The following is a 115343-nucleotide window of genomic DNA, read 5'->3' as shown; positions in this document are numbered from 1 at the left end:
GGAGCAGCTGCCATGAGTCTGCCTCGGACGGATCCACCGGGGGAGCGGGAAGGCGGCCGGTGAGAATGGCTTCGGCCCGAAGCGATTCGCCGTCGCTGAACACAGGCAAACCCGCCGTCGTGAGATCGACAAGATGGGCGAGGGCGACGAGGGCCGGGAATGCGGCGGAGACGCTTTCCCGTACGGCGTTGCCGACGTACTCCATCGGATCGCGCAGGCCGCTGGCTTCCATGAGCATGTCGTGGAACATGTCCGCGACCCCGGCCTCTCCGGCGATACGATCCAGGATCGTGACGAGGCGCGTGGGCAGCACCAACGGCGCAGGTGGGGCATCCGGTGTAGCACCTGTCACGCCGACATCGCTGGTATCAACTGCTCTCCGACGAGCGCGGAGAGCAGGTATCTCGCCTCTCTCCCGGGCGAGCCGACGCTGTTGGCGCTTCTCCCGCTCAACCTGGCGAAGCTCCTCGGTACTGGCCTCGTCAACAGAGTCCAGCGACATCTGATGTGTCCCCTCGGCGAGTACGACCTGCAACCAGCCCCACGTCACAGGTGTTTCGATTCGGATCGTATGCCAGGTTGGAGGGCCCGGACACAGCCGTTCCAAAAGGTGATCACCGAAGGGTTTTTGGCCCGGCTGCCCATCCCGATGGGAAGCCGATCGCGTACAGCCTCTGGGGGGCTACGGCAGGCTTGTCGTACTCCGCTCTTATGCTCGCCCGATGACGTCTTACGAAGGCACCCATCCGACCGTTCTCGTCCGGGTGGGCGACAGGCACGCACAGATCGATGAGCAGCTCGCGCCCACGATCCAGGCGATGTGGGAGTGCGGGTTTGACACCTTCACCTGCTGTCAGGACGTGGGCGAGAGCAACGCGGACTGGCCGGAGAAGTTGCCGCACATGGCGGAGTGGGTGGAGTCCAGGCGTGGCTGGATGCTCATCGACTTCCCGGTCGACAACGGTCTCGCCTTCCTCTCGGCCGTGGCGAACGCCAGCCTGCGGGACGAGTTCTACGTCCGGATGACGCACTGGGCGGCTCCGGACGCGTGGGACGTGACGGTCAAGCTGATGGACGTGGCGATGTTCCAGGAGGAGCTGCCATCGCAGTTCCGTCTGCAGCTGCTCCAGGTGAGCTTCCCGGCGTATGACCTGCCGGAACTGACCCGCCGCCTCCGCGAGCACGCCGCAGGCCGCTCGGTGCCGCCGGCCCCCGCCGACTGGAGCACCGTCGGCCGCTAGGCCCTTTGCCTGGTGGGCCGGTGACCGGGGCGGCGCCCGGTGGTGAGGGTCTTAGAATGATGTTGCCGTTTCGGGGCTAGGTGCGGGGGACATGTGGACGAATTGGTCGAGTTCAAGACGGACAGTGGCGCATCGGTGGTGGTTGCCGTCACTCAAGAGAGTCGCGGTGCCCGGCCCGTGTCCCGTGGAGACGGTGTGCCGCGGCAGGCGGTGCAGACCTTCAACACCGCGTTGGAGAGCATCCACACAGCGGCTGAGTCGGCGCTGCGCATCTTCCGCGACGGGCAGCTCAAGCCTGACACCGTCGAGATCGAGTTCGGCGTGAAGTTCTCTGCCGAGGCCGGCGCGGTCATCGCGAAGACGTCCATGGAGGGGAACCTCGTGGTGAAGCTCAGCTGGGCGCCGGGCGCCGATGGGGCAACCCCGGTCGGCTGATGGGATCAGAGTCCTGGCAGGTACGGGTCGGGGCGGGGAGCGTCGGCTCCGGATTTCTGGTGACCGATCGGCATGTGATGACCTGCGCACACGTGGTGGCGGGTGCGGAACGCGCCGAGGTCACGTTCGCCCAGTACCCGGATCTCGGCTCGTTCACAGCATCTGTGATCGTCGGAGGCGACTGGCACGGGGAGGTCCGGGGCGATGTCGCAGTCTTGGAGCTTGAGCGGCCGGTGAACGTAACGCCGGCCAGGTTCGCCGTCGTTGACGCGCCGTACGCGCATCCGCTGGCCAAGCTGACTGCGTACGGCTTTCCCCAAGACTACGACGAGGGGATCCTCGGCGAGTTCCGGAGCGCCAGTGACCAGCTGATCGCAGGGGAGTGGGTCCAGCTGGAGTCCTGGACGGACCACGGTCAGCCGCTGGAGGAGGGGTTCAGCGGCGCGGCGGTCCTGCGGGAGGATACCGGCGAGGTGGTGGGCATGGTCACCGCCAAGCATGAGAGGGGAGGGGGCGGAAGGATGCTTCCCTCCCGGGTGCTCGTCCGGCACTGGCCGGGTGCGGCAGGGCTGGTGCCCGTACGCGATCACAGTCCCGAGGCGGTGGCCCGACTGCGGGACCTCGTTCAGGGATGCGCCGACGATCGCGCCCCGGAGGCCGTTTACCGGAGCGTCATGGGACCACTGGCCCCGCTTCCGCCCGTCGGCGCCGGCTTCCTGTCCTTATGGGACGTGGCCTGGTTCCTGCTGACAGAAGTCACCCCTGCCCCGGGCACCGCGCCCTGGGCGGACTTCGCCGCGTACCTTGCCGACCGGACCCAGGACCCGGCCGTCAGGAGCGCGCTGTACCAGTGGGCGGGAGACCACCGGTCGGGGACGGCGCCTCAGGGGCCGGGGAACCGCCCGGTGCCGGGCGACGGCGGGGCCAAGTGGTCTCCGATCCTCGTCGAGATCGAACGCAGCGGCGCCGACCACGACGCGTACCTCGTCTCGGTCTATGCGATTCGGGGCGGGCGCTCGCAGCTCGTGGCCAGCAACACTCTTGCCAAGGGGCGAGTGCGGGAATACGTGAGTGAGCGCCTCGACCATGCCTTCCGGCAGATCGATCGCAGCGGGGATGAGCTCATCGCCTTCGCGTTGCCCAGAGACTGGCTGGGCGAGCCCGTCGACGAATGGCACACGAGTGCAGAGGACCCGACCCCGCTGGGATGCTCCCATCCCGTCGTGGTGATGGATCTCGGCCGGCGCCGTCAGTCCAGGCTCCAGTTCATGCTCGACAAGGCCTGGCAGACGCTCGAGCGAAGTTCCGGCACTGCCTGGCACCGGGTCGAGTGCGGCAGTGCCCAGGACCCCACTAGGCTCACCGTCCGGCTCAGCAAGCAGGCGACCGCCGTGGGATACGGGGCGCCCCCCGAAACCGATCAGGCGCGCGGGCTGCTGCTGGCGGGTCTGAACGCGGCGGTGCCCGTCATGGTCTGGCAGCGGTCGATCTGTTCCGGCCGGCACGGCGGGGATGCCACGGCGGAACGCTCCTGCGTCGGTGCTCGCTTCCTCGACGCCCTGCAGGAGCGCCTGACATCGCTGTCCCCAGCGGATCTCCCAGGATACGTTCGTGAGTTGCGAAGAGAGGCGTACGAGGCCGAGGAGCCCGAACCGCACTGGGCCGCCGGCCTGGCCCTCGTCTGGGAGGATCCGCGATGGTTCCCGGAAGCGAACGTCTATTCACAATCCCCGGTCAGTTGAGCGACAGTCGAGCGATCTGGAGAACTCCCATGTCCACCTGGCCCGTGTACACCGCTGCGGAAGAGCCGCACGACGGCGTGTCCAGTCTTCCCCTCCCCCCTCCCTGGCGGGCCTTCGACGGTGGGCCGACAGTGACTCTGCCGCTGCAGGGGGACGACTCCGCGTCCCCCGACCGGAAGCACCGGGCCAGCACCTACCAGGCCACCCAGGAGAGCATCGAACTGGTCAACGCGGCGCTGGTCCTGCGCAGGCCGCTGCTGATCACCGGCCCGCCCGGCAGCGGCAAGTCCTCCCTGCCCTATGCCGTCGCCAGGGAGTTGAAACTGGGCCCGGTACTGCGCTGGAACATCACCAGCCGTAGCACCCTCCAGGACGGCCTGTACCAATACGACCCGATGGCCCGGCTCCATGCCGCGAGCAAGGGCGCGTGGCGCGAGCGGTCGAAGGAGCCGGGCGATGGGGACCCCGCTGGCGACGGCATCGAGGACCATCTGCGGCTCGGTCCCCTCGGGACCGCCCTGCTGCCCTACGAGCGGCCCCGCGTGTTGCTCATCGACGAGATCGACAAGAGCGACCTCGACCTGCCGAACGACCTGCTCAACGTTCTGGAGGAGGGGCAGTACGAGATCCCGGAGCTGGTCCGTGCCGCCCGGCACACGCCCACGGCGCGGCTGATGGTCTCCGGCAGCGAGGACCGCGTCACCGTTGACCGCGGGAGCGTCCGCTGCCGCGCGTTCCCCTTCATCGTGCTGACCAGCAACGGCGAGAGGGAGTTCCCGCCCGCATTCCTGCGCCGATGTGTGCGCCTGCACCTGCGCAGGCCCGAGCCGGACCACCTGGAAGCGATCGTGCGGGCGCATCTCGGTGAGCCGGACGAAGAGATGAAGCGGATGATCGCGACGTTCCTGGAGCGCAGCAGTACGGGTGAGCTGGCCACCGACCAGCTGCTCAACGTCATCTACGTCTCGAGGGTGCCCGGTCTGGACGCCCGGTCCCGCGAGGCGTTGGCCGCCAGCCTCATGGCCCATCTCGGCCCGGCAACGGAGTTCCATGACTTCTGATCCGGCTCAGCCGTCGTCCCCGTCCGAACTGAGGCGTCTCCTCGAGGTCCTCGACCGGGCGGGAGGGCACGGCGCGACCCCGACGGAGCTCGCCGAACTGATCTGGCTGGCGCGCCACAGGGGCACGCCCGAACACGTCGCGCAGGTGGGCTCAGAGGAGCCTGTGCGCGAAGGATCCGCCTCCGCACGTGGTGAAGCCCCGGAGTCCGCGGTTCCCGGAGATGGTCAGGAGCCGCCGCAGGAGCCGGGCCGTCCGGGCCTCCCGCTGTCGCACCGGTCCGACACCGAGCCGTCGGACGATGGCCCGTACGCGTCGCTGCTGGCCCCGCTGCCGCCCATGCTGGCGCACCCGCTCCCGCTCCAGCGGGCCCTTCGCCCCCTGCGCCGCCGGGTGCCGTCACGTCTGGAGACGGATCTAGACGAGAGGAACACCGCATACGGGATCGCCCGCCAGGGAGCATGGCCCGGTACCTGGTTGCCCGTACTGAGGGCGAGGCCCGAGCGGTGGCTCACCCTCTACCTCGTGTACGACGCGGGGCCGACGATGCCCATCTGGCGCCCGCTGCTCCAGGAGCTGCGCCGTGTCATCGGTCAGACGGGTGCGTTCCGGGGGGTCCAGCTCTTGGAACTGACTCGGCACGGGCGGCTGCGCCAGTCCCCCGGAGGACGGCCGGCCGTTCTGCCTCCACGCGACGGCCGTGCCGTGGCCCTCATCCTCAGCGACTGCAGCGGTCCCGCCTGGTACGCCGGGAGCGAGGCGGCCGCGGACTGGTACCGGACGCTTGGACGCTGGTCGCGCACGATGCCCGTGGCGGTCGTCCAGCCCCTCCCGGAACGGCTCTGGCGGCGTACCGCCCTCCCCGGCTCTGCTGGTCTGCTGACGGCCCGCGGTCTGGCCGCTCCCAACTCCGGCCTGCGGTTCGCGCCGTACGACGGGCCCGGGGAGGGGCGGCCCGCCGGGGCGTCGCTGCCGCTACCACTGCTGGAACCCTCCGCTCGATGGTTCGCGCACTGGGCGCGGCTCGTGGCGGGGCCACCGGGTACTACGGTGCCGGGGGTTGTCGCCACGCTGCCGACCGCCTCTTCGGCGGTCCCGCTCGACCTTGGAGCGAGTAGTCCCCAGGACCTTTCACCGGAGGAACAGGTCCTCAACTTCCATGCCCACGCCTCGCCGCAGGCCCTGCGGCTCGCCGCGCATCTGGCGGTGGGGGAGGAGCCGGGCCTCCCCATGATGCGGCTGGTCCAGGCTGCCACTGAAGCGAGGCCGGAGCCGCAGCACTTGGCCGAGGTGATCCTCAGCGGCCTCGTCACGACGGACCACGGGACGCATTCCGCATCGGGCCGGTACACGTTCCGTCCAGGGGTGCGTGAGGTGTTGCTCCGCACGCTGCCCCGCTCGACGGCCGCACGCATAGACACCGTCATCCGGCACCATGCGGGTTCCCGGCCGGGGGAGCTGCCCGTCGCCGTGTCGGCCGAGGACGCCGGAGGGGCACGAGGCCGAGGCCGCCCGCACGGGGAGCCCCTGGCAGTGGTGACCGAGGAGACCGTGCAAAGGCTGGGCCGCGGCCCGGACACACCTGCTGACGGGCCGGGCGCAACCGTGGGCAGGCGCTACCGACTGGTCCAACGGCAGCACTCCCGAGCGGCCTTCGACATCTGGCGGGCCACGGACAATCAACTCGACAAGGACGTGGTCCTCAAGCTCTTCCGCGTACGGATGGCGAGCCAGGCCGGTCGGCAGCGGTTCCTCGCTGACGCGGAGCGGCTGGCCGCACTCGGCATCCGGGGGCTGGTACGGATCGGCGACTTCGGTTTCCATGACGATCGTCCATTCCTCGTGACGGATCCGGTCGAGGGGGAGGACTTCGGGCAGCTGCTGCGGTCCGCCCCCGGCAACATGACCCTGGAGGCGATCACGGCGATCGGGGGGCAGATCGCCGGGACGCTCAAAGAGCTGCACCTGAACGGCCTGCTTCACTTGGATCTCAGCCCGGCCGCGCTGGTGGTACGCCCCGACGGGCGGGTACTCGTCACCGATCCCGGACTGGGTGTCCACGGCTTGGTGAGCAACGGGCATGGCGGATTCCAGCGAACCGTCCGTGATCTGGACGCCCCCTCGTCCCCTTGCGGGTCGCCCGAGCAGTTGTTCGGCCCGGGAGCCGACCACCGCAGCGATCTCTACTCGCTCGGCTGCCTGCTCTACGCGATGGCCACAGGTGCCCCGCCCGCCCTGGGGGCCCGCGTCCTGCGCAACGCGTGGATGCACGGACCCCCGCACCCCCACCCGAGATTTCGTTCAGGATTCTCTCCCGAGTTCGATGCGCTCGTCGGCGAACTCCTCGCCGCCGATCCCAAGTACCGGCCGCCCCGGGCGGACGACGTGCTGGACCGGCTCATGGGCATGGGTGCGGGCGACGCGCAGCTCACCGCGGTCGCTGATGCCGTCCTGGCCATGGACCCTCATGGCATCCGAATGGGGCGCCTCCTGCGGGACGCCATCGACGCCGTCCTCGACGGTCCTCGGACCGGTCGCTACGACTGGAAGACCCTCTTCAAGACGGAGAAGACGTACTTCGGAACTCAGGTGGAGATCTCCATTCAGCGTGAGTTCGAGTTTCCGGACGGTACGGCAATGGACTACCGGATCGCCGGTGTGGACGTGGACTGCAAGTACTCGCAGCAGTTCGGCGGCTGGATGTTCCCGCCCGAGGCGACAGGGCACCTCTGCCTGCTGGTCTGGGCCGACGATCACCAGGGCCGCTGGAGCGCCGGCTTGGTGCGCATCAGGGAGGAGTGGCGCAACGCAGCCAGCAACCGGGACCTGAAGTTCACGATCAAGGCGGAACACCGAGACAAGATCTTCTGGCTCTGGCACCAGGCGGAGCTCCCGGAGAACATCCTGCTGCACATGTCCGACGCCGACCGTGAGGCGGTCCTCGGGAAGACTTCCGGCCAGGACCGGCTCAATGAACTCTTCCGGCGCGTCCAGCAGCGTCGGATCGGACGAAACACGGTCCGCAGTGTGGTCCGGCAGAAGGACTACATGAAGCGCGTCCGGGGCAACGGCGGCTCCCGCTCCGTACTCCGGAGCGAGGGGGTCATCATCATGGGCGACTACCGAGCACACCAGGACATCGCCCGACAGCTCGGCCTCCCCGTCCCGCAGAAGGGCGAGTTCGTCAGCGCCCGGGTCGTACCGGCGGTACCGGGCAGCGGCAAGCCCGCCGCGGCGATGGACGGCGGCCTGTGGTCTCTGGCCTCCCCGGGAGACGATGTGGTCACCGCGCCGATACTCCCCTCCACATCTGCAAGTGGCGGCGCATAGTACGGCAGCCAATGCCTATGGGGGGCAAGGGTCGCAGGTTCAAATCCTGTCGTCCCGAATTTGCTTCACGCAGGTCGGAGGCCTTTCTCTCATTGAATTAGAGGGCGGCTCGCAGTGTGGTCGCACGCCCGGTTCGGGGCTGGTTCGCCACGGTGCTGAACGCGGGCGGGGCGGGGGGAGTGGAGCCGGTGGAGGGCTTCGCGGAGGCGCTGGATATGGTCGCGTGGTGGTCGCAGCCACGCAGGGCGGTCTGTACGCGTGTTGGTCTTCTCGGCTCTGGTCGGCGTGTGGTCGATGGTGTCGACGGCGGCGCGTTTCATGCTGGACGAGTTCGCAGTAGTCAGCGTTGTGTACCGGACATACGCGGCTGCTCACCAGGCGGGTGACTTCGACGCAGTCGTCGGCTTCGTCTGCAAGGAGGTGGGCGATAGGTGGTAGCTTGCGCCGCTCTGAGCGGCTCACGGAGTGCAGGTGCCGGAACCGATGAACTGGCGGCCATTGGTGTACGCGTTGAGGACGGCGACGGTCCAGCGCGTGTACTTCCAGCTCTTGTTGGTGTTGAACTCCTCCATGAGTTTGCGGCAGAGGGCCTCCTCGACGGCGCCTTTGAGGTTGGACTGAGCGGCGCGGCTGGCAAAACGGTTGTTGGGGTCGTCGGTCCATATGTATGCGGCGTTTTCGACGGGATCGAAGCCCAGACTGATGCCGTCGTGTGTGCTGAGGGGGCTTCGTTCGTCTTTGGCGTGTTGGCGTTCCAGGTGGCGGTGACGGCTTTGACCGTGGCGTCCGCGATGCGGATCTCTACCTTGTCGCTGCTGGGGAGTTCCGCAGTTGCCATGCCGGATTCGTCGCCGTGCCATTGGCCGGCGAGTTCGCTGAAGCAGCCCTTGGTGGCCTCTCCGTAGCCGAGCGCGGCTGCCTCGGTGTCACCGTCGGATGTCTTCCAGTGGATGGAGAAGCGGCCATAGGGCCAGGTGGTGGGGTTGTCCTTGAGCCGGTGGGCGAGGACGGTGCAGGCGGCCACGTGCCCGGCCCGGCGGAATACCTCCTGGTAGTTCTCGGGAAGCTGTGGGACCGGTCCGCCGGTCACGATCACTGTCTGCGCGCGCAGGTTGAACGTGATCGTGGGCTTCATGAAGTCCATGTCCTTGGTGGCCAGCATGGATGTCATGTGGTCGCGGATCGCCTGCTCGGCGTCCTGTTCCTGGGGAGTGCTGGCGCGCGTGCTGGTCCGCCATGTGTCGGGGTGCGGCTGGGACTCGTCACCGGCCCGGGTGTAGGCGGGGTTGGGTACTCCTGCAAGTGGATCCATGGGGACCTTGATGGTTCGTGGATCGACCGGAGGCGTGGTCCTGACTTCGCCCGTGGTGGCGGAAGCCGTGGCTGCGGCAGGTCTGCCGGAGGGCGCTGCAGAGCTGACCGTGCCCTTTGAGTTGGCGTCCGGGTCAACCAGGCCCTTGGAGTCGAAGACCACGATGCCGCCCGCGACGGCAGCGCCGGCGGTCGCCGCGGCAACGAGGACGATGAGCGTGCGCTTGCGGGCCGCCACGGCAGGAGCCTGCCAGGCGGGGTCCTCCGCGCCGGGCACGTGCCATTCGGTGGCCACGAAGTCGCGGACCGTGGTCGGTTCCAGCCCCGCGTCGGCGGTAAGGACCTGGGTTGCCTGAGCGGAGAGGAGGCGGGCGCACTCCTCCGCTGCCGAGTAGGAGGTGATCCGCTCGCCGGGGTCTTTCGTGAGTGCTTTCTCCACGGTTCCGCGCAGTCCCTCGGGGAGGCCGTCGAGGTCGGGTTCGGCGGACATGATGCGGTAGGCGACCACGTCGGGGGAGCCTGTGCCGAACGGCAGGCGGCCGGTGGCGGCGTATGCGACGAGAGCTCCCCAGGCGAACAGGTCGCCTTCGGGGCCGGCGGTGCCGGTGCGGTAGTGCTCGGGGCTGATCCATCCAGGGGTGCCGGTCATCACGCCGGTTCGGGTGACGGACGTGCCGTCCGCGGCGTGGGCGATGCCGAAGTCCAGTACGCGGGGCCCGGCGGGGTTGAGGATGACGTTCTGCGGTTTGACGTCCCGGTGGACGACACCGGCGGCGTGGATGGCCGTGAGGGCCTGGGCGGTGCCAGTGGCGAAGGCGTACAGGGTGCCGCCGGTGAGCGGACCGTGGGCGGTCAGGTGCTGGTTGAGGGTCAGGCCCGGGATGTAGGTGGTGGCCAGCCACGGGGTCTCGGCGTCGGGGTCGGCCGAGAGCAGGGGTACGAGGCACGGCCCTTGGACGCGGGCGGAGAGCTGGACTTCACGGCGAAAGCGGGCGCGGAACTCGGGGTCCTCGGCCTGCGCGGCGTTGACGACCTTGACGGCGACCCGCAGTCCAATCGGATCGAGGCCCGCGTGAACCGTACCCATGCCGCCCGAGCCAAGGCGGCCGATGATCCGGTAAGGGCCGACCCGCCTAGGGTCACCAGAACGAGCAGGCTGCACCCGCCCGCCAGCGCGAGCACTGCTCACAGGGCGTCCGTTCCTCTTCTGCGATGGAGCGCGATGAGGCTGGACGCACCCATCAGAAGAGCCCCCCAAGCCTGGAAACTGGATGGTATCTGCAGACCGCCGCAACGAGGGGTGGCAGCTCGAGGATTGGTCAAGGCGGCTACGCCTGGCGGTGGTCGACAGGGAGGGCCACAGGGTCTTGGAGGCGACGGTGAGGGGGGCCAGCGGTGATGGTGGCGGCCATGTGCCTCAGTTCGTGAACCGTCACCCGCGGTACACCGGCAGCACGGGCTGGCGTCCAGGGCTGCCGGACGGGCTACGAGTTCCTTGGCGCGGTTGAGGACACTGGCTCAAAGGTCCGGCATTGTGCGTGGTGACCTGGTGCTCTCGCCGTTCATCTACGCCGACGGCAGACCTATGGCCCCTGCGGAGGCCGGCCCAGTTTCGAAGGCGTGGAAGGTGGCCAGGGGGAGGCCGTGCGTGGTCAAGGTCGACGGAACCCTGGTCAAGCTGCCCGTCGCCCTCCGGGCTGATCTTTGGCCCACCACAGGAACGCGGCGGCGTGCTGTCGGTTGGCGAAGCCCTCGCCGGCGAGGTCGAGAAGGAGGTCGTTGCTCCACAGGATGAGCCGGCCGCGGGTCCAGTTCACCGACTCGGGGGACGGCAGCTCCAGGCCGTAGACCATCCGCGCGATCTCGCGTTTGCCGCCGGCCTCGGTCGTGTATTTCAGGATCGTCAGGAAGCGGTCGGGGTACGTCACGCAGAGGACCCTCGTGAGGAGGGCTTCCTTGAAGCCGGTCATGGCGAACGGCTTGGTGCCGGACAGCAGGTGCTCAAGCCGGTCTTCGAGCGGCACGTCGGAAGGTCCGTGCAGGAGGTACTCGATCGTCTGACGGGTCGCCTGCCCAGCCGCGGTGTCGCCCATGTCGTTCCACGCGGAGTTGAAGGTGGCCTGATTGCCGGGGCGGGCTCCGACCTCGGAGTTGGCGAAGTCCTTGAGGGTTCTGGGGTCGCAGGTCCACAGCCCGTCGGGGGAGAAGACCTGCTGGTACTTCGACCAGTAGGCTGCCACGTCGGGGTCGAGGGCCGGTTTGACAGCGAGGTACTGCTCCTTCAGCCGGGTCACGCGCTCCAACTGCTCACGATCGACATCCTCGGCGTTCGGGAAACGGGTCTTGAGGTCTTGGAAGGAGCGGAGCGGGTCCCTATGCGGGACGGTGGGCTCCCTGTGCTCCCATTCGTAACCGCACCGGTGCTTCACGAGCCGACGTCCGCCGTCGAACGTGCGGACCACCACGATGTCCTCATCGTCGCTGCACAGTGGACACATGGCCAATGTCATAGCAACCCCCGCTTCGTCGGTGCTTGTGCCCCAGTTTGAGCCAATGCACTCTCCGGCCAAGAGCCGCATTCTCGCATTCAGACAGGGCAGGCGGGGTGCGGTCTCCGGCATGCCGGCGGATCTCGACTTAACTGGCCTGGAGGGCAACTCCGCGCCGCAACGCCTGGTGTCCGGTTCGTGCAACGAGGTGGCAGCGTACGGCGCGTGGGCTTCGGAGGACACCTTGGTGGCGAAGCCGAAACCGACGCAGTACGCGGCGCCGATCAGTCGGTCAGCCGGCACACCCGGTCGTCGTCCGTCACCTCGTAGACGTCGATGTGCAGGAGCTGTCGGACGTGGGCCGCGACGCGTGCGGCGGCCTTGAGGGAGGAGGACGGCACGACGAGGGCGTAGCGCGTGTGCGGGTCCTGGCTCGTCATGCGGCGCAGCAGTTGGCCATAGGCGATGTCGGCGTCGATGCCTTTCTCACTGGTGCGGCCCTTGGCCTCGCAGATCACCCGTTCCCGGCCGCGTACGGCTTCGAGGTCGGTCCACCGGTCCGTGGGATCGATGGGTGTCCAGCCTTCGGCCAGTAGCCAGGTGCGGAAGGTGTCGGTGACCCGGTCCTCGTCACTGGCGCGGGCCAGGATCTTCTTCAGTGCCGCCAGGTCGGCCGCTTCGTTGCGGCGCAGTCGTCCGCGGCCGTCCGCATCCAGGTCGGCGGGGCGGATGAGGACCAGGCGCAGCCCGTGCGCGGGGATCTGCTCATCGCGCCGGGCGTCGTACAGGGCGCGCTGCTCGCCGCGGTGGACACCGCTGACGGTGAGGCGGTTCGGCTTGTCAAAGTGAGGCATCGGCTGGTCGTGCTGCAGTTCGCGGTACTCGATCACCAGCTGATGGCCCGGCCAGAAGGCGTCGACCGGCAGTTGGACTCGTCGGCCGCCTGATCCGGGATCTCCGAGCAGCCAGTCGAACCTGTGCTGCGGCAGGGCGTTCTCCCCGAGGATCCGCTCGCACAACCCAACGACGTACGCCTCATCGCTGCCATCTCTCGTTGCCATGACCGGGCATCCTGCCACCCCCTCCATGGACCAGCAGCACCGGGCTGGCGAACCCCAGCCTCGCCGCGCAGAAGACCGGCAACGACAAAGAGGCCGACTTGGCGGTCAACGCCCTGGCCCAGTCCGGTTCCCGAGCGAACGGCCGGGTCGGCGGAGGGCACTCCCGTCAGTCGAGGCGGAGGGCCTGGCGACCATCGAGCGCCTGGGGCGACTCCTGGCGTTGGCGTGAGATCGGCAGCGACCTGCGGCGTCGAGCCGAACTGAAGCGGGCCCGCTGGGGGTCAAGGGGTCGCAGGTTCAAATCCTGTCGTCCCGACCATGCTTTATGCAGGTCGGAGGCCGTTCTCTCGCATATGAGAGGACGGCCTTTTCCATGCCCGGAATGCTGGTGGTCGCAGTGTGGTCGCACGCCCGCTTCGGGGTTGGTCGGCGGTGGGGTGGAAGCCGGTCGGGGCGGGGGAGCGGAGCTGGTTGAGGGCTTCGCGGAGGTGCTGGATGTGGTCGCGTGGTGGTCGCAGCCACGCCGCACGGCCCGTTTGGTGGCTGGCCTTCTCGGCTCCGGTGAGCGTGTGGTCGATGGTGTCGACGGCTTCTCGGGCTGCCTGCTGGGTGAGGTGGCTGTAGATGTTCGCGGTGGTCGACAGGGTGGAGTGCCGCAGCGTCTTGGAGACCACGGTCAGCGGCACGCCCGCGGTGATGGTGATGGTGGCGGCCAGATGGCGCAGGTCGTGCACCGTGATCCTGGGGACGCCGGCTTCGGCGGACAGTCGGCGAAGCTGGTCGAGGACCCGGTGTGGTCCGAGCGGTCGGCCGTCGGGTCGACAGAAGACGAGTCCAGCGAACGGGTCGTCAGGATCGCCGCAGGTGCAGGACGTTGTTCGTGCACGGTGCCGGAGGGCGGTGGCGACGCGGGGTGAGATGGCGACCCAGCCGCGGCTGGATCGGGTCTTCGGCGTGGTGATGACGAGGCGGCTGTTGTCGATGGCTGAGAGGGTGCAGCGGACGTAGAGGACGCCTTCCGACAAGTGGACGTCGTCCCAGTGCAGGCCGAGAGCTTCCCCCTTGCGCAGGCCGGTGCCGATGAGGAACTCGAACAGGTCGGCCATCTCGGGGTCGGCCTGGTGGCAGTACACGAGGAAGCGGGCGGCTTCCTCCGCGGTCCAGATCCTCCGTTCTGGCGACGGTGGTCGCGGTAGGACGGGGGGACTGGCAGGGTTGCGTGGGAGGCGGTGTTGCCGGACCGCGTCGCCGAGGGCGCTGGAGAGGGTGGCCAGGCACCGGTAGAGGGTGGTCCGGCCGCGGCCAGCGGCGAGCTGGCTGGTGACGAAGGCCGAGACGTGCCGGTGGGCGAGGTGGTCGAGCTTGAGGGTGCCGAACGCGGGGATGAGGTCGTTGCGGACGTAGTCGCGATACCGGGCCATCGTCGTCGGCTTCAGCACGAGAGCCTTTGCCGCCAGCCAGGAGTCTAGGTAGGCGGCGACGGTCTGGTTGGGGTCCGCGTCGAATCCTCCGGCCTCGCCTTCGAGGAACTGGTGGAGCGCGGTCTCAGCGGCGTCGTGGTCGACGAAGCCGCCCCGGCGGATGGTCGTCCGCCGACGGGCTGGGCTGGGGACGTCGACGGCGAAGGTCCAGGTGCCGTGCTCACTGTTGGTGAGCAGGTGAGGGCAGTGTGCGCCGAGCTGATGGCGGTGGGGGTCCCTGCAGCCGCAGCGGCGGTAGACACGTCCGCGGCCGACGGTGGTAGGCATGGGGATCGCCTCCTAGAGTCGGAGGTGGTGGTGACCCTCTCAGCATGCGATCACCTGCGATCACCCTGCCCACGAGGTGGGCCGTGACCTGTGGGTTTCCCTTGTCGGTGCGCCAAGGGCCTCCGATCCGAAGACCCCTCCCGCTGCTGCAGGAAGCCCGGTGCTGTGAGGCTTCCGCTCGCCTCCTTGGCTCCCTTGGATCAGGATATGCTGGCATATGACCATACGTCCGACGGGAGTTCGTGTCTAAGCTTCCACAGGATGGACATTGGCTTGCTGCCTTTATGTTCGACGTACTCGGCTGGCCCGAGTAGTGTCCATGGCTGGACGCTTCCGATGTCGCTGCCCTTGGACTCACGGACGAAGAGCAGCACGTGGGTACCCATCTCGATGTGGGTCCGGTACCGGATTCCTGTGGGTGAGGTCTCAGATGTCCGATTCTGGGACTCCCAATGGAAGAGTGACTTGCTCAACGCGTAGTCGTGTAGACGGGTCTGGGGTGAGAAATCCACCTCTTCTTTCTCCATTGTGATGAACAATGCGTCAATTTTAAGAGATTCGCACCACTTTACGCCTTCGCGGAACTCGGCAGGCAAAAGACCGCCGATCTCGGCCTGTCCGAGCGCGGACAAGGCCTCCTCCCGCGTGTACGAGGCATGGATGGTCAGGGGGGCAATGAGATCGCCGCCGATTTTGGGCATAGGTATCGGGACGCGCGCGGCATTGTCTCGATTGTGCGCCAATATCTGGCGCAGCTCGCTCCGTACCGCCTGATGGCGATGCAGTGTAGTGAATCCCTCTTCGTAGCTGGAGAAATCCCCACGCGCCGGACCTCCGAAAGGCCAGAGCTGGAAGAACAGCATGCGGGCGTATACTTGGCCCCGCTCGTCAAGATCGCTGTAGAGGGGAGCGCCGTCCTCCAGCATGAGGGTGTAGGCCTTTACACGCTCCGGGTCGTCCACATGGAGAAACGAACGCACCCGTCTGAGCAGTGCCGTCTCACCTTCGGGAGCGTTGCCGTCGAGCACACCGGCACGTCGCAGGAGCCTGGTCCATGTGCCGTCACCGTGGTAGAGATCGTTGAGTTCCCGCCCGCTCTCCTGCAGGTATCGCCTCAGGTCATGCTCTCCGTACTGGGCAACCTCGCGGGCCGTGTCGGCGACGCTGCCCCGCATTTGCTCCCTGAGGTTGTCGATGACCAGAGCCCTGGCCATCTCGTCAAGGGCGATCATTGAGCCGCTGGGGAGGCGGGGGAAGTCGTGCTCGATGTGATCCAGCAGCCGCTTGCCCGCCAGATTCGTCATGGCCCGGAATTGGTTGCCGAGGCGGAACTCCTTTCGGTGGTGACCGATGAAGTCGAGCACGGTCAGTACGCGCTTGCCCGGGGAGAGGGCGAGGCCAACCCCCAGCTGTTGCTGGAAGCGCGTGCCGCTCGACGTTGGGCGCAGCAGGAGCAGTGTGTCGACCTCAGGGACGCGGAGGCCTTCGCCAAGCCGATCGACGCAGAACAGGGCCTGCAGGTCGCCGTTCCTGAGAGAGGAGAGTGCCTTCTGGCGCTCTGCACGGGGACTCGCCGCCGAAAGAGCCATGGCGTGGAAGCCGGCCTCATGGAAGTACTGAGCCATGAATTCTGCGTGTGCTACGGACGTGCAGAAGCCCACGGCCCGCATGGCCCTCACGTCGGGAATGTTGTCCCGTACGGCCTTGACGACCAGGCGTGCTCGTGCGTCGTTGCCAGCCAGCAAGGCGTTCAGCGAAGCCAGGTCGTACCTTCCTTGCTGCCAGTCCAGGGCTCGGAAGTCGGTGCCGTCTGCGACGCCAAAGTAGTGGAGGGGAACCAGGAGGCCAGTCGCCAACGCGTCCTGGAGACGCAGCTCCGCAGCAATACGACCGTCGAAGAACGCGTCGTGGACGCTCAGGCCGTCCAGACGCTCGGGAGCCGACGAGAGGCCGAGCAACTCCAGCGGTACAAAGTGCTCCAGGATCTTCCGGTACGTCGGTGATCCGGCCCCGTGGAACTCGTCGATGACGATCACATCGAAGTGCTCGGGTGGCAGATCGTCCAAGATCCGACCGATGGACTGCACTGTGGCGAACAGATGATCCCAGTGTTGGGGAGCAGCCCTGCCGCCATGCAGAGGCTCTCCGAAATCTGCGGCCATGAGGACGTTTTGGAAGGTCCGGCGCGCCTGGTGCAGCGTTTCCTGTCTGTCTGCGATGAAGAGAAGGCGCAGGTCGGCCTGGTGCTGCTCGCACAGGTGCTTGTAGTCGAAGGCTGCCATGGTCGTCTTGCCGGTACCGGGAGCAGCGACGAGGAGGTTACGGTGCCGACCGTGGATCCCGCGTTCGGCGTTAAGACGATCAAGCATGTCACTCTGTGCGCTCCTCGGCAGGACTGCCCCGGCGATCCGGGGGCCGTCCAAAGCGAGTTCTACGTCCGGTACCGGTTCCGGGTGACTGTCAGAAATAGCTGGGGCAGGCGTCTGCTGGGAGGCGTCGTCCCTTTCGACATCGGGGGACTCGACCACGAGGTGGGCTTGTTCGTCAGAACCAGAGCGAGGCCCTGTGGACTCAAGTCCGAGGAGACGCGCCGTTGCCGCAGCTGCTTGTGCGATAGGCCGGAGCCCGGTAGGGAGTTTCTCCTGGCTCGTTGGTGAGTGAAGTGCGGCGCCGATACCGTGCGGAGCTTGAGGATGGGCCGCGAGATGGTCGGTGAGGGCGAAGTAGGCGTCCCACGCCTGGTCGCGACTCAGGAGCCCTCGCAGATGATGCGCTGCGGCCGGGTGGAATTGGTACACGATGTCCGAGTCTTCTTGCCGTGCAGCTATGAGCAGTCCGGCGGTGAGGAACTCTGCGGTGTCGGCCACGGAGGCTTCGGGGACCATGCGTTCACGCAGCACGTCGAGCACGGGGAGGGTGAACGCGTCGAGTGACGAGGCAGCCATTGCCAGTCGGACGGCGGGGGAGCGCGTGCTGTCCGTGAAGGCTACGGCCGCAGCTGTGACCTGCGAGTCGGTTGCTGTGGTGCCGGGCGGGGCGGTACTCGGTCGCGTACCCCGGTTCCGGGAGGGCACCCGCCCCGAAGCCGGAACGAGGACGGCCTCGCAGCCACTCGGGTCGGTGCGCATCACGGTGCGCGCCCAGGCGAGGACCTGGCGGGCGTCCAGCTGCAGCACGGGCAGTGCCTGCCAGGGCCGCGTCCCTGGGACGTCGTCGCGGAAGAGACGGGGGCGGCGGTAGGCGAGGAGCCGTCCGGGGGATGCCGGGATGGGGGCGGTTGCCGTTGTCCGGGGCAGATCGAGGCCCGAGCGTTGCCAGAGGCGTTTCGGCAGCGGGTTGATCAAGGCCACAGGGGCAGTTCGGCCCCACGCGTGCAACATTTGCCATAGGTCGTTCCGGCGCCAGGCGGGAGCGGCGCAGTCGGAAACGACGAGAAGGAGCCGGTGGGTCGGCTGGTTGTGGCGCGGGTCGGACGGGTCCATGGGAAGGGGCTGGCCACGGTGGTTGCGGAGTATGGGTGCGGCCTCCGGTGGGTGCTCGAGATGCCATACGCGGACGCTACGGAAGGCCGACAGGGTGCGCAGCACCTTGATGAGGGCGAGTGAGGTCTCGTCCCAGACCGCCATAGAGGTGCCACGGTCCACTACCACGACGACCTCCAGCCAGGGCTCCGCAGCAGGTGCGAGTTGGGGGACGAGCAAACCGGTTCGGGTGTAGTGGTCGACAGTGGCGCCCAGGTCGAGACGCTGGTCGATCCGAGACGGCCGCGGCCGGCGCAGCGGGCGTAGAGCACGGCCGATGTCGAGCGTGTTCGGCAGAGCCGCGGCGCGGCCGATGCTCACGGGTCGGCCAGGAATCGCATGGCTGCTGCTGCCGTCCCTCAGCCAGACCGAGGCGGCTCCGGGAGCCCCTGCGTCCGTACCGGCTTCGGGGGCCGCCGACAGGTCGTCAGCGGCGTCCCCGCTCCTCGGCTGGAGAGAGGCATCGGCGGATGCCCCTTCGGCGGCCGGAGGGGGATCGGTGGGGACGACGCCAGCCTGGCTGGTAGCTGATCTGGCGGCGGCGAGAAGAAGAGCATCGAGGGCCCCCGAGATGCCCCACTGCGCGTTGCCGCCGGTGTCACCCGGGTCGGTGAGGGCCAGGGCGGCCAGCAGCTGTGCGGCCAGGTTCTCAGCCACGCCCGAGCCCTTGGAACAGCAATTCCTGCAACTGCGTCCGCTGTCCGTCATCCTGGATTCGGCCGCCGCGCAGGAGGTGGACCGCGCTCAGCAGCTGGTCGACGGCGAGGTTCTCGCCGCGATTCAGCCTGTCGACAAAGGCGTTCACCAGGGCATGGGTGGTGTCTTCCTCGATCTTCTCCAGATGGGCCTCGACGATTTCGGTGAGGGCTGAAACCGTGAGCGTGGGCATGCTGAACCGCACACAGCGCCGGAGAAAGGGGGCGGGGAAGTCGCGCTCGCCGTTGCTCGTGAGCACGATCACCGGAAACTCCTGGCACTCCACCAGGCCGTTGTGGATGTCGTGCCTGATGCCCGGATCGGTGGTGCGCACGGTGACTCGGCTCCTCGAATGCCGGGCAAGTTCGGGAATCTCGAAGCGGCCGCGGTCCAGTACGTCGAGGAGGTCGCTCGGCAGGTCGAGATCGCTTTTGTCGATCTCGTCGATGAGCAGGGCACGCGGGCGATTGCCGGGCAGTAGGGCGGTACCGAGAGGGCCGAGTTGGACGAAATCCCCGATATCGTCGCGTGCGGCACGGGCGGCGCGGTGCGCAGCCCACCCGTTTCTGGAAGGGGTGGGGCGCTCGATGGCGCGGAGGTTGTAGGCGTGGATGCGGCCCAGGGCGTCGTAGCGGTAGAGCGCGTCGGTGAGGGTGCTGCGGGATGTGATGTGCCAGCGCAGCACATTCCCGAGTCCGAGCTCGGCGGAGATCTGCTCGATGACGGAGGACTTTCCGGAGCCGGCTGGCCCGGTCAGCAGCAGGGGCCGACGCAGATGGAGCGCGGTGTTGACCGCGTCAACCAATCCGGGGACAGGTCGGAATGTGTTCGCCGGGGAAGGGGACAGCGGTTCGTCCGCTGCGCAGTGGGCCTTGCCCGTCGGCGCACGCCACGGAGGCGGGGGAGGAAGCGTCTGAGGCTCCTCAGGGATGCTTCCCGTACCCGTGTAGTACGGAGTCCAGTTCATGCCTGCTCCTTCGGCGTCACGTCTTGTGGGGCGGCGACCGCCCGGCCAGCGCGTCTTTGGCAGAAGGCTTGCCAGTGTTCGTCGTGCCATGTCGTACGGATCTCGGCCAGATGGCCAGGGATATCGTCGCCGAGGCTGCTCTCGAGTCGCTTCTGGAAGGCACGGATGAGTTCCTTCGGCAGCGAGCGCCAGTGCTCTGCGACCGCATCCTGGAGCGCCTGCGTGTCGGAGACACCCCCACGCCGGGGCCAGACCAGTGCCGGGGTGTGGATGAGAAGTTCCTCCAGCATGAGGTCGAAGTCCTTCTCCGGCAGGGCGCTCACTGCCCATACGCAGTCGCCCATACGACGGCGGCCGAGCAACTCCTGCAGCGTCTCAAGACTGCTGAGATCGTCGCAGTCGAGCCATGACGGGCCGGCGGCCCGACCTTGGGCGTGCAACGAAGACAGCAACTGGCTGCCGGCGTGCAGCATGTCATCGAGGCGGATGCCGGGCGGGGGTGTCAACAGACCCGACCAGCGGGTCGTGACGTCGTAATCGACGCCCAGCATGCGTCGGCCGCGGACCACTCGCCACTCCTCCGGCGGAGGGTCCAGCAGCAGAGAAGTCGGGACCGACACATCGACCGGTACCTGCCACTCGCCCGCTGCCCCCAGCCAGGAGAGCGCCCACGCGAGGGCATCATCCAGGGCGGCCACGGGGGCGCCTGGGCCGGGCTCGCACGGGAACTCTGCGGTGTGTACCACGGCCGAGCCGAAGAGAAGCGATGCGTCCACACGGACGACGGCCTCGCCGCCGTCGTCGGCGACCACCAGGATCAGGCGGGGTGTTGCCCCACTCAGTTCGATCAGCCGAGTGTTCAGAGCGGTAGTGGCACCCGATTTGGCAGCCCAGGCAGTCAGCCGCCGCGGAAGGGTATCCCGTGGAATGACCAGGTGGGCTAGGGCAGCGACGAAATGCACCAGCGTCCAGCGCTGCCTTGAGGGGTCCTCGGCCGGTTGGTGAAGGACTGCGTGCTCCACCAGGTCACGCAGGGAAGGGCAGGGTACCTGGACCACCACATCCAGCGGAAATCCGGCGCGGGCTGCCGCCTTGCGCAGCAAGTCGTTGGTCAGAGCACTGCCGAAGGTCTCCTCGAGGACGGCGAGGGCGGAAGCACAGAATGCCAGATCGCGCTGGAACTCCAGGATGCGTTGAACGGCGGGGTGGCCAAGATGTTCCTGCCCCAGTCCGCCGAGCCAGTCCGCGAGCTGTTCGCTGCTGTTGATGTCTTCCGCGCCTTTCAGCGGGCGCAGCAGCTTGTGCAACCTTTCGTATGCCACGGAACCGAGGGAGCCGACGGAGCGTCGCACGTTGGCTTGTACGTTATGGGCCAGCCACAGCGACTCACCGGGCATAGGAGCGCCGTTGAACATGAAGCCGCCGGGTTCCTGAGTACTGATACGGCTGCGCAGTTCCTTGATCAACTGATCGTCGACAGTCAAGAACTCTCCGGCATTTGGTACCCCGCTCTCCAGCAGCTCGGCGAGCTGGACACTCAGGTTCATGTCCCAAGCAGGCAGGTGAGCGGAGGCAGCGAAGAGAACGGACAGACTCAGGCTGCCCTGCTGGAGTCCGGCCGTCGCCGACTGTGGGCCCGGAAGCGCAGCGGCCGCGTGGCAGGTGTCGACGATGGCTATCAGACCACTGAGCCCGGGTTCGTTTGTCACCGTCCCGATCGCGGACGCCACGTCCAGCTGGTGGATCGCTCCGTCCCCCGTGCTGCCCGAGATGACGAAGTACAGCGGGCCACCGCAGCCGCCCATTCCATGGCCCAGCATCGCCAGGACAAGCGGGCCGCCGTCGTCCTTCGCCCGGCCGACTGCTGTGGCGAGAGCTTTCTCGACAGCTGGTTTGCCCAGAGCGGTGCCCACGAGCAGTGACCCCGTCTCGCCCTCACCGCGGTCGAGACAGGCACCAAGATCCGGGTCCACCAGGACCCGGTGGAGACTACGCGCCGCGTCTTCCAGATCTGGCAGTTCTTCCGCGCCTTTGCACTGGGCGCCGACCACCAGCACATGGCGGGGTACCGTTGCTGCGACAGGGCCCGTCACGGCAGAAGAGCCTCCACGATCAGCCCGGCAACCTCTGCGTGCTCCAGGTATTTGGTAGCTGTATGGGTCCAGACTCCACCGGACTTCACGGGCGCTGTCTCCGCCTTCACCCCTCGGCTGCTTGGCGCGATCCAGTCCGCCAGCCGCGGGCGTCCAACAATGACGTCGTTTCGGTCCCAGAAGTTGTGCCACGTCTGCACCTCGTCCGGGCAGGACGGCGGTTGTGGCACCAAACGCTGCAGGACCACGCCGCCGAGCGCGAGGGGGGAACCGAGCGTCACCCACAGAGCGACCGGGCCCTTGTACTCGTGCAGGGCTTCGTATGCCACGACGGTGCCCAGGGAGTGCGAGACGACGATGACCGGGCGGGCAGGATCCAGGCCCTCCAACACCCGGGAACGGATGGCGGAGCCCAGAGAGGCCTTGTCACCACGTCGGTTCAAGTAGAGCGCGACTTGGGAGAGATACAGCGCGAACGCTTGGCCATTCACCCACTGCGCGGTCTGGCGAAGGCCAGGCAGCTGGAGCAGCGTCGTGGTCACCCAGACCAGTCGCCGTGCGAACTCGCCCACGCCCTGCGCCTGGCTGCCGGATGAGAGCGCGTCGAGATGGTGCCGGGCCTGCACGATGACCCTGGCATCGGGCGTACCGGAATCCGGTGGAAACTGCTCGGCGAGCTCATCGAGCATGGCTTCCAACAGGTCGACGAGTGCCAGCTCGTCGAACCGGTCCGAACTGCCGCCCGGCACCCCTCCCTGGGCTCCTTTGGTGTTGAGTAGATCGCTGTAGTCGGCGAATCTCACATCAGCCAGCCAGCCTTGGGTGAGCGCGGAAACCAAGTCCGCCCGTCCGGCCGCCCGCACGCCGGTGGCCAATGCCCGGAGCCATTGCCGTAGTTCCATCTCTGCGTTCCGGAGCCCACCGATGCCGTGAATGAACACGAGTTGCGGATTTGCCGTCGTCACCACAAGCCTTCCCCCCGGGCCTACTGTACGAAGACCATCCTGCCCTGGGAGGAGCCAAGTACGGTACTTGAAGAGCCTCCAGCGAGCGCCATGTTGCTCAGCAGATGCTTGGTGCGACCAGCCGCGCGGTCCCCAGACCGCTGCGGAGAGGTGACCACGGTTGCGCTCGCGTAGGCGTCCGCGAACACGCCGCCACGGGGGCAGCCTCGCCCAGTGGACCGCGTACTTTTCCACCGGTGTTGCGCCCGAGACCGTGACCCATTTCCTGCTCGCCCTGGAGGACTGCCCGGATCCCGCCCGTGGCTACGCTGGCCCCGAGATGGTCCCGGACATCCTGGCCGGCCGAGGCTGAGCCCGGCGACATAGATGCCCCCACCGACGTGTCCGACCCATGCCGAGCGGTCAGCATGGCCCTGACTGCCCTGCCGCAAGAGGGCATCCAGGATGGTGACCCGCTCACCCTCAACCTCGATGCAGAAGCCTCCGGCTGGCAGGCGTGGTGTGGGCACCGGCTTTCTGTGGGCTCCGCCAGCACCCCCACTACCTCGTCGCTGCCTTCGCCGGCTCAATGGTCTCCCCGGCACCGGTCCTGCGCCACACCTTGCCCGCGAACAGTGAAGGCCAGCTCGCTGTGTGACCCACTGTCTGGCCTGCCGATGGCCGGACCCCATCGGGTCCGGCCATCGGCTCTTCGCACGGGGAGTACCCATTAACCCGTCTGCAGCGCACTTTAGACGTCAGGTTGTGCTTCGCCTTGAAAATGGCATCGCTGTTCAGGTATCGGTTGACAGATCAATCTGCTCTGCCTGCACCTTCGCTCGCCAATAGGCAAGGTTATTGCGCATCACCTGAATCATGGGGTGCTCGCAGCCCAGGGCCCGAACACTGTCGAGGATCGCCTGTTCGTATAGTGCGACCGCTCGTGCGAGATCTCCCGTCAATGCATAAGCGCCTGCGAGGTTGCTCTGCGATGTCAAGGTAGCTGGATGGCCTCCACCCAGGACCCTCCTCCGATCCGCAAGGGATCGTTCGTAGAGCGCAATAGCCTGCGCTGTATCGCCTGCCAGCGCGTAGGCGCCTGCCAGGTTGTTCCGCGCGAGCAAGGCGTTGGGGTGATCCGGGCCAAGGATGCGTTCACTGTCAGCCAGCGTCTGTTCGTACAACGCAACCGCCCCAGTCAGGTCGCCCATTTGCTCGTAGGCGCCTGCCAGGTTGTTCCGGGCGAGCAGGGTGTCCGGGTGGTCAGGGCCAAGGATGCGTTCGCTGTCAGCCAGCGACCGTTCATACAGCGAGGTTGCTCGCTCCAAGTCCCCCAGTGTTCCGTAGGCGCCTGCCAGGTTGTTCCGGGCGAGCAGGGTGTCCGGGTGGTCAGGGCCAAGGATGCGTTCGCTGTCAGCCAGCGACCGTTCGTACAGCGAGGTTGCTCGCTCCAAGTTCCCCAACGCCAAATGGATGCCTGCGAGGTTGGCCTGTGAGGCGGCGAGATTAGCGCCGAAGGCGGCTGGTGCAGCTGCTGCAAGCTGTCGGTAGAGCTCAGTTGCCTCCTCGTTAGAATTCCTCGCCTCCTCCAACCGGCCTGTCTCCGACAAACGATTACCGAGGTTGTTGAGTGATGCGGCGAGGTCTGGCATGTAGGCGTCGGGGTTGTCGGCAGCCAACTGGCGACGAATCCCAACCGCCTCCTCGATCGCTGCCAGGCCCTCCTGCCAACGTCCTACCTCCCCATAGCGGGCCGACAGGTTGTTGAGTGATGCGGCGAGGTCTGGCATGTAGGCGTCGGGGTTGTCGGCAGCCAACTGGCGACGAATCCCAACCGCCTCCTCGATCGTCGCCAGGCTCTTTTGCACTTGACCCAGGTCTCCGTACGCGATGGATAGGTTGTTGAGCGACATGGCAAGGCTGGGCTTGTAGGCGTCGGGGTCGTCGGTGGCCAACCGCTGGTAGAGAGAAGCGGCCTCCTCGATTGCGACTAGGGCCTCCTGGATCCGGCCCAGGTCTCCGTACGCGATGGATAGGTTGTTGAGCGACATGGCAAGGCTGGGCTTGTAGGCGTTGGGGTTGTCGGCAGCCAGGTGCCGGCGAATCTCAACCGCTCTCTCGATTGCGACGAGAGCCTCCTGCCGGCGTCCAAGGTTCTCGTAGCTGGCCGAGAGGTTGTTGAGGGCAGCGGCAAGGCTGGGCTTGTAGGCGTCGGGGTCGTCGGTGGCCAACCGCTGGTAGAGAGAAGCGGCCTCCTCGATTGCGACTAGGGCCTCCTGGATCCGGCCCAGGTCTCCGTACGCGATGGATAGGTTGTTGAGCGACATGGCAAGGCTGGGCTTGTAGGCGTTGGGGTTGTCGGCAGCCAGGTGCCGGCGAATCTCAACCGCTCTCTCGATTGCGACGAGAGCCTCCTGCCGGCGTCCAAGGTTCTCGTAGCTGGCCGAGAGGTTGTTGAGGGCAGCGGCAAGGCTGGGCTTGTAGGCGTCGGGGTCGTCTGCAGCCAACCGCTGGCAGATCTCAACCTCTTGAGCAGTGGCCTCAAGAGCCTCGTGCCAGTGACCAGCTGCAGACAACATCGATGCCAGGTTGTGCAGTGCCTTGAGCCGTCCTTGCTTGTCGTCGCTGAGACTCAAGATGTCGACAGCAGTGGTGAAGGCGACCACTGCATCAGCCAAATCGTGGGACCCGCCCGTACGATCAAATCGTGCGCGCAACGCATTCCCAAGTCTGGTTAGGAGTTCGGCACGGTCAGCATCCCGGGTTGAGGACTCCCTGAGTGCTTCGTGCACTGCCGAGATGGCTTGGTTGAGTTCATGGAGCGATTCCGTTGGCTGGGGCTGACGCCACCCGGACGGTCCCCGGTCACGGCTGCCCATGTTCGCCCCCCATTTCCCTAATCATGTCCCTAGCCATTTGCCGATCGAAGACATCCAGGGTCCGCTGGCGTGGATACCATCGAACCAGCGGCTTCTCGGATGGCGGCGGCTCCGGTTCACCCCTTCGGTGCTGCTCATCCGGGAGAGGTTCTTGGTGATCTACCGCGGTGGCTGGCACAGGAGTCCCCATGGTGGGCCCCGGCGAAGGAGTGCCATCGTCTGCAGCGCGCCAGAGGTCGTGGATCCGTCGTACCACTCTGTCGACGTCGACGGCCTCGCCGACGCACTGGTTCTGGCAAAGTACGCGAACCAAGGAAACCAAGTTCTGCCAGCGCGGAGTACTGGCGCCTCGGAGTACTGCGCTGACACCCTCGTGACTCAGCGTACCTGGAAGATCGTCCCGACCCTTGATCCAACCACTGATCGTTCGAGCTGCCGGCTTGCCAGCCAGCGCGTATAGGTAATGCAGAGCGGCAGCGAGATCGCGCCGCGGCCCGGGGGGCAGGCGTTCCTCGTCCGGCATGCGAATGCCCACCGTGAGATCTCCGTCAGCCTTTGTCAGGTTTCGTCAGGCAAACAGTGTCGCAGGGCAACCGATGCGGTGTCAGGCCGTTCCTCGCACCGGTCCCTGCGGGGCGTTGGCAACGATCGCTCGGCTACTCCGGCTCCAGCCGCATGGTGGTTTTGGGCCCCCAGTCGAGCAGCGCAGGGGCCGACGACGGCATGTACGTAATCAAGATGCGAGGTGCGAACTCTCATGACGAACCCACCAGGCAACGAACTACCCCTCCGCTGGCTGGTCATCCTCACCGTCTCCGCCGCGCTCGGGATGACTGTCGGGTGGAAGGAAGGAGTCGGCTCCGGCGTCATGGCCGGCATCGCCGTCGCAGGCTTTCTCTACCTGGTAATTGGTAGCTGACCCGGGTCTCCATCTGGTCTGTACTCTGCAAGGCCTGCCCATCGCGTTTGCCCTGACAGGCGCCAAGGAACCCCGGGCTCCGGCACGTCGGCCATGCTGCGGCGGTCCGGTGTGCGCAGACTGACGCCAGCCCGCTGCGGAGGTACCCAGAACGCCCCGCACGCCGCCGACAGGTGGAGCACGAAGCCGCTCGCTCCCTGCCACAGCGGTACGTCCATGCCAGCCAGAGGGCCGAGTGGAACGTCGCGGTGTGGGGGAAGGGGTGTCTCATCATGTGCTGCAACGCTCGCGGGCACTCTCGTGAGCTCCTGCCTTGGGGTGCCGAATGTGTGCCGCACCGGCCAGTCGTACGCCCGAGGGCGCAGGCGTGGCATTCGCCGATCGAGTGACGGGACGGCTCCACCACGATGACCGGCCCGGCCTGCGCTACCTGTCGCATTACGGTTTCAGGTCGCCCGTGGGAGTGAGAAGCGCCACAATTGGGTCAAGCGGGAGCCCAGCTCGGCTTGGGGGTCGGGGTCGAAAGCCCAGGGCGTGCGGGTCCCCCAATCCGTCCGAACCTCCCGAGTGGCGCCTCGGGGTGACGACTGGTTGGGGACCAGTTGGGGACCAGCGCCGGTGCCCGCAGGTGCACGGCACGTGCATGCATGCACGTCCCCCGCCCTCAAATAGCGCCATATGTCCTGATTATTACCCTGGCGCAGCCATCTGGGGGTCAAGGGGTCGCAGGTTCAAATCCTGTCGTCCCGACCATGCTTTGTGCAGGTCGGAGGCCGTTCTCTCATCCATGAGAGGACGGCCTTTTCCATGCCCGGAATGCTGGTGGTCGCAGTGTGGTCGCACGCCCGCTTCGGGGTTGGTCGGCGGTGGGGTGGAAGCCGGTCGGGGCGGGGGAGCGGAGCCGGTTGAGGGCTTCGCGGAGGTGCTGGAGGTGGTCGCGTGGTGGTCGCAGGGTGCAGCGTACGTAGAGGACGCGCTCGGCCAGGTGGACGTCGTCCCAGTGCAGGCCGAGGGCCTCTCCTTTGCGCATGCCGGTGCCGATGAGGAACTCGAACAGGTCGGCCATGTCCGGGTCTGCCTGGTGGCAGTGCTGGAGGAAGCGGACGGCCTCGTCCGCGGTCCAGATCCGTCGCTCGGGCGACGGTGGCCGGTGAAGTGCCGGGGGACTGGCGGGGTTGTGGGCGAGGCGATGCTGGCGGACCGCGTCACCGAGAGCGCTGGAGAGAGTGGCCAGGCAGCGGTAGAGGGTGGTCTGGCCGCGGCCTGCGGCGAGCTCGCCGGTGACGAAGGCCGCGATGTGCCGGTGTCCGAGCTCGTCCAGCTTGAGGGTGCCGAAGGCGGGCACGAAGTCGTTGTGGACGTAGTCCCGGTAGCGGGCCATGGTGGGTCGGCTTGAGGACGAGGGCCTTGGCGGCGAGCCAGGCGGTCAGGTAGTCGGCGACGCTCTGGTTCGGGTCGGCGTTGAATCCGCCGGCCTCGCCCTCGAGGAATCTGCGGAGTGCGGTCTCGGCTGCGTCGTGGTTGTCGAAGCCGCGCCTGCGCACGGTCGTCCGGTGGCGGCGTGGGGTCGGGACGTCGACTGCAAAGGTCCACGTCCCGTGGTGACCGTTGGTGAGCAGGTGGGGGCAGTGTGCTCCGAGCTGGTGATGCAGTGTGTCCCGGCAGCCACATCTGCGGTAGATGCGGCCGCGGTCGGCGGTGGTGCGCATGGGGATCGCCTCCAGGAGGCGGAGGAAAACCGACACCTCCAGTCTCGTGCGACCACCCGCGATCACCACGCCCCGTGCGCGCCCTGTGACCTGCGCTTTCCCCTTGTCTTTGCGCCAAGGGCAACGCTTTGCCCCAGCTACCCATGCGCCCAGCAGCTTCTTCGTCTCCTGGTGGTACAGCAGCTGTACCCATGCTGACCAGCTCAAACGGTAGTTGGCGCGGCATTCTGGCGAGGGTTGGTCCGGGAATGGTCCGGATCTTGGTGTGTCTACGCCGCCTCGGGCCATGTCTGTGCTGACGTAGGTGGCATCAGCCCTCATCCCGGACGGGTAGTGCCGCTGCCTCGAACACGGACAGGTGCTGCGTGAGGCAGGGGACCAGGTCCGGATCTTGGTAGCAGCCGGCAGCGGATGCCGCCTGGTAGATGTCGGCCAGGTAGAACTCGCCGAGCGATACGACGCCCCGGAGGCCTTTGAAGAACCTGGCGGCTTCCTCCACCGTCGGCTCGACCATGGTTGACGCTGTGTAGGCGACGCGCCGGAGTTCGGCAGCCTTCGCGACTTGCCCGAGGGACAGTCCCGGTAGCGCCATGGCCGCCCTCCTCACTCCCGGTCGGGAGCCGGGACGCATCCGGTCATCCCGTGACTGTGGCCGCCTTCTATGCCGAGACCGGCCGCTCCAGCGACCTCACCTCCAAGGGCGCGGCAGGTACCGAGGCTCGTGCTTTCGTGGCGGGTGTGGAGGCTGGAGTGCTGCACGACGTCTCCGATGCCTCTGTCTCCATGGCCAACCTCGCCGAGGCCGACGCCGAGGGACAGTTGATGTCGTGCGCTGGCGCCGCGCTCGTCCAGGAGCCTCGGTGCGGGCGCGGGTAGTTCGGGCCCCAGCCCGCCCGATACTCGGATCGGGTGAAGCAGACAGGTCCGAGCACATCCGTCAGTCGTGGCGGCGATGCTAGGGAGCAGCCCGGTGCTTCGCTTGCTGGGCCGGTCGCGCCGCGTGATCGTGCTCGATGGCCAGGAGGGATACCGTGGCGAGGCGGAACGGATTGGACGAAGCCAAGGTCCAAGCCTTCATGGAGAAGGCGCTCGGGGACATCAGCGGGACGCTGGCGATCGGCCTGTGTCACTTGGGCGACCGTCTGGGCCTGTTCAAGGACCTCGCGGCCAACGGGCCCTCCGGCAGCCAGGAGCTCGCGGATCGTCTGGGACTGAACGAGCGCTACGTACGCGAGTGGCTGCGGGGGCTCACCGCCGCAGGGTATCTGGAGGAACCGGAGTCCGGGCGCTTCGTCCTTCCTGCCGAGCATTCGCCCGCCCTGGCCGACGAATGGGGGCCGATGTTCCTCGGCGGCATCTACCAGATGCTCCCGGCCGCCTTGGCACCGTACGAGCGATTGGGCGACGCGTTCAGAAGCGGAGGAGGTGTACGGCAGAGCGACTACCCGGACAGCCTGTGGGAGGGCATGAGCCGTTTCACCGGCAGCTGGTTCGAGAGCGTGATGATCGACGAGTGGCTGAGCACCTTTCCTCACGTGGTCGAGAGGCTGGAGCGGGGCATCGACGTCGCAGACGTGGGATGCGGCTCGGGCCACGCCCTGATCGTGCTCGCCAAGGCGTTTCCCCGCTCGCGTTTCACGGGGTTCGACAACTTCTCGCGCCAGCTGGAACGTGCCCGGGAGAACGCGGAGAAGGCGGGTGTCGCCGATCGCGTGGTCTTCCAGAAGGTGGATGCCTCCGAGGGCCTTCCCGGACGTTATGACCTCGTCACCACCTTCGACGTGGTCCATGACGCGGTGGAACCGCAGCGGCTCCTTGCCGCCATCAGGGCGGCGGTCCAGGATGACGGCGACTACCTGATGCTCGAGATCAACTGCGAGGACCGGCCCCAGGACAACGTGGGTCCCGTCGCGTCGACGCTCTACGGATTGAGCGTGTTCTACTGCATGACCACGTCCCTCGCGGACGGCGGAGCCGCCCTCGGAACGTGCGGTCTGCCCGAGGCGGCGGTACGGAAGCTGTGCGCCGAAGCAGGTTTCGGCAACGTGGCCCGGTCCACGGCGGATGACGCGTTCCACGTCCTCTACGACATCAAACCGTAGGTGCGTAGGGAGCCGTCCGGGAACGGGCGGCAGAAGCGGACCCCCGCGCTGAACGGGCCCGCCGTGCAAGTCGCCGGCCGGCCCGTTCCGAGGCTGTCGAGTGTTTTCTCTCGGTGTCAGCGGTGCGTGGCGTCGAATGGGCGCCGGAACATCAGGGCGTGCACGGTGAAGCGCGACCCGTCGAATTCCGCCCGTCCCGCTGCTCGCTGCTCCTTCAGCAGGCCCAACATGGTCTCCCTGTGTCCGGCGTACGCGAGGAGCGGGATGTCCATCTCGAAGACCTCAAGCGTCTCCATCTCATAGCCGCGCGTGGTGAGTTCCGTGACGGTCCAGGGGATGTCGGCGAGCGAGGAGTGGGCCATGAGCAGAGTGCCGCCCGGCGCGAGCAACGTGTCCATCCGGTCGACAATGGACTCATACACCGCACGGCCGCTCCTGCGCGCGACAAGAGCGGTTTCCAGGCCGTCACTTCTCGCATAGCTCGGGTCGTAGGGCAGATGCGGCGGATTCGTGATCACCAGATCGAACTTCTCGTCCGGTGTGTACTCCTCAAGTGGCAGATTGACACAGCTCAGCCGTGTGACGTCGAGGCCGTTGGCCACCACGTTGGCCTTGGTCTGGGCCGCGAAGGCGGGGTTGACGTCCAGAGCGGTCACCCGCTCGGCGCCGGCCGCGAGCAGGGCGACACTGTAGATGCCGGAACCGGCCCCGATGTCCAGAGCGTTGACGCCTTGGAAGTCGGGAGCGTCGTCACGGTTGAGAGCGGCGAGGAGGCTCAGCCCGCAGTCGGTCGGGAACAGGACCTCGTCGGGGTCCTCCACCATGAGGCGCAGACGCGTGCCGCGGAACTCGAAGATTCCACACGAGGGCCGGGCGTCCCACAGAGAGCCGTTCTCGCCGGTGGGCAGGACACGGCGCCGCGTCAGTACTTGGACGGGAGCAGCAGTCATCGCAGCGTACCTTTCGAATTAAGGGAAAAGGGCTGGCGGGTTCGAGGATCGGCCTGATGCGGAGAGCCTCGAATCCGGCACGTGGTCGGCACGGGGCAACCGTGTGCCTCGCGATCATCAGGAACTGACGTCCTGGTGGTGCGCAGCCGGGGCGACAGTCATTCGGACAGTGCGGACAGCAGGGTACGAACGGAGTCGTCGGCGATGCGCTGTGCGCGCAGCGTCGGGATCAGGTCCTCCACGTAGCTGAAGTTCCACGCGAGTTGGCCGTGGCACGTGGCGGCCGTCGCCACGATGGCGCCCATCACCGAGACACCCGTCATGAACTGGGCGTCGCTGATTCGCCACGAGCCCGTCCGATCGGGGAACTCGTAGCAGCCGACGTTGGACAGACACAGGTTGATCGGCCCCTTCTCGTCCATGAATCGCATGAACGACTCGCTGTCCGCCAGCGACTTCGGCCCCGCCCAGCGGGGCAAGTTGATCGTGGCCAGGTGGTCCTGACGTCTCCGGCGCCGAACCAGGTCCTGGCTGATCTCCCGGGCCATGGGCCACAGCGGCCGGCCGGGTTCGTAGCGGACGCGGGAGGCAACGGTCGCCACGTAGGTGCCGACCTCGTCGTCGGAGACGGCCGGATCCAGGTCGGCGCGGAAGTCGACCGGCGAGCCGATCGAGAAACGCGCAGCCGCCCGGGTTTCCGCGTCCCTGGCGACGGCCGTGACCATCGCCGCGGCCAGGGCTCCGTGGACCGTGACACCGTGCCGCTTGGCCGCTCGCACCAGCAGGTCCAGCTGGTCGGCGGTGAGGAGTCTGTGCACCATCCCGGTGCGTCGTTGCCCGAAGGGGATCTGTCGGCTGGGGACGACTCGTTGTGCGGGGCGCCGCCGGGCCGTCTGCTGGTCACGCAGCATCATGACCTTGAACCCCGCGGCACCCGCCGCACCGCGGTGGCGACGAGGGAGCAGGTCGTCCGTCGCGGGCAGGGCCCGTTGAGGGGTGACCTGCGGCGGTGTGCCGTGGGCTGACCGGGCGGCGACTTCGATCCACTGCCGGAGCAGGGACAGGCACGTCTTGCCGTCGGCGATGACATGCGAGGCCGTCAGCAGCAGGTCGTGGACGCTCCCTTCGTCCTCCGTGCCCTTGCCTCCCGAGGTGATCACCACGGCGCGCAGGAGCGGTCCGGTGGACCAGTCGATGCTCTCCACGAGCTCGCGGTCATTGACCTCGTGCTCCCATCGGGTGTCGGCCGTGGGGTCGTCCGCCGACACACGGACGTACCGCAACGGGATCTGCCGCCCGTCCAGCGGCACGAAGACGGGATGTGCTCCGGTGCCGTCGTCGGTGATCGCGACACGCAGCAGGGGGTGCCGGACCTGCAGGACGTCCAGAGAGCGGCGCAGCAGCGACGCGGGCAGGTGTCCGTGGACGCGGACCCGGGCGATGACGTTGAGGGATGAGGTCTGGTCGGCGATCCAGTACAGGCGCTCCAGGGGACTCAGTTCGCGTTGGACGCTGCCGGGTTCGGCTGCCGGGCCATTCGGAAAGATGAGGGCCTGCGCGGTCTGCCGGACGAGGACGTGGCGGGGCACCAGACGGAAGGTCTTGTGGCGGTGCAACGCGCGCCTGACGCAGGCAGCGAGCCTGTCGTGGTCGACACCGCCGTGCAGGGACTCGTGGAGGACGCAGTTGAACTGCGGTGATTGCGGAGCCTGCGAGCCGGCGGACCGCAGATCCCGCTGGTATGCCGTCAAGGGGTGGCGCGCTTGCTCGTTCATGCCCACGTGTTGAGGTTTCCTTCAAGCCGTAGGGAAATTCCCCCGGTGCCCGTGGGGATCGTGGAGGGCAGCGAGGGCGGACTGCCGGATGCGACGGACGGTTCGAGGCCGGACAGCGAGGGGAGAGGACACGCGGCGCTACGCGCCCTTCAGGCGAACGGGTTCGACGCCACGGCAGCGGGGGGCCGGAGGTCTCGCGCTCGCGGGCTGCGGGATCTGCTCGACCATGCGGTCTCAGCCGGCCTGACCCCATACGGCCAGGACCGGCTGGGCTGGACGCACAGGTGGGTTTCCTACGGAGCGCCCAGCGGGATCACCGTGTTCCCCTGGCCGACGCCGGTGGACGTCCAGATGCTGTCGGCCCGGTTACCAGGTGCGGAGCAAACCCTGCGCGCGGGGAGCCGACCGGGGTGCCACGGGTCCCGGAGCGGGCGGAGCCACGGCTTCGCCGTGGATGTCCACGGCGAAGCCGTCCAAGGGGTGGGGTGGCGGCTCCGGGAAGCACGCAGGACGTGGCTCGCGATCGCGACAGCTGGTCGGGGCTCAGGGGCGAAGGGCGGTCAGGAGCCCATAGCGGAGTTGTGGAACCTCGACCAGGAACTCGGTCAGGTCGGCAGCCGTCTCCCATTCGCGTGCCGTTTCGGCGTCCACGTCCCGCGCGGCCTCCCGCCAGGCGCCGGCCAGGATGTCGTAGGAGCGTCGGATGTTCTCACCGATGTCGATGAAGTCCACCACCTTCAGCCTGGCGTCCTCCACCGACTTCTGGTATCCGTCGGGGCTCATCGAAACCTTGAAGAACGCACACATCTCGAGCATGCGGGCGACCTCCGAGGAGGCGAGTTCTCCTTCGAGATACGCCTCGGCGATGACGAACCGCCCGCCGGGGCGCAGAGCCCGTGCGATGTGGCCGATGGCCGCTTCCTTGTCCTTCATGTGCATCAAGGACTCGATGGCGTACGCACCGTCGAAGGACTCGTCAGGGAAAGGGAGTCGCATGGCGTCGGTGACCTGGAATGTGGCCCGCCCGGAAAGGCCCGACGACTGCAGGCGCCGGTTGGCCAGGCCTACCTGGTAGTCGCTGACGCTGATCCCGGTGATCTGCACGGCATGACGCGCCATGATGTGCGCGGCGGTGCTCCCGTGGCCACAGCCCACGTCGAGCAGGTGATGACCTTCGGCCGGGGCGAGGCGTTCGGCGACGAGGTCGGACAGCCGGTCGGTCGCCTCCCGCACGGGGGTGTCATCCGCTTCGTCGTCCCAGTAGCCGACGTGGATGTTGCCGCCGAGCGCGCGGTCGAACAGATCCGTGAAGCGGTTGTAGAGGGTCCCCACGTCCCTGATCGTATGGGGGTTTCGCGTCAGTTCCGTCGTCATGAGGAGGCCTTTCGCAGCTCGTCGAGCCATTTGCTGTGGTTACGGATGCATCCGAGCGCCCCACCGCCTGTGAAGAGGGCGTGGCAAACGTAGCCAAGGGTTGTTGAGCGGAATGGCCCGAACCCCAGGGTGATCCACAACTTCACCTGTTCGGACGCGCACCTCGCCCACCTGCGGCAACGGGCGCGTCCTGGTCGGCGGGCGGGGACGGACCGCCGCGATACGGCACGACAAGGCGATCGACGCCACGATCTCCGGTCAGTGGTCGCCCACGACCACTGACCGGAGATCGGACTTACAGCACAGGAAGCGGTCTTACTCAGACGTGCCCGAAGAACAGGCTGCCCGGCGCGTCCGGGTCGTTCGAGAGGAAGTGCTCCCGTACCGCGCGGATGAACTCATGACGCGAGATCGCGCCGTCCCCGTCGAGGTCCAACTTGGTGAACGTGTCCATCGCGTCGGGCGCGTCGATCTTCCACACGTCCTTCAGGAAGCGGGCGAACTCGTCCTTGGTGATCTCGTTGTCGCCGTTGACGTCGATGACGTCGAAGATCGCGTGGCCGCCCCCCTCGGTCACGTTGAGTCGGCTGGTGTCGATGGCCGCGAGGCGGTTGGCCGTGACGAACTGGTCCTTCGTGAGCTTGTCCGCCTGCACGCCCGCGTGGCGCAGCAGTTCCAGCCAGTAGATCTGGCAGAAGGTCTGGAGCGCCCTGGCCCGGCGGTCGCTTTGCTGGAGCTTGTAGGCCTGGATGTAGCGGTCGGCGAGCTTCTGGTAGTCCGTCCCGTCCACGTAACCGTCGTTGTTGGCGTCCATGGTCTCGAACGCTCGCTCGAGCTTGACGGTGACGAGGTCCTGCGCCGCAGCGGTCATGTCTCTCCTTACAACTGCGAGGGGGGAGTAGCCTTTCAGCACGATCATTTGGCCAGCCATGTGCGAGCGCAACCGCCAAGGGGTGGGTCTGAATGTTTTTCACCCTTCGCGCATGCCACCCTCACCCGACTACCCGATCCGGCGGGAGTGGAAGTGGGAAGCCGACAACGGCGCCCGGCATCGGGCGGCGCGGCGTCCATGGCGTTCCCCGCGCTCGTGCCACGATCGCCTTCGGGGCCACTCCCCTGGTGAGCCACGCCGGTCCTCCGGTCCCTCAGGTCTCCGGATCCCACGGCTCCCCCATCGGCAGGAGCTCAGATGAATACTTCTTCCCACGAGTACTACTGCGCCGAGATCATCCGGCAGACGGACCTTCTGCAGAACGCCTGCCGTGACGCAGAGCACTCCTCCGTCGTGCCAACCTGCCCCGGCTGGTCACTCGGTGATTTGCTTCTGCACGTCGGCTCCACACAGCGGCAGGTCGAGACGCTTGTGCGAACCCGGGCCGTTTGGTCGACCATGCCCGACGGACGACCGGGGCCGGAGGCGCCCGATCCCGCTGCCCCGAAGGTGCTGGCGACCTGGTTGACCGAGAGCGCCGAGCTCCTGGCGGTCACGCTGCGCGAGGCGGGACCGCAGGCGCGAGTCTGGACGTTCGCCGCGGAACAGCACGCGGGCTTCTGGTCCCGCCGGATGACGCACGAGACGCTCGTTCACCGGGCCGACGCGGCCGCGGCCACCGGCACCGCGTACCTCGTCGACCCAGAACTGGCGGCGGACTGCCTCGACGGGCTGCTCGAGACGGTGACGTTGCCGGTGGCTGCCGAGGTCCAGCCCAGGCTGAAAGACCTGACCGGCCCGGGACGCACCCTCGCACTCCGTGCGACCGACCTGAACGGCACGGACGACGCCGGTGATCCGAAAGGCCGCTGGTTCATCGATGCGACCGGGGATCAGGTGGCCTGGTGCCACGCGGATCGGGAGGCGGCGGTCGCGGTGCGTGGTACGGCGGCCGAACTCATGCGGACCTTTCACCGCAGGCTGCCGCCGGACAGCGGAAGCGTCGTGATCCTCGGTGAGCGCCCTGTGCTGGACGCCTGGCTGGAACGGGTGTGGTTCTGACCGGCTTCGTCCACCCCGACGCGCCTTGCCTGCCAGAGTCGCAGGAGACCGGTCACGGGTGAGCGGCCTGACGGGATCAGGCACCGCCTTGCCGCACGGGCTCGCCGTACGGTGGCGGCAACGGCGACGAGAAGGAGTCGATCAGCTCGCTCAGGGGGAACACGGCGCCGGCGCGCACCGCCGCGACGGTTCGGGTCAAGGTGGTGAAATCGCTGAACGGATCGCCGTCCACCACGGTCAGGTCCGCCCGGCGTCCCGCTTCCACGGTACCGGTCTCCCCCTCGGTGCCGAACAACTGAGCGGGCAGGACCGTGGCCGCCCGCAGGGCCTGCGCGGGTGAAAGCCCGCCCCGGTGCAACGCCCTCAGGCCGAGGTGGAGTTGGAGGCCGGTCGGCACCAGAGGGGAGTCCGTGCCCAGGACGACCGTCGCACCGTCCGCCAGCAGCTCGCGATAGACGGCGATTTCGTTGTCCAGGAAGGCGAGCTGGGTGGAGGTGGGCGGCTGGGCAACAAATCGGTGGACCAGGTCCACGTCCCACGGAGGCATCAGGGCCGTCACCCGGGGATCTTCGGCGAGCGCCGGGTCCGCTCCCAACAGCGGCAGGGCGGGAAACGGTGTGGCGATCAGGGCAAAGCCGGCCTTGGTGTAGAGATGCCGCAAGTCCTCGTGGCAGCGGCCCGAGGCCGTGGTCTCGTGGCCGAATTCCAGGCGTTGGGTGGCACAGAGGTGGGTCGTCAGGTCCTGACCGACCTGGATGCCCGGCACGCACAGGTGACCGCCGCTGGGGACGCCGAGCCGTTCGTGACCGAAGCGCGTGGCCTCGGCCATCAGCTCGGCCGAGGCGCGGACGTAGGTCTTCACGAAGTCCCACTCCAGGGCCTCGCCCCGGGCCAGTGAGCGGCGCAGGCCCGCCGTGGTCCGGTGGGCCCGACCCATGCTGTACGCGACGCGGGCTCCGTCCAGCAGCTCTCCGCTGGTGAGCAGTCTGGGTCCCGCCAGCTCCCCCGCTTCGGTCGCCTCACGGACGCGTGCCTGCTCGTACGCGAAGCCGCCGCAGGAGACCGCGGTGGTGATGCCGTAGGCGAGCTGGAGGGCGCATTGCCGGGCGCCGTAGGTCTGATGCCAAGGATGGGTGTGGGAATCCCACAGCCCCGGAAGGACGGTGTACTCCGAGGCGTCCAGCTTGTGCCGGCCGGGGCGTCGGGAGTGGTGGGGCTCGACGGCGCTGATCCGGCCGTCCTTCACCACCACGTCCATGTTGTGACGGGTGCGTTCACCGGTACCGTCCCACAATTGCCCGGCGTGGATCACCTGGTCGGCGGGTGTCGAGGCCCGATGGCCGAGAGACACGCGGATGGTCCGTGCCGGGTGGCTCCCCACACCGGCCATCGCGTCGGTCAGGCGGAGTCTGCCGCAGGACAGATAGAGCAAGGTGCGGGAGTCGCCGGACCAGGAGGGGTGGTCGGCGGGCTCCTCGGTGAGCTGCCGCAGGAGTCCGTCGGGGGTGCCGTCCGGTCTGACGGGGAGCAGCCACAGCGCGGACTCGACGATCACCGCCATCCACCGTCCGTCGGGGGACCAGACCGGGCCGCAGTCGCCGCGGTCGGAGATCGAGACGTGGGGGGCGACGGCGTGCAGCCGGTCCGTGCCGTCGGTGGCGTCCAGCACCCGGATGAGGTTGTAGCCCTCGCGGAAGCGCCGGTTGAGGCGGTTGCGGTCGCAGATGGCGATCCAGCGGCCGTCGGGGGACCAGCTGGGACGGCCGGGCAATCCGCCGTCGCCCAGCGGGGCGGCGAGCAGTCGATCGGTGCCCCGGACGAGGTCGCGCACGATCACGTTGCCGGAGAGGTCGAGGCAGGCGAGTCGGGTCCCGTCGGGCGACAGGGCGGGGTGCACTCGGCCGCCGTCGGCGAGCACCGTCTCGGCTCCGGTGCCCACGTCGTGGCGGCGCACCGCGAAGGTGCCGTCGCGGTCGTCGGCGTAGAGCAGGGAACTGCCGTCGGGGGCCCAGGCGGGTGCCATGACGTACCGCGTCGCCCCGGCGCGGACGATCCGCCGCGGTGGCATGGCGCCGGAGGTGCTCGCGACCCAGAGGGAGTTGAGGGCGGCGAAGGCGACGGTGCGGCCGTCCGGGGAGAGGGCGGGCAGGTGGATGCCGCGCACCGGTCGCACGTCACCGCTCTTCCGCTCGGGGCGTCTCGCCCGGCGGGAGGGGCCCGGCACGGTGAGCGCGGCGGTGAACGGGATGGATTTGGCGTGATGTGGCCGGTCGGGTGGCAGCCGGTGGAACTGGCCGTCGACGACCAGCAGCAGCTCGTCCGGAGAGGTCCAGCGTGGTGGTGCCGTTCCGACATCCCCGACGACCGGCACGGGCCGGCCGTCGACGACGAGGACGCAGCCCGCGGCCGGAGGGAACGCGGTCCGCAGGTAGGCCAGCCGGCCGGTGGGCGATAGGGCGGGGGTGATCAGCTGGGTGCCGTCGGCGGAATCGGTGTGGACGAGGGTGACCGGCCCGGTGCCGTCAGCTCCGACGGCGCAGACCGTGCAAAGGTCGTACAGGGTGCCGTGAGGACTCGGGACGACAGAGGGACGACTGCGGACGAAGAGCACGCTCCGGCCGTCGGGTGACCAGGTGGGGTCGTAGTCCTCCCACGGCCCGTCCTGGAGCGGGCCGTCCTGTGCGGGGAGGCCGGTGAGCGGGGTCGTCCGGCCGGTGGTGATGTCCAGGATCCAGATCCGGTACGAGCCTCCGGTCACCGGATCGCCGGCGCGTTCGGTGGCGAAGGCGATCCGGGTGCCGTCCGGGGACCACGCGGGGGCGCGGTCGTCCCAGGGGCCGTGGGTGAGCTGCCGGAGGTCCGTGCCGTCCGGACGCAACGTCCACAGGTGGAATGCGCCGCCCCGGTAGGCGCAGACCGCCAGGAGGCGGCCGTCCGGTGAGAACACCGGCCGGGTGGGTTCCAGTTCGGGGTCGGTGATCGGGGTGGCGGTGCCTCCGGCTGCGGGAAGCGACCACAGGACGTTCTGGACCTCGGCGATCAGCTGGTCGCCGTGGAGGGTCGCCGAGCCGCTGGTGGTGGCGGTGAGGGCGACGGTCGTGTGCTGTCGTGGCCCGGCGAGTGGGGACTCGGGCGCGGCCCTGTGGGTCTCCTTCGCCGCGGGCAGGGTGCTTTCCCGGCCGGTGAGAGTCACGGGAGGGCCACCGGATCCGGTACCGACGCGCGGGTGGCCGGGGCCGGGCCCGTGCCCGCCCGGGGGCGGGTGGCCGAGGCCACACAGCGGTCCAGGACGGTGTCCGGCAGCAAGCGGGACAGCATCGCGGCGGCCAGGGCATCGGGGCCGACATGGTAGCGGGTTCTGGGACGGGGCGCTGCGAGGGCGCGGTGGACCTGACGCGCGAAGTCCTCAGGCCGGGTGCGGCTGGCCCGTGCCTGCTGCTCGTTCTCCCGCAGGAACCTTTCGAAGGAAGCGCGGTAGGGCTCGGCGACGAGTTTGGGGGCCCGGTCGAGAAGGTGATTGCCACTCTCGCGGATCTTGTCCCAGAGCGGTGTCGAGATGGCACCCGGCCGTACCACCGAGACCGCCACGCCGAGGGCGCTCAGCTCGCGCCGGAGGGTGTCGCTCATCCCCTCCTTGGCGAACTGGGCCGTGGCGTAGGCCCCGAGGTACGGGAGTGCCACGGCGCCCAGACCTGAGGTCACGTTCACCACCCGTCCACGCATATGGCGCAGGTGGGGCAGGAAGCCCTGGGTGACGGTGAGGGTACCGATGACGTTGATCTCCAGTTGCCGTCGGAGTTCGTCGGAGGGCAGGCATTCGAGCGGGCCGGGGACGCACACTCCGGCGTTGTTGACCAGCCCCCACAGGCCGGGGCCGACCGCCGTGGCCGGTCCCTTGGTCAGCGCCGCAGTGACGTCCGTGACGGCGGCGGTGACCGAGTCCGGGTCGGTCACGTCCAGGATGACGTGACTCAGCGGGGCCGGGGACGCCTCGGCCTGCAGCCGCATGCCGTCCTCCGTGGTGCGGACGCCGGCGAAGACCCGGAAGCCACTGCGGCTCAGATGGAGAGCGCAGGCCCTGCCGAGTCCGGAGGAGGCACCGGTGACGAGGACAGCGCGCCCGGCAGGAGGCCTGGCGGCGGTGACCGGCGCGGCGAACAGGGGCATGACGGTGCCTCTCAGGGGTTGGGTACGGAGCCGTCGCCGTTCACGTGGCCCGTGTGAGCCGCACCGGGATCTCCTGGTGTCCGTTGGAGATGAAGGAGGGCAGCGCGGCCAGACGGTCCGGCGGGACGGCGAGCTCCAGGTCGGGGTAGCGGGTGAACAGTGCGGGGAGCGCGATCCGGCCTTCCAGGCGAGCGAGTTCGGCGCCCAGGCAGTAGTGCGCGCCGTGTCCGAAGGACACGTGCCGGCGGACGGAGGGCCTGGTGATGTCGAAGCGGTCGGCGTCGGCACCGTGTACACCCTGGTCGCGGCCGGCGGCCGCGTAGTTGACGACCAGCGCCTCGCCCCGGGCGAAGGTCAGGCCGCTCGGCTCGTCGTGGACGTCGTCGACGGGGAAGCGAAGGATGAAGCTGGCCACCGGTGCCTGGTGACGCAGAGTCTCCTCGATCGCGCGGTCCCAGTCGGCCTGGCCCGAGACGAGCAGGCCCAGTTGGTTTGGGTGGGTAAGTAGGTTGACCGCGGCGTGGTCCAGCAGGTTGACCGTGGTGCCGTAGCCTGCGCCGATCAGCATCCAGATGCTGTCGGCGAGTTCGCGTTCGGTGAGCGAGCCCTCGTGATGGGCATTGATCAGTGTGCCGACCGCGTCTTCGGCCGGCCGGCCGGTCTTGGCCGCGACCAGTTGGGCCAGTAGCTGGGCGGCCTCGGCGTGGATGGCGGCAGTGCGTTCGGGGCCCATGTTGGTGGCGAAGGCGGTGTCGGTGACCTCCCGGAGCGCCTCGTGCATCGGCTCGGGCACTCCCAGCAGCGCGGTGACCACCAGCCACGGCAGCGGGGCGGCGAAGTGCTCACGCAGGTCCACCACCCCGTCCGGGGAGGCGGCCGCCGTCGCGCCCAGGCCGTCCAGCAACTCGGCGGTGAAACGTGCGATGCGCGGAGCGAGGGCGCGGATTTGATGGGTGCTGAAGGCTCGCACCAGCGGTTTGCGGAGCCGGGTGTGCTCGGAGCCGTAAGCGGTGTGGATATTGCGGGCGGTGACCCAGAGCAGCAGTGGCCAGTCGTCCGGCAGCGTGCCGTCGATGTAGGCGGGCCAGTGCCGCTGAGCGTCCTTGGAGATCTGAGGGTGGACGAGCAGCCGCCGGATGAGGTGCGGATCGGTCACCGACCAAGCGGGCACCCCGCCGGGCAGTTCGACACGGGCGGCGGGGCCGAGCGCGCGCAACGCGGCCGCCTCGCCGTGGATGTCCACGGCGTTCCCGTCGATGGGGTAGGGACAGCGAGGCGGCTGCGGAAGTGTGGAGGGCATGGCTGGCGACCTCGGCGTGAGTGCGGGCAGGAGGGGCCGATGGTGGCACCGGCGCCACCGCCTTCCGTGGTGGAGACCAGTACGGCCGGGCGCGGGCCGATCTTGGCATTCCCTCTGCTCGGGCCGAGCGTGATTCCCCCGCTTGCAGGAGAAAAAGACCTCGACTTCACCCATGCGAACGCATCAACCGGTCCTACTCGTACGCGTGTCCGGCCCCCTTGCGTCCGAGGTCGGTGCCACGGCGCTGACCCGGCGGACTCGGACCATACGCTGCGGCGCGTCCCACGGGTGAAGCGGATCCCGGGCACCGCGGCCCGGCCGGGACACCACCGCGCGGAGGTGGCCGGCGGCGCCTTCCGGGCTGGAGTTGGCCGGGGCTCAGGTCAGGGCCTTTGCCATGCGGTGGACCGCCTCGGTCAGGATGGCGGGCGAGGTGGCCAGGGTGAGCCGGACATGACCGGCGCCGCCCGGGCCGAAAAGCCTTCCGTCGGCCAGCGCCACCCGGCCCCGTTCCAGGAATGCCGTGGCGGGGTCGGTCCCTAGCCCGTCCACCGCCCGACAGTCCAGCCAGGCCATGTAGCTGCCCTGCGGCCGCCGGTACCGGATGCCAGGCGAGTGCCGTTCCAACAGTTCGCCGAGGTGCTGGCCATTGGCCTCGAGCGCGGCGAGCACAGTGTCCAGCCAGGGGCCACCGTGCTGGAACGCGGCACTGTGCGCGATGACGCCCAGATGGCTGGGACCGTGACCGACCTCAGGGGGCATCCGGGCCAGTTCCCCGGCCGCTTCGGGACCGGCCAGGGCGAGCGCGGCCTTAAGCCCGGCAAGATTCCATCCCTTGGAGGCCGAGTACAGCGCGAAGGCCCTCTCGGTGCCAGGGACGGACAGGTACGGGACGTGGCGGGCGCCCGACAGCGTCACCGGCGCGTGGATCTCGTCGGAGACGACCCGCACGCCGTGCCGGTTCGCGAGCCGTGCCACCATGGCCAGTTCGTCCCGGGTGTGCACCGTCCCGGTGGGATTGTGCGGGCTGCACAGCAGGAACACCGCCCGCCGCCCGCCCTCGGTGGCACTCCGGAAGGCGGTCTCCAGCGCGGCGGGGTTCAGGCGGTGACCGGGGCCGAGCGGCGCTTCGACCACTGTGCGGCCCGCGTTACGGACGAAGCCGTAGAACGGCGGGTACACGGGAGGGTTGATCACCACAGCGTCACCCGGGCCGGTCACCAGCCTGAACAACTCGACGGCGCCGATCATCACGTCCGGGACGACGGCAGTGCGGCCGACCTCCACGCCTGACCACTGCCACCGTTCGCGGGCGAAGGCGTCCAGCGCCTCCGCATACGCGGTGCCCGCCGCATATCCGGTGTCGCCGCGCGCGATCGCATCAGTCAGGGCCTGCTCCACCGGCTGAGCCATGTGTGTGTCCATCTCGGCCACCCACAGCGGGAGCACGTCCGGCGGATGAGCTCGCCATTTGATGCTCGTCCGCAGACGCAGTTCGTCAAGGGAGGGCCAGGGCAGGGGAACGGCTGGGGTGAGGGCTGGGGAGTAAGTGTGTGGCATGCGGTCCGCGGGGGCGTCCGGAACCAACCCTCTTTCCGGGTTATTCGGATTATCGGGATGGATGGCGGGGCGGCCCACCGCTTCCTCCGTTGGCGATGATGTCCGGTGCTGGCCGTGTGTCTCGTACTCCCAAGCCAAGTCACGGTGGGTGCACGCGGCCACCATGACCCATGGGTCCGGCCGTCACAACACAGCTCCAGCCCTCAGACGCTGGTTTCACCCTGTCGGACGTAGAGTGATCAGCGCGCGGCCCACCGAAACCTGGTGCGTGATTGCGGCAGGGATGTGGCCAGGGCTTCTTCGGCGGCATGCTCTGACCTTGTCGTCTATGGTCCGGCGTCGAACGAGGGTCGAACTTGTTCGGTGTTTTCCCAGTTCACCAGCCGTGTGAGGGACCGTGGGTCGATCCTGTGCTGAGCGACAGCGCAGTACGGAGGCCGGGATCGTGGGACTGGTCGAGCACAGCGTCCAACGAGACGCCTTGTCGAAGTTGTCGGAGTTCCGGTCTGAGTTGTACGCGTGCCTGACGTCGCGGGCGGATGCCCTGTTCGACGTGTGTGACGCGCTGCTGTGCACCGATGGACCGGTCCGGACCCTGGTGGACCTGGCGCTGGCGCCGGAACACCGACGCGGGCACGGGGCCTTGCACTCCGGGATCAACCGGGGCCGGATCGATGTCGCCCAGCTGCGGCGGGCCCTGGCCGACATGCCGTTGCCGCCGACGGGCGCCTGGTGCTGGCAGTGGACGTGTCCCCGTGGCTTCGGCCGGATGCCGATACCTGATCGGACCGCTCCTTCTGTCACACCTTCGGCCGGGGCCGGGGCAGGCACCAGATGGTCCCCGGCTGGCCCTACTCTGTTCACGTAGAGGTGTAATCGCGCGAGTCGCCGCCTTTCAAGCATTCGCGCCTGAACCGGATTCCCCCATCCCCGCTCGCCACCCCTTTCGCCCGACCGGACGCTGCTACTGGTCTTTCTTCTCCTTTGCCCCCGCCACAGCGCTTTGCGCTGTATTGGCGGCCGCCCTGATCCCAAAGTATGCCGTGGTTATTGAGGCGATCGCCGTGAATGCGCTGGTGAGGATGGCTGCCGCCTCGGTGCCCATCTTTAGGTGCAATGCAACCAGAATTGCGGCGACCGCTATAGCGGTATCGCCGACAAGGACGACGATAAGACCGGTCCAGGCCCGTATTGTCTGGATTGACTTGATGTCGCTGCTCTCGAGCATCGCTTCCTCCAGTGCCATTGACGGCAGTCGTACTGCTTGCCTTAGAGCACCCCGCGAAGTTACAGCGCGTCACTTCCAGACTTACACGACAGAACCGAACGCACATCTCGGCGAGGTCTGCCTGGCTCTACCGTCAGAAATTCCTCGTTCGGACTGTTGAACTAAGCACTAAGAGGGTGTCTCACGTGGCAAGTTTCGCGAGCTTCTTGTAGCAGGTCAGGGCGGCGGCCAGGCCGAGGAAGTGCGAGCCCTTTCGTTCGTATCGGACGGTGAGGCGGCGGTAGTCGAAGAGCCAGGCGATCGACCGTTCGATCTTCCGGCGGTGCCGACCGAGGCGTTCGCCGGACTCGATGTCGGGCCGCGCGATGCGCGCGACGAGCCCGCGCTCGCGCATCCAGGCCAGGTGTTCGGCGGAGAAGTACGCCTTGACCGCGCGGAGTTTGACGGGTCGGCGCCGCCGTGGTCCCCGGCGGGACCGGACGGCGGGCATGCCGCGGATGAGCGGTTTGAGGGCGAGGCTGTCGTGCGTGTTCGCGCCGGACACGGCGACGGCGAGCGGGATGCCCTGGGCATCGGACAACACGTGCAGCTTGCTGCCCTTCTTGCCACGATCGACCGGGTTCGGCCCGGTCAGCGATCCCCTCTTTTGGCGCGAACGGAGGCCGCGTCGACGGTCGCCGAGGTCCAGTCCGCCTCGCCCCGGGCCCCGGGTTCGTCCGGCACCGCCCGGTGCAGCCGACGCCGCAGGCCAGCCTCGGTCCGTACCGTGAAGCGGCGATGCGCGGTGGCGGGCGACGCGCCGAACGCCGGCGGCAACGGGGCGGCCGGCTGCCAGAGTTCATCAGGAACCAGACGCTTCGATGGATCAGCACCCACCACCGGCATCATGCCGCACGGACATCACGTCACGTGAGACAACCTCTAGGCCTTGATTGGCGCGGCCGACCTGGCGGCCCGCTCGATCTTCGCGCAGTGGGCTGCACGGGCTTCCTCGTCGATCTGCTTCTCGTGTTCGGCGCGCAACCCGGTCCGGCCGTCGAGGCCCTCGCGCAGGATATCGGCGTGCCCGGCATGCCGGATGGACTCGCCGAGGACGTGGACCATGACGGCGAACAGGTTCGTGTCGGCATGAGGCCCCGGCCACCACGGCACGTGGCCGGGGGCGTCGAGGGGAAGCTCCTTGATCGTCGCGTCCGAGTGTTCCCACGTGCGCCGGTAGAACCCGATGATCTGGTCGCGGGTCTCGTCCTCGGTCGCCCACAGATCAATGCCGTTGGAGTCCTGCCACCGGGGCAGCGGTTCCGGGGAAGGGCGGCCGAAGACCTCGCCGAAGTACCTGGCCTCGACGGTGGCCACGTGTTTGACCAGGCCGAGGAGGTTGGTCCCGGTTGCTGTCAGAGGTCGGCGGGCGTCGTATTCGGACAAGCCGTCGAGTTTCCAGAGCAGCGCCTCGCGGTCCCGCCGCAGTCTCCCGTGCAGGTTGTCTTTCGCGAATTCATCGATCATGCGGCATGAGCCTGCCATGGGCTGCTCGTGGTCTCAAGATCCCGTACGTGGTCCGCAACGACCGTCAGAGCCGAGGCCTGGCCGTGGCCGCCACCCCGACCTCCACGAAGATCCAACGAGCCGGAGGTTCGCCTCGTAGTCGCATCCCGGAGCCCTGTCTCACTTCGGTGAGACAGGGCTTTCGTGCGTTCTCCGGGGCCGACTTGTCGCACTTCGTCGCAGACCTGGTGGATCTCTTACCGCAGTCCGAAGACTTCCACACCATATGTGCAGCCGGATGGATGAATGCCTTCCCTCCGATTGTGGCATCCGGTGAACGCCCCGATACTGAATCCGCTGTGTGAACCGTCACGAAATGAGACGTCGAGGGAGTCCGAATGTCCAAGTCTGCAAACGGCTTCGCCTGCGAAGCTCAGGGTGGAGACTTCACCGCTACGGCGTATCGGAACAGCAAGGGTGAACGCCGGGTCACGGTGGAGGGCACGTGTGCATGCAACACCGAGGGCTTCGAACTGACTCTGGAACTCGCGTCCCCACCGATTGTTCCGGTTCCTGAAGAACTTCATCTGGAACTGGTGGAACACGCACCCGACGGGCGAGTTCCTCAAGTCATCACGACGACGCCGGTCAAGGAAGAGTTCCCCATCGATGACAAAAAGGAACGAGTGGTGATCCGCAACAGGAACATCACCGTACCGATCAAAAATGAATGAAAGCCACGGTTCATTCACTCGGCGCCGGTGCGAGGGAAGCATTCCAGAAATCGGCGTAGCGGCCGCCACGGCGCAGCAGTGCGTCGTGGCTGCCTTCTTCCGTGATCCGGCCGCGGTCCAGGAAGACGATGCGATCGGCGCGTCGGACGGTCCGCATCCGGTGCGCGACCATCACCACCGTCCGGCCGGCCATCAGGTGTTCGATGCCCTCGTGGACGGCTGCCTCGTTCACCGGGTCCAGCGCCGAGGTCACCTCGTCCAGCAGCACGATGGGCGCGTTCTTCAGCAGCGCTCGCGCGATCGAGACGCGCTGGCGTTCACCGCCCGACAGCCTTGCGCCGCCCTCGCCGACATGCGTCGCCCATCCGCCGGGCAGCCGCTCGATCACCTCGTCCAGCCGCGCCGCGGAGGCTGCCGCCCGCACTTCGGCTTCGTCGGCGTCGGGACGGCCGAGGCGTATGTTCTCCTCGATCGTGCCGTCGAAGAGGTAGACGTCCTGGAAGACGATGGCGATCTGCGCCATCAGCACCTCCGTGTCGATCGCGCGCACGTCCACACCTCCCACGCGTACCGCGCCGGCGTCCACGTCGTAGAACCGGGCGAGCAGTTGCAGCAAGGTGCTCTTGCCCGCGCCCGACGGTCCCACGATGGCGATCCGCTGCCCCTCCGGCACGGACAACGACGCGTTGTCGATCACCGTGCGGTCGCCGTGCCGGAAGGCGACGCGCTCGAACTCCAGGTCATGGCGCACCGGCTGGATCGGTTCGGCCGGTTCCGGCAGCGGCTCGGTGCGCAATAACGCGTCGAGACGCGCCAGTTCGTACCGTGCGCCGCGGAGTCGGCCCCCGATGTCCGACAGCGACAGCAGCGGATCCGCGCAGCGGGCGGCCAGGACGAGCATCGCCAAGACCTCGGCCGTACCGATGCTCCCGTCGAGCGCGAGGCAGGCGCCCAGGGCCAACACGACGGTGGACACCGTCTGCACCGTGAGTGCCAGACCGACCACGCCGGGCAGGGCCGTCAGCGCAGTCCGGCGGGAGGCGCGCCGGACTTCTCGCAACGAGTCGTCGAGCACCCGGAAGCGTTCGTCGCTCCGGCCACCGGCGCGCAACACCGGCTGGGCCTGCAGGTATTCGACGACTCTCCCGGTGGCTTCGTGGTCGCGTTCGTGGCGCTCGGCGTCCGTGGCGGCCATCGAGCGTCCCGTCCATGTCTGCATCGCCGCCACGACCGGTACGGCGGCCAACGCGGCCAGGCCCATCTGCCAGTTGAAGGCCAGCATGACGGCAACGATCGTCAGGGGGGTCACGCAGGCGGAGATGAACGGTGCCAGCAGATGCGCGATGACGCTCATGGCCTGGAGGACGCCGCGGCCGGCCAGGACGGACACCTCCCCGAGGCGGCCGGCGTCGTACCAGCCGACGGGAACCCGGGCCAGATGGTCGCCGAGACGCTGGTACGTGCCGCGCAACAGCGTGGTCCCGGCATGGAAACCCGACCGGTCGCTTGCGTAGCGGAGCACGGCATAGACGGCGACCGCGGCCCCGAAGGCGGTCAGCCGGGGCCAGGCGCCCTCGGGCGTGCTCCCGAACAGGGCCCGCAGCACAGGTACCAGCATTGCGCAGGACACACCCTCGACCAGGGCGGTCGTCGTCATCAGGGCCACGGTGCGACGCACCGGCCGGGCGTATTCGTGTCCCAGCACGCGCAGCAGCATGCGAATCATCGGGGCTCGCCTCCTTGCGATACGCCACCGTGGGCTTCGGTGCGGTCGGCGATCGCCGACCGCTGGGCTTGCCGGAACGCGGCGAATCTTCCCTGCCGTGCCAGCAGTTCGGCCGGCTTCCCGCGTTCGACGACCGACCCGTTGTCCAGCATCACGACGGTGTGGGCGTCGGCGATCGTCTCCAGGCGATGGGCGATGACCAGGATCGTCCGGTCACCCTCCAGCGTGGCCAGTGCCCGGCGCACCGCCTGTTCGGTCTGCGGGTCCGCGAAGGCGGTTGCCTCGTCGAGTAGGAGAACCGGCGTGTCGGCGAGCAGTGCGCGTGCGAGCGCGATCCGCTGTGCCTCGCCACCCGACAGGCCGGCGTCTTCACCGGTCACCGACTCGTATCCGCGGGGCAGCTCGAGAATGCGATCGTGAATGTTCGCCAGCCGGGCGGCGCGCCACGTCGTCGGGGTCGGCGTGCGGTACCGCCAGCGCGATGTTGTCCGCGACCGACGTGCGCAGCAGCCGGACGTCCTGGAAGACGAAGGAGACCTTCCGGTGGAGCTCCCGGCTGCCGAGCTCGCGCAGATCGACACCGCCCAGGGTGACCGAACCGTGGGTCGGGTCGAAGAACCGCGGTAACAGCTGGACCAGCGTGGACTTTCCGCTTCCCGACGGCCCGACCATCGCGGTGGTCGTCCCCGGTTCGAGCACCAGGTCGACCCCGCGCAGGACCTCGTGATCGGCTTCATAGCCGAACCGAACGTCACGCAGTTCCACCCGGTGACCCTGTGGGGCGGCCGGGTGCGCTGGCTCCGGCAGCGACCGCACCGTGAGCACCTCCCGGATCCGGCCGAGCGCGCGCCGGGCGGCCTGTATGTCGTCGAACCCGTGGCCGAGGGCCGCCACGGGAGCGGTCAGTCCCGGTCCGAGCAGCAGGAAGGGCAGCAGGTCGGCCGGACCCATGCCACCGGTGGTGATCAGAGCCGAGATCGGCATCGGGGCGACGACCCTGTACCACCACATCCGGAACAAGGAGGATCTTCTGCTCCTCCTGCTCAACCAGCACATCGAGCAGATCGGACGCCCCCAACTGCCCGATGACCCACGGGAGCGCATCGTCACGGCCGCCACCGCGATGCACGACGCCCAAGCGGCCTGGCCATGGGCCGCGGAGGTTCTCTCGGCCGACGGTTTCGTCGGTCTCCTCGACGAATCGGCGATGTGGATGGTCGAAGCCATCGTGGCCGGCGCCGACGCCTACGGATGCACGCCCGGACAGGCCGTCGACCTCTTCCGCAGCATCTGGTACTACACCGTGGGCGAGGTCCTCGTCCGCGCCCACTCCGCCCGCCGGCGGGACGAAGGCCGGCCCTTCGCCTACCGCGACGACCTGGATCCGTCCCAGGTGCCCCACCTGGCCGCCATCGGCGTCCGATGGGCCGCGCTGGCCGCACGGGACATCTACCCCCGGGGACTCCGCACGTTCGTCGACGGGCTGCTCGCACAAGCCACCCCCCGCGGTGTCGGCTGAGACCGGACCGGAGGCCGCGCGGACACCCGCAGGTGCTGGTGCCGCCGCGCCCTGACGCACGTGTCACCCTGGTCCCCAGTCGAGGACGGGTGAGGGTGCGCGTCGGGATCGGGGGAGGAACGTGGCGGACCGGGAAGCGCCGGAGGATCGTCTCGGCGGGTATGCAGGCATACTGCGGGACGCGTGTGCCACGGGGCGTCGCCTCACCCGTGCCGAGGTCGAGTCCCGCCGTGCCGAGGGGCAGCGGGCGGCGGAGGCGGGTCTGCCGCTGCGCGGACTCATACGGGACCATCTGGCCGCCGCCCAGAGCGTCCTGACGCGATCGCCGGCGCCGCTGCTGGCCGCTGTCGAGCAGGCGGTGGACGCCTTCGTCGAGGGGTACGAGCGGTCCCAGCGCCAGGCGGTCCGTCAGGAGGAGGCGGCCCGGCGCGAGTTCATCGACGACCTGCTGCACGGGCGCAGTGGGCTGGGCCTGCTGGCGGAGCGGGCCGAACGGTTCGGGCTGCGCCTGTCACAGGCCCACGCGGTGGCCGTGGCGACCGGCCACGAGCCCTACGGCGACGGCTACCCCGTGGCGCGCCGTATCGAGGAGGCGGTCCTCGGCCGATTCGGAAAGCGGCAGATCCTGCTGGCCACCAAGGACGGCAGCCTCATCTGCGTGGCGCCCGGCGACCAGCCCGATGTCCTGGCCTACTTCGCCAAGCAGGCGCACGCGGCGACCGACGGCGGGCGGGTCGCCGTCGGCCGCTCCCACCCGGGCCCGGGCGGGGTCGTCCACTCGTACGAAGAGGCCCTCAACGCCCTGGACATCGCCGAGCGGATGGGGTTGGAGGGGCCGCTGCTGTACGCCTCCGACCTCCTGGTCTACCCGGTCCTCAGCCGCGACCGGCAGGCCATGACCGACCTCGTGGAGAGTGTCCTGGGCCCGCTCCACCAGGCGCGCGGCGGCCCTCAGCCCCTCGTGGACACCCTCACCGCCTATTTCGACAGCGGCTGTGTGGCGACGGAGACCGCCCGGCGCCTGTCGCTGAGCGTGCGCGCCCTGACATACCGGCTGGGGCGCATCCACAGCCTCACCGGTGCGGACCCGGCGGACCCGGCTGACCGTTACACACTCCAGACTGCGGTGATCGGATCACGGCTGCTGGGCTGGCCCGGCGCCACGGCGTGACCCGCCGGCGTCTCCGACTGCCGGACACCCTGCCGTACCGCGGCGTCAAAGAGTCGTAAAGATTGCCGAAGGCAGGCAATGTACGGCACCTTCGCGCACTGGCACGATGCCGTTGTCCGGCGGAAATACCGGCCGAGCGGGGAGGTGCTCATGGACTTGTTTCTGGGTCTCGGCATCGGGGGAATCGTCCTGCTGGCCGGCTCGCTGGTGTTCGACGGGGTCCTCGAAGGTGTCTTCGACGGTGCCCTGGACGGATTGCTCGACGGGTGGCTGTCGCTCCCGGTGGTCGCGGGCTTCGTCTCGATGCTCGGGTTCACGGGGGCGATCGTGCTCGGGACCACGGGTCTCGGGCCGGGAGCGGCAGCCGCCGCCGGGGCAGCGGCCGGTGCCGGGGCCGGCTGGTCGACGTACCGGCTGAGCCGGGCCCTCGCCCGGGACGCCGGCGGGGCCGCCCCGCGCCACGGCGAGCTCGTCGGGTCGGCCGGGACCGTGGTCACCGCCATTCCGGCGGACGGGTACGGCGAGGTCCTGCTGAGACTGGGCGGCCAGCCGGTCAAGTACGCCGCGACCGCCGACGGCCCGGTGGCCCTCGGCGCCGAGGTGTGGGTGACGGCGACGCCCTCATCCACGTCGGTCGGCGTGCGCGCCGTCGAACGCTGACCCGAGCGCCGACCCGAGCGCGGAACCGAGCGCCGGCCCGAGCGCCGACCCGAACGCTGACCCGAGCGCGGAACCGAGCGCCGGCCCGAGCGCCGGCCCGAGCGCCGGCCCGAGCGCTGACCCGAGCGCTTCACCTCCTCATCCACCACCGATCTGCCCCCGCGAGAGCGGGCAGGGGGGATCCACCATGAGTTCAGTCGTCGTTCCGGTCGTGGGAGTGGTCGTACTCCTCGTGCTGCTCGCACTGGTCGTCGTCACCCGCTACAAGGTCGCCGGTCCCAGCGAGGCGTTCCTCATCACCGGCCGGCGCGGCAAGAAGTCCACCGATCCGGCCACCGGACAGGTCTTCACCGACACCAGCGGCCAGAAGGTCGTGGTCGGCGGCGGAGTGTTCGTCGTGCCCTTCGTCCAGCAGCGCTACACCCTCGACCTGTCCAGCCGGCACATCCCCATAGCCGTCCGCGGAGCGGTCACCCTGCGCGGCATCAAGGCGAACCTCGAAGGCGTGGCGATCGTCAAGGTCGGCGGCAACGAGGACGCCATCCGGGCCGCCGCCCAGCGTTTCCTCCAGCAGCAGGACGGCATCGTCGGCTTCACCCAGGAGGTGCTGTCCGGCGCGCTGCGGGCCATCGTCGGCCGGATGTCGGTCGAGGACATCATCCGCGACCGGGCCGCCTTCGCCGGGCAGGTCGCGGAGGAGGCCGAGGCCAGCCTTTCCGGCCAGGGCCTCGTCCTGGACGCCTTCCAGATCCAGGACATCACCACCGAGGGCTCCTACCTGGAGGATCTCGGCCGCCCCGAGGCCGCCCGCGCCAAGCAGGAGGCCGACATCGCCGAGGCCAACGCCCGCCGGGCCGCCGAACAGGCACGGCTGAAGGCCGAGGAGGAGATCGCGGTCGCGGAGCGCACGCTGTACCTGCGCCAGGCCGAGATCAAGGCCGAGACCGATGCCGCCGCTGCCCAGGCGAACGCCGCCGGACCGCTGGCCGACGCCGACCGGCAGCAGCAGATCCTGGCCGAGCAGGAAAAGGTGGCCGAGCGGCAGGCCGCGCTGACCGACCGACAGCTCGACACCGAGGTCCGCAAGCCCGCCGATGCCCGCCGCTACCAGGCGGAGCAGGAGGCCGAGGCGCTGCGGGTGGCCCGGGTCAAGCAGGCCGAGGCCGAGCGCCTTGCCGCCATCGCCGCCGCCCAGGCGGAGGCCGAGCGGGCCCGCCTGACGGGTGAGGGCGAGAAGCAGCGCCGCTCCGCCCTCGCCGAGGCCGAGGCCATCGAGGGCGCCAAGCGCGGTGAGGCGGAGCTCGCCCGCCGTGCGGCCGTCGCCGACGCGGTACGCCTGGAGGGCGAGGCGGAAGCGGCGGCGATCGCCGTCAAGGGCGCGGCCGAGGCCGAGGCGATGCAGAAGAAGGCCGACGCCTTCGAGAGCTACGGCGATGCGGCGATGGTCCAGATGCTGGTCGAGGTGCTCCCGCAGGTGGTCGGCAAGGCGGCCGAACCGCTCAGCGCCATCGACAAGATGACCGTCATCTCCACCGACGGCGCGAACAAGCTGTCCCGCACCGTCGCCGAGAACGTCGCCCAGGGCATGGAGCTGCTCGGCGCCACCACGGGCGTCGACCTCGCCCAGCTCCTCAAGGGCCTCACCGCGACCAGGCCGGCGACGACCCCCGAAACCGCCCCGGTCAACGGCAAGATCGCGATCAACGGCTGACGTCCGGTGCCGTCGCCACCGGGCGCATCGTCCGAATCCCCGAGATCCCCGTCAGCCGGTGGCGGCGAGTTCGCCGCTCAGGGTCTTGTGCAATCGGGCGCTGCGCTCGTTCAGGCCCGTGATCCGGACGCTCTTGCCGCGCTGTGCGTACCGGTGCTCGATCGCATCGAGCGCGGCGACCGAGGAGGCGTCCCAGATGTGCGCGGCGGACAGGTCGATGACGACCTCGTCGGGGTCGCCGGTGTAGTCGAAGCGGCCCACGAGCTCATTGGAGAAGGCGAAGAACAGCTCGCCGGTGATGGTGTAGACGACCCGGCTGCCGTCCTGGTCGGTGACCGTGGTGACATCGGCGAGCGTGGCGACACGCCTGGCGAAGATGACCACCGCTGTGACGGATCCCGCCACGACGCCCACGGCGAGATTGTGGGTGGCGACCACGCAGACCACGGTCACCGCCATGACGGTGATCTCGCCCGCCGGCATGCGTCTGAGCGTTGCGGGTGCGATGGAATGCCAGTCGAAGGTCGCGAGGCAGACCATGACCATGACGGCGACCAGGGCGGCCATCGGGATGTCGGAGACGACCGGGCCGAAGACGATGCACAACACCATCAGGAACACGCCCGCGAGGAACGTGGAGAGCCGGGTCCGGGCGCCGGAGACCTTCACGTTGATCATGGTCTGGCCGATCATCGCGCAGCCGCCCATGCCGCCGAGGAATCCGGTGACGATGTTCGCGATGCCCTGCCCGATGGACTCCCGGGTCTTGGAGGACCGGGTGTCGGTGATCTCGTCGACCAGCTTCGCCGTCATCAGGGACTCCATCAGCCCGACGAGTGCCATGGCGAAGGCGTACGGGGCGACCGTGGCCAGCGTGTCGAGCGTGAACGGCACGTCGGGCAGCCCGGGCTCGGGGAGCGAGGAGGGCAGCGCGCCCTTGTCCCCGACGGTCGGTACCGCGATGCCCGCGGCGACGGTGATCACCGTGAGGATCACGATCGCCACCAGCGGGGCCGGAACCGCGGTGGTGATCCTCGGGAACAGCACCATGAGCGCCAGTCCGGCCGCCAGCAGTGGGTAGACGGCCCACGGCACGTTCCGCAGCTCCGGCACCTGGGCCATGAAGACCAGGATGGCGAGCGAGTTGACGAAGCCGACCATCACCGAGCGAGGGATGAACCGCATCAGCTTGCCCACCCCCAGCGCGCCGAGCGCGATCTGGAACACCCCGGCCAGGATGACCGCGGCCACCAGGTACCCGAACCCGTGCTCCCGGTTCAGAGGGGCGATGACCAGGGCCACCGCACCGGTGGCAGCGGAGATCATCGCGGGACGCCCGCCGACGACGGCGATGGTGACGGCCATGGTGAAAGAGGCGAACAGGCCGATCGCCGGATCCACCCCGGCGATGATCGAAAACGAGATCGCCTCCGGGATCAGCGCCAGAGCGACCACCAGACCGCCCAGCACCTCGGTGCGCAGCACCTTCGGCGAAAGCCAGGACGGGCGGAAGTGGCGCAGCCGCGCGGACGTGGACACAGCGGAGTGAGGCAAGGGGAACAGACCTGTCAGGCGGGCACACCGCCAACCGGCGGGCGGGCGTACGGGGGACGGAACGACCCAAGGTACAGCGCGGTCCCGTGCCGCTCGGTGCCGCGCCGATGTTCCCCGACCCACCAGTGGCATTCGGGCCGGGAAGGAAGGCATCTCCCTCTCGGGACCTCCGATACCTGGCGGAGCCGAATTTCCGGTCAGGCCACGCCGGCCGGGGCAGGTACCCGGGGTGAACCGTTCGGTACACCCACGCTCAATCAAACCTGCCCACTCCGTTAACATGTTCGACCTGACAATGTTCACGTTGGACCACGATAAGCGGCCGGAAATTGACATCTACGATATCGCGGGTTCTTTCTCGAATAGGCGACGGCGCCAGGTCCGCCGCGCTGCCCCGACCACGGGTCGCGCTGTGGGCCGCGGTGGGTGTGATCGGCCTCGGATTCCTCGTCGCACTGGAGCTGGCCGCGCGCCGGTACGGCGTGCCGGGTCCGATCACCGTCCAGACGCGAGAGGTGATCTTCGCCCCCCAGTCGGGGACGGTGCTGTACGCCAGCATGGCGCTGATGATGGTGGTGCTCACCTGGCGACAGCGCTTCATCGGGCTCGCCGCCGCGATCGGCATCGACCTCGTCTTCTGGCTCGTGCGGTGGCTGGTCGGCGCCCAGATGATGTTCGGCAACGGCGCGTTGCTGGTGACCTTGGCCTGGGCCGTCATCGCCGTCACGCGCCGCACCGGCCGTGAGCGTCTCCTGCTGCTGAAGGGCGTGGGACTGGCGCTGCTGCTGGTGGCCGGCCGCAAGACCGGCTACACCTGGCTGCTCATCACCTCGAAGTCCCGCCCGATGGTGCTCGACCAGTACGTGGCGACCGCCGATCACGCGCTGGGCAACCCGTCGTGGCTGGCGGGCCGGATCGTCGAGGCCACCGGAACGGTCGGCTTCCGCGTCCTCGAATTCGTCTACATCCAGCTCGCGGTGGCCGCGGTCGCCGTCGCGCTGTACCAGCTGCGCCACGTGGCGGCCCTGCGCCGCTTCCCGAGCCACCACCTGGTGCGCACCTTCCTGGTCATCGGTCTGCTCGGGCCGGGCATCTACATGATCTTCCCGGTGGTCGGGCCGATCTTCGCCTACGGCGCCGACGGCGCGCACTGGGCGGTGGCCGACCTGTGGCCGAACACGCCGCCGCCGGTCGGTGCCCCCGGCCCGATGCCCTTCGACGAGTTCACCCCGCGCAACTGCATGCCCAGCCTGCACACGGCGTGGGCCACCGCGATCTTCATCCATTCCCGAAAGGCCCCACGGGCGCTGCGCTACGCGGGCGCGTTCTGGCTGATCGCCACGCTCGGCGCCACGCTCGGCTTCGGCTACCACTACGGCGCGGACATCATCGCCGGCGTGGTGTTCACGGTCACGATCGAGACGGGGCTGCGCTCGCTCGCCCGCGGCTGGGACCGGCCCGGGGTCCTGCTGACCGGCTATGGCGCGGCGGTGTTCGTCGCGTACCTGGCCTCGTACCGCTATCTGTCGATGCAGCTGGCGACGTACCCGTGGGTGTTCGGGCCGCTCCTCCTCCTCGCGATGGGCTCGGTGATCTACGGCTACGTACGGATCACCAGGATGTGGGAACGTGAGACCGCGGCGGCGGCGGTGCGGGTGCCGGAACCGCGACGCGAACCGCAGCCCGAACTGGTGTGAGTGCGCCCGGTGCCGTGACCGGCCGACCGCGCCGTCCCGCCAGGCGAATTCCGGTGGGGCCGATGATCGGCGCGGCGTAGGGTCGCCCTGTCGTGTTGGACGCGGGGGACGGGCAGGCCAGACATGGAACAGGCGAAGGCGCCGGCAGCGGTGGAGCCGGCGGTACTCGTGGGGGAGCGGGTCCGGCTGGAGCCGCTGGAGCCGCGGCACCACGACGGGCTGTGCGCGGCGGTTCGCGACGGCAGCCTGTGGGAGCTCGCCGTGACGCTCGTACCGCACCCGGACGACGTCCGCGGTTTCATCGAAGAGGCGATGGCGGCCCGTGCCGAGGGCACGCAGATCCCGTACGCGACGGTGGACGCGGCGACGGGGCAGGTCCTCGGCTCTACCCGGCTGATGGTGATCAACACCGCGCAGCGGCGGCTGGAGATCGGCTGGACCTTCCTCGCGGAGTCCCGTCAGCGGACCGGTGTGAACACCGAGGCGAAGCTGCTGATGCTGACGCATGCCTTCGAGGCGCTGGGGATGAACCGGGTCGAGCTGCTGACGGACGTACGGAACACGAAGTCACGGGCGGCGATCGCCGGGCTGGGCGCGACGCACGAGGGCGTGCTGCGCCACCACATGGTGATGCGGGACGGCTGGATCCGCGACACGGCGGTGTACAGCATCACCCGGCCGGAATGGCCGGAAGCGAAGCGCGCGCTGGAGGCACGCCGGGCCGGCCGCCCCGCGGCCCGTCCCGGAGGATGAGCGCCGGAGCGCGAGTGCCGGGGGTGAGCGCCGGGGGGTGAGTGCGACGACGTCCGTCCGGGACTTCACGGACCCCTACGGTGCGTCCGTGGGCGCCGGCGCCGCGGCCGGGGGTTCAGCGGCGGGACGCGGCGCGCGGGTCGTGCGGGCGGTGGGAGTTCGACGCGGTGGCTCCGGTGGTGCGGGGTGCGGGGCGTGCGCGGGGCGGATCAGGCGGCGGGCTTGCCGGGCTGGTCGTGGGTCGAGCAGTGGATGCCGCCGCCGCCCGAGGCGATGGTGTCGATCTTCACCATGACGACGTCCCGCTTGGGGAAGTGCTCCCGCAGGATGCCGCGGGCGCGGTCGTCCGCCTTGCGGTCCCCGAACTGGGGCATGAACACCGAGTCGTTGGCGACGTAGAAGTTGGCGTAGGTGGAGACGAAGTCGTCCCCCTCGCCCGTGATCCGGTTCAGGTCGGGCTGCGGCAGGTCGATGACCTCGAAACGGCGGCCGCGGGCGTCCGTCGCCTTCGACAGGACGGACTTCGCCTGGTCGGCGGAGCGGGACCAGGAGTCCGGCGGGGTGCTGGGGTGGGCGCGGTCCAGGAGGACCACACCGGGGGCGGTGAAGCGTACGAGGCTGTCCACGTGCGCGTCGGTGATGTCCTCGCCGCGTACGCCGGCCAGCCAGATGACCTTCTGGACACCCAGGGTCTGCTTGAGCTCGGCCTCGATGGTGTCCCGGGACTTCCCCTTGTTGCGGTTGTCGTTGACGATCGAGCTCTCGGTGACCATCAGGGTGCCCTCGCCGTCGGTCTCGAAGGAACCGCCCTCGGCGACGAGCGGGGCCTGGACCCTGGGGATCCGGTACTTCTGCAGCAGCAGGCGCCCGACCTGGGCGTCGTTCGTGTGCTCCTGCTTGTTGCCCCAGCCGTTGAAGTTGAAGTCGACGCCGACGACCTCGGCGCCCTCCTCGACGAACACCGGGACGGTGTCGCGGGCCCACAGGTCGTCGACGGCCAGGGGGATCACCTCGACCTGGGAGCCGCAGGCCTTCTGGGCCGCGTCCGCCTGGTCCGGCCGGGCCATCATGACCACTTCTTCGTAGCCGCCGACGGCCCGGGCGATCCGCGCGATGTCCTCGCGTACGTAGGGCAGGTCCCGCTCCCAGACCGAGGCGAGGGCCGGCCAGGACATGAACGTGCGGGTGTGGCTCTCCCACTCGGCGCCGAACCGGCGCTTTCCGTCCGCGGTGGGCTGAGGGGAGCCCGAGCCCGCGGCGCCGGGCCGGGTTCCGGACTCGGCGGGACCGCAGGCCGCCGCACCGAAGACGGCGGCGCCGATCCCGGCGAAGGTACGGAGGACGGACCGGCGGGTGGGGGGAGTGAACGACACGGGGGACTCCGATCGTGTGCTGGCGGAGCGAGGGGTGTCCGGCCAGGGCGGGCACGGGAGGCGGGCACAGACCGCGGGCCGGGCCCTATCCAAAGGGTGCGCGCTTTGCACCGAGAACATCCGGTACGCACAGGAAAGTGATGCGGCCGGATGTCGTCCACTGTTGCACTGACTGGAATTTCAGTCAATTTGCGTGGTGAGGGAACCGAGCCGGCCGATCTCGACCCCGATCGCCCCGCGCATCAGGTCACGGGCGTGCCCCACGGGCAGCAGGCCGCTCAGCCAGCGGCTGCTCAGGCCCTCCAGGAGGGCGGTCAGCCGCTCGGCGGCGGCGGTGACGGCGGCGCCCGGCGCGGCCGGACATACGGCGGTCAGCAGGCCGGCGACCTCCTCCGCCCAGTCCGCGCCGGCCGCGGTGAGCTCGTCGCGCAGCTCCGGGTCGAAGATCGTATGGGCCCGCAGCTCCCCCCAGGCCGTACTGTTCTCGCGCACCTCGGGCAGGTCCTGGAATTCGAGCAGCAGGATCCGCTCCAGGAGCCGGCGCGGGTCCGTGGCGGAGGGTGCGGCGCCCACCTCGCCGGCGGCGCCCGTGTAGCGGTCGGCCCGGTCGCCGATGAAGGCCAGGGCGTGCCGCAGGATGCCGGTCCGGTCCTTGAAGTGGTAGTAGATCAAGGCGGTCGACACGCCGGCTTCGGCCGCCAGGTCGCTCACCCGCAGCCCGCGGACCCCGCGCCTGGCGATGACCCGCGCGGCGCCCTCCAGGATGGCCCTTCTTCGATCCGACACCGGGTGATCCTCCCTTCTGGCGGTGTGCGTCTCGCATTGTCACACATTGACTGAAACTTTAGTTAGCGGCACGATGCGCCCCAGGTCATTGCCGCATCGTTGAAAGAGCCACCGCATGTTCGCTCAGCTTCCCGGCGTACAGTCCGCCCTCACGGCCCTGTCCGCCGACGACCCCCACGAGATCGGTGGCTACCGCCTCCATGCCCGGCTCGGCTCCGGCGGCATGGGGGTGGTCTACCTGGCGTACACGCCGGGCGGCCGGCCCATCGCGCTGAAGGCCGTCCGGCGGGAGTTCGCCGCGGACCCGGAGTTCCGCGAGCGCTTCGCCCAGGAGGTGGCGAGCGCCCGCCGGATCCACGGCCTCTTCACGGCGCAAGTCGTCGACTCGGGCGAGGACGACCACACACCGTGGCTGGCCACGGCCTACGTGCCCGGCCCCTCGCTGCAGCAGGTCGTGCAGCGGCACGGACCGCTGCCGGTCCGTACGGTGCTGCTGCTCGTCGCCGGCATCGCCGAGGCCCTCCAGGAGATCCACCGGGTGGGCGTCGTCCACCGGGACCTCAAACCGGCGAACGTGCTCGTCGCGGGGGACGGGCCGCGGGTGATCGACTTCGGTATCGCGCGCGCCGCCGATGCCGCCGCCCTGACCGGCGCCGGCCTTCGGATCGGCACCGCCGCCTTCATGGCGCCGGAGCAGGCGCTGGGCCACCCGGTGACGCCGGCGATCGACGTGTTCGCGCTCGGGGCACTCGCCGGGTTCGTGGCGGGCGGGGTCCCGCCCTTCGGGAACGGGCCGGAGTCCGGCGCCCTGTACCGGGTGGTCCACGAGCACCCGGACCTCGGCCGGATTCCCCGCGAGCTGCACGACCTGCTGTCGTGGTGCCTGGCCAAGTCTCCGCAGGACCGCCCCACGACCGCCGACCTGATCGCGGCCGTCCACGCGCACCCCCTGGTGGGTCCGCAGCCGGAGTTCAACGACGGCTGGCTGCCCCGGCCGGTGCTGGAGGAGGTCGGGGTCCGGTCGGACGCCGGCCCGGCCGGCCCGGGGGCGGGGTCCGGCCCGTCCGCAGGGTCCGGCCGGCCGGTACCGCCCGTACCGGAGCACCTCCAGGCGACCATGGCGGCGGCCGCGTACCCCGCCCCCGGGCCGGGCGGGACCATGCCGTACGCCCCGGGCCCGAGCCCGAGCCCGAAACAGGCGGCGGCGGCCCCGGACCCGGCTCCGATCCCGGCCCCGGCCCCGGCGGCCCCCGTGCCCCCGGCGCGCCGTGACCGGCGGCGCGACCGGAGCCGGCTGCCCGTGGTCGCCCTGGCCGCCGCGGCCCTGCTGGCCTGCGGAGGCGGCGCCTACTGGTTCGGCTTCTCCCCGGAGGAGGGCGAGACCCCCGCCGCGGAACCCACCGCCGGCCCGCCCCGGTCGACGGCCTCCGCGTACGTGCCGGGGTACTCGCAGGCCGAGCTCACCGCCCCGGATTCCGGTTACGAGTTCGACCTGCGCGCCGGGAAGGTGGTTCCCGTCGAGACGGCCGCCTGGTACCTCGCCCGCGGCTCCGACGCCTTCCTGCTCTCCGAGGAGTCCGACGCCTTCGTCGCCGACGGAAGCGGAGAGCTGACCCCGGACGACTGTGCGCGGGGCATCGAGACCCGGCCCGTGACGACCTTGCCCTTCAGGACGCTCACGAACGAGCGCCCCTTCTGTGTACGAAGCCCTGACCAGCGGGAAGTCACGATCGTACGGCTCGTCGAGGCGACCTCCGCAGGGGCCGTGACGATCGCCGTCGACCACTTCCGTACGAGCTGATCCCCGGAAGCGGACCCGGGCCTGCGCGCCGGGGTGACACGCGGCAAAGGTTGACTGAATTTTCAGTTAAGGCGAGGATGCCGTTCATCCCGCCCCTCCTCATCAGGGAGTCACCATGGATATGAACCCCCGCACCTCTCGCCGCCGAGTGCTCCAGTTCGGCGCGGCGGCCCTGCCGCTGGCAGCCCTCGGCTCCGCCCTCCCCTCGCTGGTGCAGACGGCCTCGGCCGCCCCGAACGGTCCCGGCACGCTCCGCATGCCCGCCGAGACCGACCGGCACATCCGTACGTACATGGCCTGGCCGGCCCTCTCCTCGGTGTGGGGCAGCGGCCTCGGGGCGGTGCGCAGGGACATCGCCGAGGTGGCCCACGCGATATCGCGCTACGAGCCGGTCGTGGTGCTGGCCCGCCCCGGCCAGGCCGCCGAGGCCCGCTACCAGTGCGGACTGGGCGCCTACTACGGCATCCAGGTCCTCGACATCCCCAACGACGACCTCTGGATCCGCGACTTCGGCCCCACCTTCGTCGTCGCCCCGGGTGCCGTCGCCGGTGTGGACACCAACTTCAACGGCTGGGGCAAAGGCGGTACGAAGTACGCACAGCCCTTCGCCAACGACGCGGCGGCGGCCCGCACGCTCCTCGCCGAGTACGAGGTGAACCGGATCCGCGCGGGCTTCGTCGGGGAGGGCGGCTCGCTGGAGACCGACGGCGAGGGAACCCTGCTGGCCACGGTCAGCTCGATGGTGAACGCCAACCGGAACCCGGGCATGAGCCAGGCCCAGGTCGAGCAGGCCGTGAAGACGGCGCTCGGCATCGACAAGGTGATCTGGGTGCCGGGCCTCGCCGGCGAGGACATCACCGACTGCCACATCGACTGCCTGGCCCGCTTCATCGCTCCCGGCCGCGTCATCCTCGACAAGCCCGGCCCCGTCGCGGACAAGAAGTGGTTGGCCGTCTACGAGGAGACCAAGCGGGCCCTGCAGAGCGCCACCGACGCCCGTGGCCGCCGCCTGGCCATCACCGAGCTGCCCGGACCGGACCGGCGCGAGATCCGCGGCCGGGGCGAGGAGTTCCTGTCCAGCTACACCAACTACTACACGGCGAACGGCGCGGTGATCGCGCCGCAGTTCGGAGACGGCCACGCCGACGGCGTCGCCTACGCCATCCTCCAGGCCGCCTACCCGGGCTACCGCGTCGAGCAGCTCCCGATCGACGGCATCGCCTCCGGTGGCGGCGGAATCCACTGCGCCACCCAGTCCCACCCGGCCGTGCCGCCGGCCGTCTGATGGCCGGGCCGGCGCGGACGGCCCCGCCCGCCGGGGCGGCCCGCGCGCCGTCCGGCACTCCTGGTGACGGGCCGCGTACGTCCGCACCCGATCATCCCGGTAGGGTGCGGAGCATGTCGTCTCGTAGTACTCAGATCCTCGAAGCCGCCGCCCGGGTGATCGCCCGGCGCGGTGTACGCGGGCTGCGCGTGGAGGAACTCGCGGCCGAGGCCGGCGTCTCCACCGCCCTGATCTACTACCACTTCAAGGACCGTACGGGCGTCCTGCGCCAGACGCTGGAGTTCATCAACGACCGCGCCGAGCGCTACACCACCGACCGCGATCCGGACGACCCGCCGCTCACCCCGCGCGAAGAGCTGGAGGAGACCCTCCTGCTGGAGCTCCAGGACACCGTGGAGGTACGGGAGAACAGCTCGGCCTGGGGCGAACTGCGGGCGAGCGCCGTCTTCGACGAGGTCCTGCGCGAGGACCTGGCGCGGGCGACCCTGGTGTGGGTCCAGGAGGTGGCCGCGCTGCTGGGCCAGGTCCAGCCGATGGTGCCGGCCTCCGCGCTCGCCGCGGCCGCCGAGCGGCTCACCGCCCTGCTGGAGGGGCTGAGCATGCGCTGGCTGAGCGGCGGCATCAAGATCGGCCACGCCCGCGAGCTGATGCGGGGCGCCATCGACGCCGAGCTCTCGGGGCTCGGGCAGGGCTGACGTCCGCCGGCCGGGGCCGTTCCACGACCCCGGCCCGCCCTGACAACGCCCCGGCCCCGCCCCGGCCCCGCCCCGGCCCCGCCCCTGGCCTTGGGTCCCCGCGGGCCTCCCCGCACGACTCCCACGAGTCTCCCGCCGGTCTTCCGCTCGCCTTCCGCTCGACTCCCGTGTTTCCTTGCGGACCGGGGCCTGTTCAGTCTCTTGACTGAATTTTCAGTCAATGTCAGAGTGAGGATCCGAGCAGGGCGGACCGAACCGTGCGTGCCGCGTACGGCGACCCGGCGGCGCCGGGTGGCCAGGACCCCGGAGGAGCGCCCGCCGACCTCTCGGTCGCCTTCGTCAGCCGCGCCGCCGCCGAGTCGGGCCTCCCGCCTCTTCGGACCGCCGGCCGGCGCGTGCAACCTCATCGAACGCCCGGACCGGGCTGGTGACGCTCGACGGCGAGCCCCTGCGCTCCGAGCCGGCCCAGCAGGTTTCCCTGAACCGCCTCTACTTCCTCTAGTCGCTTCCTCCAGTCCTCCCGCTCCTCCCGCGCTCCCTTCCTTGCCCCACGCCTTCACTCTTGACTGAATTTTCAGTCGAGTGGAAGACTCCACCCACGCAAGAAATGAGACACCTGATGACCGAATTCCGTATGCCCGCCGAGTGGTCCCAGCACGACGGCTGCCTGATGGCCTGGCCCACCCGCGAGGAGCTGTGGGGCAGCGTGCTCGCCGAGGTGAAGGAGGAGTACGCGAACGTCGCCCGCGCCATCGCCGCGTTCGAGCCCGTGACGATGGTCGCCCCGCCCGGCTTCGGCGAGGACGCCCGTGCGCTGTGCGGCGACGGCGTCACCGTCATCGAGCTGCCGCTCGACGACTCCTGGTTCCGCGACTCCGCCCCGCTCTTCGTCCTCGACGGCGACGGCAACCGCGCCGGAGTGGACTTCCGCTTCAACGCCTGGGGCCGCAAGCACCACCCGTTCGACGCCGACGACCGGATCAGCGGCCTGCTGCTGGAGCACCTCGGGGTCGACCGCATCCCCTCCGGCATGATCCTCGAAGGCGGGGCCATCACCGTCGACGGCGAGGGCACGCTGATCACCACCGAGCAGTGCCTCCTGCACCCCAACCGCAACCCCGGCATGAGCCGCGACCAGATCGAGGCCGAGCTGAAGTCCCGGCTCGGCGTCACCAAGGTCATCTGGCTCCCGTACGGCGGCCTGCTCGACACCGAGACCGACGGTCACGTCGACGGCGTCTGCGCGTTCGCCGCCCCCGGCACGGTCGTCATCTCCCTGCCCTCCGACCCGGACCACCCCGACCACGCCCGGATGCGCGCCAACCGCGCCGTGCTGGAGGCCACCACCGACGCCCGCGGCCGCCGCCTGGAGATCATCGAGGTGCCGCAGACCGCCTTCGCCGACCTGGCCGGCGGCGAGATCGAGGTGTCGTACCTCAACTACTACGTCGCCAACGGCGGCATCGTCGTCCCGGTGGCCGGCGTGCCCCAGGACGAGGAAGCCCTCGCCGTGATCGCCACGGCCTACCCGGGCCGCAAGGTCGTCGGGGTGCGGGCGCTCGCCATCGCGTTCGGCGGCGGCGGCGTCCACTGCATCACCCAGCAGATCCCCGCAGCGCGGACCACCGTCTGACCCGGGAAACCGGCCGCTCCCGGCGGACCGCTCCGGCGGTCCGCCCGCTCCTCCCCCCGCATCCCTCACGGAATAGAGAGCGCGACGATGACCACCACCCCGCCCCGCACCGGCAGACGCTTCCGCCGCCGGCGCGGCCGGCTCAGCCCCGTTGCCGTGGCCGCGACCGCCGCCCTGACCACCATCTCCCTGCTCGCGGCCTGCTCCGGACCGCCGAAGGAGGAGGCCGGCGGTGTCACCGACGTCAGGCTGTCGGTCTCCACGCCCGAGGCCGCCGGCGAGATCGACTCCTTCACCTGGGCCGTCTACGCCGAACCGCCCACCCTCGACTACACGGTGGCCTTCGACTACCCGCAGAACACCGTCCTGTCCAACGTGTGCGAGAGCCTGATGCGCTGGACCCCGGGCCTCACCACGGAGCCCGGTCTCGCCCAGAAGGCGTCCAACCCGGACCCCACCACCTGGGTCTACGACCTGCGCCCCGGTGTCCGCTTCCACGACGGCAAGGAGATGACCGCCGACGACGTGGTCTTCAGCCTCGGCCGTCAGACGGACCCCGACAACGCCGCAGCCTGGGCCCAGGTGTTCCAGAACGTCGCCTCGGTCACCAAGAGCGGACCGCTGCAGGTCACCGTCAAGCTCAACAAGCCCGACTCGCAGTTCCCCCAGTACATGGCCACCGCCGCCGGAGTGGTCGCCTCCAAGGCCGCGGTCGAGGCGGCCGGCAAGGACTACGGCACCACGGGCGGCCTCGGCTGCACCGGCCCCTTCGAGCTCGGCACGTGGAACAAGGGCCAGTCGATCGAGCTGGAGCGCTTCGACAACTACTGGGGCACCAAGGCCAAGTCGAAGAAGGCCGTCTTCCGTGTCCTGACCGACCCGTCCGCCCGGACGAACGCCATGCTCAGCGGGGAGGCCGACGGCGGCTATCTGATCCCCACCGAGAGCTACGCCCGGCTGAAGAACAGCGGCACCGGCACCCTCTACTTCGGCGAGGGCCTGAGCACGGTCAACGTCAACGTCACCAACATGCAGGGCCCGCTCGGTGACATCCGCGTCCGCCGCGCACTGTCCCTGGCGCTGGACCGCTCCGGCTTCGTCAAGGCCGGCCTCGGCGGGGCGGGCACCGTCACCAACTCCCTCACCACCCGCGCCGCCTGGGCAGCCGCCCCCGAACGCACCCTGAAGACCGCCTTCGACAGCCTGCCGCCCACCGGCCAGGACATCGAGCAGGCCATGGCCCTGGTCAAGGAGGCCGGCGCCACCGGCAAGACGCTGACCGTGGCCACCAGCTCCATCGGCCAGGACGTCTCCCTCCTCGCCACCGCCGTCCAGGCGGCCGGCACCCGGATCGGCCTGGACATCCAGCTGAAGACGATCGCCCCGAACGCCTTCACCGCGCTGTTCACCGACCCCCAGGCGCGCGAGGGCATCGACATGTTCCCGCTCACCTACTACGACTCGATCACCGACCCGCTCGACCTGCTGCAGAACTTCAGGACCGGCGCGTACATGAACTTCTCCGGCTACAGCGACCCCGGGTACGACAAGCTCGTCGACCAGGCGAGCGCCGTCTACCCGATCGAGCAGCGGATGGACATCGAGGCGAAGCTGCAGCACCACGCCTCGGAACAGCTGCTGTGGATCCCGGTCGCCGAGTGGCCCACCGCGCTGTTCATGAACAAGCGCATCACCGGCGCCCCCACCACCATCTCGTACATGTACTACCCGTGGGCCGCCGACGTGGGGGCCGCGCAGTGAATTTCGTCAGATTCGCGCTCCGGCGGGTGGCGGAGATGGCCGCCACCCTCCTGACCGCCTCGTTCGTGGTCTTCGGGGCCATGTACCTGGCACCGGGCAACCCGGCGAGCTTCCTGCTCGCCGGCCGCTCCGCCTCCCCGGAGGCCCTCGCCTCGATCAACGCCCAGTACCACCTGGACGACCCCTTCCTCATGCGGTACTTCCGGTGGCTGGGCGACGTACTGCAGGGTGACTTCGGGCGGTCGATCACCTACCGCACCGATGTCTCGCGGCTGCTGGCGGACCGCCTGCCCACCACCTTGATGCTGATCGCGATGTCGCTCGTCGTGGTCGTTGCCGCCGGCCTCCTCCTCGGCCGGATCGCCGCCGTCCGCGGCGGGGCCACCGACTCCGCCATCCTCGTCACCACGACGTTCGCCGTCGGCACCCCGTCCTTCGTCGCGGCGGTCCTGCTCCAGGGCCTCTTCGCCGTCAACCTCGGCTGGTTCCCCAGCAGCGGGGCGGGGGACGGCGGTCTCGGCGACATGCTCTGGCACCTCACGCTCCCCTCCGTCGCCCTCGCGCTCTACCTGATCGGCATGCTCGCCCGCGTCACCCGCTCCGCCATGCTCGAAGCCCTCGACAGCGACCACGTCACCGTCGCCCGTAGCCGGGGCGTCCCCGAACGCCAGGTCGTCAAGCGCCACGTGTTCCGCAACTCGCTCGGCACCGTCCTGACCACCGGCGGGCTCATCGTCTCCACGCTGCTGGTGTGCACCATCCTGGTGGAGACGGCCTTCAGCATCGGCGGCATCGGCCAGCTCCTCGAACTGTCCACCACCACCAAGGACTTCCCGACCGTCCAGGCGATCTCCCTGATCATCGTCGCCCTCTTCATGATCGTGAACCTGGTCGTGGACCTGCTGCTGCCCCTGGTCGACCCCAGGGTCACCCTCGGATCGAGGAGCGCCGCCGTATGACCGCCGTCCTGACCCGCCGACCCGGCCTCTCCCGGATCCGCGCCGCCGGCTCCCCGCTCCACCTGGTCTGCCTGGTGCTCGTCGCCGTCGTCGTACTGGCCGCCCTGCTCGCACCCTGGCTCGTACCCCACGACCCCAACGCCGTCGACCTCGGCAACGCGCTCGCCGCACCCTCCGCCGAGCACCCGCTCGGCGTGGACGCGGCCGGCCGCGACACCCTCTCCCGGCTGCTGCTCGGCGCCCGCACCTCGCTCCTCGGACCGCTCGGCGTCGTCGCCTTCTCCACCGTCGCCGGCATCGCCATCGGCACGGCGGCGGCCTGGCGGGGCGGCTGGATCGACTCCGTGCTCTCCCGCAGTACCGAGCTCGTCTTCGCCTTCCCCGGCATGCTCCTGGCCATCCTGATCATCTCGGTCTACGGAGAGGGGCTGCTCGCCCCGGTCATCGCCCTCGCCGTGGCCTACCTGCCCTACGTCAGCCGCCTCACCCGCTCCCTGGTCCTGGCCGAACGGGCCCGCCCGTACGTCAGCGCCTACCAGGTCCAGGGCCACTCGGCGCTGCAGATCTGCCTGCGCCACATCCTGCCCAACATCGCCCCCGTCGTCCTCGCCCAGTCCACCATCAACTTCGGCTACGCCCTGATGGACCTGGCCGGACTGTTCTTCCTCGGGCTCGGCGTTCCCGCCCTCACCCCCGACTGGGGCCGCATGGTCTTCGACGGCCAGACCGCCATCCAGCACGGCTACCCGCTGTCCGCGATCCTGCCCTGCGCCTTCATCGTGCTGACCGTGGTCGCCTTCAACGTGGTCGGCGAACGCTGGGCCGACCGTATAGCCAGGAGGGCCCGATGAGACCGCCGCAACCACCGCAACCACCGCACCCCACGCAACCGGTGCACACCCTCGACGTCCAGGGGCTGCGGATCACCCTGCCCGGTACCGCCCGGCCCGTCCTCGACGGCGTCGACCTCACCGTCTCCACCGGTGAGACCGTCGCCCTCGTCGGTGAGTCCGGCTCCGGCAAGAGCCTCACCTCGCGCAGCGCGCTGAACCTGGTGCCGCCCGGCGCCGTCGTCGAAGGAGCCGTACGGGTCGGCGGCGAGGACGTCCTCACCATGACCGCCGACCGGCTGCGCACGGTACGCGCCTCCGCCGTGGCCATGGTCTTCCAGGACCCGCGCGCCGCCGTCAACCCGCTGCGCCGCATCGGGGACTTCCTCACCGAGAGCGCCACCCTGACCCGGTCCATGAGCCGGGCCGAGGCGACCGCGCGCGCCACCGAGCTCCTGCAGGCCGTGGGCCTGGACCCGGCGGTGCTGCGCAAGTACCCCGGCCAGGTCTCCGGCGGCATGCTCCAGCGCGTGGTGATCGCGGCGGCCCTCATGGGGGACCCCGCCCTCCTGCTGGCCGACGAGCCCACCACCGCGCTGGACGTCACCTCCCAGGCCGAGGTCGTCTCCCTGCTGGCCGGACTCCGCGCCCGCTTCGGCACCGGCCTGCTCTTCGTCACGCACGACCTCGACCTCGCGGCGGCCATCAGCGACCGCGTCTACGTCATGTACGCCGGCCGGATCGCCGAGAGCGGGCCCGCCGAGGCCCTCTTCGCTCGCCCCCGGCACCCGTACACGGCCGCCCTGCTGGCCTCCACCCCGCGGATGGACGGCCCGCGCGGCCGGCTCGCCGCCATCGAGGGCCAGCCGCCCGACCTGCGCCAGGCCCTCCACGGCTGTGCCTTCGCCGCCCGCTGCCCGCTCGCCACGGAGGTCTGCGACCAGCAGGTGCCCCTGCCGGTGGCCGCCCCGGGCCGGCCGGGACACCTGGCCGCCTGCCACCACAGCGACCGGCTCGAAGGGAGCACCGTCGATGCCCGATAACGGACTTCCCGACAACGTCCTGGAGGTCAGGGGGCTGCACCGCTCCTACGGAGCCGTGCGCGCCGTGGACGACGTGTCCTTCGTCCTCCCCGAGGGCGGTTCGCTGGGGATCGTGGGGGAGTCCGGCTCCGGCAAGACCACCACCGCGCGGATCGTCGTCGGCCTGGAGCGTGCCGACGAGGGCGAGGTCCTGGCCGGCGGTCGCAACCGGACCGCGCGAGGCGAGGGCCGGGGCCGTGCCCGGCGCCTGGCCCGCGCCCGCGAGGTCCAGATGGTCTTCCAGGACCCGTACCTCTCCCTCGATCCGCGGACCAGCGTCGAGGCGGCCCTGCGCGAGACCCTGCGCCTGCACTTCCCGGGCCGGGACCACGCGGGGCGGATACGGGAGTTGCTCGATCAGGTGGGTCTGGGCACCCGGGCCGCCGACGCCCTGCCGCGCCAGCTGTCCGGCGGCCAGCGTCAGCGCGTCGCCATCGCCCGGGCCCTGGCCGTCGAGCCGTCCGTCCTCGTCCTGGACGAGGCGGTCGCCGCGCTCGACGTCTCCGTACAGGCGCAGATCCTCAACCTGCTCGCGGACATCAGGGAGCAGACCCGTATCGGGTACCTCTTCATCACCCACGACCTGGGGGTCGTACGGTGCGTCACCGACGAGATCGTCGTGATGCGCCGCGGCCGGATCGTGGAGGCGGGCGCCACGGCCGAGGTGCTGGCCGCGCCCCGGCACCCCTACACCCGGCTGCTCCTGGAGTCGGTGCCCCGCCCGGGGTGGGACCCGGAGGCGATCGCCGCGGCCCGGCGGGCGCTGTAGCGGGGGCGCCGGTCACGGCCCGGATCCGGCTCCCGCTCCCGATCCGGATCCGGCTCCCGCTCCCGCGGCGAGGGTACGGATCAAGGTCCGCAGGATCGGCCCCGTACCGCCGTCGGCGCCGAGGGAGTCCATGGCCGCCAGGCCGTCCACGGCGGCGGCCACGGCCAGTCCCAGGGGGCGCGGGTCGAGGTCCCCGCCGCGTTCGCCGGCCAGGACCTGGAAGAGGGCGACGAAGCAGGCGCGCCAGCGCCGGTACTCGGCTTCCAGGCTCTCCCGGACCCGGGCGTCGTTCAACGCCTGCCAGTGCAGGGCGGAATGGAGGTGGGAGAGTTCGGCACCCTCGGGCCGGCCGAGCAGCTCGACGACCCGTTCGGCGCGCTCGGCGAACTGCCCGGGTGCGGACACCGCCGCCTCCAGCGGCATGATCCATTCCGGACGGATGTCCTCGATGACCGCGAGGACGAGATCCGTCCGGTCCTGGAAGTGGTAGTGGCACATTCCGTGCGAAACGCCTGACAGTGCGGCGACGTTGCGGGTGGTGAAGCCCTCGCTCGTCTCGCCCGCGAGCAGGGTCCGCGCGGCGGCGATCAGCCGTGCCCGCGTCTGTTCGCCCTTCGCCGAGGCCCGTGGCCGGCCGGCCCTTGCAGCGGGAGCGGCCGGCCGGCCCCCGGAGTCCTTCGCGACAGCTGCCATGGCGTCACTTTAACCAGCCTTCGGTCGGCGACCTGGGGCTTTCCGTGATCCACCGGAATGACCTCGTCCAAACTATTGACCGAGCGCTTGGCCAGTTTTAGCTTTCCGGTCAACCCCGCTGTCCCCGCGGGGAGTTGAGCCATCGGAGGACCCCCACATGAACGATCACGCAGCGAACCGGCCCGCGGGCGAGGGCATGGGCATGGGCAGACGCAGGTTCCTGGCAGCGGCGGGACTCACCGCCGCCGCGGCCGCACTGGCGGCGGCCGAAGGCCGGGCCGGGGCCGCGTCCGTGCTCCGTCCGGCGGCGGCGGGCGCCTTCCGCGTGCCCGTCGAGGACGTCCGGCACACCCGCACCTGGATGGCCTGGCCGGACTCCACCTCCATCTGGGGCAACACGCTCAGCGGCGTCCAGCAGGACATCGCGCTCATCGCACGCACCATCGCCAAGTACGAGCCGGTCTACATCTGCGCCAACTCCGGCAGCGCGGCCAAGGCCCGCTCGATGTGCGGCTCCACCGTCACCGTCATCAGCACCATCCCCGTCGACGACTGCTGGATGCGCGACACGGGGCCCGTCTTCCGCACGAACGGATCCGGCGGCCTGGACGCCGTCGGCCTCAACTTCAACGGCTGGGGCAAGAAGCAGGCCCACTCCCGGGACAACCTGGTCGCCGGCCGGATCGCCTCCTACGTCGGGGTCCCCTTCACCGCCGCCGCCCTGGTCGGCGAGGGCGGCGCGGTCGAACAGGACGGCGCCGGCACCCTGATGGCCACCCGCAGCAGCCTGATCAACAGGAACCGCAACCCCGACAAGTCGCAGGCGCAGATCGAATCCGCCCTGCTCGCCGCCTACGGCGCCACCAAGGTCATCTGGTTCGACGGGGTCAAGGGCCAGGACATCACCGACGACCACGTCGACGCGACCTCGCGCTTCCTCGCCCCCGGCAGGGCCGCCGTCCAGATGCCCCTGGCCTCGGACAGCGACGTGTACGCCAAGGACGCCCGCCAGCAGTACCAGATCCTCTCCGCGTCCACCGCCGCCGACGGCACGCGCATGACGGTCGACCAGATCCAGGGCCCCGACTACAACAAGATCCGCTCCTCGAACCCGGACTTCCTGGCCTCCTACGCCAACTACTACCTGTGCAACGGCGCCGTCATCAGCGCCCACTTCGGCGACACCCGCGCCGACACCGCGGCGAAGGCCACCCTGGCCCGGCTCTACCCCGGCCGCGCCATCGAGCAGCTCAACATCGACCGGCTCGGCACCGGCGGAGGCGGCATCCACTGCGTCACCCAGCAGCAGCCCGTCCCGTAACCGACACCCACCCCCCCACACCCACAGCAGAGCGCCAAGGACCACGGGGCCGTTCCGGAGCGATCCGGAACGGCCCTCCACCGTCTCCGGGCACGAACAGGTACGAGATACCGCCATCCGGGAAAATCCTTGGACCGTGCCGACGCCGCCACGGGACACTTCGGTTCCTGCAAGCCGTCCGCACACGAACGCACAGGGTTGTCATGGGAACGCCTGAACCACCCGAAAAACGACCGGGCAAGGGCCCGGTACTCCTCGCACTTCGCTACTACGGACGGGAGTTGGTCCGCCTCCGATGGCTGACCGCACCCGCGATGCTGCTCCCGGCGCTGGGCAACATCGGCATCAACTACATCGCGCCGCTGATCGTCGCCAAGCTCGTCGGACGCATCGCCGGAGGCGGCAGCGCCACCGTCGACGCGATGCTGCCGTACGTCCTCTCCTTCGCCGGGGTCCTGCTCCTCGCCGAGGCGCTGTGGCGCCTCGGCCTGCACTGCCTCAATCGCCTCGACGCCCGCGGCATCGAGCACCTGTACGTGGTCGGCATGGACGAACTGTTCGCCAAGGACGCCGCGTTCTTCCACGACAACTTCGCCGGTTCGCTGACCAAGCGGGTGCTGAGCTTCGCCTCCCGCTTCGAGGAGTTCGTCGACACCCTGACCTTCTCGGTCATGGGCAGCTTCGTACCGCTGGTGTTCGCCTCCGTGGTGCTGTGGCAGTACGACCCGCTGCTCGTGGCCGGGCTCCTGGTCCTGATCGCCGTGACGGCACTGGGCGTGGCGCCGCTGATCCGGCGCCGCCAAGGACTCGTCGCCCAGCGCGAGGAGGCGATCGCCCGGGTGTCGGGCCACGTCGCCGACAGCCTGATGAACATGGACACCGTCCGGGCCTTCGCCGCCGAGGAACGGGAGGCGGCCGAACACCGCTCGCGCGTCGCCGAGTCGCGCCGGCTTACCCTGCGCTCCTGGGACTACGGCAACCTGCGCATCGACACGCTGGTCGCACCGATGTCCGTCCTGACCAACGCGCTGGGCCTGCTGCTCGCCGTCACGCTCGGCGGGGGAGAGCGCGGCGTGGAGGCGATCATCGTCGCCTTCACCTACTACGCCAGCGCGACGCGGATCATGTTCGAGTTCAACCAGATCTACCGCCGGCTGGAGAGCTCCATGACGGAGGCCGCGCAGTTCACCGAACTGCTGCTCACACCGCCGACCGTACTCGACCCGGCCATCCCCGAGCCGCTGCGGGCCGGTTCCTCCGACGTCCGCTTCGAGCGGGTCACCTTCGCCCACGGCGGTGGCAAGCCGCTCTTCGACGGCCTCGACCTGAACGTGCCCGGCGGGACGAAGATCGGCCTCGTCGGCCGGTCCGGGGGCGGCAAGACCACGCTCACCCGGCTGCTGATGCGGATGACGGACATCGAATCCGGCCGGATCCTGATCGGCGGCCAGGACATCACCCGACTGCGCCAGGCCGACCTGCGCAGCCTGATCGCCTACGTCCCGCAGGACCCGGCGATGTTCCACCGCACCCTGCGGGAGAACATCGCCTTCGCCCGGCCGGACGCCACCGAGGCCGAGATCCGCCGCGCGGCCGAGGCGGCGCACGTCACGGAGTTCACCGACGCGCTGCCCGACGGCTTCGACACGATGGTGGGCGAGCGCGGCGTCAAGCTGTCCGGCGGACAGCGCCAGCGCGTCGCGCTCGCCCGGGCGATCCTGCGCGACGCGCCGGTCCTGCTCCTCGACGAGGCGACCAGCGCCCTGGACTCGGAGAGCGAGATCCTCGTCCAGGAGGCGCTGTGGCGGCTCATGGAGGGCCGGACGGCCCTCGTGGTGGCGCACAGGCTGAGTACGGTCGCGAACATGGACCGGCTCGTCGTCCTCGACCGCGGACGCATCGTCGAGCACGGCACGCACCAGGAACTGCTCACCTCGGAGGGCGCCTACGCGAAGCTGTGGCAGCACCAGTCGGGGGGTTTCCTCGACGACACCTCGGCCGCGCGCTCCGACCTCCACTGACCGCGGGCCCGGCTTGCCGGGCCCGCCCTGCGGCCGGGAGAGCCCGCTCGAACCTAGGCCCTGTCGTCAAAGTCTCGTCGGGCCCGCGACGCCCGGCACCGCACCTCGCTGCGTTGTCGGGGCGCCCGGGTACGTCCAGTACGCGGGCGCCCCTCCGCCTTGCGATGCTTCCCCTAGGCCCTGCGGGCCTGGGGAGACCCCATGGCACCGGACGCCGCGGGCCTGACCGACGCCACTTTGACGACAGGACCTAGGACCGGGGATCCCAGGAGGCGTCCCGGCGGGCGCACGGACCCGTCCGGCAGAATGATCGACATGACGATCGACCGTCCGGAACTCGCCGACTTCCTCCGCCGTTCGCGTGACCGCGTGCGTCCGTCGGACGTGGGGCTGGTCGCGGGGCCCAGGCGGCGGACGGCGGGGCTGCGGCGCGAGGAGGGCCAGCGCGCCGCCGTCGCCCGCCGGGGCGCCGCCGACCCGGTGGCCGGCCGTCTGGCGGAGCGTCTGCGGGAGGCCTGCGAGGACTTCGCCGGCCTGTGGGACCTGCACGAGGTCGCCGTCCGGCGCCGCAGCCGCATGCGGGTCGTCCACCCGGTCGTCGGTCCCGTCGACCTCGACTGCCAGGTGCTCCTCGCCCAGGAGGAGGACCTGCGCCTCGTGCTCTTCACCCCGCCGCCCGGCTCGGACACGGCCGACCGCCTCGCCCTCCTCCGGGTCGTCGGCACCGAACGATTCGCCTCGGAAGCAGGCTGACCGGATGCCCACGCCACCCCTGATCCTTCTGCTGTCCGGAAGCCTGCGGACCGGTTCCTCCAACGAGTCCGTGCTGCGCACCGCGCAGGCCGTGGCCCCCGCGCAGGTGCGCACCGAGCTCTACGGGGGCCTGGCCGCCCTCCCGCACTTCAACCCCGACGACGACACCGACCCGCTGCCGGCCCCGGTGGCGGAGCTGCGCGCGGCGATCGGCGCGGCGGCGGCGGTCCTGATCTGCACCCCGGAGTACGCGGGCACCCTGCCGGGTTCGTTCAAGAACCTGCTCGACTGGACGGTCGGCGGCACCGAGATCTGCGACAAGCCCGTGGCCTGGGTCAACGCGGCAGCCGCCGGCCGGGGCCGGGGCGCGGAGGCCACGCTGCGGACGGTGCTGGGCTACACCGGCGCGGACATCGTGGAGCCGGCCTGCGTCAGCATCCCGGTGGACCGGGGCACGGTCGGCGCGGACGGGGTCATCACCGACGAAGGGGTGCGCGAGAGGCTCGGCACGGTGCTCGCACGGCTGCTGACGCCCCGCTGAGGGGTCCCACCCGAGAGCGGCACCCACCCTTCAGGGATGGATATGCGTATTTTGTTCTGATATGAGCATCCCTGCTGAAAGCCGCGGCCTCCCGGGGCGGCGCCGGCTGCTCCGGGTGGTACTGACCGGCACGGTGGCCCTGGGAGCGGGCCTGGTGGCCGGTTCCCCCCGCACCCCCGGGGCCCCCGTCACCGGGGGCCCCGGAAGGGTCCGGCCCGCCACCCCCTCGTCCGCGCTGCGGGAACTGGAGACGGGCAACGCGCGCTGGCGGACCCTGCACGAGCGGCACCCCGACGAGACGCGGACCGTGCGCCAGACACTGGTCGGCGGCCAGCACCCCTTCGCCGTCGTGCTCGGCTGCGTCGACTCCCGGGTCCCCCCGGAGCTGGTCTTCGACCAGGGCCTGGGCGATCTGCTGACCGTACGGTCGGCGGGCGAGGTCCTGGACGAGGCGGTGCTCGGCAGCATCGCCTACGGAGTCCTCGAACTGGGCATCCCGCTGGTCGTCGTCCTGGGCCACCAGTCGTGCGGGGCGGTCGCCGCGGCCGTCCGGGCCGACGAGGGCGGGGCCCCGCTGCCGGGCCACATGCAGTACCTGGTCGATCAGATCCACCCGGCGATCGACCGCACGCTGCGCGGGGCCGCGCGGATCGACGCGGCGATCACCGCGAACGTCCGGCTGGTACGGGCGCGGCTCGCCGCGGAACCCGAGCTCGCCGCCAAGGTCGCGGCCGGGCACCTGTCCGTCGTCGGAGCCCGGTACGAACTCACCAGCCAGCGGGTCCGCCGGATCGGCTGACCCCCCGGGGCCGGCGGGACGGGCCGGTCCTGGCCCGGCGCGAATCCCAGTTCGTCAGCGCAGGGAGGCCCGCACCGCACGTGCGGGTGATTGTTTCCCGCCCGGGTGCCTTTCGGCGCTCAAGGCACCCGGGGGCCGGGAGAGTTGATACATGATCATCGAACCCGTGCCCGCGCCCGATCCCACGCCCGGCCCCTCCGGCGAGCCCGCCCCGGCCCCCTCCCGCCGCCCCTCCCGCCGTACCGTCATCGGCGGTGCGGCCGCCGTCGCGGGAGTCGGTGCCCTGTCGGTCGCCGCCGCCTCCGCCGGGACCCCGCAGACCCCGTCCGGCTCGGCGCGCCCCGACTGGGAGACCTGCCTCACCATCGCCCGCGCCGTCCTCGTACGCGACGACGACGACGAACCCCTGGTGCCCCGCTACTCCGACATCCTGCTGAAGAACGGCCTGCCCCGGTCCCGTACCCGCAAGAAGGTACTGATCGTCGGCGCCGGGCCCGCCGGGCTCACCGCCGCCCACCTGCTGCGCGAGGCCGGACACCAGGTCACCGTCATCGAGGCCAACGGCAACCGGGTGGGCGGCCGGATCAAGACCTTCCGTACCGGCGGCCACGAGAAGTCCGCGGCCCCCTTCGCCGACCCGAAGCAGTACGCCGAGGCCGGCGCGATGCGCATTCCCGACAGCCACCCCCTGGTCACCGGGCTGATCGACAGTCTCGGCCTGAAGCGCCGGCGCTTCCACCTGGTCGATGTCGACGGGTCCGGCCGCCCCGCCTACCGTACGTGGATCTTCGTCAACGGCATCCGTGTCCGCCGCGCCGACTACGCGCGCAGCCCGCAGGCCCTCAACAAGTCCTTCGGAGTCCCGGCGGCCTACGAGGCCCTGCCCGCGGCGCAGATCGTCCGCAACGCCTTCGCCCCCGTACGCAAGGAGATCGAAGGCAAGAAGGACAAGCAGCTCGTCGAGGGCTGGGCCCGCGTGATCCAGCGCTACGGCCACATGTCGATGTACCGCTACCTGACCGAGGAGGCGAAGCTCGACGAGCGGACGATCGACCTGATCGGCACCGTCGAGAACCTCACCTCCCGCCTGCACCTCGCCTTCGTGCACAGCTTCATCGGGGCCTCGCTGATCAGCCCGGACACCGCCTTCTTCGAACTGCCCGGCGGCACCGCCACCCTGGCCGACGCCCTCTACGCCCGCGTCGACGACCTCGTCCGGCTCGACCGCCGCGCCACCCGGATCACCCACGGGGAGGGCGGGGTCAGCATCGAGACCGTCTCCGAGGGCCGCGGCGGCAGCCCCGTGCGGCGCGAGACCTTCACCGGCGACACCGCGATCATCACCGTGCCCTTCTCCGGGCTGCGCCACATCCCGGTCGCCCCCGCGCTCTCGTACGGCAAGCGGCGCGCGATCACCGAGCTGCACTACGACGCGGCGACCAAGGTCCTGCTCGAATTCAGCCGCCGCTGGTGGGAGTTCGACGAGGCCGACTGGAAGCGCGAGCTGGAGGCGGTCCGGCCCGGCCTGTACCGCAAGTACCAGCTCGGGCAGACCCCGGCGGACGGCAGCCTGCTCGGCGCGCACTCGTCCGCGTCCGACCGCGACATCTCCAGCGGGCAGCGGGCGCACTACGCGGCCTGCCGGGCGGTCACCCGTGACCAGCCCGAGGCGGCCCACGTCATCGGCGGCGGCTCGGCCACCGACAACCCCAACCGCTTCATGTTCCAGCCCTCCTACCCCGTCGAGGGCAGCGCGGGCGGCGTCGTGCTCGCCTCCTACAGCTGGTCGGACGACGCCCTGAAGTGGGACTCCCTGGACGACGAGGAGCGCTACCCGCGCGCGCTCGCCGGGGTGCAGGAGGTGTTCGGGCAGCGGATCGAGGTGTTCTACACCGGCGTCGGGCGTACCCAGTCCTGGATGCGTGACCCGTACGCCTACGGCGAGGCCTCCGTGCTGCTGCCCGGCCAGCACACCGAACTCTTCCCCCACGTCCGCAAGGCCGAAGGGAACCTGCACTTCGCCGGGTGCCACACCTCCATCAAGCCGGCGTGGATCGAGGGAGCCCTGGAGTCCGCGGTACGCACCGCCCTGGAGGTCCACTCGACCCTCTGACGGCCGCCGCTGGGGGCCGCCTCAGCTCTCGGCGAGCACGATCAGCCAGTCGTGCTCGCCGAAGCGGACCCGCTGCCCCTTGTCCGGATTGAGCCGCACCCCGTACGCGGGGCCCACGGCGGCCTCGGCGCGCAGCCGGTAGCCGACCGCGCATTCGCGGCGCCGGCGGGCCGATTCGACGAGGGTCGCGAACGCCACCTCGCGGTCGGTGCGCACGTAGTCCGCGACCGGCTTCAGGTGGAGCTCGTTCCCCTCCGCCTCGAACAACTCCTCGAAGACGCCGGCGAGATAGGGGCTCTCCGAGATCTGGGTCATGAGGAGACTGATCAGCCGGCCGCTGACGATGAAATCGGCACCCTCCCGGGCGGGCGCCAGCAGCCGGTTGCCGTCGTCGGACATCTCCGTGGTGAGCGACAGCTCCCGCCCCGCCGCCTCCCCGATGGCCCGCAGATGCAGCAGGGTGACCAGCGTCCGGTCGTCCGTCTCCGTCCCGGTCTCCGGAGCGAGGCCGAGGTCGATCGTGCGGGCGGGTGACAGCCGCGCCGCGTGGGGCACGGGGTCGTGGCCCGTCTCGCCGATGACGATCACACTGTCGTACGCGGGCACGTCCAGCTTGGCCAGCAGCTCGGGATCGGTGATGTCCCCGCTGCGGAAGGCCACTTCGAGGCGGTTGCGGGCCCCCGCGACGCCGGCGGCGGCGCGCGTCCGCACGTCGTCGGCGAGCGATACGACGTCCAGCGTGGTTCCGGGGCCGACGAACTGGTCGAGCTGCTCCACGAGGAGCGGCGCGCGGCGGTTCCAGCCGAGGAGGAGCAGCCGTTCGGCCTCGGGCGTCCTGGGGCGGGCCGTGACGATCGCGTCCTCCTCGACCCACGAGGACGCGTCCGCCGGTACGGCCGTGTCGTCGTCCTCGGAGATGAGGACGACCCGGTCGCCCGCGCCGATCACCGTACCGGGGTCCGGATTGAGCGCGACGCGGCCGTCGGCGTGCAGCAGACCGACCACCGAGGACGTGGTGAACGCCAGCAGGGCCTCGCCGAAGGTGCGTCCGGCGAGGCCCTGGGCGGCGGCGGTGTAGAACTCGTCGCCCGCGAAGTCGAGGAGTTCCTGGTAGACGAGCGAGAGACCGGGCTCGCGGGCGGTCTGGACGAGGAGCCGGGCGATGATGTCGTCGACGCACAGGACGTGCCCGCCGGGCCCGGCGGCCAGCCTGGCGGTGAGATGGTTGCGGGTGTCGCGCACGGCGGCGACCACCACCGCCCCGCCGGGCTCGGGGACCGCAGCGCCGAGGGCGAGCAGCGTCTTCACCACCTGGGCGTCACCGGTGTCCCCCTCGGGGGGCAGGACGAGCACGGCCTTCGCGGTCCGCGGACTCACCCGGGCCAGCTCCGCGGGGTCGGTGGTGCGGCCGTTGCGGCAGATGATCCGCGTCGTGCCGGTGCCGGTGCCGGTGCCGGTGCCGGTGGCGGCGGAGTAGGTGGAGATCTCCTCCTCCATCTCCACCTTGTCCTTCGGCGCGAGGACGGCGATGGCCGACCTGCGCCGGTTGGCGTTCGCGGCCACCAGTTCCCCGACCACCGGGAAGATCTGGTCCGACCAGCCCAGCAGCACGGTGTGCCCGGATTCCAGCACGGTGGAGTGGCCGCGGCGCAGCAGCATGATGCGCCGGTTGATGCCGGTGGTGATCAGACCGACCAGCGTGGACACGAACAGCAGGGCGGTCAGGGCGAGGGCCACGGAGGCCAGTACGTAGAGGGGGGACCCGACCGCGCCCCCGATCTTGAGCGTCTGCCCGACGCTGACCCAGACGGCGGTGAGCCGGCCGGAGAGGGTCGCCGGGGCCGCCCGGTCGGCCCAGACGAGCACCGTGCTCGCCGGGACCACCACCGCGAGACAGGCCAGGGCGAACCAGCCGATGAGCGCGGTGGTCCCCCCTGCGACCAGATGGTCGAACCGGTACCGAAGACGCAGCCGTAAGGACGTCGTGTGCCGCTGCGTCATGAGAACTCCCTCGCCTTCCGTGCTGCTAACCCGCGGGCGCTCGCCCGGTTACGGGTGAACCGCCCCCGGTGCGCGCCCGGTCAGGAGTCCAGGGCCGCGATGATCTCGTCCGTGGTGCTGACCTTGCCGATGCGGGGGAAGATCTTGCCGAAGGTGTGGGCGTGCGAGTCGGGGTCGGTGTCGGCCGTGGCGTCCTCCGCGAAGACCAGGTCGTAGCTGAGTTCCCACGCCGTACGGGCGGTGGACTCGACGCCGACGCTGGTGGAGATGCCGGCCAGCACGATGCGGTGGATGCCGCGGCGGCGCAGCTGGAGGTCGAGTTCGGTACCGGTGAAGGCGCCCCAGTGGCGTTTGGTGACGACCACGTCCCCGAGGGCCGCCAGCTCGGCCGGGATCTCGGAGAAGGCTGCGGGCGGGGCGGCGGCCGGGCCGGGACGGTCCACGTTCGCGGTGGGCAGGTCACCGCCGTCCGGGGACCACGCCACCTTGACCAGGACCACGGGCAGCCGGTGGGCGCGGAACGCCTCGGCGAGCGCGATCCCCTTCCCCAGGATCTCGGGGGCGGGCTTCGCGGCGGGCCGGCCGAGGATGCCCGTCTGGAGGTCGATCAGGACGAGGGCGGTGTCCCCGCCGAGGATGAGGCGGTGGGCTTCGGCGGTCAAGGGGTCTCTCCTCGGGAGGCGGTGGGGGAGTGCGGGCCGGCGGTCGGCGCCGCACATAGGATGGGAACGTGAGTACGAATTCAGGGGAATCCCGGCCCGCCCTGACGGCCGCGCTGACCGGGGCCGAGCTGCTGCGCTGGTACTGGACGCTGGCCGAACTGAGCACACTGGCGCGGGAGATGGGGCTCCCGGCCGGCGGCGGCAAGGCGGTCGTCACCGCGCGGCTCGCCGCCGCCCTCGACGGACTTCCCGCGCCCGCCGTCCCGGCGGCCCCCGCACCCCGCCGCGCCGGGCGCCAGCTGGCCGCCCCCGTCACCGGCGCGACCGTGATCCCGCCGGGCCAGCGCTGCAGCCAGGTGCTGCGCGCGTACTTCGTCCGCGAGATCGGACCCGGCTTCCACTTCGACGCCTTCATGCGCGACTACGTCGCCGGGCACGCGGGGCACACCCTCGCCGAGGCCGTCGCTCACTGGCACGCGACCCGGGCACGGGCGGCCGAACCCCAGGAGGTGGGCACGCAGTTCGAGTTCAACCGGTTCCTGCGCGCCTGGCACGCCCAGCACCCGGACGGGGCCCGTGCGGAGGCCCTGGCCGCGTGGCAGGCTCACCGGGCCCGCCCGCGCGACTGAGCCAGGACGCACCCCGGCACGTCACGCGCGCTCGTAGCGCAGCAGGACGACGCCGTTGCCGAAGGTGTGGGTGTCCGTGTGCCGCAGGGCCACCGGAGCGTAGTCGAGGGTGGGGAAGAGCGGCGTGCCGCGCCCGATCCGCACCGGGTGCACGTAGATCCGGTACGCGTCCACGAGGTCCTGGCGCAGGAAGGAGGCGCCGAGATCCGCCCCGCTCAGCGTCAGGTCGCCGCCCGGGGCGGCCTTGAGCGCGGCGACCTCCTCGGGCACGACGTCCCGCACGACCGTGGTGTTCCACTCGGCCGACCGCAGGGTGCGCGAGTACACGTACTTGGGCATGGACCGCCAGATCTCGGCGAACTCGGCCACCGTGCCGGCGTTCGCGGGATCGGCGTCGGCGGTCGGCCAGTAGTCCGCCATCAGCTCGTGCGTGACGCGTCCGCTGAGGAAACCGCCCATCGGGCGGAGTACGTCGTTCATGTGTCGGTGCAGCTCGTCGTCGACGCAGTGCCAGTCGATCCGCCGGTCCGGCCCCTCGATGTACCCGTCGAGCGACACCCCTGCCATCAGCACGATCTTCCGCATGACAGCCCACGGTACGCCCCGGGAGCGCCCGGCGGCGGGAGCGGCGCGGGCCGCGGTGATACTGGCCGGTGTGAAGACCGAAGACGTGAAGCCGGAAGACGCGGACACCGTGCTGTTCCACACCGACGGCCGGACCGGGGTGGTCACCCTCAACCGCCCCAGGGCCCTCAACGCCCTCACCCACCCCATGGTGATCCGCATCGACGAAACCCTCGCCGCATGGGCGGCCGACCCCGCCGTCCAGCAGGTGCTGATCCGCGGCGCCGGTGAGCGCGGCCTGTGCGCCGGCGGGGACATCCGGGCCATCCACGACGACGCCAAGGCCGGGAACACCGCCTCCGCCGGCTTCTGGCGCGACGAGTACCGGCTCAACGCCCGCATCGCCCGCTACCCCAAGCCGTACGTCGCCCTCATGGACGGCATCACCATGGGCGGCGGCGTCGGCGTCTCCGCCCACGGCTCGGTCCGGATCGTCACCGAACGCTCCCGCGTCGCCATGCCCGAGACAGGCATCGGCTTCGTCCCCGACGTCGGCGGCACCTACCTGCTCGGCCGCGCGCCCGGCCACCTCGGCACCCACCTCGCCCTCACCGGCACCGCGGTCGGCGCCGCCGACGCGCTGCTGTGCGGGCTCGCCGACCACTACGTACCGGCCGAGCGGCTCCCGGAGCTGACCGCCGCCCTCGCCGGCGCACCCGCCCACGAGGTGCTGCCGCGGTACGCCGCCACCCCCGGGCCCGGGGAACTCGCCGACCGGCGCGGCTGGATCGACCACTGCTACGCGGCCGACACGGTCGAGGAGATCGTGGAACGGCTGCTCGGCCAGGGCGAGCCCGCCGCCAAGGAGGCCGCCGAGACGATCCTGGCCAAGTCCCCGACCGCCCTCAAGGTCACCCTCGCCGCGCTGCGCCGGGCCGCGGAGCTCGGCCCGCTGGAGCGGGTCCTGGCCCAGGAGTTCCGGGTCTCCTGCAACGGGCTGACCGCGCCCGACCTGGTCGAGGGCATCCGGGCGCAGGTCGTCGACAAGGACCGCGCGCCGCGCTGGTCCCCGGCGACCCTGGCCGAGGTGACCGAGGCGGACGTGGAGCGCTTCTTCGCCCCGCTCGGGGAGGACCGTGAACTGCGCCTGCCGCCGCCGGAAGACCTCAGCCGCGGCTGAGCCGCATCTCCAGGCCGTCCAGGACCCGCTGGAGTCCGTAGTCGAAGTTCTCCTCGCGCAGCTTCCGCGGGTCCCGGCCCTCCACCCACTCCTGCTCGCTCCGCCCGCTGCGGGCGAGCCGCGAGAGGTGGGCGGCCTCGCCGGCCGTGGCGCCGACCACGTAGGAGATGACCGCCTTCATGGCGCGGTCCGCCTCGTCCGCCGGGAAGCCGGCCGTCCGGAAGAGCGCCAGCATCCGCTCCCCCACGCGCATCAGGTTCGGGCCGAGGTGCGCCGGCCCCACCCGGCCGAGCACGGAGGCCACCCAGGGGTGGCGCAGGGCCATCGCGCGCAGGCCGTGGCCGCCGCGCGAGACGGCATCGCGCCACTCGGCGGGGCTCGCCGCGGCGGGCACCTCCAGCTCGCCGTAGACCTCGTCCACGACCAGCTCGATCAGCTCGTCCTTGCCGGTCACGTGCCGGTACAGGGAGGTGGCGGCGGCGCCCATCCCGGTGCCGAGCCTGCGCATGCTCAGCGCGTCGATGCCCTCGGCGTCGAGCAGCCGGACGGCCGCCGCGACGATGTGGGCCCGGCTGAGCGCGGGCTGCTGCCCCTTGCGGCGCGGGCGCGGGCGCGTCCGGACGGAGGTGACGGCAGGCGCGGCCGGTGCGGCGGGACGGGGCTGGTGCGCGTCTGCTGACATACCGCCAGCCTAACCGACGACGCGAACACCGTACGCAGCCTCGTGCACCGGATTCCGGGCTGCGTACGGCGTCCTGGACGGCCCGGCCCACCTGACCGACTCCCGTCCGGCGCGGTAATCCGATGGGCCGCCCGCGCGCGCCGGGGCATCATGGCCGCATGACCGGTGATCGTGTTCTGCTCCTCGCCCCCCGCGCCTCCGACACGCGGCTCCGCCTCGCCGAGGCGGCCACGGGGCGCGGGCTGCGTGCGGTGACGGCGGAGGGCTGGAGCTCGCCCGACGGAGCACAGGGCGCCGGGCGCACCCACCTCTACGGCGGGCCGCTGCTGGCCGACAAGGTGGCCCGCGAACTGGACGTCACCGCGCTGGAACCGCCCGGCGACTGGCTCGCGCGGCTGCCGCTCGCACTGACCGGGCGCAGGATCGAGGCGGTCACCCTGGCCGAGGCCCGGCGACTGCGCCGGCCGGCCTTCGTCAAACCGCCGACCGACAAGTTCTTCCCGGCACGGATCTACCCGGACGGCTCGCGGCTGCCCGGCCCGGACGCCTTCGACGACGACCTGCCGGTGCTGGTCAGCGACATACTCCGGTTCGACCGCGAGTACCGGCTGTTCGTCCTGGACGGAGCCGTGCACGACGGCAGCCGCTACGCGGTGGGGCCCGGGCTCGACCCGGCGCCGCTCGCCCTGGACCCGTACGCGGCGGAGGTCCGCGCCTTCGCCGCCGAACTGCTCGCGGCGGGCGACGGCTCCCTGCCGTCGCCCGCGGTGGTGGACGTCGGCCTGCCGGACGGCGGCGGATGGGCGGTCATCGAGGCCAACCCGGCCTGGTCCAGCGGAGGGTACGCCTGCGACCCGGAGCGGGTGCTCGACGTCGTGCTGCGGGCCGCCGGACCCACGGCCGAAACCGCCCCGGCGGACCTGCCGTTCGCCCGGACCGCTCAGCGGTAGCCCGTGGTGTCCGCGGGGCGGTCCGGGTCCTGGACCTCGACCATGTAGCGCCAGGCGTCCGGGCGGCTCCCGTCGAGGTCCGTGAAGCCGTACTCCCGGGCCAGCTGCCCGCTGGAGAGGGACCGGCCGTTCCAGCGGGCCACCTCCGGGTCCGCGGCGAGGGCCGCGACCGCGCGGCCCACGTACGACGGGGTCTCGGAGATCCCGAAGTGCGGGACCTTGGTCAGCGCGTCCCGCCAGTTCGCCTCCGTCACCCCGAAGGTGTCGAGCATCATCTCCGAGCGCAGCCAGCCCGGCGTCAGCGCCACCGCCGTCGCCCCCCGCGGCCCCAGCTCGTGCCCCAGCGCGAACGCCATCCGCAGCACCGAGGACTTGGCGATGTCGTAGAAGAAGGACACCCGGTAGCGGCTCGCGTTGTACTCGGCGGTTCCGTCCGTCATCTCCACCACCAGACCGCCCGGCTCACGCAGCAGCAACGGCACCGCGAAATGGCTGGTGATGGCATGGGTCTCCACCGCCAGCCGCATCAGCCGCAGCCCCTTGTCCAGGTCGTGCTCCCAGACCGTGCTGTCCCACTCGAAGAGCAGCTCCCCGCCCCAGATGTCGTTGACCAGCACGTCCAGGCGGCCCTGTTCCGCGTCGATCCGGCCGACCAGGGCCTCGACCTCCGCCGGCACCAGATGGTCTGCGACCACGGGGATGCCCCGCCCGCCCGCCGCGGTGACCAGCTCGGCCGTCTCCTCGATCGTCTCGGGCCGGTCGTACTCCGAGCGCCTGCCCCGGGTGCTGCGCCCCGACACGTACACGGTCGCACCCCGCGCGCCCAACTGGACCGCGATGCCCCGGCCCGCGCCGCGCGTCGCCCCGGCCACCAAGGCCACCCTGCCCTCAAGAGTCCGCTGTGTTTCCGGCATGCCCCGACCCTACGACGGCGACCGCCGCCAGCGACAGCAACAGCCCGGCCGCCGCCAGAGCCAGCGCCGGGCCCGGCCCCCACAGGGTCCAGGCCGACCCGAACAGCAGGGAACCCGCGAACCGGGCCAGCGCCTGGGCCGTCTGGAGCACCGCGAGCCCGGTCGTGCGCAGCTCGGCGGGCAGCAGCGGCCCGGCGGCCGCCATCAGCACCCCGTCGGTGGCCGCGTAGAACAGGCCGAGCGGCGCGAGCACACCGACGACCAGCAGCGCCCCGGCCCGCAGCGGGGCCAGGAGCAGCAGGCAGGCACCGAGCAGCAGCACGTGCCCGCCGAGGAAGACGCGGCGCCGGCCCAGCCGGTCGGCGAGCCGGCCCACGGGCAGCGCGGCCAGCAGGAAGACGGCCGCCGTGCCGACGGGCAGCAGCGGGAAGTACGCGGCCGACAGGTCGAGCCGGCGCTGGAGCAGCAGGTACAGGAACGCGTCGCCGACGGTGAACAGGCCGAGCACGACGGCGGTCAGACAGAGCCCCCGCAGGCCGGGCAGGCACAGCAGGGTGCGCACCGGGGGCAGCGGAGGACGGGCCCGGGCCGGCGCGGGAGTCCGCGCCGGGGCCTCCCGGACGAAGAGCGCGAGCAGCACCACGCCCAGGACGGCGACGCAGCAGCTCACGGTGAACACGGCCTCGTACCCGTCCACCGCCACCCACAGCACCCCGAACGCGGCCAGCGGCCCCAGCAGGGCGCCCGCCGTGTCCAGCGCCCGGTGCACCCCGAAGGCGCGGCCCTGCTCCCCGGGCGGGACGGACAGCGAGATCAGCGCATCGCGCGGGGCGGTGCGCAGGCCCTTGCCGGTCCGGTCGGCGGCGAGCACCGCGGCCACCGACCAGGGGGTGGCGACGGCGAGCAGGGCCGCCTTGCAGGCGGCGGAGAGCGCGTAGCCGGTGCCCGCGACGAGCTTGTGGCGGCGGGTGCGGTCGGCGATCCGCCCGCCCGCGAGGCGGAGCACCGCGGTGGCGCCCTGGTGCAGACCGTCCAGGGCGCCGAACGCGAGCGGGGACATGCCGAGTCCGGCCATCAGGTACAACGGCAGGACGGCGGTGACCATTTCCGCGGAGACGTCCGTGACCAGGCTGACCAGCCCGAGCGCGAACACCGTGCCGGGGACGGCCCGCAGGGGGCCCTTCGGGGCCGGGGTGTCCCCGGCGATGTCCGAGGCCCGGCTGGTCGACAGGTACACGGATGCCTCCAGAGCAGGCCGGGTCTAGAACCAGTTGACGGTGAGCGGGAACGCCGCGGTGACGGTGGTGCCCGCGGAGTCGGTGGCGGTCGCGGTGATCTGGACCGTGCCGCTGCCCCACGGTTTGCCGCTGATCCGGCCGGAGCCGGCGTCGACGGTCAGGCCCCAGGGCAGGCCGGTGGCCGCGTACCGGACCGGAGGTCTCCCGCCGGTGGCGCTGAGCTGGATGGTGCAGGACTGGTTGAACCTGCAGGTCTGGGGGCCGGGGTTGGCCAGTTGCAGGCCGCCCGAGGTGGGCGTGGGCGTCGGGGTCGGGGTCGGGGTCGGCGTGGGTGTCGGAGTGGGTGTCGGAGTGGGTGTCGGAGTGGGCGTGGGGGTGGGTGTCGGGTCCGTGGAGGTGTCGAACACCTCGGTGATCGGCTGGACGCCGGCCGCGTTGCCCGCGTGCGTCGCCGTGCCGAACAGATCCTCGAAGGTCCGCAGCAGATGGTGGTGGTTGAAGGCCGTGGCGTACTTGCCCGTCCTGACCTTCGCGCCGTAGAAGACGGTGGCGATCTGGTTCGAGCCCAGATAGTTGTCCTCGTCCCAGGTCAGGACCAGGAGGCTGTTGTTGGCCTTCGCCCACTGCGCGTAGGCGTCGACGTTGTTCCTGGTCCAGGTGTCTCCCGTGCCGACCGAGCACGAGTGCATGTCGTTGCACTGGTTGGGGACCACGAAGGACAGGCTCGGCAGCGCCGCGAAGTTGTTCTGGGGGAACTGCGCCCAGGTCTTGCCCGTGTTCAGCGGCACGTTCTTGAAGGCGAACCACGGGTTGTGCTTCTGCGCGTACTGGCCGTTCGTGCAGGCCGTGGACCCCTCGCCCGGCAGGTCCTCGTTGTACGTCGCGAAGGTCTTGCCGGCCGCGATCAGCTCCTGGCCGAGGTTCGCCGCCGTCATCGACTGCGGGGTGTAGCAGCCGTCGCCCGTGATGCCCTGCGTGGCGCCGGAGAAGAGGTTGAAGTAGTTCGGCTGGCTGGGGTGGGTCAGCGCCTTCATGCCGGTCAGGCTCGCGCCGCCGTTCGCCAGCTGGTTGACGTACGGGGCGTTCGCGCTGCCGATGATCTCCCCGTACTGCTTGTTCTCGTACACGACGACCACCACGTGGTCGTACGCCGGCAGCGCGGCGGCCGCGGCCGCCGCGGAGGCGGATGCCGAACCGGGCACGGCCGCCTCGGAATTGGCCACGGTGAACGCGCCCAGCAGGCCGAGCGCGCCGATCCCGGCCACGAGCGCCGGCCATCGGGCCCCGCGTCTCGCGCGCGCCGTCGGTGAGGGTCGAAGGGTGGGCATGGGTGTTCTCCTCCTCGATTTCGCCCGGGTCCGGCCCCGGGTCGTGGTCATCCCGGTCATTCCTCGCGCCGGGCCGCACCGGACACGGCGATGTTCAGGAACCGCGGTACGGGCCGCCCCCGGTCGCGGAAGTCCTCCGCCACCGCGGCCCGCACCGCCGCCAGACGCGCCTGGGGCAGCAGCACCAGCACGCTCCGCCCCGGCTCCCGCCCCTGCCCGGGCGGCCAGGCGCTCAGCGCCCCGGCCCGGCGGGCGCAGGCCACGGCCCGCGCCAGCTCCCGCGGCCGGTCCGCGGCCTCCCCGCGGACGGCGACCAGCACCAGCCGCGCCCCCGACGCCGCCGGGTCGAAGGCGACGTAGCGCCGGCACCGCCGGGGCTCCGCGCTCAGCAGCAGGGCCCTGCCGGACCGGGCGAAGAGCACCGCCCGGCGCAGTCCGTCGTCCCCGTCCGGCAGCGCCCCGGCCAGCAGCCGCGCCAGCTGCCGCCGGTCCGGCCCCTCACCCGCCCCCGTGTGCACGTCGGCCACCGCCAGCGCCACCGCGCAGTCCGCGGGCTCCGCCGTGGCCAGCCCGGCGGCCCCCGTGAGCGAGCCCTGGACGTGCAGATCGGTCCCGCCGGCGCCGTATCCGGCCCGGGCCAGCGCCCGCAGCACGGCGTACGGCCGGGCCGCCCAGGCGGGGGCGGCGGGCGGCGGCCCGGACAGGGTCAGCGGCAGATCGCAGCTGTCCGCGGGATGACCGAGGGAACTGAGCCGCACCAGGCCGTCGGTGCGCGGGGCCGCCGCCGCGGCCGTGGGCCAGCCGGCCGCCGCGACCAGCCCGGGGGAGCCCAGGTGGAAGGCGTACGGGGCGCTCCACACGGCGGCCGGGGGCCGCCCGTGCGCGGCCTCCAGGGCGTAGGCGACGAGCCGGAACAGCGGATCGGCCGTCGCCCGTCGGGCCAGGTCGCCTCCGGCCCGGTCCGCGGTCACGGTGGCGCCGGCCGAGGCGGCGGACCCCTGGGGCGGTACAGCGGCGGCGGACGCTCCTGCCGTGTCCCGGCGGGCCGCCGCGGCAGGGGGCCGCTTCCCCGTGTGCGGTCCGACGTGGCCGGCCGCGCCCGTCACGGCGTGTCCTTGCGGGCCAGCATCCGGTAGGCGTTCCCGCCGTCCGTGCGCCGGGCCGCCACCGTGCGCAGCGTGTCGAGCACCGCCGCGGCGGCGAAGCACGGCAGCGCCGCCCCCCGTACGGCGTGGGCGAGGAGCCGCGCGCGCGGCGTGGACCCCGGGCCCCACGGCCGGTCCGGATCCGGGGCCAGCCGTGTCGCCGCGAGGGCCACCGCGCCGAAGAAGTCATTGCCCTGGTGGGCCGGTCCGTGCTCCTCGGCGACGACGGTGAACCCCCGGTCGGCCAGCGCCTCGCGCAGATTGGCGGCGGGCATCAGGTGCTGGTGCTGGGGCTGGAACCAGGGCAGCCAGAGGGGGCCGAGGAGCCGGGCCATCCGCGACTGCGGATCGGGCAGCTCGATGGCCAGGAACCCGCCGGGGGCGAGCACGGAGGCCGCCGCGTCCAGCTCGGCCAGCGGCTCCCGGGTGTGCTCCAGGTAGTGGTACATGCTGACCACCTCGTACTGGCCCGCCAGCTTCGAGGCGAACTCCGGGAACTGGCCCAGGTATCCGGTCTCCACCCAGCCGCGGCGCTCGGCCTCGCGCACCCCGTCACCCATGTCGAGCCCGTCGAACCGGGTCCGCGGCCAGACGTCCCGCGCCGCGTTGCAGAAGTGGCCGTGCCCGGTGCCGACATCGAGCCAGGACGCCGGGTCGGCGTGCGGGAGGAGCATCTCGGCGCGCCCCCGGTAGGCGGCGCCCAGCCTGCCGAAGACCGTGCCCGCGCCCTCGCCGCCCCGCCCGTCGTAGAAGTCCCGGTAGTAGAACTCCAGCCCCTCCGCAGTCAGCCGGGGGTTCTGGAAGACGTGCCGGCACTCCCCGCACCGCTCCAGAGTGAAACGGCCCGGCTTGCCCTGGAGCAGGTCGGGCACCCGGACCTGGACCGTGAGCCGGCCGGAGCCGCACCACGGGCAGGCCGTGCGGCGCGGTTCGAGGAACCGCCCGGTCCCCGCCGCCAGGTCCTCCCGGTACGCGGCGGCCCGCGCGGCCTCCGCCGCGCCGTCCGCCGGGGCGTCCCGGCCGGCAGCCGCGGCCGTACGCAGGCCCGCGCCGAGGGAGCGCACCGGCCGGGCCGCCGTGGCCCGGCCCAGACCGGCGGGGCGCAGCGCGGAACCCGGCCCGCCGAGCACCAGGTACGGCTGGAGCCAGTACAGCCCGGCCGCGGCCGCACCCCACCGGCCCTGGCGTACGGCGACCCCCGCGAGCAGCGCCAGCCCGCCGAGCTGCGCGGCGGCCAGCGCCCCCGGCGGCAGCCCCTGGGCCCGCAGCTCGGCGGCCCGCGCCGGCCCGCCGGGCTCCCCGGCCCCACCGCAGCGCAGTCCGGGGGCGATGGCCAGCCCCGTGGCGTCGGCGGCGTACTCCTTCAACCGGCGGGTCAGTGCGAGCAGTTCCACCGGATCCCGGCGCGGCCCGCCCGGATCCACCCCGGCCCGGGCCAGCACCTCCTCGGTGACGAGCACGGCGAACCCGGCCCCGCGGCCCGCGGCGAGCCGGTCCTGCCGGTACCGGACCGGGTCGACCAGGCGCAGCAGTCCCAGCGCCCGCTCGGCGGGCAGGTCCACGGGCAGCAGGTCCAGGACCCGCAGGCCCTCCCCTTCGGCGTACGCGCAGGCGGCGAGGAAGGTGGCCGGATCCGGCTCGACCCCCCGGGCGGTGAGCAGCCGCCACCCGGCGGCGCGCGGCACCCCGGCCGCCACGGGCGGGGTCGCCGGCAGCACCGGGATCGCCCGCAGCCGGCGCCTGGCACGTACGGTGCCCGCGCCGAGGGCGGCCAGCAACAGGGCGGAGGTCCACGGGACCCGGGAGAGCGGAGGTGGCGTCATAGCAGTTTCTCCAACCGGTCGGCCGCGGCGGCGGCCCCGCCCGCCGCGGCGAATGAGGCCTGGATCCGCCGGGCGGCCCGGCGGGGGCCGGGGTCGTCCAGCACGGCGGCGAGCGCGTCACGCAGTTCCTCGGCCCGGGTCCGGCCGAACCGCACCCGGACGCCGGCCCCGGCCAGGGCCACCTGCCGGGCCACGATCGGCTGGTCGTCCCGGATCGGGGCGACGACCAGCGGCAGCCCGTGCGCGAGGGCCTCGCAGACGGTGTTGTGGCCCGCGTGGCAGACCACCGCGTCCAGGTGCGGCAGCAGCTCCAGTTGCGGGACGCTCTCCTGGAGCAGCAGGTGGTCCGGCGCCGACCCGATCAGGGCGGCGGGCGCCGCCAGGACGAACTGGACCTCCCCGGCGAGCCGTTCGGCGGCGCCCAGCACCGCGCCGTAGAACCGGGCCCCGGCCGCCTGGTTGAGGGTGCCCAGGGACACCAGCACCCGCCGCCGCGCCGGGTCCAGCCGCTGCCAGGGGAATCCGGGCGCCGGCGGACGGGCCCCGAAGGCCGGCCCCACGAAGGCGTAGTGGGGCGGGAAGTCCTGACCGACGCCGACGAGTTCGGGAGTGGAGAAGACCAGCACCAGCCGCTCGGAGAACCGCGGGTCCCAGTCCGCACGGCCCCCCGCATCCCGCGCGGCGCCGAACTCCGCGAGCAGGCCCGAGATCTGCCCGGCCACCCACTCCCCGACCTTCGGGAAGTCCGCGAAGGGCCGGGTCAGCTCGGCCGAGGTACTGGCCGACGTCACCCACGGGACCCCGAGCCGCCGGGCCACCAGCGGCCCGGCCAGGGCCTGCTGGTCGGCGACCAGCACATCCGGACCGAAGGCGCGCACGGCCCGGGCCACCCCCGGAACCATCGCCCGGGCCAGCGGCACCAGCGCCTCCTCCCACAGGAACCGCAGCGCACCGACCCCGCGCAGATCGCGCCAGCTCTCGTGCAGCGCCGCGTACCCGTCGGCGCCCGGTTCCTCCCCGGCGGGCAGGATCCGGGCCTGCGCGGGCAGCAGCCGGGCCAGCGCAGAGGCCGGTCCCGTCCAGGCGATCTCGTGGCCCCGGGCAGCCAGTTCGGCCCCGACGGCCACGGTCGGATTGACGTGCCCCGCCAGCGGCGGCACGGTGAACAGCACCCTCACGGGACCAGCGCTCCCACCCGCGGCCCCGCCGCCGTCGCCGCACCGGCCGTCGCGTCGAGATGGGCGAGCACGGTCTCCCGCAGGACCCCGCTGCTCTCCTTCAGGACGTCGTGCCCCAGGTCCGGCAGGATCCGCAGCGCCCCCTGCGGGGCGTGGCGCGCCAGCTCCCGCCCGCCCGCGAGCAGTTCGGAATGCTCGCCGCAGACCACCAGGACCGGGCAGCGCAGCCGGGCGTGGTCCGCCGGGGTGAACACGCGGCTCGCCGCGATGTCGTCGATGAGCGTGGTGCGGTTGAGGAGGGCGTCGGCGATGGCCGTCAGGTTGGCGGCCTTGCGCAGGCGCAGGGCGGCCAGCTCGGTGGGGACCGTGCTGTCCTCCAGGCTCAGCGCGGCGGCCGACAGGGTGTCCACCATGTTCTCCACCCAGGCGCCGCCGAGCGGCGGTTCGAGGAGGGTGAGCCCGGTGACCAGGTCCGGCCGGGCCAGGGCGGCGTGCAGGGCGAGGGTCCCGCCGTAGCTGTTGCCGACCAGGTGGACCGGGCGCTGCCCGAGGTCCAGCGCGCCGAGCAGGGCGAAGAGGTCCCGTACGGCGGTGCGGCTGTCGTATCCGGACCCCGGACGCTCGGTGCGGCCGTGGCCGCGCAGGTCGTAGAGGACGGCCTCGTGGCCGGCCCGGGCCACGGGCAGGGCCAGGGGGCAGTAGAAGGAGGACAGGTTGTCGACGACCAGCCCGTGCAGGAACACCACGACGGGCCGGTCGGGGGCGTCGGCGCCGGCGGTGGCCGGGAGCCGCTGGACGTGGAAGCGCAGGGAGCCCGCGTGGACGAAGGCCATGGCCGGCTCAGCCGGCCGACGCGGGGGAGGACCCCGCCGCGGCCCGGGCCAGGGAGGTGTGGGTGATCCGGCCGATGTGGGTGACGAGCTCGCCGACGGACATGGCCAGGATGGCGTCCATGTCCTTCTCGGCCAGGAAGCCCATCAGGTCCACGCCGGCGCCGTAGCGGTGGTGGAGCAGCTCGGCGAGGGCGACGAACTCGATGCTCTCCAGGGCGAGATCCTCGTTGAAGGTCGTCTTCATCGTGACCTCCTCCGCGAGCAGGTACTCGTCGCCGACGATCTCCACGAGCATGCCGGTGATCTCGGCGAGGATGTCAGTTGCCATGACGGGCCTCCGTGAGGGGAAGGGGGACGGGTACGGGGGAGGGCGCCGCGAGGTGGGCGGTCCAGGCGACGACGTGGTCGGGCACGGTGTCGGTGAGCGGGGTCGTGAGCGGGGTCGTGAGCGGTGTGGCGGGCGGGGTGGTGAGCGGTGTGGTGCGGATCGGGTACGGGTCCCCCTCGGGGGAGGTCACGAGCAGCGCGCCGGAATCCGGGTCCCCGGCCACCCGCCAGTCCCGCGGCCGGCCGCCCAGCCCGCCCCCGGCCGCCTTGGCCGCGGCCTCCTTCGCGCACCACAGGGCGGTGAGCGCGGCGGGCAGACCGGTGCCCTCGCGGGCGGCCAGCCCTTCGGCGAGCCGGAGTTCGCCCGGCCCGAGGGCGATCCGGATCAGCGCGTCCGGGTCCGCGGTCACCTGCTCCACATCGATGCCGACCGGCCGGTCCGGACGGGCCAGGGCGACGGCGATCCGGTCCTTGTGGGCGATCGACAGCCGGAATCCGCGGGTCAGCGGGGACCCGGGCACCGGCCGGCCCGCCGGGTCGTTGCCGATCGGTACCTCCGCGGGGAACACCGGCCCGGCCCCGCCGTCCCACAGAAGCTGCCGCAGCGCGTCCTTGGCCGCGATCCGGCCCAGCAGCCAGGGTGCCCGGGCGCGCGGCGACAGCCGCTCGTAGGCCGCCCGTTCGGCGGCACCGAGGTAGCGGCGCATCACCAGTTCCTGCGAGGCGGGATCGTTCCAGCGGCGCCGGGCCAGGCACCAGCCCTCGGGCCGGGGTTCGCCGATCCCGCACACCTCCGGGGTGAACTTCATCGGCCAGACCCGCTCGTCGGCGCCGAACCGGCGGTACGTCCACCCCTCGATCCGGGCCCACACCCCGCCGCCCGCCCCGCGCAGCTCGATGTCACCGCGCACGGTGACGTCCTGCACCGCGCGGATCCGGGCCGTGGCGGTCACCAGCTCCCGCGGAGCGGGCGGGGGCCCGTAGAACCGGATGCGGTCCACGGTGGCCGGGAACACCAGCCGGTCGACCGGCAGGCGCAGCTGCATCCAGTGCCCGAAGAGCTGCCCGGCGGCATCGAGCAGCGCGCCCGGGTCGGGCAGCGCCCGCAGAACCCCCTGGATGCCGTCCGAGCCGACCGACCGCACCTCGTGCACCCCGGCGAAGCGCGGGCCGTGGAACATCCACCGGTCCCGGTACAGGGCCTCGGCGCTGACCGGGGCCGGTCCGGGGTCGCGCAGGGGCGTGCCGTCGGGCGCGGGCGGCTCCCCGTACCGCTCGCCGAGCAGCACGACCACCGAGGCGTACTCCCCCAGGCCGACCCGCATCCGGCCCGGCCCGTCGCCGCGGACGGTGACCTCGACGTCGACGGCCGGCTCGACCGCCAGCCACCGCAGGGCCCGTACGTCCTCGTAGCCGATGACGGCGAGGCCGGGCGGGGCGTGCCGCCGGGCGGCCTCGGCCGCCAGCTCCAGCATGGTGGTCATCGGTACGACGGGGAACCGGTCGGAGTCCTCCGGCCAGCCGTCGGGCTGGAGGTACACGCAGTGGTCCCGTACGTAGGGGAGCGCGGCGAGGGACAGCCGCAGGAGTTGCTTCCCTGTAGCCCGTCCCGAACCGTCGGTGTCCGGTGCCGGTGGCGGCGCCTTCGGCGGTCCTACGGCCGACCAGGCCTCGGTGACGGCCCGGGCGGCCGAGCCGGCGTCCGCCAGCACCGCGTCCAGGGCGGACAGCAGTACGGGGCGGGCCGCTCCGGCCGCCGCGGACGAGGGCGCCGGGGCCGGGGTCGAGCCCGGGGCGGCGGCCGGGTCCGGGCCCGGGGTGAGAAGGCCGCTCAGGGAGGTCCGGGCCGTCTCGCTCAGGCGGACCAGTGGGGACCCCAGGTGCAGGGGCATGCGGGGTTCCGGTCCGGCGGGTGCCGGCTGCGGCGCGGCGGGGCCGGGCCGCAGCGCCGAACCGGCCGCCGGGGCCGCCTCGGCCAGGAGCCCCCAGCGCGGCGCGTACCCCTCGGTCCAGAGCGCCGCGCAGGTGCGGCGCAGGGCCGCCAGGCCCGGCAGGCGCGGGGAGGAGGTGGAGACCGAGAGATGCGGGCGCTCGCGCAGGGTGTCCTCGACGAAGCCCGGCAGGCTGCCCGGACCCAGCGTGACGAAGCCGCGCACGCCCTCGTCCTCGTACAGCCGCAGGGTCAGCTCGCGGAAGCGGACCGGCTCCAGCAGGTGCCGTACGACCAGGTCGCGTACGTCCTGCGGTGCGGACGGGAAGGGCGCGCACGTGGTGGCCGACCACACCGGGAGCCCCGCGGGCCGCAGCGGCAGCCGGTCGAAGGCGGCCCGGACCTGCCCGAGGTACGGCTCCCACATCGGGGTGTGGAAACCCGAACGGAACGGCAGCTCCTGACCGAACACCCCGTCACCGCGCAACCGCGCCACGGCGGCCGCCACTTGTGCCGGATCCCCGCAGATCACCGACTGGTGGGGGCAGTTGTCGTGACTGACCACCACTCGGTCCAGGTCGTGGAGGGCGGCCCGGGCCCGCGCCGCGCCGCAGCCCAGCGCCGCGTACACGAGGTCAGGGACCCGGAGATCGCCCGGGCGCAGCGAGTCGAGGAAGGTGTCGGCCGCCTCCTGCGGGTACAGGCCGGCGGCCACCATCGCCGCCCACTCGCCCAGGCTGTGACCCGCCAGCACATCGGCGTCGACGCCCAGTCCGGGCAGGACACGGGCGAAGAACCGGCCCGTCGCGATCGCGTCGAGTGCCCGCTCCACCAGGGACTCGCCGCGGGTCAGCCGGGGCGCCGGCAGCGCGAACCGCTCCGCCACGTCGTCCACCACGGGGGCGAACTCCGGCTCCAGGCCCGGGAACAGGAACGCCACCCGGCCGCCCAGCGGCTCCGGGGCGAACCACACGTCCCCGCGCCCCCGCCACGGCCGGCCGCGCGCCACCACCTTGGCGGCCAGCGCGAGCCGCTGGGGCGTGGGCCCGACCACCGCGACCCGGCAGGGCCCGTCGCCGCCGGACACCGGGACGGCGGACGCCAGCCGGGCCGACAGCTGCGCCGGAGTGCCGGCGCCGATGAGGAGTACGTCGTCTCCCGCGGCCGGTCCCACCGGCGCGGCCGGGGCCCCCAGCGGCAGGAACCGGCGCACCGGAGCCGGGCGGGCCGGGGCGGGGACCGCTGCGGGAGCCGGGCGCGAGGCCGTCGGAGCCTCCTCCAGCACCACATGGGCGTTGATCCCGCCGAAGCCGAACGCGTTGACCCCGGCCCGGCGCGGCTGCGGTCCGCGCTCCCACGGCTCGGCCGCGCCCACCGGCCGCATCCGCGTCCGGGCCAGGTCCGGGTGCGGCTCCTCGATGTGCAGCGTCGGCGGCAGCACCCCCTCGTACACGGCGAGCGCGGCCTTGATCAGCCCGGCCATGCCGGAGGCCTGCATGGTGTGCCCGAGCATCGACTTCACCGAGCCGAAGCCGATCCCGCGTCCGCTCCCCGGCTCCGGTGGGCCGAACACCTGCGCCAGGGTGTCCAGTTCGGCCGCGTCCCCGACCGGGGTGCCCGTGCCGTGCGCCTCCAGCAGACCCAGCGCGCCCGGCGCCCGCGGATCCAGCCCGGCCTCCCGCCAGGCCCGGTCCAGGGCCTGCACCTGGCCCGCGACCAGCGGGCTCATCAGGCTCGCCGCACGGCCGTCCCCGGCCACGCCCGTGCCGCGGATCACCGCGTACACGCGGTCGCCGTCGCGCTCCGCGTCCGCCAGCCGCTTCAGCAGCACCACCCCGGTGCCCTCGGACAGCAGGGTTCCGTCGGCCCGGCGGTCGAAGGGCCGGATCCGCTCGCTCGGGCTGAGCGCCCGCAGCTGCGTGAACACGCTCCACAGCGTCGCGATGTGACAGTGGTGGACCGCACCCGCGACCACCACGTCGCAGCGCCCGGCGGCCAGCAGCCCCACCGCCTGGTCCACCGCCAGCAGGGAGGATGCGCAGGCCGCGTCCAGGGTGTAGGCGGGCCCGCGGAAGTCCAGCCGGTTCGCGGTCCGGGCTGCGGTGAAGCTCGGCACCAGCCCGATCGACGCGTCCGGCCGCTCCGGCCCCAGCGCGTCCTGGAACGCGGAGCGCACCGCCGCGATCCGCCGCTCACCCAGCTCCGGCGCCAGCTCCCGCAGGGTCTGCGCCAACTGGTGTGCCGTACGCACCCGTTGGTCGAGACGGGCGGTGGCCACCCCCATGAACCCGCCGCGCCCCAGGACCACCCCGATCCGCGACCGGTCGGCGGGCAGCCGGGCCTCGCCGCCCGCGTCGGCGATCGCCTCGGCCGTCGCGTGCAGGGCCAGCATCTGGTCCGGCTCGGCCCCCTCCACGGCGGCCGGCATGATCCCGAACCGGGTCGGGTCGAAGGCGGCGAGACCGTCGACGAAACCGCCCCGCCGGCAGTAGAACCGGTCGCCCGCCACCGGTCCGGTCGCGCTCTGCGGGTCGTAGTACACCTCGGGGTCCCAGCGCTCCGGCGGGACCTCGCCGATGCAGTCCGTACCGGCGAACAGATTGCGCCGGTACGCGGCCAGATCGGCGGCCCCCGGGAACACCGCTCCCATCCCGACGATCGCGGCATCGGCCGGGCGCGGGCCGCGCCGCTCTGCGTCACGCATCGCCCCGGCCCTCCTCCGCCATCAGGACCACCTGTACGTCGGTCCCGTACGCCAGTTCGTCGAGGAACGCGGCGGTCCCCGCCTCCGGCGCGATGAGCGGGATCCCGCGCCGGACGTACGCACGCTCCAGCTCGGGGCTGACCATCCCGCCCGCCTCCGCCGCCCAGGGGCCCCAGTCGACGGACAGCACCCGGCCCGGGAAGGACTCCGCCCAGGTGTGCGCGAGGCAGTCGAGGGCGTCGTTGGCCGCGGCGTAGTCGCACTGGCCGCGGTTGCCGTACACCCCGGCGACGCTGCCGAACAGCGCCAGGAACCGGGGCGCGGGCCAGGACCCGTGCTCGGCCGCCGCGGCGGCCAGATGGCGGGCCCCGTCGACCTTGGTGGTGAACACGGCGGTGAAGTCGGCCGGTTGCTTGTCCCGCAGCAGCCCGTCCCGCAGCACCCCGGCGCCGTGCACGATGCCGTCCAGGCGGCCGTGGCGCTCCCGTACGCCGGCCACGACCGCCCGGACGGCCCGCTCGTCGGTGACGTCCGCGCAGTGGTAGCGGACGGAGGCGGCCGCCGCGTTCAGGGCGGCCAGAGTGGCCCGCACCTCGCGCTCGGCGAGGATCCGCGAGGCCGCCGCCTCGATCTCCGCGGGCGTACGCAGCCCTGCGGCGATCAGGGCCGCGCGCAGTGCGACCCGGTCCTGCGCCTGGGTGAATTCGTCGGCGGCGGTGGCGGGTTCGGGGGTACGGCCGACCAGTTCCAGGTGGCATCCGGTGGCGCGGGCCAGTGCGAGCGCGGTGCGGGCGGTGATCCCGCGGGCCCCGCCGGTGAGCAGGACCACCGAGTCGCGGTCCAGGGGCGGTGGGCCGTCGGACGCGCGCAGTGGGGTCGGTACGGGGCGGCGGGTGACACGGGTTCCCTCGGCGGTGTAACCCACGGAGGCGGGGGCGTCGGTGGTACCGCTGCCGCTGCCGCCGTCGTCGCCGCTGCTCAGTTCCGCGACCAGTTGGGTCGCGATGCGTTCCGGGTCCTCCTTGGGGTGGATGTGCACGGCGCGCACCAGCGCGTCGGGGTATTCGAGGGCCGCGCTGCGGGCGAAGCCGTGCAGCCCGGCGCCGGTGGAGCCGGGCCCGGTGACGAGCAGCAGCCGTGGCGTGCCGGTCGTCAGGGCCTGCCGGAGCCCCGGGAAGGCTTCGGGCAGTACGGGGCCGGCGGTGGTGCGCAGCGCGGAGAGGTCGACGAGGCCGTCGAAGCCGGGCTCGGCCGAGGGCAGGACCGTCGGCACGGCGCCGTGCGCGTCCAGGGCCGCGAGAAGTGCGGGCGCGATGGCCTGGCCGTCCTCGACGACGCCGATGCGCAGGCCGCGCAGGGTCTCGGGGGCGCCGTCGGCCGCCGGTACGGGCAGCAGGTCCACCCGGAGCCGGCTGACGGGGGGTCCCACGGGGCCGCAGCCGGGCGTGCCGGGTCCGGTGGGTGTGGTGGGTGTGGTGGGTGCGGCTGGTGTGCGGGAGGTGACCCAGTCGACGATGCCGCGGAGGGTCTTGATCCGGGACAGTTCCTCGACCGCGGACTCGGCGGAGCCGCCGCCCGGGTCCTGGGGGAGTCCGATCCGGTCGGCGAGGGCTCCGATGATCTCCACCCGCTTGATGGAGTCGATGGAGAGGTCCGCCTCCAGGTCCAGTTCGGGGTCGAGCATGTCCCGGGGGTATCCGGTCCGGGTGTGGACGATCTCCAGGACGAGGTCCATGACCTCCTCGGCGGTGCGGGGACCCGGCTGTGCGGGGGCGGGGGCGGGGGCGGCAGGGCGGGCGGTTCCGGCGGGGCCGGGCGCGCGCCGGGGCGTCTCCTCGGGCGCCGAACGTGGCGAGGTGTCGGAAGGCGCGGCGGCAGTGCGTTCGGCGCCCTGCGGGGATCGCCCCGACACACTCCCGGCCCCACCGGCCCCGCCCCGGGGATCCGCCGGCCCGGAACCCAGGTAGCTGAGGAGGACGTTCCGTTGGGCCTCGACCAGATCGCGGGTGCCTCGGAGGTACTCCAGTACTGCCTCCTCCCGACGGTCGGATCCGGAGACCGCCGGCGTGTCCGGCGGAGCCACCCGCCGGGCCGGGCGGAGGCCGCCCGGGACGGGGGCGCCGTCCGCGGTGCGGACCAGGTGGCCGTCCACCAGCCAGCCCGGTCGCCGCGGGGCGTGCTCCGGGAGGCGGGAGGTGCGGCCGCGGAAGAGGGCGTGTGGCGTCACCGGAACGCCTGCCGCCATGAGTTCGGCCACCGCGGTGACCAGCCTGAGCAGGCCGTGCTCGCCCGGTACGTCCAGCGGGACCACCGTGTGCGGTCGCCCGTGCAGGATCCGGCCGACCAGACCGGAGAGGACCCGGCCGGGCCCCGCTTCCACGAACGTCCGGACACCGGCCGCGTACATGGCCTCCACCTGCTCGACGAACCGGACCGGCTCCGCGACCTGGCGTGCGGCAAGGCTTCGTACGTCTTCGGGTGTCGTCGGATACCGGGCGGCCGTTGTGTTCGACCAGACCGGGGTGTGGGGAGTCGATACCGGTGTCGTCGCCAGTTCCGCTGCGAGGGTTCCGGCGGCCTCGGCCACCACCGCGCTGTGGAAGGCGCAGGCCACGGGGAGGGGGTCGGCCGAGAGGCCTGCCTCGCGAAGGGCCGTCAGCGCCCTGGACACGGCCGCCGTCGGGCCCGAGATCACGCACTGCCGGGGCGCGTTGTGGTTCGCCACCACGCATCCGGCGCGGGCCGCGATCTCCCGTACCTCCTGCGGCGCGGCCGACACCGCCGCCATCGATCCCGGATCCGCGCCGGCGGCCGCCACGATCGCCTCGGCCCGGCGGGCGCTCAGCCGCAGCAGGCTCTCCGTGTCGTAGGCCCCGGCCGCCCACAGTGCGGTGAGCTCCCCGTACGAGTGCCCGGCCACGCAGTCCGGCCGTACGCCGAGCTCGCCGAGCAGCAGGTGGGCCGCCGCCCCCGCGAGGCCCAGGGCCGGCTGTGCGATGCGGGTGTCGGTGACCGCCGTCCGCTGCGCCGTTCGGCGTTCGGCGGTGAACGCCGCCGGCGGGAACATCGTCGACACCACCGCGGGCGGGGCCGAGTCCAGCAGGGCGCGCAGGGCGGGGAACGCCGTGAAGAGGTCGGCGAGCATGCGCGGGCGCTGGCTGCCCTGGCCGGGGAAGAGGAACGCCACCTTGCCCGGCTCCGCCGTCTCCTCCCGTACGTGGACCCCCGCGCCCGGGGTGAAGGTGCGGGCCTGCTCCAGGCGGGCCGCCAGTTCGTCGTGATCGGCCGCCACCACCGAGACCATGACCGGGCCGGGGGCTGCGGCGGTGGTCTCCGCCGCGAGGTCCCGCAGGGGCCAGGGCCGCCCGGCCGCGTCGTTCTCCTCCAGCCGCGCCGCGAGCCGGGCCATCGCCCGGCCCGCCGCCCGCCGGTCCTCGCCGCGGAAGCAGAACAGCTCCGCCGGCCACTCCTCCAGCCCGTGCCGGGGCTCCGCCGAGCCCCCGTGACCGGCCAGCACGGCGTGGTAGTTGGTGCCGCCGAAGCCGAAGGCGCTGACCCCCGCGAACCGCCGTTCCGCGGGCACCGGCCAGGGCCTGGCCTCGCTGTCGAAGGAGAACGGGCTGGTCTCCGCCCGCCAGGCCGGGTTGGGCGTGTCGATGTGCAGGGTCGGGGGCCGCACGCCCGTGTGGACCGCCCGGGCCGCCTTGATCAGCCCGGCCAGCCCGGCCGCGCACTTGGTGTGCCCGAGCTGCGATTTCACGGATCCCAGCGCGCAGGACCCGGGCTCGGCCCCGGACGCGGTGAACAGCTCGCTCAGCACGGCGAGTTCCGTGCTGTCCCCGACGACCGTGCCCGTGCCGTGCGCCTCGATCAGGCCCACCTCGTCCGCCGTGATGCCGGCCCGGGCGTACGCCCGCTCCAGGGCCCGCCGCTGCCCTTCCGGCCGGGGCGCGGTCAGGCCGAGGGACCGGCCGTCGCTGGCGGCGCCCACCGCCTTGATCACGGCGTACACGCGGTCGCCGTCGCGTTCCGCGTCCGCGAGCCGCTTCAGGACGAGCGCGCCGACGCCCTCGCCGAGCGCGATTCCGTCGGCGGCCGCGTCGAAGGGCCGGCAGCGCCCGCCGGGCGACAGCGCGCGGACGGAGGCGAACATCAGGTAGTCGTTGATGCCGTTGTGCACATCGGCGCCACCGCACAGCACCATGTCGCTGTCGTGGTCGCGCAGTTGGCGGCAGGCGAGGTCCAGCGCGGCGAGCGAGGAGGCGCAGGCGGCGTCGACCGTGCAGTTCGCGCCGCCCAGGTCGAGGCGGTTGGCGACCCGCCCGGCGATGACGTTGGCGAGGATCCCGGGGAAGGAGTCCTCGGTGAGGCGCGGCAGCTGTTCGTCCAGCCCGGCCGGGAGCTCCCCCAGGTAGGCGGGGTGCAGGGCGCGCAGCCCGTAGGCGCCGGCGAGTTCGGTACCGGCCTCCGCGCCGAAGACCACCGAGGTCCGCGACCGGTCGAAGGCGCGGTCCTTGCCGTAGCCCGCGTCCCCGAGGGCCCGCGCCGAGATCTCCAGGGCCAGCAGCTGCACCGGCTCGATCCCGGCGAGCGAGGCGGGCGGGATGCCGTGCGCGAGGGCGTCGAAGGGCACCGGGCCGAGGAAGCCGCCCCAGCGGGACGGGGTGCGCTCACCGGCCCGGGCCGGGTCGGCGTCGTAGTAGAGTGCCGGGTCCCAGCGTTCGGCCGGCACCTCGGTGACGGCGTCGGTCCCGGCGAGGACCATGGCCCAGTAGGCGGCGAGGTCGGGTGCGCCGGGGTAGGCGCAGGCCATCCCGACGATGGCGATGTCGAGCGGGTCGGCCGCCTGTGGCGCCCGCTCCGCGGACGGCCCGGCGTCGGCGAGTTCGCGGGCCCGGCGTTCCAGCAGGGCGGTGGCCCCGTCGGTGACCTGCGCGTGCAGCGCGGCGATCGTGGTGGTGCCCGTGCGCAGGGTGGCGGCCTGGCCCAGCATGAACAGCCCGTCGGTCCGCTGCTGTTCCTCGCCGACCGGTTCGAGGCCGGTCCCGTCGGGGTTCCGGCGCATGCCCTTGCTGGCGATCCGCAGCCTCCCCAGGTTCAGCCGCTCCAGCTCCTCCCACATCGTGCGCGGCTCGATGCCGCTCTCTGTGAGCCGGCGGCGGGTCGCCTCGAAGGTCGCGGCGTACGGGGTGGCCGCGCACCGGGTGGCGTGTCCCGGCGCGGTGCGCAGCAGGACGGTGTCCGCGCACTCCACCGCCGCCCGCTGGAAACCCGGCCGGATGGCGCCCGCCGCCACGGCCTCCTCGGCGAACAGGTAGGCGGTGCCCATGAGTACGCCGATCCGGGCGCCCCGGGCGGCCAGCGGGGCCGCGGCGGCCACCGCCATCGCGGCGGACCGTTCGTCGTGGATGCCGCCCGCGAACAGCAGGTCCAGGGCTTCGGGTTCGGGGCAGGTGAGCAGGCGTTCGATCTGCTCCTCCCACAGCGGGAAGGAGGCGCGCGGCCCGACGTGTCCGCCGCACTCCAGCCCCTCGAAGACGAACCGCCGCGCCCCCTCGGCGAGGTAGCGCTCCAGCAGGCCGGGGGAGGGCACGTGCAGGTGGGTCCGGATCCCGGCGGCCTCCAGCGGGGCCGCCTGCGCCGGGGTGCCGCCCGCGATGATCGCGTAGGGCGGGGCCGCCCCGGTCACGGCTGCCAGTTGCTCCCGGCGCAGCTCGGGCGGGGCGAAGCCGAGCAGTCCCACGCCCCAGGGGAGGTCCCCGAGCCGCTCGGCCGTCTCCGCCAGCAGCCCGCGTACGTCGGGGCCCTCCATCACCGCGAGCGCGAGGTACGGGACCCCGCCCGCGGCGGCCACCGCCGCGGCGAAGGCCGCCTGATCGCTCACCCGGGTCATCGGGCCCTGCGCGACGGGGTGCGGCCGCCGGAGGGGCCGGGCCCGTACGACGGCCTCCAGATGCCCGGCGACGGCCGCCCGTACGGCCTGCAGGACGCCGCCCGTGGTCCGGTACCGCGCGGCCAGCCGGGCCGCCGAGGCGCCGTCCTGCCCGACCGGCAGCAGCTGGGTCCGCAGGTCGCGGGCGCCGAGCAGGGTGGGTACGGGCCCTTCGGGCGGGGTCAGATCGGGCCGTGCGAACACCCGGTGCCCGTCGGCCGTCCGGGTCTCGGAGCCGTCCATCGCCCGCAGCGCGGCGGCGACTTCCTCCGGGAGCCCGGCCTCGCCCTCCGTGGTCAGGGCCAGTTGTACGTCGAGCAGCACCCCGGCGGCCCCGCCCGCGACGGCCGCCGCCGCCGTGTGCGGGCCGATCCCGCCGCAGGCCCGTACGGGTACCCGGACCGCAGGGTCGCCGAGGAGCTGCTGGAGCAGGACGAAGGTGGTGGCCGGGCCCACCCGGCCGCCCCCCTCGTGGCCCTTGGCCACCAGTGCGTCCGCCCCGGCGGCCACGGCCGTCCTGGCCTCGGCCGCGCCGGTGACCTCGGCCCACACCCGGGGCCGCCCGGCCGCGGCGGCCCATGCGGCCACCCGCTCGGGGGTGTGCGAGGCGGGGTCGGCGAGCAGCACGGTGTCCACCGCCGCAGGCAGCTCCCCGGGGCCGAGCGGGCAGCCGGCCGGCACCCGCACCCCGTACCGGGCGCCCGCGCCGAGCCGGCGGCCCGGCTCCGCGACACCGCGCCGCGCGGCGTCGGCGTCCCGGCCGAGGTCGAGCAGGCCGAGGGCCCCGGCGCGTTCGGCGGCGATCACGACGGCCGGGTGGGGTTCCTCGAAGGGGCTGACCGCGACGACCAGGTCACGGGTGGCGGCGGCGGGCTGCGGGTGCTGGGGGGTCACGGGCGCTCCTCTTCCAATGCTGTGTGACATGGCGCAGTGCGGGACGGAAGGAAGGACGAACGACGGGCGGGCGAACCGACGTGCCGACGTACCGGCGAGCTGACGTGCCGCCGTGCCGACGTGCCGACGTGCCGACGAGCCGTGCAACGGCAGTGCGGGGCAGGGTGGAAGAAGGGGGAGCGCGGCGGTCACGCGCACACCGGCCGGGGCACCCGCCGCGGGTACGGCGGGATTGAGCCGTGGTCAAACACCCGCATGCCGCGATGCATCGTGCGGGGGCCACCCTGCACTGTCAACAGCCATGCGGAATACGATGCTTCGCGCCATCGGCATACACGTGCCACCCGGATTCCCGCCCGGGCGGACCCACGACACACCCCCGCCGAGCCGGTGGCCTGCGGCGTTCTCCGGCGGGCGGGGCCGCCCCCGCCGCGCGGGCCGGCGTACCGCGGCCCCGCGGGCATGCCGCGACGGCATGAGTGGTCACCGACCGGGCATGACCGTCACGCCGGACCCGGTCAGTTGTTCACCCGACGAGCCCTTACAGGTACAGCCTCACGCGGTTACCGTCCGGTCATGACCCCCACCCTCGCGCAGCTCCGCTACCTCGTCGCCGTCGCCGACTGCCGGTCCATCACCGGGGCCGCCGCCTCGGTCTTCGTCGCCCAGTCCGCGCTCTCCCGGGCCGTGCAGGCCATGGAGCGCGATCTCGGCGTCGAGCTCCTGGCCCGCCGGGGAAGGGGGGTGGACCTCACGCCGGAGGGGGCCCGGGTCGTCCGGCTGGCCCGGACCGTGCTCAACGCGGTGGAGGCCATCGACGACATCGGGACCCCGCTCGGCGGGGGTGCCCGGGCGGTCCTGACCCTGGTCACCACCCCCACCCTCGCCCTCGACCTGGCCGCCGACCTGATCGCGGCCTTCACCGGACGGCACCCGGCCGTCGACGTCCGGCTCCAGCAGCACGACAGCAGGGAGGCCCTGGTCGAGGAGGTGACCCAGGGGCGCTCGGAACTGGCCCTGGTCGACCTGCCCGTCGACAAGGAGCTGTCCACCCACTTCATCCAGGAGCGGGAGGTGGTGCTGATATCGCCGCCGGGCTCCCGGCTGCCCCACCCGATGCCCCTGCGCATGCTCGACGGGCTGCCGATGGTGCTGCCCACACCGGGGACCGGCCGGCGCACCGAGATGGAGGCCATGTTCAGCTGCCTCGGAGTGCGGCCCGTCCCCACCCTGGAGGTCGACGAACGGCTCGCGTGGGTGACGGGTGTGACGGACGGCCGGGGCTCCCTCATCTGGTACCGGGACGTGGTGCTGAGGGCCTTCGGGAGCCGGGCCGAGATCCGCTCCTTCACACCGCCGCTGCTGCGCCCGGTGGGCATCGCCCACGCCCGGCGGCCGCTCAGCCGGGCGGCCCGCGCGTTCATCGCGCAGGCCGGGCACAAGGCACCCGTCCGGGAGCCGGTGCGCTGACCACATGCCGCCGCGGCATTGAACGATGCTCGAACGGGAGGGGGCGGGGTCTGGCAGGCCGACTGATGGCCCCTCACATTGTGCGCATGTCCCGACTCCTGACACCCCCACGGGCCGCCGCCCTCGCGACCGCGGCCCTCGCCACCCTCCTGCCCGCGCTCGCCTGGATGGCCACGGCCACCGCATCCACCGCATCCACCGCATCCACCGGCTCCGCCACCCCGCCGGCCGCCGCCGTGGACCTGGCGCCGGAGAAGAAGTGCACCCTCCCCGGCGGCCTCGCCGAGCTCAGCGGCCTCGCCATGAGCCGCAAACATCCCGGCGTCTTCTACGCCGTCAACGACAGCGGGAACACCAACCAGGTCTTCGCCGTCGACTGCAACAGCGCCACCGGCCGGCTGCTGGCCACCTTCACCGTCGCCGGCGTCGGCAACACCGACTGGGAAGGCCTGGCGCTCGGTACGGACGCGGGAGGCGGCCCGGCGATCCTGGTCGGCGACATCGGGGACAACCTCAGCGGGCGCGCGGAGATCACCGTGCACCGGTTCGCCGAGCCCGATCAGCTCACGAACGCCACGGTCACGCCCGTGACCTACCGCTTCGCCTACGCCGACGGCAAGCACGACGCCGAGTCCCTGCTCGCCGATCCCGTGACCGGCCGGCTCTACGTCGCCAGCAAGCTCATCGGTGCCGCCGGCCGGCTGTACCAGGCCCCGCTGCCGCCGGTGACCGGTCAGGTCAACACCCTCACCGCGGTCCGGCCCGGCCCGGTGTTCGCCACCGACGGTGCTTTCTCGCCGACGGGTGCCTCGTACGCCCTGCGCAGTGGCGGGCCGCTGGGCGCCAACACGGCCTCCGTGTACGACACGGCCGGGGTCAAGCTCGCGGACGTCGCCCTCCCGGCCCAGTCGCAGGGGGAGACGGTGACGTACGCCGACTGCGCGAACCTGCTCGTGGGTTCGGAGAACGACACGCAGATCTGGCGGGTCCCGCTGCCACCGGAGGCCACCCCGGGCTGCGGCGCCACGCCTACCCCCACACCCACCCCTACCCCCACACCCACCCCTACCCCCACACCCACGCCCACGTCGACCCCCACACCCACGCCGACCCCGACGCCCACCCCCGGCGGGCTGAAGCTCACCGACCCCGGCCCGCAGACGTGCAAGTTCAACCAGTCCTGCACCGTCCAGCTCACCACCACCGGGGCGAAGCCCCCCGTCCGGTACGCCGCCACCGGTCTGCCCTGGGGCCTCACGCTCGACAGCGCCTCCGGCCGGATCACCGGCAAGCCCTGGGGCAGCGGCGTCTTCCAGGTCACCGCCACCGCCGGCGATGCCACCGGAGCCACCGCGGGCACCACCTTCACCCTGACCCTCAACTGGTTCTGAGACAGGACGGGAACGGGCTTGTCCAACCCGCCCCCGAGGCCGCACTGTTGACCGAGTTCCGTCCATCAGGTCAGGAGAACCGGCTTGTCGTCCCACATCTCACCCGTCCCGCAGGGCCCGGCCGCCCCGCACGTGATCGACCCCGCCGGCGGCTGCCCGCACGCCCTCAACGCCCGGCTGCGCGCCGAGCACGGCGCGGTGGCGGAGGTCGTGCTCCCCGGTGGGGTCCCCGGGGCGGTCGTCCTGGGGCACGACGCGCTGAAGGAGTTCCTCGCCCACCCCGATGTGGCCAAAGGCGCCCGGCACTTCCCCGCCCTGCACGACGGCACCATCCCCGCCGACTGGCCGCTGCGGGTCTTCGCCAACGCCCAGGGCATGCACACCGCGGACGACGCCGACCACCGCCGCCTGCGCGCGCTGGTCGGCAAGGCCTTCACCATCCGCCAGGTGGAACGGCTGCGGCCGCGCGTCGAGGAGCTGACCGCCGAACTCCTCGATGACCTCGGGCGGGCCGCGGCCGGGTCCCCCGACGGGACCGCCGACCTGTACGAGCACTTCGCCCTCCCGCTCCCGATGAACGTCATCTGCGAGCTGCTCGGCGTGGACCCCGAGCACCGGGGCCGGCTGCACCACCTGACCAACCAGGTGATCATCGCCACCGACATCACCCCGGCCGAGAAGATGGCCGCCCTGCAGGAACTCATGGCCCTGACCGGCACGATCGCGGCCGCCCGCGCCGCGAACCCCGGCGAGGACCTGACCAGCGCCCTCATAGCCGCCCGCGAGGACGACGGGGACCGGCTCACCCAGGCCGAACTCATCGGCACCATGCGGCTGATGCTCGTCGCGGGCCACGAGACCACCCTCAACCTCATCGTCAACGCGGTCCGCGCGCTGTGTGCCCACCGCGACCAGCTCGCGCTCGTCCTGGAAGCCAAGGCCACCTGGTCGGACGTGGTGGACGAGACCCTGCGCTGGGACACCCCGGTCAGCTGGTTCCCGTTCCGCTACCCCACCCGCGACCTGACCGTCGACGGGACCGTGATCCCGCAGGGCACCCCGGTGCTCGCCGGATACAGCGCGGCGGGCCGCGACGAGTCCTTCCACGGTCCGGACGCCGACCGCTTCGACCTCACCCGCCCCACCGCCGCCCGCAGCCTCTCCTTCGGTCACGGCGCCCACTACTGCACCGGGGCCCCGCTCGCCCGGCTGGAGGCCACGATCGCCCTGGAGCGGCTCTTCACCCGCTTCCCCGACCTCGACCTCGCCGTCCCGGACGCCGAACTCCCGTACCAGAACAGCTTCATCAGCAACAACGTCCGCTCACTCCCGGTCCGCCCCGGCCGGCAGGCCACTTCCTAGCGCCCGGACGCGTACGTCCACCGTGTGCCACCCCGTCGCCCCGTCCGGCACGGTCCCGGTGCGGACCCCCGTCTGCACCGCGCCCGTGCCGTCCGTGGCGCGGACCTCCAGGGTGTGCGGCCCGGGGGTGGCCTCCCACGTCCAGGCCCACTGGCGCCAGGTGTCGGCCCCGTCCGCCGTCCCGAGCCGCGCCTCCTGCCAGGGGCCGCCGTCCACCCGTACCTGGACCCGCTCGATCCCGCGGTGCTGGGCCCAGGCCACCCCGGCGACCGCCACCCGGCCCGGCGCCAGGTCGGCGTACGGGCGCGGGGTGTCGATCCGCGACTGCGTCTTGACCGTGGCCTGCTGGGCCCAGGACCGGCGCACCCAGTAGGCGTCGTAGGCGGCGAAGGTGGTCAGCCGCAGCTCGGTGAGCCACTTGCACGCGGAGACGTACCCGTACAGGCCCGGTACGACCATCCGCACCGGGAACCCGTGGGCGAAGGGCAGCGGCAGGCCGTTCATGCCGACGGCCAGCAGTGCCGCCCGGCCGTCCATGACGGCCTCGACCGGCGTTCCGATGGTCATGCCGTCCACCGAACGCGCCACCAGCTGGTCGGCGGGCCCGCCCTCGGACGGCGGCCGCACCCCCGCCTCCCGGAGCAGGTCCCCGAGACGTACGCCGAGCCAGCGGGCGTTGCCCGCGTACGGGCCGCCGACCTCGTTGGACACACAGGTGAGGGTGATGTCGTGCTCGGCCACCGGGCGGGCGAGGAGGCTGCGCAGATCCAGGGTCAGGGGCCGGGCCACCCCCTCCCCGTGGATGCGCAGCCGCCAGGTGTCCGCGTCCACGCGCGGAACGACCAGTGCGGTGTCCACCCGGTAGAAGTCCTGGTTCGGGGTGAGGAAGGGGCCGAGCCCGGGCACCCGCAGGTCCGCCCCGGCGGGCACCGGCGGCGCGGGCACGGTGGGCCGGGGGAGGACGAAGCGGGCCCGGGAGGCGGTGGCGTCGGCGCTGCCGTGCGCCCCCAGACGCCGTGCCCCGAGTCCGACCCCGGCCGACGCCGCCAGGACGGCGACGACCAGCCGGCCGAAGCCACGCCGGTCCATCGCCCCGGCCCCGCCCTGCGAGGCTCCGGCCGGGCGGGTCCGCCTCCCGGCCGTCACCAGCAGGTACAGCACCCCGGCCGAGACCAGTGCGCCCACCAGCGAGGGCAGCGCGTCCTGCCAGGAGGCGTCCGGCCGGCTGAGCGCGGCCAGCGCCCCCACCAGCCCGAAACCGCCCGTGACGGCGATCGCGGCCGGGAGGTGGCGTACGGCGAGCAGCCCGGTGCCTACGGCGACCGCGGCCAGCACGGCGAGGATGCCGAGACCCAGCACCAGCTTGTCGGAGGGGCCGAACAAGCGGATGGCCCATTCCCGGACGGCCACCGGCGTCAGGTCGACCACGGCCCCGCCGACGGCCGTGACCGGCGAGGCCTCGGGCCGGCCGGCCGCCGCGGCCAGCTGCGCGGCCGCCAGCCCGGCCACGGCCGCGACGATTCCGCTGACGGCACCCATCGTGCGCCGCGGCCGCACGGAACGGCTCGGGTCTGACTCCACACGGCCAGTGTCCCGCGCCCGGGCACTTCTGTGCGGCCGCCGTGCCGCCGCACCGGCCGCCGCCGTGCCGCTGCCGTGCCGCCGGGCCTGACCTTGCCGGGCCGGGCGGTGCCGGGGTCTTGCGCCCAGGGCGAAAGGACCATGCCCCGAGCGAACGGGCCGCGGCGACGGCCGGGCGCGCGGCAACGATGACGACATGACCCCTTATCGTTCCCCGGAAGCGTGGACACCGTGCTCCTGAAACCCGACCGCACCATCCGCGCCTCGCCCTACCGGCCCGTACTCACCCACTCGACGCTGCGCCGCCTGTTACCGGGGTTCACCGTCTCCTCCCTCGGCGACGGCATGGCCGTGGTCGCCGTCAGCTGGCTGGCGATCGAGATCGCACCGGCGGCGGAACGCGGCATGTGGGTAGCCCTGGCGGCCGCGGCCTACACGCTCTCGGGCGCCGCGGGAGCCGTCCTCCTCGGCCGGTTCCTGCGGCACCGCTCCCCGGCCCGACTGGTCGCATGCGACGCCCTGCTGCGCGCCACCGCCCTGGGCGCGATCCCCGTGTGCCAGGCCCTCGGGACGCTGAGCGTCGAGCTGTACGTCGCCCTGCTCGCTCTGTCCTCCGTCCTCCACTCCTGGGGCCAGGCCGGCGTCCACACCTTGCTGGCCCGGCTGCTGCCGGAGCGCGACCACCTGGCCGGCAACGCCGTCCTGTCCGGCATCCGCTCGCTCTCCACCGTCTTCGGCCCGCCGCTCGCGGGCGCCCTGATCCTGTGGGGTGGCGCTGCGACGGTGATCGCCGTCGACGCGGCGACCTTCCTCGTCCTAGCCGCCACCTTCCTCTTCGGTGTGCCGCACGACGCCGCGCCCGCGCCCGAGGGGGGCACTTCCCGGACCGCGGGCTTCGCCGTCATCCGCCGCACCCCGGCCCTGATGGGCCTGCTCGCCCTGAGCTTCGCCTTCTTCTGCCTCTTCGGTCCCGTGTACGTCGCCCTGCCGCTGTACGTGTCGGACGGGCTGGGCGCTCCGGCGGGCCTGCTGGCCGCCTTCTACACCGCGTTCGGTGTCGGCGCCGTCCTCGGCTCCGTCCTGACCGGCTACCTGAACCGCCTGCCGGTGTGGCCGACCACGACCGGCATCGTCGCCGCCGTCGGTGCCTTCATACTGCCGACGGGGCTCGGAGCGCCGACGGCCGTCGCCGTCGCCGGGTTCGCAGCCGCCGGGCTGCTCTGGCCTCCGTACGCCTCGCTCTCCACCGCCCTCTTCCAGCGTTCCGCCCCGCCGGAACTGCTTCCCCAGACGCTGGCCGCGAGCTCCGCGGTCCAGCTGCTCGCGGTGCCGCTCGGTACCGTGCTGGGCGGCCCGCTGGTGGCCGGGCTCGGAGCCCGGGAGACCCTGCTGCTCTCGGCCGCCTCGATCGCCGTCCTCGGCCTGGCGGCCGCCGGAGCCGCACGCGCGGGGCGGAAACGAAGCCCGTGAATCTGCGCTGCCGGCCTGCCCGGGGTCCGGGCAGGCCGGCGGCCGGAATCAGCGGGCGGCGGCCGGTGGCAGGGCCGCCGCGATCTCGGCGGCCAGCCGGTACGGGTCACCGTTCGGCCGGTTCGGATGGCGCGTGGTGCGCCCCGCCCACTCCGCCTCGAAGGCGTGCCAGTCGATCTCGCGCGGCGCGGCCTTCTTCACCAGCGACTCGTCCAGCGAAGCGAAGTAGCGCGCCCACCGGGGTGCGTACAACTCCGAGATCAGGCCGCTCCATTCACGGTTCGCATAGTCGTGCAGGAAACCGCCCTCGCTGGTGCTGCGGCGGCCCCACACGCTCAGCAGCGACCGGGCGTCGTACTCGTACCGGTCCTGCTCGGCCCGGTCCGCGCCCCAGGAGCGCGCCGCGGAGAGCCAGGTGCCGAGGAGGAAGGCCGGGTCGGATCCGGTGACCGCCTCCAACTTCCGCTCCCCGTCCTGCCATTCGGCCGCCAGGGCCCGGAAGCGGGTCAGGTCCTTGGCCTCGTAGGCCGCCCTGATCTTCGGCAGCAGCACCCGCGAGTGGTTGGCGAGGGCCTGCCGGGCGGTGTCCACCAGGTCGAAGCGGTAGGCGCTGGAGCCGCGCAGCGCCGGATCCACCTTCAGCAGGTGGTCCAGGGCCTTGCGCACCGAACCGGCCGGATAGCGCATGGACCTGGGACTCCAGTAGGCCGCCCCCGCCGCGGTCAGGCTAGGCCGGGCGGTGAACAGGCTGTCCTGCGACTCCGACCACAGGCCCGAGGAGGTGCTGTAGGGCCCCTTGCGGAGCTCCTCCCACGCGGCGGCGGCCGCGGCGTCCGGACGGCCGTAGCGGCGGGCCGCGAAGTCGGCGAACCACGTGCGCTGGTCGACAGGACCGCGCTCCCACGCCAGATCGGTGAAGAGGTCGAAGGCGGCCGGGTTGGTCCCCGTGGCCTCCGGCAGGTAGGCGATCCCGGCGAGCGCGCTGTTCGCCTTGTCCCGCCAGGGGCCGAACCGTTCGATCCACACGGAGCTGTTCGCGCCGACCGTGGTGTGACCGCCGAAGTTGTAGATGGTGCCCATCGCGTACGGGGCCCCGCCCCAGCGGGACTCGCGGTCGAGCCGGTTGTACCGGTCGGACAGCCCGTCCAGGATCAGCAGCTTCGAGGTGTCCACCCCGGCCAGCAGCTCCGGGGTGGGGTCGTCCTGCCAGCCCAGCACCGCCCACAGCGCACCCGGATGGGCGGCGTGCAGCGCGCCCTGGATGGCGCCTGCGGCGGCGCCGACGTCGACGGAGCCGGTCTGGCCGCCCTCGTGCAGCGGGCTCATCCGGTACATGGTGCTGTCCCCGAACACCTCGCGCTGCTCGGCGTAGTACGCGGCGGCCAGCCTCCCGAACACGGGCGAGGCGGGGTCCAGCCAGTCCGGGCGGTCGAAGCCCGCCCAGTCGCCCTGCGCCACCGTCCCCGCCCCCGGGTTGCGCGCGGCGAACCCGGGTGGCACGGTGCCGAAGTAGCCCGGCAGCACCGGGGTCATGCCGAGCCCGCGCAACTGCTCGGCGATCCGCCCGCCCAGCTCGGCACGCTCGCGCATCAGCCGCTCGGTGACCGGGCCGCCGAATCCGCTCAGGTTCTGCAGCAGCCACCAGCTCTGGTGGCCGGGGCCGGGGATCCACTCCCGCAGCTCCCCGGCGGAGTAGCCGAACCCCTGGAGCGCCCGGTAGTACGGGTACTCGGCGCCGACCTGTACGAACACCTCGTTGATGCCGTGCAGGGCGAGCAGGTCGATCTGCCGCCGGTGCTCCTCGAAGGAGCGGTACGGGCCGGAGTACCCGTCGTCGGTGTCGTTCAGCGCGTACCGGTGCGGGACCTGTGCGCTGCGGGTGACCGGTGCGGGGACCGCCGGCAGCCGGCCGGGCAGCATGCCGATGCTGTCGCCGGGCCAGCCGATGTCGACCCCGGCGACGTGCTGGAGGTACCAGCCGACGCCGGTGAGCAGGGTGGCGCCGGTGCTGCCGCGCACGGTGATCGCGCCCGCGGTTCCGGACACGGTGAAGGTGTCGGCGGCGGCCGTGGTGTCGGGCACCAGCGTGAACTGCCCCCAGTGGCGCGGAAGCAGCCGCCGCAGGGCGTCCCGCGCGGGCGCGACGTCGAAGCTGCGGGCCCGGCCCGGACTCCGGGCGGCACCCGGGTGCGCGTCCGGGTGCGCGCCCGTCGTCACGTCGGCACGTGCGGGCGACCCCGCGCCCGGGGCGGTGGCCGCAAGAGGAGGGAGCGGGGGGAGGGAAGAAGAGAGAGCGATGAAGGGGGGAGGGGGCGGGGGGGGGGGGGGGGGATGTCT

The 115343-nt window shown here is 71.4% G+C and carries 81 protein-coding genes and 4 pseudogenes (1 of these 85 cut by a window edge); 40 read left to right on the top strand and 45 right to left on the bottom strand.

The features are described from left to right. Positions 1-316, bottom strand: the beginning of a protein-coding gene (locus ACZ4YL_RS00650) for a hypothetical protein (protein WP_468113061.1). The gene continues 1262 nt to the left of window position 1, outside the view; only the first 316 of its 1578 coding nucleotides appear in the window; it begins with the start codon at positions 314-316; the stop codon falls past the left edge of the window. Between the two features lie 406 nt (positions 317-722). Here ACZ4YL_RS00650 and ACZ4YL_RS00645 point away from each other — a divergent pair, with 406 nt between their 5' ends. The 5 genes from ACZ4YL_RS00645 to ACZ4YL_RS00625 all read left to right on the top strand — a co-directional run bounded on the left by ACZ4YL_RS00645 (position 723) and on the right by ACZ4YL_RS00625 (position 7807). Continuing rightward, complete coding sequence (locus ACZ4YL_RS00645; RefSeq protein ID WP_468113060.1) at positions 723-1241, top strand: hypothetical protein; 519 nt, start codon at positions 723-725, stop codon at positions 1239-1241. A 93-nt stretch (positions 1242-1334) separates the two neighbouring features. Continuing rightward, positions 1335-1676 carry a CU044_2847 family protein gene (locus tag ACZ4YL_RS00640; protein WP_267840088.1) on the top strand — a complete coding sequence of 114 codons (342 nt, stop codon included), beginning with the start codon at positions 1335-1337 and terminating at the stop codon, positions 1674-1676. After that, positions 1676-3418, top strand: coding sequence for a VMAP-C domain-containing protein (locus ACZ4YL_RS00635; RefSeq protein WP_468113059.1), 1743 nt, complete (start codon positions 1676-1678; stop codon positions 3416-3418). Before ACZ4YL_RS00640 ends, ACZ4YL_RS00635 begins: the two co-directional genes overlap by 1 nt. A gap of 29 nt (positions 3419-3447) precedes the next feature. After that, a complete protein-coding gene (locus ACZ4YL_RS00630) occupies positions 3448-4479 on the top strand; it encodes an AAA family ATPase (protein ID WP_468113058.1) in 1032 nt (343 codons plus the stop codon). Then, the gene (locus tag ACZ4YL_RS00625) at positions 4469-7807 is read left to right on the top strand and encodes a NaeI family type II restriction endonuclease (RefSeq protein WP_468113057.1); all 3339 of its coding nucleotides are present in this window, start codon (positions 4469-4471) and stop codon (positions 7805-7807) included. Before ACZ4YL_RS00630 ends, ACZ4YL_RS00625 begins: the two co-directional genes overlap by 11 nt. A 340-nt stretch (positions 7808-8147) precedes the next feature. Here ACZ4YL_RS00625 and ACZ4YL_RS00620 read toward each other — a convergent pair whose 3' ends face one another. From ACZ4YL_RS00620 to ACZ4YL_RS00580, 9 genes are all read right to left on the bottom strand, one after another. Continuing rightward, a complete protein-coding gene (locus ACZ4YL_RS00620) occupies positions 8148-10205 on the bottom strand; it encodes a serine/threonine-protein kinase (RefSeq protein ID WP_468113056.1) in 2058 nt (685 codons plus the stop codon). Positions 10206-10791: 586 nt separating this feature from the next. Next, entirely contained in the window at positions 10792-11583 is a 792-nt protein-coding gene (locus ACZ4YL_RS00615) for a hypothetical protein (RefSeq protein ID WP_468113055.1), read from the bottom strand. Between the two features lie 308 nt (positions 11584-11891). Continuing rightward, positions 11892-12668, bottom strand: a complete 777-nt coding sequence (locus tag ACZ4YL_RS00610) for a hypothetical protein (RefSeq protein ID WP_468113054.1) — start codon at positions 12666-12668, stop codon at positions 11892-11894. A 323-nt stretch (positions 12669-12991) separates the two neighbouring features. After that, positions 12992-14416 carry a tyrosine-type recombinase/integrase gene (locus tag ACZ4YL_RS00605; RefSeq protein ID WP_468113053.1) on the bottom strand — a complete coding sequence of 475 codons (1425 nt, stop codon included), beginning with the start codon at positions 14414-14416 and terminating at the stop codon, positions 12992-12994. Between the two features lie 200 nt (positions 14417-14616). Further along, complete coding sequence (locus tag ACZ4YL_RS00600) at positions 14617-18594, bottom strand: DUF3427 domain-containing protein (RefSeq protein ID WP_468113052.1); 3978 nt, start codon at positions 18592-18594, stop codon at positions 14617-14619. Then, positions 18587-19600: an AAA family ATPase gene (locus ACZ4YL_RS00595; RefSeq protein ID WP_468113051.1), complete on the bottom strand. Its 1014-nt coding sequence runs from the start codon at positions 19598-19600 to the stop codon at positions 18587-18589. The genes ACZ4YL_RS00600 and ACZ4YL_RS00595 overlap by 8 nt, the downstream gene beginning before the upstream one ends. Continuing rightward, positions 19597-21693 carry a vWA-MoxR associated conflict system protein gene (locus ACZ4YL_RS00590; protein ID WP_468113050.1) on the bottom strand — a complete coding sequence of 699 codons (2097 nt, stop codon included), beginning with the start codon at positions 21691-21693 and terminating at the stop codon, positions 19597-19599. The genes ACZ4YL_RS00595 and ACZ4YL_RS00590 overlap by 4 nt, the downstream gene beginning before the upstream one ends. Continuing rightward, positions 21690-22658, bottom strand: a complete 969-nt coding sequence (locus ACZ4YL_RS00585; protein ID WP_468113049.1) for a lipase family protein — start codon at positions 22656-22658, stop codon at positions 21690-21692. Before ACZ4YL_RS00585 ends, ACZ4YL_RS00590 begins: the two co-directional genes overlap by 4 nt. A 773-nt stretch (positions 22659-23431) precedes the next feature. Continuing rightward, the gene (locus ACZ4YL_RS00580; protein ID WP_468113048.1) at positions 23432-25303 is read right to left on the bottom strand and encodes a tetratricopeptide repeat protein; all 1872 of its coding nucleotides are present in this window, start codon (positions 25301-25303) and stop codon (positions 23432-23434) included. A gap of 970 nt (positions 25304-26273) precedes the next feature. On the opposite strand from ACZ4YL_RS00580, the gene ACZ4YL_RS00575 reads away from it, so the two are divergent. Continuing rightward, the gene (locus tag ACZ4YL_RS00575; protein WP_468113047.1) at positions 26274-26435 is read left to right on the top strand and encodes a hypothetical protein; all 162 of its coding nucleotides are present in this window, start codon (positions 26274-26276) and stop codon (positions 26433-26435) included. Positions 26436-27216: 781 nt separating this feature from the next. On the opposite strand, the gene ACZ4YL_RS00570 is transcribed toward ACZ4YL_RS00575, so the two are convergent. Together ACZ4YL_RS00570 and ACZ4YL_RS00565 are read right to left on the bottom strand one after the other, a co-directional pair. Continuing rightward, positions 27217-27816: a tyrosine-type recombinase/integrase gene (locus ACZ4YL_RS00570; protein ID WP_468113046.1), complete on the bottom strand. Its 600-nt coding sequence runs from the start codon at positions 27814-27816 to the stop codon at positions 27217-27219. A 638-nt stretch (positions 27817-28454) separates the two neighbouring features. Next, positions 28455-28736 carry a hypothetical protein gene (locus ACZ4YL_RS00565; protein ID WP_468113045.1) on the bottom strand — a complete coding sequence of 94 codons (282 nt, stop codon included), beginning with the start codon at positions 28734-28736 and terminating at the stop codon, positions 28455-28457. A 50-nt stretch (positions 28737-28786) separates the two neighbouring features. Here ACZ4YL_RS00565 and ACZ4YL_RS00560 point away from each other — a divergent pair, with 50 nt between their 5' ends. Together ACZ4YL_RS00560 and ACZ4YL_RS00555 are read left to right on the top strand one after the other, a co-directional pair. Then, on the top strand, positions 28787-29020 hold the full coding sequence (locus ACZ4YL_RS00560) for a hypothetical protein (RefSeq protein ID WP_468113044.1): 234 nt from the start codon (positions 28787-28789) through the stop codon (positions 29018-29020). Positions 29021-29220: 200 nt separating this feature from the next. Further along, positions 29221-30246 carry a class I SAM-dependent methyltransferase gene (locus ACZ4YL_RS00555; protein WP_468113043.1) on the top strand — a complete coding sequence of 342 codons (1026 nt, stop codon included), beginning with the start codon at positions 29221-29223 and terminating at the stop codon, positions 30244-30246. 116 nt (positions 30247-30362) lie between these two features. Here ACZ4YL_RS00555 and ACZ4YL_RS00550 read toward each other — a convergent pair whose 3' ends face one another. The 4 genes from ACZ4YL_RS00550 to ACZ4YL_RS00535 all read right to left on the bottom strand — a co-directional run bounded on the left by ACZ4YL_RS00550 (position 30363) and on the right by ACZ4YL_RS00535 (position 35216). Continuing rightward, positions 30363-31196, bottom strand: coding sequence for a 50S ribosomal protein L11 methyltransferase (locus ACZ4YL_RS00550; protein ID WP_468113042.1), 834 nt, complete (start codon positions 31194-31196; stop codon positions 30363-30365). 158 nt (positions 31197-31354) lie between these two features. Continuing rightward, complete coding sequence (locus ACZ4YL_RS00545) at positions 31355-32971, bottom strand: condensation domain-containing protein (RefSeq protein WP_468113041.1); 1617 nt, start codon at positions 32969-32971, stop codon at positions 31355-31357. A 543-nt stretch (positions 32972-33514) separates the two neighbouring features. Beyond that, positions 33515-34303: an SAM-dependent methyltransferase gene (locus ACZ4YL_RS00540; RefSeq protein ID WP_468113040.1), complete on the bottom strand. Its 789-nt coding sequence runs from the start codon at positions 34301-34303 to the stop codon at positions 33515-33517. A 361-nt stretch (positions 34304-34664) separates the two neighbouring features. Further along, positions 34665-35216: an EF-hand domain-containing protein gene (locus ACZ4YL_RS00535; protein ID WP_468113039.1), complete on the bottom strand. Its 552-nt coding sequence runs from the start codon at positions 35214-35216 to the stop codon at positions 34665-34667. Positions 35217-35534: 318 nt separating this feature from the next. On the opposite strand from ACZ4YL_RS00535, the gene ACZ4YL_RS00530 reads away from it, so the two are divergent. Next, positions 35535-36338, top strand: coding sequence for a maleylpyruvate isomerase family mycothiol-dependent enzyme (locus tag ACZ4YL_RS00530; protein ID WP_468113038.1), 804 nt, complete (start codon positions 35535-35537; stop codon positions 36336-36338). 76 nt (positions 36339-36414) lie between these two features. Here the strand turns inward: ACZ4YL_RS00530 and ACZ4YL_RS00525 are convergent, their stop codons facing one another. The 4 genes from ACZ4YL_RS00525 to ACZ4YL_RS00510 all read right to left on the bottom strand — a co-directional run bounded on the left by ACZ4YL_RS00525 (position 36415) and on the right by ACZ4YL_RS00510 (position 43365). Next, on the bottom strand, positions 36415-39531 hold the full coding sequence (locus tag ACZ4YL_RS00525; protein WP_468113037.1) for an amidohydrolase family protein: 3117 nt from the start codon (positions 39529-39531) through the stop codon (positions 36415-36417). After that, positions 39528-40505, bottom strand: a complete 978-nt coding sequence (locus ACZ4YL_RS00520) for an SDR family oxidoreductase (protein WP_468113036.1) — start codon at positions 40503-40505, stop codon at positions 39528-39530. Before ACZ4YL_RS00520 ends, ACZ4YL_RS00525 begins: the two co-directional genes overlap by 4 nt. 40 nt (positions 40506-40545) lie before the next feature. Next, positions 40546-41805: a cytochrome P450 family protein gene (locus ACZ4YL_RS00515; protein WP_468113035.1), complete on the bottom strand. Its 1260-nt coding sequence runs from the start codon at positions 41803-41805 to the stop codon at positions 40546-40548. A 378-nt stretch (positions 41806-42183) separates the two neighbouring features. Then, complete coding sequence (locus ACZ4YL_RS00510) at positions 42184-43365, bottom strand: MalY/PatB family protein (protein WP_468113458.1); 1182 nt, start codon at positions 43363-43365, stop codon at positions 42184-42186. 445 nt (positions 43366-43810) lie between these two features. Here ACZ4YL_RS00510 and ACZ4YL_RS00505 point away from each other — a divergent pair. Beyond that, positions 43811-44226: pseudogene (locus tag ACZ4YL_RS00505) on the top strand (transposase); the annotation flags it as partial. A gap of 103 nt (positions 44227-44329) precedes the next feature. Here ACZ4YL_RS00505 and ACZ4YL_RS00500 read toward each other — a convergent pair. The 3 genes and pseudogenes from ACZ4YL_RS00500 to ACZ4YL_RS00490 all read right to left on the bottom strand — a co-directional run bounded on the left by ACZ4YL_RS00500 (position 44330) and on the right by ACZ4YL_RS00490 (position 46099). After that, complete coding sequence (locus ACZ4YL_RS00500) at positions 44330-44611, bottom strand: hypothetical protein (RefSeq protein WP_468113034.1); 282 nt, start codon at positions 44609-44611, stop codon at positions 44330-44332. Positions 44612-44774: 163 nt separating this feature from the next. Beyond that, positions 44775-45469 (bottom strand): annotated as a pseudogene (locus tag ACZ4YL_RS00495) (IS5 family transposase). A gap of 45 nt (positions 45470-45514) precedes the next feature. Further along, positions 45515-46099 carry a DinB family protein gene (locus tag ACZ4YL_RS00490; RefSeq protein ID WP_468113033.1) on the bottom strand — a complete coding sequence of 195 codons (585 nt, stop codon included), beginning with the start codon at positions 46097-46099 and terminating at the stop codon, positions 45515-45517. Positions 46100-46476: 377 nt separating this feature from the next. On the opposite strand from ACZ4YL_RS00490, the gene ACZ4YL_RS00485 reads away from it, so the two are divergent. Further along, on the top strand, positions 46477-46812 hold the full coding sequence (locus tag ACZ4YL_RS00485; RefSeq protein ID WP_468113032.1) for a hypothetical protein: 336 nt from the start codon (positions 46477-46479) through the stop codon (positions 46810-46812). A 10-nt stretch (positions 46813-46822) separates the two neighbouring features. Here ACZ4YL_RS00485 and ACZ4YL_RS00480 read toward each other — a convergent pair whose 3' ends face one another. Next, positions 46823-48538 carry an ABC transporter ATP-binding protein gene (locus ACZ4YL_RS00480; protein ID WP_468113031.1) on the bottom strand — a complete coding sequence of 572 codons (1716 nt, stop codon included), beginning with the start codon at positions 48536-48538 and terminating at the stop codon, positions 46823-46825. Continuing rightward, positions 48535-49513, bottom strand: a pseudogene (locus tag ACZ4YL_RS00475) (ABC transporter ATP-binding protein); the annotation flags it as partial. The pseudogene ACZ4YL_RS00475 and the gene ACZ4YL_RS00480, both read right to left, overlap by 4 nt. Here ACZ4YL_RS00475 and ACZ4YL_RS00470 point away from each other — a divergent pair. The 4 genes from ACZ4YL_RS00470 (at position 49500) to ACZ4YL_RS00455 (ending at position 53599) form a co-directional block, all read left to right on the top strand. Continuing rightward, complete coding sequence (locus tag ACZ4YL_RS00470; protein WP_468113030.1) at positions 49500-50057, top strand: TetR/AcrR family transcriptional regulator C-terminal domain-containing protein; 558 nt, start codon at positions 49500-49502, stop codon at positions 50055-50057. The pseudogene ACZ4YL_RS00475 and the gene ACZ4YL_RS00470 overlap by 14 nt on opposite strands. 121 nt (positions 50058-50178) lie before the next feature. Then, entirely contained in the window at positions 50179-51228 is a 1050-nt protein-coding gene (locus ACZ4YL_RS00465; protein ID WP_468113029.1) for a PucR family transcriptional regulator, read from the top strand. A gap of 150 nt (positions 51229-51378) precedes the next feature. After that, the gene (locus ACZ4YL_RS00460; RefSeq protein ID WP_468113028.1) at positions 51379-51888 is read left to right on the top strand and encodes a hypothetical protein; all 510 of its coding nucleotides are present in this window, start codon (positions 51379-51381) and stop codon (positions 51886-51888) included. A 187-nt stretch (positions 51889-52075) separates the two neighbouring features. Beyond that, the gene (locus ACZ4YL_RS00455; protein WP_468113027.1) at positions 52076-53599 is read left to right on the top strand and encodes a flotillin family protein; all 1524 of its coding nucleotides are present in this window, start codon (positions 52076-52078) and stop codon (positions 53597-53599) included. A 51-nt stretch (positions 53600-53650) separates the two neighbouring features. Here the strand turns inward: ACZ4YL_RS00455 and ACZ4YL_RS00450 are convergent, their stop codons facing one another. Then, entirely contained in the window at positions 53651-55138 is a 1488-nt protein-coding gene (locus ACZ4YL_RS00450) for a SulP family inorganic anion transporter (RefSeq protein WP_468113026.1), read from the bottom strand. Positions 55139-55542: 404 nt separating this feature from the next. Here ACZ4YL_RS00450 and ACZ4YL_RS00445 point away from each other — a divergent pair, with 404 nt between their 5' ends. Both ACZ4YL_RS00445 and ACZ4YL_RS00440 read left to right on the top strand, forming a co-directional pair. Next, the gene (locus ACZ4YL_RS00445; protein WP_468113457.1) at positions 55543-56850 is read left to right on the top strand and encodes a DUF5933 domain-containing protein; all 1308 of its coding nucleotides are present in this window, start codon (positions 55543-55545) and stop codon (positions 56848-56850) included. Between the two features lie 123 nt (positions 56851-56973). Further along, positions 56974-57603, top strand: a complete 630-nt coding sequence (locus tag ACZ4YL_RS00440; protein ID WP_468113025.1) for a GNAT family N-acetyltransferase — start codon at positions 56974-56976, stop codon at positions 57601-57603. A gap of 209 nt (positions 57604-57812) precedes the next feature. Here the strand turns inward: ACZ4YL_RS00440 and ACZ4YL_RS00435 are convergent, their stop codons facing one another. Together ACZ4YL_RS00435 and ACZ4YL_RS00430 are read right to left on the bottom strand one after the other, a co-directional pair. Next, positions 57813-58976 (bottom strand): agmatine deiminase family protein, encoded by a 1164-nt coding sequence (locus ACZ4YL_RS00435; protein WP_468113024.1) that lies wholly within the window; start codon positions 58974-58976, stop codon positions 57813-57815. A gap of 180 nt (positions 58977-59156) precedes the next feature. Then, positions 59157-59762, bottom strand: a complete 606-nt coding sequence (locus ACZ4YL_RS00430; protein WP_468113023.1) for a TetR/AcrR family transcriptional regulator — start codon at positions 59760-59762, stop codon at positions 59157-59159. A gap of 115 nt (positions 59763-59877) precedes the next feature. Here ACZ4YL_RS00430 and ACZ4YL_RS00425 point away from each other — a divergent pair, with 115 nt between their 5' ends. From ACZ4YL_RS00425 to ACZ4YL_RS00380, 10 genes and pseudogenes are all read left to right on the top strand, one after another. Beyond that, complete coding sequence (locus ACZ4YL_RS00425; protein ID WP_468113022.1) at positions 59878-61563, top strand: serine/threonine-protein kinase; 1686 nt, start codon at positions 59878-59880, stop codon at positions 61561-61563. A gap of 115 nt (positions 61564-61678) precedes the next feature. Continuing rightward, positions 61679-62848 carry an agmatine deiminase family protein gene (locus ACZ4YL_RS00420; RefSeq protein WP_468113021.1) on the top strand — a complete coding sequence of 390 codons (1170 nt, stop codon included), beginning with the start codon at positions 61679-61681 and terminating at the stop codon, positions 62846-62848. 113 nt (positions 62849-62961) lie between these two features. Next, on the top strand, positions 62962-63543 hold the full coding sequence (locus ACZ4YL_RS00415) for a TetR/AcrR family transcriptional regulator (protein ID WP_202198696.1): 582 nt from the start codon (positions 62962-62964) through the stop codon (positions 63541-63543). Positions 63544-63848: 305 nt separating this feature from the next. Then, positions 63849-64045: pseudogene (locus tag ACZ4YL_RS00410) on the top strand (urease subunit alpha); the annotation flags it as partial. Between the two features lie 117 nt (positions 64046-64162). Beyond that, on the top strand, positions 64163-65176 hold the full coding sequence (locus ACZ4YL_RS00405) for an agmatine deiminase family protein (RefSeq protein WP_468113020.1): 1014 nt from the start codon (positions 64163-64165) through the stop codon (positions 65174-65176). A gap of 87 nt (positions 65177-65263) precedes the next feature. Next, positions 65264-66937: an ABC transporter substrate-binding protein gene (locus tag ACZ4YL_RS00400; RefSeq protein WP_468113019.1), complete on the top strand. Its 1674-nt coding sequence runs from the start codon at positions 65264-65266 to the stop codon at positions 66935-66937. Next, a complete protein-coding gene (locus tag ACZ4YL_RS00395; RefSeq protein ID WP_468113018.1) occupies positions 66934-67896 on the top strand; it encodes an ABC transporter permease in 963 nt (320 codons plus the stop codon). Before ACZ4YL_RS00400 ends, ACZ4YL_RS00395 begins: the two co-directional genes overlap by 4 nt. Next, positions 67893-68747 (top strand): ABC transporter permease, encoded by an 855-nt coding sequence (locus ACZ4YL_RS00390; protein WP_468113017.1) that lies wholly within the window; start codon positions 67893-67895, stop codon positions 68745-68747. The genes ACZ4YL_RS00395 and ACZ4YL_RS00390 overlap by 4 nt, the downstream gene beginning before the upstream one ends. Continuing rightward, the gene (locus tag ACZ4YL_RS00385) at positions 68744-69769 is read left to right on the top strand and encodes an ABC transporter ATP-binding protein (RefSeq protein WP_468113016.1); all 1026 of its coding nucleotides are present in this window, start codon (positions 68744-68746) and stop codon (positions 69767-69769) included. Before ACZ4YL_RS00390 ends, ACZ4YL_RS00385 begins: the two co-directional genes overlap by 4 nt. Next, entirely contained in the window at positions 69759-70577 is an 819-nt protein-coding gene (locus ACZ4YL_RS00380; protein ID WP_468113015.1) for an ABC transporter ATP-binding protein, read from the top strand. The genes ACZ4YL_RS00385 and ACZ4YL_RS00380 overlap by 11 nt, the downstream gene beginning before the upstream one ends. 12 nt (positions 70578-70589) lie before the next feature. On the opposite strand, the gene ACZ4YL_RS00375 is transcribed toward ACZ4YL_RS00380, so the two are convergent. Beyond that, complete coding sequence (locus ACZ4YL_RS00375) at positions 70590-71270, bottom strand: TetR/AcrR family transcriptional regulator (RefSeq protein WP_468113014.1); 681 nt, start codon at positions 71268-71270, stop codon at positions 70590-70592. A gap of 157 nt (positions 71271-71427) precedes the next feature. Here ACZ4YL_RS00375 and ACZ4YL_RS00370 point away from each other — a divergent pair, with 157 nt between their 5' ends. From ACZ4YL_RS00370 to ACZ4YL_RS00345, 6 genes are all read left to right on the top strand, one after another. Continuing rightward, positions 71428-72591: an agmatine deiminase family protein gene (locus ACZ4YL_RS00370; RefSeq protein WP_468113013.1), complete on the top strand. Its 1164-nt coding sequence runs from the start codon at positions 71428-71430 to the stop codon at positions 72589-72591. Between the two features lie 203 nt (positions 72592-72794). Then, on the top strand, positions 72795-74612 hold the full coding sequence (locus ACZ4YL_RS00365; RefSeq protein WP_468113012.1) for an ABC transporter ATP-binding protein: 1818 nt from the start codon (positions 72795-72797) through the stop codon (positions 74610-74612). 315 nt (positions 74613-74927) lie between these two features. After that, complete coding sequence (locus ACZ4YL_RS00360; RefSeq protein ID WP_468113011.1) at positions 74928-75365, top strand: MmyB family transcriptional regulator; 438 nt, start codon at positions 74928-74930, stop codon at positions 75363-75365. A gap of 4 nt (positions 75366-75369) precedes the next feature. After that, complete coding sequence (locus ACZ4YL_RS00355) at positions 75370-75906, top strand: NADPH-dependent FMN reductase (protein WP_468113010.1); 537 nt, start codon at positions 75370-75372, stop codon at positions 75904-75906. Between the two features lie 61 nt (positions 75907-75967). Beyond that, a complete protein-coding gene (locus tag ACZ4YL_RS00350; RefSeq protein ID WP_468113009.1) occupies positions 75968-76705 on the top strand; it encodes a carbonic anhydrase in 738 nt (245 codons plus the stop codon). Between the two features lie 151 nt (positions 76706-76856). Further along, positions 76857-78818, top strand: a complete 1962-nt coding sequence (locus ACZ4YL_RS00345; protein ID WP_468113008.1) for a flavin monoamine oxidase family protein — start codon at positions 76857-76859, stop codon at positions 78816-78818. A 21-nt stretch (positions 78819-78839) separates the two neighbouring features. Here ACZ4YL_RS00345 and ACZ4YL_RS00340 read toward each other — a convergent pair whose 3' ends face one another. Both ACZ4YL_RS00340 and ACZ4YL_RS00335 read right to left on the bottom strand, forming a co-directional pair. After that, a complete protein-coding gene (locus tag ACZ4YL_RS00340; protein WP_468113007.1) occupies positions 78840-80819 on the bottom strand; it encodes a CASTOR/POLLUX-related putative ion channel in 1980 nt (659 codons plus the stop codon). A gap of 80 nt (positions 80820-80899) precedes the next feature. Beyond that, the gene (locus tag ACZ4YL_RS00335) at positions 80900-81481 is read right to left on the bottom strand and encodes a hydrolase (RefSeq protein WP_468113006.1); all 582 of its coding nucleotides are present in this window, start codon (positions 81479-81481) and stop codon (positions 80900-80902) included. Positions 81482-81549: 68 nt separating this feature from the next. Between ACZ4YL_RS00335 and ACZ4YL_RS00330 the strand changes: the two genes are divergently transcribed. Then, positions 81550-82110, top strand: a complete 561-nt coding sequence (locus ACZ4YL_RS00330; protein WP_468113005.1) for a DUF6434 domain-containing protein — start codon at positions 81550-81552, stop codon at positions 82108-82110. A 21-nt stretch (positions 82111-82131) separates the two neighbouring features. Here ACZ4YL_RS00330 and ACZ4YL_RS00325 read toward each other — a convergent pair whose 3' ends face one another. Next, positions 82132-82695, bottom strand: a complete 564-nt coding sequence (locus ACZ4YL_RS00325; RefSeq protein WP_468113004.1) for a dihydrofolate reductase family protein — start codon at positions 82693-82695, stop codon at positions 82132-82134. On the opposite strand from ACZ4YL_RS00325, the gene ACZ4YL_RS00320 reads away from it, so the two are divergent. After that, positions 82694-83854: an enoyl-CoA hydratase/isomerase family protein gene (locus ACZ4YL_RS00320; RefSeq protein WP_468113003.1), complete on the top strand. Its 1161-nt coding sequence runs from the start codon at positions 82694-82696 to the stop codon at positions 83852-83854. The two genes, ACZ4YL_RS00325 and ACZ4YL_RS00320, sit on opposite strands and share 2 nt — an antisense overlap. On the opposite strand, the gene ACZ4YL_RS00315 is transcribed toward ACZ4YL_RS00320, so the two are convergent. Then, entirely contained in the window at positions 83841-84536 is a 696-nt protein-coding gene (locus ACZ4YL_RS00315; RefSeq protein WP_468113002.1) for a TetR/AcrR family transcriptional regulator, read from the bottom strand. The genes ACZ4YL_RS00320 and ACZ4YL_RS00315 overlap by 14 nt on opposite strands. Positions 84537-84694: 158 nt before the next feature. Between ACZ4YL_RS00315 and ACZ4YL_RS00310 the strand changes: the two genes are divergently transcribed. Beyond that, entirely contained in the window at positions 84695-85486 is a 792-nt protein-coding gene (locus ACZ4YL_RS00310) for an ATP-grasp domain-containing protein (RefSeq protein ID WP_468113001.1), read from the top strand. Here the strand turns inward: ACZ4YL_RS00310 and ACZ4YL_RS00305 are convergent. Genes ACZ4YL_RS00305 through ACZ4YL_RS00260 form a run of 10 tightly spaced genes read right to left on the bottom strand, consistent with a single transcriptional unit; the run spans position 85477 to position 105732 of the window. Next, positions 85477-86400: an SDR family oxidoreductase gene (locus tag ACZ4YL_RS00305; RefSeq protein ID WP_468113000.1), complete on the bottom strand. Its 924-nt coding sequence runs from the start codon at positions 86398-86400 to the stop codon at positions 85477-85479. The genes ACZ4YL_RS00310 and ACZ4YL_RS00305 overlap by 10 nt on opposite strands. Beyond that, on the bottom strand, positions 86375-87637 hold the full coding sequence (locus tag ACZ4YL_RS00300; protein WP_468112999.1) for an MFS transporter: 1263 nt from the start codon (positions 87635-87637) through the stop codon (positions 86375-86377). Before ACZ4YL_RS00300 ends, ACZ4YL_RS00305 begins: the two co-directional genes overlap by 26 nt. 24 nt (positions 87638-87661) lie before the next feature. Next, positions 87662-88966 (bottom strand): alkaline phosphatase family protein, encoded by a 1305-nt coding sequence (locus ACZ4YL_RS00295; protein WP_468112998.1) that lies wholly within the window; start codon positions 88964-88966, stop codon positions 87662-87664. Positions 88967-89022: 56 nt separating this feature from the next. Further along, positions 89023-90072 (bottom strand): galactokinase, encoded by a 1050-nt coding sequence (locus tag ACZ4YL_RS00290; RefSeq protein WP_468112997.1) that lies wholly within the window; start codon positions 90070-90072, stop codon positions 89023-89025. Then, on the bottom strand, positions 90069-91934 hold the full coding sequence (locus tag ACZ4YL_RS00285; protein ID WP_468112996.1) for a methyltransferase domain-containing protein: 1866 nt from the start codon (positions 91932-91934) through the stop codon (positions 90069-90071). The genes ACZ4YL_RS00290 and ACZ4YL_RS00285 overlap by 4 nt, the downstream gene beginning before the upstream one ends. Next, positions 91931-93106 (bottom strand): glycosyltransferase, encoded by a 1176-nt coding sequence (locus tag ACZ4YL_RS00280; protein ID WP_468113456.1) that lies wholly within the window; start codon positions 93104-93106, stop codon positions 91931-91933. The genes ACZ4YL_RS00285 and ACZ4YL_RS00280 overlap by 4 nt, the downstream gene beginning before the upstream one ends. Before the next feature lie 2 nt (positions 93107-93108). Then, complete coding sequence (locus ACZ4YL_RS00275; RefSeq protein WP_468112995.1) at positions 93109-93945, bottom strand: alpha/beta fold hydrolase; 837 nt, start codon at positions 93943-93945, stop codon at positions 93109-93111. A 7-nt stretch (positions 93946-93952) separates the two neighbouring features. Then, on the bottom strand, positions 93953-94273 hold the full coding sequence (locus ACZ4YL_RS00270; protein ID WP_150260486.1) for an acyl carrier protein: 321 nt from the start codon (positions 94271-94273) through the stop codon (positions 93953-93955). Next, the gene (locus ACZ4YL_RS00265) at positions 94263-98906 is read right to left on the bottom strand and encodes a beta-ketoacyl synthase N-terminal-like domain-containing protein (RefSeq protein ID WP_468112994.1); all 4644 of its coding nucleotides are present in this window, start codon (positions 98904-98906) and stop codon (positions 94263-94265) included. The genes ACZ4YL_RS00270 and ACZ4YL_RS00265 overlap by 11 nt, the downstream gene beginning before the upstream one ends. After that, complete coding sequence (locus ACZ4YL_RS00260) at positions 98899-105732, bottom strand: SDR family NAD(P)-dependent oxidoreductase (protein ID WP_468112993.1); 6834 nt, start codon at positions 105730-105732, stop codon at positions 98899-98901. The genes ACZ4YL_RS00265 and ACZ4YL_RS00260 overlap by 8 nt, the downstream gene beginning before the upstream one ends. Before the next feature lie 576 nt (positions 105733-106308). Here ACZ4YL_RS00260 and ACZ4YL_RS00255 point away from each other — a divergent pair. The 3 genes from ACZ4YL_RS00255 to ACZ4YL_RS00245 all read left to right on the top strand — a co-directional run bounded on the left by ACZ4YL_RS00255 (position 106309) and on the right by ACZ4YL_RS00245 (position 109955). Further along, entirely contained in the window at positions 106309-107202 is an 894-nt protein-coding gene (locus ACZ4YL_RS00255) for a LysR family transcriptional regulator (protein WP_468112992.1), read from the top strand. An 86-nt stretch (positions 107203-107288) separates the two neighbouring features. Then, positions 107289-108593 (top strand): putative Ig domain-containing protein, encoded by a 1305-nt coding sequence (locus ACZ4YL_RS00250; protein WP_468112991.1) that lies wholly within the window; start codon positions 107289-107291, stop codon positions 108591-108593. An 84-nt stretch (positions 108594-108677) separates the two neighbouring features. Then, the gene (locus ACZ4YL_RS00245) at positions 108678-109955 is read left to right on the top strand and encodes a cytochrome P450 family protein (protein WP_468112990.1); all 1278 of its coding nucleotides are present in this window, start codon (positions 108678-108680) and stop codon (positions 109953-109955) included. Here the strand turns inward: ACZ4YL_RS00245 and ACZ4YL_RS00240 are convergent. Continuing rightward, positions 109917-111494: a molybdopterin-dependent oxidoreductase gene (locus ACZ4YL_RS00240; protein WP_468113455.1), complete on the bottom strand. Its 1578-nt coding sequence runs from the start codon at positions 111492-111494 to the stop codon at positions 109917-109919. The genes ACZ4YL_RS00245 and ACZ4YL_RS00240 overlap by 39 nt on opposite strands. Before the next feature lie 264 nt (positions 111495-111758). On the opposite strand from ACZ4YL_RS00240, the gene ACZ4YL_RS00235 reads away from it, so the two are divergent. Beyond that, positions 111759-113006, top strand: a complete 1248-nt coding sequence (locus tag ACZ4YL_RS00235) for an MFS transporter (protein WP_468112989.1) — start codon at positions 111759-111761, stop codon at positions 113004-113006. 48 nt (positions 113007-113054) lie between these two features. Here the strand turns inward: ACZ4YL_RS00235 and ACZ4YL_RS00230 are convergent, their stop codons facing one another. Continuing rightward, positions 113055-115223 (bottom strand): alpha-N-acetylglucosaminidase, encoded by a 2169-nt coding sequence (locus ACZ4YL_RS00230; RefSeq protein WP_468112988.1) that lies wholly within the window; start codon positions 115221-115223, stop codon positions 113055-113057. Positions 115224-115343: the final 120 nt, after the last annotated feature.

Source organism: Streptomyces sp. NPDC030021 (genome assembly GCF_055574035.1).
This window is presented reverse-complemented; position numbering and strand designations above follow the sequence as displayed.

What these genes read in the sequence shown, in the direction of transcription:
- ACZ4YL_RS00645 (WP_468113060.1), top strand. Translation starts at nt 723, where the DNA reads ATGACGTCTTACGAAGGCACCCATCCGACCGTTCTCGTCCGGGTGGGC.
- ACZ4YL_RS00635 (WP_468113059.1), top strand. Translation starts at nt 1,676, where the DNA reads ATGGGATCAGAGTCCTGGCAGGTACGGGTCGGGGCGGGGAGCGTCGGC.
- ACZ4YL_RS00630 (WP_468113058.1), top strand. Translation starts at nt 3,448, where the DNA reads ATGTCCACCTGGCCCGTGTACACCGCTGCGGAAGAGCCGCACGACGGC.
- ACZ4YL_RS00625 (WP_468113057.1), top strand. Translation starts at nt 4,469, where the DNA reads ATGACTTCTGATCCGGCTCAGCCGTCGTCCCCGTCCGAACTGAGGCGT.
- ACZ4YL_RS00620 (WP_468113056.1), bottom strand. Translation starts at nt 10,205, where the DNA reads ATGGGTACGGTTCACGCGGGCCTCGATCCGATTGGACTGCGGGTCGCC.
- ACZ4YL_RS00610 (WP_468113054.1), bottom strand. Translation starts at nt 12,668, where the DNA reads ATGGCAACGAGAGATGGCAGCGATGAGGCGTACGTCGTTGGGTTGTGC.
- ACZ4YL_RS00605 (WP_468113053.1), bottom strand. Translation starts at nt 14,416, where the DNA reads ATGCCTACCACCGTCGGCCGCGGACGTGTCTACCGCCGCTGCGGCTGC.
- ACZ4YL_RS00595 (WP_468113051.1), bottom strand. Translation starts at nt 19,600, where the DNA reads ATGAACTGGACTCCGTACTACACGGGTACGGGAAGCATCCCTGAGGAG.
- ACZ4YL_RS00575 (WP_468113047.1), top strand. Translation starts at nt 26,274, where the DNA reads ATGACGAACCCACCAGGCAACGAACTACCCCTCCGCTGGCTGGTCATC.
- ACZ4YL_RS00570 (WP_468113046.1), bottom strand. Translation starts at nt 27,816, where the DNA reads ATGGCCCGCTACCGGGACTACGTCCACAACGACTTCGTGCCCGCCTTC.
- ACZ4YL_RS00565 (WP_468113045.1), bottom strand. Translation starts at nt 28,736, where the DNA reads ATGGCGCTACCGGGACTGTCCCTCGGGCAAGTCGCGAAGGCTGCCGAA.
- ACZ4YL_RS00555 (WP_468113043.1), top strand. Translation starts at nt 29,221, where the DNA reads ATGGAGAAGGCGCTCGGGGACATCAGCGGGACGCTGGCGATCGGCCTG.
- ACZ4YL_RS00550 (WP_468113042.1), bottom strand. Translation starts at nt 31,196, where the DNA reads ATGACTGCTGCTCCCGTCCAAGTACTGACGCGGCGCCGTGTCCTGCCC.
- ACZ4YL_RS00545 (WP_468113041.1), bottom strand. Translation starts at nt 32,971, where the DNA reads ATGAACGAGCAAGCGCGCCACCCCTTGACGGCATACCAGCGGGATCTG.
- ACZ4YL_RS00535 (WP_468113039.1), bottom strand. Translation starts at nt 35,216, where the DNA reads ATGACCGCTGCGGCGCAGGACCTCGTCACCGTCAAGCTCGAGCGAGCG.
- ACZ4YL_RS00530 (WP_468113038.1), top strand. Translation starts at nt 35,535, where the DNA reads ATGAATACTTCTTCCCACGAGTACTACTGCGCCGAGATCATCCGGCAG.
- ACZ4YL_RS00520 (WP_468113036.1), bottom strand. Translation starts at nt 40,505, where the DNA reads ATGCCCCTGTTCGCCGCGCCGGTCACCGCCGCCAGGCCTCCTGCCGGG.
- ACZ4YL_RS00515 (WP_468113035.1), bottom strand. Translation starts at nt 41,805, where the DNA reads ATGCCCTCCACACTTCCGCAGCCGCCTCGCTGTCCCTACCCCATCGAC.
- ACZ4YL_RS00510 (WP_468113458.1), bottom strand. Translation starts at nt 43,365, where the DNA reads ATGCCACACACTTACTCCCCAGCCCTCACCCCAGCCGTTCCCCTGCCC.
- ACZ4YL_RS00500 (WP_468113034.1), bottom strand. Translation starts at nt 44,611, where the DNA reads ATGGCACTGGAGGAAGCGATGCTCGAGAGCAGCGACATCAAGTCAATC.
- ACZ4YL_RS00490 (WP_468113033.1), bottom strand. Translation starts at nt 46,099, where the DNA reads ATGATCGATGAATTCGCGAAAGACAACCTGCACGGGAGACTGCGGCGG.
- ACZ4YL_RS00485 (WP_468113032.1), top strand. Translation starts at nt 46,477, where the DNA reads ATGTCCAAGTCTGCAAACGGCTTCGCCTGCGAAGCTCAGGGTGGAGAC.
- ACZ4YL_RS00480 (WP_468113031.1), bottom strand. Translation starts at nt 48,538, where the DNA reads ATGATTCGCATGCTGCTGCGCGTGCTGGGACACGAATACGCCCGGCCG.
- ACZ4YL_RS00460 (WP_468113028.1), top strand. Translation starts at nt 51,379, where the DNA reads ATGGACTTGTTTCTGGGTCTCGGCATCGGGGGAATCGTCCTGCTGGCC.
- ACZ4YL_RS00455 (WP_468113027.1), top strand. Translation starts at nt 52,076, where the DNA reads ATGAGTTCAGTCGTCGTTCCGGTCGTGGGAGTGGTCGTACTCCTCGTG.
- ACZ4YL_RS00440 (WP_468113025.1), top strand. Translation starts at nt 56,974, where the DNA reads ATGGAACAGGCGAAGGCGCCGGCAGCGGTGGAGCCGGCGGTACTCGTG.
- ACZ4YL_RS00425 (WP_468113022.1), top strand. Translation starts at nt 59,878, where the DNA reads ATGTTCGCTCAGCTTCCCGGCGTACAGTCCGCCCTCACGGCCCTGTCC.
- ACZ4YL_RS00420 (WP_468113021.1), top strand. Translation starts at nt 61,679, where the DNA reads ATGGATATGAACCCCCGCACCTCTCGCCGCCGAGTGCTCCAGTTCGGC.
- ACZ4YL_RS00415 (WP_202198696.1), top strand. Translation starts at nt 62,962, where the DNA reads ATGTCGTCTCGTAGTACTCAGATCCTCGAAGCCGCCGCCCGGGTGATC.
- ACZ4YL_RS00405 (WP_468113020.1), top strand. Translation starts at nt 64,163, where the DNA reads ATGACCGAATTCCGTATGCCCGCCGAGTGGTCCCAGCACGACGGCTGC.
- ACZ4YL_RS00400 (WP_468113019.1), top strand. Translation starts at nt 65,264, where the DNA reads ATGACCACCACCCCGCCCCGCACCGGCAGACGCTTCCGCCGCCGGCGC.
- ACZ4YL_RS00390 (WP_468113017.1), top strand. Translation starts at nt 67,893, where the DNA reads ATGACCGCCGTCCTGACCCGCCGACCCGGCCTCTCCCGGATCCGCGCC.
- ACZ4YL_RS00385 (WP_468113016.1), top strand. Translation starts at nt 68,744, where the DNA reads ATGAGACCGCCGCAACCACCGCAACCACCGCACCCCACGCAACCGGTG.
- ACZ4YL_RS00380 (WP_468113015.1), top strand. Translation starts at nt 69,759, where the DNA reads ATGCCCGATAACGGACTTCCCGACAACGTCCTGGAGGTCAGGGGGCTG.
- ACZ4YL_RS00375 (WP_468113014.1), bottom strand. Translation starts at nt 71,270, where the DNA reads ATGGCAGCTGTCGCGAAGGACTCCGGGGGCCGGCCGGCCGCTCCCGCT.
- ACZ4YL_RS00370 (WP_468113013.1), top strand. Translation starts at nt 71,428, where the DNA reads ATGAACGATCACGCAGCGAACCGGCCCGCGGGCGAGGGCATGGGCATG.
- ACZ4YL_RS00365 (WP_468113012.1), top strand. Translation starts at nt 72,795, where the DNA reads ATGGGAACGCCTGAACCACCCGAAAAACGACCGGGCAAGGGCCCGGTA.
- ACZ4YL_RS00360 (WP_468113011.1), top strand. Translation starts at nt 74,928, where the DNA reads ATGACGATCGACCGTCCGGAACTCGCCGACTTCCTCCGCCGTTCGCGT.
- ACZ4YL_RS00355 (WP_468113010.1), top strand. Translation starts at nt 75,370, where the DNA reads ATGCCCACGCCACCCCTGATCCTTCTGCTGTCCGGAAGCCTGCGGACC.
- ACZ4YL_RS00350 (WP_468113009.1), top strand. Translation starts at nt 75,968, where the DNA reads ATGAGCATCCCTGCTGAAAGCCGCGGCCTCCCGGGGCGGCGCCGGCTG.
- ACZ4YL_RS00345 (WP_468113008.1), top strand. Translation starts at nt 76,857, where the DNA reads ATGATCATCGAACCCGTGCCCGCGCCCGATCCCACGCCCGGCCCCTCC.
- ACZ4YL_RS00340 (WP_468113007.1), bottom strand. Translation starts at nt 80,819, where the DNA reads ATGACGCAGCGGCACACGACGTCCTTACGGCTGCGTCTTCGGTACCGG.
- ACZ4YL_RS00320 (WP_468113003.1), top strand. Translation starts at nt 82,694, where the DNA reads ATGACAGCCCACGGTACGCCCCGGGAGCGCCCGGCGGCGGGAGCGGCG.
- ACZ4YL_RS00325 (WP_468113004.1), bottom strand. Translation starts at nt 82,695, where the DNA reads ATGCGGAAGATCGTGCTGATGGCAGGGGTGTCGCTCGACGGGTACATC.
- ACZ4YL_RS00315 (WP_468113002.1), bottom strand. Translation starts at nt 84,536, where the DNA reads ATGTCAGCAGACGCGCACCAGCCCCGTCCCGCCGCACCGGCCGCGCCT.
- ACZ4YL_RS00310 (WP_468113001.1), top strand. Translation starts at nt 84,695, where the DNA reads ATGACCGGTGATCGTGTTCTGCTCCTCGCCCCCCGCGCCTCCGACACG.
- ACZ4YL_RS00305 (WP_468113000.1), bottom strand. Translation starts at nt 86,400, where the DNA reads ATGCCGGAAACACAGCGGACTCTTGAGGGCAGGGTGGCCTTGGTGGCC.
- ACZ4YL_RS00295 (WP_468112998.1), bottom strand. Translation starts at nt 88,966, where the DNA reads ATGCCCACCCTTCGACCCTCACCGACGGCGCGCGCGAGACGCGGGGCC.
- ACZ4YL_RS00285 (WP_468112996.1), bottom strand. Translation starts at nt 91,934, where the DNA reads ATGACGCCACCTCCGCTCTCCCGGGTCCCGTGGACCTCCGCCCTGTTG.
- ACZ4YL_RS00275 (WP_468112995.1), bottom strand. Translation starts at nt 93,945, where the DNA reads ATGGCCTTCGTCCACGCGGGCTCCCTGCGCTTCCACGTCCAGCGGCTC.
- ACZ4YL_RS00270 (WP_150260486.1), bottom strand. Translation starts at nt 94,273, where the DNA reads ATGGCAACTGACATCCTCGCCGAGATCACCGGCATGCTCGTGGAGATC.
- ACZ4YL_RS00265 (WP_468112994.1), bottom strand. Translation starts at nt 98,906, where the DNA reads ATGCGTGACGCAGAGCGGCGCGGCCCGCGCCCGGCCGATGCCGCGATC.
- ACZ4YL_RS00255 (WP_468112992.1), top strand. Translation starts at nt 106,309, where the DNA reads ATGACCCCCACCCTCGCGCAGCTCCGCTACCTCGTCGCCGTCGCCGAC.
- ACZ4YL_RS00250 (WP_468112991.1), top strand. Translation starts at nt 107,289, where the DNA reads ATGTCCCGACTCCTGACACCCCCACGGGCCGCCGCCCTCGCGACCGCG.
- ACZ4YL_RS00240 (WP_468113455.1), bottom strand. Translation starts at nt 111,494, where the DNA reads ATGGGTGCCGTCAGCGGAATCGTCGCGGCCGTGGCCGGGCTGGCGGCC.